The 112,034-nt window shown below is 70.9% G+C and carries 110 protein-coding genes and 1 riboswitch (1 of these 111 running past the window's edge); of the genes, 54 read left to right on the top strand and 56 right to left on the bottom strand.

Going from position 1 to position 112,034, the window contains the following annotated elements; genetic code table 11:
- Positions 1-478 carry the beginning of an endonuclease/exonuclease/phosphatase family protein gene (locus AC068D_RS14055; protein ID WP_478823261.1) on the bottom strand. The gene continues 1,373 nt to the left of window position 1, outside the view, so only the first 478 of its 1,851 coding nucleotides appear in the window; its start codon is at positions 476-478; its stop codon lies off the left edge, out of view.
- Positions 479-688: 210 nt separating this feature from the next.
- Here AC068D_RS14055 and AC068D_RS14050 point away from each other — a divergent pair, with 210 nt between their 5' ends.
- The 3 genes from AC068D_RS14050 to AC068D_RS14040 all read left to right on the top strand — a co-directional run bounded on the left by AC068D_RS14050 (position 689) and on the right by AC068D_RS14040 (position 6,338).
- Positions 689-2,230 carry a hypothetical protein gene (locus tag AC068D_RS14050; protein ID WP_478823260.1) on the top strand — a complete coding sequence of 514 codons (1,542 nt, stop codon included), beginning with the start codon at positions 689-691 and terminating at the stop codon, positions 2,228-2,230.
- Between the two features lie 559 nt (positions 2,231-2,789).
- Positions 2,790-4,256 (top strand): alkaline phosphatase PhoX, encoded by a 1,467-nt coding sequence (locus tag AC068D_RS14045; protein ID WP_478823259.1) that lies wholly within the window; start codon positions 2,790-2,792, stop codon positions 4,254-4,256.
- Between the two features lie 498 nt (positions 4,257-4,754).
- The gene (locus tag AC068D_RS14040) at positions 4,755-6,338 is read left to right on the top strand and encodes a TROVE domain-containing protein (RefSeq protein WP_478823258.1); all 1,584 of its coding nucleotides are present in this window, start codon (positions 4,755-4,757) and stop codon (positions 6,336-6,338) included.
- A gap of 403 nt (positions 6,339-6,741) precedes the next feature.
- Here AC068D_RS14040 and AC068D_RS14035 read toward each other — a convergent pair whose 3' ends face one another.
- From AC068D_RS14035 to AC068D_RS14025, 3 genes are all read right to left on the bottom strand, one after another.
- Positions 6,742-7,947 carry a TerD family protein gene (locus tag AC068D_RS14035; protein ID WP_478823257.1) on the bottom strand — a complete coding sequence of 402 codons (1,206 nt, stop codon included), beginning with the start codon at positions 7,945-7,947 and terminating at the stop codon, positions 6,742-6,744.
- An 80-nt stretch (positions 7,948-8,027) separates the two neighbouring features.
- A complete protein-coding gene (locus tag AC068D_RS14030) occupies positions 8,028-8,258 on the bottom strand; it encodes a hypothetical protein (RefSeq protein ID WP_478823256.1) in 231 nt (76 codons plus the stop codon).
- A 56-nt stretch (positions 8,259-8,314) separates the two neighbouring features.
- The gene (locus tag AC068D_RS14025) at positions 8,315-9,124 is read right to left on the bottom strand and encodes an NAD-dependent epimerase/dehydratase family protein (protein WP_478823255.1); all 810 of its coding nucleotides are present in this window, start codon (positions 9,122-9,124) and stop codon (positions 8,315-8,317) included.
- A 556-nt stretch (positions 9,125-9,680) separates the two neighbouring features.
- On the opposite strand from AC068D_RS14025, the gene AC068D_RS14020 reads away from it, so the two are divergent.
- On the top strand, positions 9,681-11,111 hold the full coding sequence (locus tag AC068D_RS14020) for an NCS2 family permease (protein WP_478823254.1): 1,431 nt from the start codon (positions 9,681-9,683) through the stop codon (positions 11,109-11,111).
- Positions 11,112-11,342: 231 nt separating this feature from the next.
- Here AC068D_RS14020 and AC068D_RS14015 read toward each other — a convergent pair whose 3' ends face one another.
- The 9 genes from AC068D_RS14015 to AC068D_RS13975 all read right to left on the bottom strand — a co-directional run bounded on the left by AC068D_RS14015 (position 11,343) and on the right by AC068D_RS13975 (position 19,547).
- Positions 11,343-12,284: a collagen-like triple helix repeat-containing protein gene (locus AC068D_RS14015; protein WP_478823253.1), complete on the bottom strand. Its 942-nt coding sequence runs from the start codon at positions 12,282-12,284 to the stop codon at positions 11,343-11,345.
- A gap of 336 nt (positions 12,285-12,620) precedes the next feature.
- Positions 12,621-13,340: an MBL fold metallo-hydrolase gene (locus AC068D_RS14010; protein ID WP_478823252.1), complete on the bottom strand. Its 720-nt coding sequence runs from the start codon at positions 13,338-13,340 to the stop codon at positions 12,621-12,623.
- Positions 13,337-13,750: a hypothetical protein gene (locus tag AC068D_RS14005; protein ID WP_478823582.1), complete on the bottom strand. Its 414-nt coding sequence runs from the start codon at positions 13,748-13,750 to the stop codon at positions 13,337-13,339. Before AC068D_RS14005 ends, AC068D_RS14010 begins: the two co-directional genes overlap by 4 nt.
- A 177-nt stretch (positions 13,751-13,927) precedes the next feature.
- On the bottom strand, positions 13,928-15,373 hold the full coding sequence (locus tag AC068D_RS14000; RefSeq protein ID WP_478823581.1) for a peptidoglycan D,D-transpeptidase FtsI family protein: 1,446 nt from the start codon (positions 15,371-15,373) through the stop codon (positions 13,928-13,930).
- Between the two features lie 129 nt (positions 15,374-15,502).
- Entirely contained in the window at positions 15,503-16,156 is a 654-nt protein-coding gene (locus tag AC068D_RS13995; protein WP_478823251.1) for a response regulator transcription factor, read from the bottom strand.
- Positions 16,153-17,430 carry a sensor histidine kinase gene (locus AC068D_RS13990; RefSeq protein WP_478823250.1) on the bottom strand — a complete coding sequence of 426 codons (1,278 nt, stop codon included), beginning with the start codon at positions 17,428-17,430 and terminating at the stop codon, positions 16,153-16,155. The genes AC068D_RS13995 and AC068D_RS13990 overlap by 4 nt, the downstream gene beginning before the upstream one ends.
- Entirely contained in the window at positions 17,427-18,419 is a 993-nt protein-coding gene (locus AC068D_RS13985) for a hypothetical protein (RefSeq protein WP_478823249.1), read from the bottom strand. The genes AC068D_RS13990 and AC068D_RS13985 overlap by 4 nt, the downstream gene beginning before the upstream one ends.
- Positions 18,420-18,480: 61 nt before the next feature.
- Entirely contained in the window at positions 18,481-18,780 is a 300-nt protein-coding gene (locus AC068D_RS13980; RefSeq protein WP_478823248.1) for a hypothetical protein, read from the bottom strand.
- Positions 18,777-19,547: an IclR family transcriptional regulator gene (locus AC068D_RS13975; protein ID WP_478823247.1), complete on the bottom strand. Its 771-nt coding sequence runs from the start codon at positions 19,545-19,547 to the stop codon at positions 18,777-18,779. The genes AC068D_RS13980 and AC068D_RS13975 overlap by 4 nt, the downstream gene beginning before the upstream one ends.
- Positions 19,548-19,653: 106 nt before the next feature.
- Between AC068D_RS13975 and AC068D_RS13970 the strand changes: the two genes are divergently transcribed.
- The 5 genes from AC068D_RS13970 to AC068D_RS13950 all read left to right on the top strand — a co-directional run bounded on the left by AC068D_RS13970 (position 19,654) and on the right by AC068D_RS13950 (position 24,038).
- Positions 19,654-21,186 carry an aldehyde dehydrogenase (NADP(+)) gene (locus AC068D_RS13970; protein WP_478823246.1) on the top strand — a complete coding sequence of 511 codons (1,533 nt, stop codon included), beginning with the start codon at positions 19,654-19,656 and terminating at the stop codon, positions 21,184-21,186.
- Positions 21,187-21,199: 13 nt separating this feature from the next.
- Positions 21,200-21,805 (top strand): DUF1349 domain-containing protein, encoded by a 606-nt coding sequence (locus AC068D_RS13965; protein ID WP_478823580.1) that lies wholly within the window; start codon positions 21,200-21,202, stop codon positions 21,803-21,805.
- Positions 21,806-21,872: 67 nt separating this feature from the next.
- Positions 21,873-22,001 carry a hypothetical protein gene (locus AC068D_RS13960; protein ID WP_478823245.1) on the top strand — a complete coding sequence of 43 codons (129 nt, stop codon included), beginning with the start codon at positions 21,873-21,875 and terminating at the stop codon, positions 21,999-22,001.
- A 233-nt stretch (positions 22,002-22,234) separates the two neighbouring features.
- A complete protein-coding gene (locus AC068D_RS13955) occupies positions 22,235-22,948 on the top strand; it encodes a DsbA family oxidoreductase (protein ID WP_478823244.1) in 714 nt (237 codons plus the stop codon).
- 43 nt (positions 22,949-22,991) lie between these two features.
- On the top strand, positions 22,992-24,038 hold the full coding sequence (locus AC068D_RS13950; protein ID WP_478823243.1) for an aminotransferase class V-fold PLP-dependent enzyme: 1,047 nt from the start codon (positions 22,992-22,994) through the stop codon (positions 24,036-24,038).
- Here the strand turns inward: AC068D_RS13950 and AC068D_RS13945 are convergent.
- Entirely contained in the window at positions 23,987-24,550 is a 564-nt protein-coding gene (locus AC068D_RS13945) for a MarR family winged helix-turn-helix transcriptional regulator (RefSeq protein ID WP_478823242.1), read from the bottom strand. The genes AC068D_RS13950 and AC068D_RS13945 overlap by 52 nt on opposite strands.
- Before the next feature lie 158 nt (positions 24,551-24,708).
- On the opposite strand from AC068D_RS13945, the gene AC068D_RS13940 reads away from it, so the two are divergent.
- A complete protein-coding gene (locus tag AC068D_RS13940; RefSeq protein ID WP_478823241.1) occupies positions 24,709-25,788 on the top strand; it encodes an alkene reductase in 1,080 nt (359 codons plus the stop codon).
- A gap of 74 nt (positions 25,789-25,862) precedes the next feature.
- Here the strand turns inward: AC068D_RS13940 and thpD are convergent, their stop codons facing one another.
- The 4 genes from thpD to ectA are packed head-to-tail and all read right to left on the bottom strand — an operon-like array spanning position 25,863 to position 28,982.
- Positions 25,863-26,753: an ectoine hydroxylase gene (thpD, locus tag AC068D_RS13935; protein WP_478823240.1), complete on the bottom strand. Its 891-nt coding sequence runs from the start codon at positions 26,751-26,753 to the stop codon at positions 25,863-25,865.
- A 3-nt stretch (positions 26,754-26,756) separates the two neighbouring features.
- Positions 26,757-27,155, bottom strand: a complete 399-nt coding sequence (locus AC068D_RS13930; protein WP_478823239.1) for an ectoine synthase — start codon at positions 27,153-27,155, stop codon at positions 26,757-26,759.
- A 31-nt stretch (positions 27,156-27,186) separates the two neighbouring features.
- A complete protein-coding gene (ectB, locus tag AC068D_RS13925; protein WP_478823238.1) occupies positions 27,187-28,455 on the bottom strand; it encodes a diaminobutyrate--2-oxoglutarate transaminase in 1,269 nt (422 codons plus the stop codon).
- A 23-nt stretch (positions 28,456-28,478) separates the two neighbouring features.
- Complete coding sequence (gene ectA, locus AC068D_RS13920) at positions 28,479-28,982, bottom strand: diaminobutyrate acetyltransferase (RefSeq protein ID WP_478823237.1); 504 nt, start codon at positions 28,980-28,982, stop codon at positions 28,479-28,481.
- 466 nt (positions 28,983-29,448) lie between these two features.
- On the opposite strand from ectA, the gene AC068D_RS13915 reads away from it, so the two are divergent.
- The 3 genes from AC068D_RS13915 (at position 29,449) to AC068D_RS13905 (ending at position 32,490) form a co-directional block, all read left to right on the top strand.
- Positions 29,449-30,534, top strand: a complete 1,086-nt coding sequence (locus AC068D_RS13915) for an amidohydrolase family protein (protein WP_478823236.1) — start codon at positions 29,449-29,451, stop codon at positions 30,532-30,534.
- A 316-nt stretch (positions 30,535-30,850) separates the two neighbouring features.
- On the top strand, positions 30,851-31,783 hold the full coding sequence (locus tag AC068D_RS13910) for an SCO1860 family LAETG-anchored protein (protein ID WP_478823235.1): 933 nt from the start codon (positions 30,851-30,853) through the stop codon (positions 31,781-31,783).
- Positions 31,784-31,818: 35 nt separating this feature from the next.
- Positions 31,819-32,490: a hypothetical protein gene (locus AC068D_RS13905; protein ID WP_478823234.1), complete on the top strand. Its 672-nt coding sequence runs from the start codon at positions 31,819-31,821 to the stop codon at positions 32,488-32,490.
- A gap of 65 nt (positions 32,491-32,555) precedes the next feature.
- On the opposite strand, the gene cobC is transcribed toward AC068D_RS13905, so the two are convergent.
- The 3 genes from cobC to AC068D_RS13890 are packed head-to-tail and all read right to left on the bottom strand — an operon-like array spanning position 32,556 to position 35,001.
- The gene (gene cobC, locus AC068D_RS13900; RefSeq protein WP_478823233.1) at positions 32,556-33,611 is read right to left on the bottom strand and encodes an Rv2231c family pyridoxal phosphate-dependent protein CobC; all 1,056 of its coding nucleotides are present in this window, start codon (positions 33,609-33,611) and stop codon (positions 32,556-32,558) included.
- Positions 33,608-34,420 carry a sirohydrochlorin chelatase gene (locus AC068D_RS13895; RefSeq protein ID WP_478823232.1) on the bottom strand — a complete coding sequence of 271 codons (813 nt, stop codon included), beginning with the start codon at positions 34,418-34,420 and terminating at the stop codon, positions 33,608-33,610. The genes cobC and AC068D_RS13895 overlap by 4 nt, the downstream gene beginning before the upstream one ends.
- Positions 34,417-35,001 carry a cobalamin biosynthesis protein gene (locus AC068D_RS13890; RefSeq protein WP_478823231.1) on the bottom strand — a complete coding sequence of 195 codons (585 nt, stop codon included), beginning with the start codon at positions 34,999-35,001 and terminating at the stop codon, positions 34,417-34,419. The genes AC068D_RS13895 and AC068D_RS13890 overlap by 4 nt, the downstream gene beginning before the upstream one ends.
- A gap of 47 nt (positions 35,002-35,048) precedes the next feature.
- Between AC068D_RS13890 and AC068D_RS13885 the strand changes: the two genes are divergently transcribed.
- Positions 35,049-35,786, top strand: coding sequence for a ZIP family metal transporter (locus AC068D_RS13885; protein ID WP_478823230.1), 738 nt, complete (start codon positions 35,049-35,051; stop codon positions 35,784-35,786).
- 14 nt (positions 35,787-35,800) lie between these two features.
- Here the strand turns inward: AC068D_RS13885 and AC068D_RS13880 are convergent, their stop codons facing one another.
- The 7 genes from AC068D_RS13880 to AC068D_RS13850 all read right to left on the bottom strand — a co-directional run bounded on the left by AC068D_RS13880 (position 35,801) and on the right by AC068D_RS13850 (position 44,161).
- Positions 35,801-37,162 carry a cobyrinate a,c-diamide synthase gene (locus AC068D_RS13880; protein WP_478823229.1) on the bottom strand — a complete coding sequence of 454 codons (1,362 nt, stop codon included), beginning with the start codon at positions 37,160-37,162 and terminating at the stop codon, positions 35,801-35,803.
- A complete protein-coding gene (gene cobO / locus AC068D_RS13875) occupies positions 37,156-37,764 on the bottom strand; it encodes a cob(I)yrinic acid a,c-diamide adenosyltransferase (protein ID WP_478823228.1) in 609 nt (202 codons plus the stop codon). The genes AC068D_RS13880 and cobO overlap by 7 nt, the downstream gene beginning before the upstream one ends.
- Positions 37,764-39,803: a putative cobaltochelatase gene (locus tag AC068D_RS13870; RefSeq protein ID WP_478823227.1), complete on the bottom strand. Its 2,040-nt coding sequence runs from the start codon at positions 39,801-39,803 to the stop codon at positions 37,764-37,766. Before AC068D_RS13870 ends, cobO begins: the two co-directional genes overlap by 1 nt.
- Positions 39,804-39,897: 94 nt before the next feature.
- The gene (locus AC068D_RS13865) at positions 39,898-41,406 is read right to left on the bottom strand and encodes a cobyric acid synthase (RefSeq protein WP_478823226.1); all 1,509 of its coding nucleotides are present in this window, start codon (positions 41,404-41,406) and stop codon (positions 39,898-39,900) included.
- Entirely contained in the window at positions 41,403-42,383 is a 981-nt protein-coding gene (locus tag AC068D_RS13860; RefSeq protein ID WP_478823225.1) for a cobalamin biosynthesis protein, read from the bottom strand. The genes AC068D_RS13865 and AC068D_RS13860 overlap by 4 nt, the downstream gene beginning before the upstream one ends.
- 31 nt (positions 42,384-42,414) lie before the next feature.
- Positions 42,415-42,550: riboswitch (cobalamin riboswitch) on the bottom strand.
- A 131-nt stretch (positions 42,551-42,681) separates the two neighbouring features.
- On the bottom strand, positions 42,682-42,903 hold the full coding sequence (locus AC068D_RS13855) for a hypothetical protein (protein ID WP_478823224.1): 222 nt from the start codon (positions 42,901-42,903) through the stop codon (positions 42,682-42,684).
- A gap of 16 nt (positions 42,904-42,919) precedes the next feature.
- Complete coding sequence (locus AC068D_RS13850) at positions 42,920-44,161, bottom strand: inorganic phosphate transporter (RefSeq protein WP_478823223.1); 1,242 nt, start codon at positions 44,159-44,161, stop codon at positions 42,920-42,922.
- Positions 44,162-44,440: 279 nt separating this feature from the next.
- On the opposite strand from AC068D_RS13850, the gene AC068D_RS13845 reads away from it, so the two are divergent.
- From AC068D_RS13845 to AC068D_RS13835, 3 genes are all read left to right on the top strand, one after another.
- Positions 44,441-45,127, top strand: coding sequence for a class II aldolase/adducin family protein (locus AC068D_RS13845; protein ID WP_478823222.1), 687 nt, complete (start codon positions 44,441-44,443; stop codon positions 45,125-45,127).
- A gap of 81 nt (positions 45,128-45,208) precedes the next feature.
- Entirely contained in the window at positions 45,209-46,336 is a 1,128-nt protein-coding gene (locus tag AC068D_RS13840) for an alpha/beta hydrolase (protein WP_478823221.1), read from the top strand.
- Positions 46,337-46,459: 123 nt separating this feature from the next.
- Entirely contained in the window at positions 46,460-47,905 is a 1,446-nt protein-coding gene (locus tag AC068D_RS13835; RefSeq protein WP_478823220.1) for a hypothetical protein, read from the top strand.
- 527 nt (positions 47,906-48,432) lie between these two features.
- Here the strand turns inward: AC068D_RS13835 and AC068D_RS13830 are convergent.
- Together AC068D_RS13830 and ypfJ are read right to left on the bottom strand one after the other, a co-directional pair.
- Positions 48,433-48,837 carry a VOC family protein gene (locus tag AC068D_RS13830; protein WP_478823219.1) on the bottom strand — a complete coding sequence of 135 codons (405 nt, stop codon included), beginning with the start codon at positions 48,835-48,837 and terminating at the stop codon, positions 48,433-48,435.
- 109 nt (positions 48,838-48,946) lie between these two features.
- Complete coding sequence (gene ypfJ, locus AC068D_RS13825) at positions 48,947-49,837, bottom strand: KPN_02809 family neutral zinc metallopeptidase (protein WP_478823218.1); 891 nt, start codon at positions 49,835-49,837, stop codon at positions 48,947-48,949.
- A gap of 290 nt (positions 49,838-50,127) precedes the next feature.
- Here ypfJ and AC068D_RS13820 point away from each other — a divergent pair, with 290 nt between their 5' ends.
- From AC068D_RS13820 to AC068D_RS13810, 3 genes are all read left to right on the top strand, one after another.
- Positions 50,128-51,726, top strand: a complete 1,599-nt coding sequence (locus AC068D_RS13820; protein WP_478823217.1) for an ABC-F family ATP-binding cassette domain-containing protein — start codon at positions 50,128-50,130, stop codon at positions 51,724-51,726.
- Between the two features lie 370 nt (positions 51,727-52,096).
- Positions 52,097-52,318 carry a helix-turn-helix domain-containing protein gene (locus AC068D_RS13815; protein ID WP_006123601.1) on the top strand — a complete coding sequence of 74 codons (222 nt, stop codon included), beginning with the start codon at positions 52,097-52,099 and terminating at the stop codon, positions 52,316-52,318.
- Between the two features lie 147 nt (positions 52,319-52,465).
- Positions 52,466-53,266 carry an enoyl-CoA hydratase/isomerase family protein gene (locus AC068D_RS13810; protein WP_478823216.1) on the top strand — a complete coding sequence of 267 codons (801 nt, stop codon included), beginning with the start codon at positions 52,466-52,468 and terminating at the stop codon, positions 53,264-53,266.
- A gap of 38 nt (positions 53,267-53,304) precedes the next feature.
- On the opposite strand, the gene AC068D_RS13805 is transcribed toward AC068D_RS13810, so the two are convergent.
- A complete protein-coding gene (locus tag AC068D_RS13805; protein ID WP_478823215.1) occupies positions 53,305-54,006 on the bottom strand; it encodes a hypothetical protein in 702 nt (233 codons plus the stop codon).
- Positions 54,007-54,118: 112 nt separating this feature from the next.
- On the opposite strand from AC068D_RS13805, the gene AC068D_RS13800 reads away from it, so the two are divergent.
- From AC068D_RS13800 to AC068D_RS13775, 6 genes are all read left to right on the top strand, one after another.
- On the top strand, positions 54,119-54,583 hold the full coding sequence (locus AC068D_RS13800; RefSeq protein WP_478823214.1) for an Asp23/Gls24 family envelope stress response protein: 465 nt from the start codon (positions 54,119-54,121) through the stop codon (positions 54,581-54,583).
- A gap of 24 nt (positions 54,584-54,607) precedes the next feature.
- The gene (locus AC068D_RS13795; protein ID WP_478823213.1) at positions 54,608-54,799 is read left to right on the top strand and encodes a hypothetical protein; all 192 of its coding nucleotides are present in this window, start codon (positions 54,608-54,610) and stop codon (positions 54,797-54,799) included.
- Between the two features lie 129 nt (positions 54,800-54,928).
- On the top strand, positions 54,929-55,261 hold the full coding sequence (locus tag AC068D_RS13790) for an Asp23/Gls24 family envelope stress response protein (RefSeq protein WP_478823579.1): 333 nt from the start codon (positions 54,929-54,931) through the stop codon (positions 55,259-55,261).
- Positions 55,258-55,920, top strand: a complete 663-nt coding sequence (locus AC068D_RS13785; protein ID WP_478823212.1) for a DUF6286 domain-containing protein — start codon at positions 55,258-55,260, stop codon at positions 55,918-55,920. The genes AC068D_RS13790 and AC068D_RS13785 overlap by 4 nt, the downstream gene beginning before the upstream one ends.
- A gap of 6 nt (positions 55,921-55,926) precedes the next feature.
- Complete coding sequence (gene amaP / locus AC068D_RS13780) at positions 55,927-56,505, top strand: alkaline shock response membrane anchor protein AmaP (RefSeq protein ID WP_478823211.1); 579 nt, start codon at positions 55,927-55,929, stop codon at positions 56,503-56,505.
- A 166-nt stretch (positions 56,506-56,671) separates the two neighbouring features.
- Positions 56,672-56,860 (top strand): DUF6381 family protein, encoded by a 189-nt coding sequence (locus tag AC068D_RS13775; RefSeq protein WP_478823210.1) that lies wholly within the window; start codon positions 56,672-56,674, stop codon positions 56,858-56,860.
- 69 nt (positions 56,861-56,929) lie between these two features.
- On the opposite strand, the gene AC068D_RS13770 is transcribed toward AC068D_RS13775, so the two are convergent.
- The 7 genes from AC068D_RS13770 to AC068D_RS13740 all read right to left on the bottom strand — a co-directional run bounded on the left by AC068D_RS13770 (position 56,930) and on the right by AC068D_RS13740 (position 63,430).
- Entirely contained in the window at positions 56,930-57,685 is a 756-nt protein-coding gene (locus AC068D_RS13770; RefSeq protein WP_478823209.1) for an SDR family oxidoreductase, read from the bottom strand.
- Positions 57,686-57,689: 4 nt separating this feature from the next.
- Positions 57,690-59,486: a glycoside hydrolase family 15 protein gene (locus tag AC068D_RS13765; protein WP_478823208.1), complete on the bottom strand. Its 1,797-nt coding sequence runs from the start codon at positions 59,484-59,486 to the stop codon at positions 57,690-57,692.
- 57 nt (positions 59,487-59,543) lie between these two features.
- Positions 59,544-60,347, bottom strand: a complete 804-nt coding sequence (locus tag AC068D_RS13760; RefSeq protein ID WP_478823578.1) for an SURF1 family cytochrome oxidase biogenesis protein — start codon at positions 60,345-60,347, stop codon at positions 59,544-59,546.
- A 566-nt stretch (positions 60,348-60,913) separates the two neighbouring features.
- Positions 60,914-61,147: a hypothetical protein gene (locus AC068D_RS13755; RefSeq protein ID WP_362882941.1), complete on the bottom strand. Its 234-nt coding sequence runs from the start codon at positions 61,145-61,147 to the stop codon at positions 60,914-60,916.
- 168 nt (positions 61,148-61,315) lie between these two features.
- The gene (locus AC068D_RS13750; RefSeq protein WP_478823207.1) at positions 61,316-62,299 is read right to left on the bottom strand and encodes a DEDDh family exonuclease; all 984 of its coding nucleotides are present in this window, start codon (positions 62,297-62,299) and stop codon (positions 61,316-61,318) included.
- A gap of 254 nt (positions 62,300-62,553) precedes the next feature.
- Positions 62,554-62,676, bottom strand: coding sequence for a hypothetical protein (locus AC068D_RS13745; protein ID WP_478823206.1), 123 nt, complete (start codon positions 62,674-62,676; stop codon positions 62,554-62,556).
- Between the two features lie 121 nt (positions 62,677-62,797).
- The gene (locus AC068D_RS13740; RefSeq protein WP_478823205.1) at positions 62,798-63,430 is read right to left on the bottom strand and encodes a TetR/AcrR family transcriptional regulator; all 633 of its coding nucleotides are present in this window, start codon (positions 63,428-63,430) and stop codon (positions 62,798-62,800) included.
- A 109-nt stretch (positions 63,431-63,539) separates the two neighbouring features.
- On the opposite strand from AC068D_RS13740, the gene AC068D_RS13735 reads away from it, so the two are divergent.
- The 5 genes from AC068D_RS13735 to AC068D_RS13715 are packed head-to-tail and all read left to right on the top strand — an operon-like array spanning position 63,540 to position 68,518.
- Positions 63,540-64,340: an acetoacetate decarboxylase family protein gene (locus AC068D_RS13735; RefSeq protein ID WP_478823204.1), complete on the top strand. Its 801-nt coding sequence runs from the start codon at positions 63,540-63,542 to the stop codon at positions 64,338-64,340.
- On the top strand, positions 64,337-65,221 hold the full coding sequence (locus AC068D_RS13730) for an SDR family NAD(P)-dependent oxidoreductase (protein ID WP_478823203.1): 885 nt from the start codon (positions 64,337-64,339) through the stop codon (positions 65,219-65,221). Before AC068D_RS13735 ends, AC068D_RS13730 begins: the two co-directional genes overlap by 4 nt.
- A 10-nt stretch (positions 65,222-65,231) precedes the next feature.
- On the top strand, positions 65,232-66,527 hold the full coding sequence (locus AC068D_RS13725) for an amidohydrolase family protein (RefSeq protein ID WP_478823202.1): 1,296 nt from the start codon (positions 65,232-65,234) through the stop codon (positions 66,525-66,527).
- On the top strand, positions 66,524-67,771 hold the full coding sequence (locus tag AC068D_RS13720) for an amidohydrolase family protein (protein ID WP_478823201.1): 1,248 nt from the start codon (positions 66,524-66,526) through the stop codon (positions 67,769-67,771). The genes AC068D_RS13725 and AC068D_RS13720 overlap by 4 nt, the downstream gene beginning before the upstream one ends.
- A 36-nt stretch (positions 67,772-67,807) precedes the next feature.
- Entirely contained in the window at positions 67,808-68,518 is a 711-nt protein-coding gene (locus AC068D_RS13715) for a VIT1/CCC1 transporter family protein (protein WP_478823200.1), read from the top strand.
- A gap of 620 nt (positions 68,519-69,138) precedes the next feature.
- Here the strand turns inward: AC068D_RS13715 and AC068D_RS13710 are convergent.
- Positions 69,139-72,210: an NACHT domain-containing protein gene (locus AC068D_RS13710; RefSeq protein WP_478823199.1), complete on the bottom strand. Its 3,072-nt coding sequence runs from the start codon at positions 72,208-72,210 to the stop codon at positions 69,139-69,141.
- Positions 72,211-72,393: 183 nt separating this feature from the next.
- On the opposite strand from AC068D_RS13710, the gene AC068D_RS13705 reads away from it, so the two are divergent.
- Genes AC068D_RS13705 through AC068D_RS13695 form a run of 3 tightly spaced genes read left to right on the top strand, consistent with a single transcriptional unit; the run spans position 72,394 to position 75,060 of the window.
- Positions 72,394-73,320, top strand: a complete 927-nt coding sequence (locus AC068D_RS13705; RefSeq protein ID WP_478823198.1) for a sterol desaturase family protein — start codon at positions 72,394-72,396, stop codon at positions 73,318-73,320.
- Positions 73,317-73,982, top strand: a complete 666-nt coding sequence (locus tag AC068D_RS13700) for a lysoplasmalogenase (RefSeq protein ID WP_478823197.1) — start codon at positions 73,317-73,319, stop codon at positions 73,980-73,982. Before AC068D_RS13705 ends, AC068D_RS13700 begins: the two co-directional genes overlap by 4 nt.
- Positions 73,983-74,016: 34 nt before the next feature.
- Positions 74,017-75,060: a zinc-dependent alcohol dehydrogenase family protein gene (locus AC068D_RS13695; RefSeq protein ID WP_478823196.1), complete on the top strand. Its 1,044-nt coding sequence runs from the start codon at positions 74,017-74,019 to the stop codon at positions 75,058-75,060.
- Here the strand turns inward: AC068D_RS13695 and AC068D_RS13690 are convergent.
- Together AC068D_RS13690 and AC068D_RS13685 are read right to left on the bottom strand one after the other, a co-directional pair.
- Positions 75,050-76,387 carry a CoA transferase gene (locus AC068D_RS13690; protein ID WP_478823195.1) on the bottom strand — a complete coding sequence of 446 codons (1,338 nt, stop codon included), beginning with the start codon at positions 76,385-76,387 and terminating at the stop codon, positions 75,050-75,052. The genes AC068D_RS13695 and AC068D_RS13690 overlap by 11 nt on opposite strands.
- An 86-nt stretch (positions 76,388-76,473) precedes the next feature.
- Positions 76,474-78,009: a S8 family peptidase gene (locus AC068D_RS13685; RefSeq protein WP_478823194.1), complete on the bottom strand. Its 1,536-nt coding sequence runs from the start codon at positions 78,007-78,009 to the stop codon at positions 76,474-76,476.
- 249 nt (positions 78,010-78,258) lie between these two features.
- Here AC068D_RS13685 and AC068D_RS13680 point away from each other — a divergent pair, with 249 nt between their 5' ends.
- The 3 genes from AC068D_RS13680 to moaA all read left to right on the top strand — a co-directional run bounded on the left by AC068D_RS13680 (position 78,259) and on the right by moaA (position 81,411).
- Positions 78,259-78,624: a DUF485 domain-containing protein gene (locus tag AC068D_RS13680; protein ID WP_478823193.1), complete on the top strand. Its 366-nt coding sequence runs from the start codon at positions 78,259-78,261 to the stop codon at positions 78,622-78,624.
- Positions 78,621-80,255 (top strand): solute symporter family protein, encoded by a 1,635-nt coding sequence (locus tag AC068D_RS13675; protein WP_478823192.1) that lies wholly within the window; start codon positions 78,621-78,623, stop codon positions 80,253-80,255. Before AC068D_RS13680 ends, AC068D_RS13675 begins: the two co-directional genes overlap by 4 nt.
- Positions 80,256-80,421: 166 nt before the next feature.
- Positions 80,422-81,411 carry a GTP 3',8-cyclase MoaA gene (gene moaA / locus AC068D_RS13670; protein WP_478823191.1) on the top strand — a complete coding sequence of 330 codons (990 nt, stop codon included), beginning with the start codon at positions 80,422-80,424 and terminating at the stop codon, positions 81,409-81,411.
- On the opposite strand, the gene AC068D_RS13665 is transcribed toward moaA, so the two are convergent.
- Positions 81,394-81,654 carry a hypothetical protein gene (locus AC068D_RS13665; protein WP_478823190.1) on the bottom strand — a complete coding sequence of 87 codons (261 nt, stop codon included), beginning with the start codon at positions 81,652-81,654 and terminating at the stop codon, positions 81,394-81,396. The genes moaA and AC068D_RS13665 overlap by 18 nt on opposite strands.
- A 258-nt stretch (positions 81,655-81,912) precedes the next feature.
- Positions 81,913-82,257, bottom strand: coding sequence for a DUF3099 domain-containing protein (locus AC068D_RS13660; protein ID WP_478823189.1), 345 nt, complete (start codon positions 82,255-82,257; stop codon positions 81,913-81,915).
- A gap of 215 nt (positions 82,258-82,472) precedes the next feature.
- Between AC068D_RS13660 and AC068D_RS13655 the strand changes: the two genes are divergently transcribed.
- Positions 82,473-82,748 carry a GlsB/YeaQ/YmgE family stress response membrane protein gene (locus tag AC068D_RS13655; RefSeq protein WP_478823188.1) on the top strand — a complete coding sequence of 92 codons (276 nt, stop codon included), beginning with the start codon at positions 82,473-82,475 and terminating at the stop codon, positions 82,746-82,748.
- Between the two features lie 128 nt (positions 82,749-82,876).
- Here the strand turns inward: AC068D_RS13655 and tyrS are convergent, their stop codons facing one another.
- From tyrS to AC068D_RS13640, 3 genes are all read right to left on the bottom strand, one after another.
- A complete protein-coding gene (gene tyrS, locus AC068D_RS13650) occupies positions 82,877-84,148 on the bottom strand; it encodes a tyrosine--tRNA ligase (RefSeq protein ID WP_478823187.1) in 1,272 nt (423 codons plus the stop codon).
- 68 nt (positions 84,149-84,216) lie between these two features.
- The gene (locus AC068D_RS13645; protein WP_478823186.1) at positions 84,217-85,617 is read right to left on the bottom strand and encodes a metallopeptidase TldD-related protein; all 1,401 of its coding nucleotides are present in this window, start codon (positions 85,615-85,617) and stop codon (positions 84,217-84,219) included.
- Positions 85,614-87,137: a TldD/PmbA family protein gene (locus AC068D_RS13640; protein ID WP_478823185.1), complete on the bottom strand. Its 1,524-nt coding sequence runs from the start codon at positions 87,135-87,137 to the stop codon at positions 85,614-85,616. The genes AC068D_RS13645 and AC068D_RS13640 overlap by 4 nt, the downstream gene beginning before the upstream one ends.
- A gap of 267 nt (positions 87,138-87,404) precedes the next feature.
- Here AC068D_RS13640 and fabG point away from each other — a divergent pair, with 267 nt between their 5' ends.
- From fabG to AC068D_RS13625, 3 genes are all read left to right on the top strand, one after another.
- Entirely contained in the window at positions 87,405-88,124 is a 720-nt protein-coding gene (gene fabG / locus AC068D_RS13635; RefSeq protein ID WP_478823184.1) for a 3-oxoacyl-[acyl-carrier-protein] reductase, read from the top strand.
- 4 nt (positions 88,125-88,128) lie between these two features.
- The gene (gene fabI, locus AC068D_RS13630) at positions 88,129-88,896 is read left to right on the top strand and encodes an enoyl-ACP reductase FabI (RefSeq protein ID WP_478823183.1); all 768 of its coding nucleotides are present in this window, start codon (positions 88,129-88,131) and stop codon (positions 88,894-88,896) included.
- 247 nt (positions 88,897-89,143) lie between these two features.
- A complete protein-coding gene (locus AC068D_RS13625) occupies positions 89,144-89,488 on the top strand; it encodes a hypothetical protein (RefSeq protein ID WP_478823182.1) in 345 nt (114 codons plus the stop codon).
- Between the two features lie 339 nt (positions 89,489-89,827).
- Here AC068D_RS13625 and AC068D_RS13620 read toward each other — a convergent pair whose 3' ends face one another.
- On the bottom strand, positions 89,828-90,508 hold the full coding sequence (locus AC068D_RS13620) for a FadR/GntR family transcriptional regulator (RefSeq protein ID WP_478823181.1): 681 nt from the start codon (positions 90,506-90,508) through the stop codon (positions 89,828-89,830).
- 83 nt (positions 90,509-90,591) lie between these two features.
- On the opposite strand from AC068D_RS13620, the gene AC068D_RS13615 reads away from it, so the two are divergent.
- The 4 genes from AC068D_RS13615 (at position 90,592) to AC068D_RS13600 (ending at position 93,182) form a co-directional block, all read left to right on the top strand.
- Positions 90,592-92,046, top strand: a complete 1,455-nt coding sequence (locus tag AC068D_RS13615; protein ID WP_478823180.1) for a CynX/NimT family MFS transporter — start codon at positions 90,592-90,594, stop codon at positions 92,044-92,046.
- 4 nt (positions 92,047-92,050) lie between these two features.
- Positions 92,051-92,167, top strand: coding sequence for an SGM_5486 family transporter-associated protein (locus tag AC068D_RS13610; protein WP_478823179.1), 117 nt, complete (start codon positions 92,051-92,053; stop codon positions 92,165-92,167).
- 168 nt (positions 92,168-92,335) lie between these two features.
- On the top strand, positions 92,336-92,542 hold the full coding sequence (locus tag AC068D_RS13605; protein WP_478823178.1) for a hypothetical protein: 207 nt from the start codon (positions 92,336-92,338) through the stop codon (positions 92,540-92,542).
- Between the two features lie 88 nt (positions 92,543-92,630).
- Positions 92,631-93,182 carry a SixA phosphatase family protein gene (locus AC068D_RS13600; RefSeq protein WP_478823177.1) on the top strand — a complete coding sequence of 184 codons (552 nt, stop codon included), beginning with the start codon at positions 92,631-92,633 and terminating at the stop codon, positions 93,180-93,182.
- A gap of 228 nt (positions 93,183-93,410) precedes the next feature.
- Here AC068D_RS13600 and serB read toward each other — a convergent pair whose 3' ends face one another.
- Positions 93,411-94,625 carry a phosphoserine phosphatase SerB gene (gene serB / locus AC068D_RS13595; RefSeq protein ID WP_478823176.1) on the bottom strand — a complete coding sequence of 405 codons (1,215 nt, stop codon included), beginning with the start codon at positions 94,623-94,625 and terminating at the stop codon, positions 93,411-93,413.
- Positions 94,626-94,859: 234 nt separating this feature from the next.
- Positions 94,860-96,509 (bottom strand): streptophobe family protein, encoded by a 1,650-nt coding sequence (locus AC068D_RS13590; RefSeq protein ID WP_478823175.1) that lies wholly within the window; start codon positions 96,507-96,509, stop codon positions 94,860-94,862.
- Positions 96,510-96,742: 233 nt separating this feature from the next.
- Here AC068D_RS13590 and AC068D_RS13585 point away from each other — a divergent pair, with 233 nt between their 5' ends.
- A complete protein-coding gene (locus AC068D_RS13585; RefSeq protein ID WP_478823174.1) occupies positions 96,743-99,289 on the top strand; it encodes an ABC transporter ATP-binding protein/permease in 2,547 nt (848 codons plus the stop codon).
- Positions 99,290-99,392: 103 nt separating this feature from the next.
- Here the strand turns inward: AC068D_RS13585 and AC068D_RS13580 are convergent, their stop codons facing one another.
- The 3 genes from AC068D_RS13580 to AC068D_RS13570 form a co-directional block, all read right to left on the bottom strand.
- Positions 99,393-100,127: a transglycosylase SLT domain-containing protein gene (locus AC068D_RS13580; protein ID WP_478823173.1), complete on the bottom strand. Its 735-nt coding sequence runs from the start codon at positions 100,125-100,127 to the stop codon at positions 99,393-99,395.
- A gap of 263 nt (positions 100,128-100,390) precedes the next feature.
- Positions 100,391-101,473 (bottom strand): S-adenosylmethionine:tRNA ribosyltransferase-isomerase, encoded by a 1,083-nt coding sequence (locus AC068D_RS13575; protein WP_478823172.1) that lies wholly within the window; start codon positions 101,471-101,473, stop codon positions 100,391-100,393.
- Positions 101,470-102,174, bottom strand: a complete 705-nt coding sequence (locus AC068D_RS13570) for an SDR family NAD(P)-dependent oxidoreductase (RefSeq protein ID WP_478823171.1) — start codon at positions 102,172-102,174, stop codon at positions 101,470-101,472. Before AC068D_RS13570 ends, AC068D_RS13575 begins: the two co-directional genes overlap by 4 nt.
- Before the next feature lie 186 nt (positions 102,175-102,360).
- On the opposite strand from AC068D_RS13570, the gene AC068D_RS13565 reads away from it, so the two are divergent.
- The 3 genes from AC068D_RS13565 to AC068D_RS13555 all read left to right on the top strand — a co-directional run bounded on the left by AC068D_RS13565 (position 102,361) and on the right by AC068D_RS13555 (position 104,569).
- Complete coding sequence (locus tag AC068D_RS13565; RefSeq protein ID WP_478823170.1) at positions 102,361-103,518, top strand: GAF domain-containing sensor histidine kinase; 1,158 nt, start codon at positions 102,361-102,363, stop codon at positions 103,516-103,518.
- Positions 103,511-104,155, top strand: a complete 645-nt coding sequence (locus AC068D_RS13560) for a response regulator (protein ID WP_478823169.1) — start codon at positions 103,511-103,513, stop codon at positions 104,153-104,155. Before AC068D_RS13565 ends, AC068D_RS13560 begins: the two co-directional genes overlap by 8 nt.
- A 171-nt stretch (positions 104,156-104,326) precedes the next feature.
- Positions 104,327-104,569 (top strand): chaplin, encoded by a 243-nt coding sequence (locus AC068D_RS13555; RefSeq protein WP_478823168.1) that lies wholly within the window; start codon positions 104,327-104,329, stop codon positions 104,567-104,569.
- 75 nt (positions 104,570-104,644) lie between these two features.
- Here AC068D_RS13555 and AC068D_RS13550 read toward each other — a convergent pair whose 3' ends face one another.
- Positions 104,645-105,439, bottom strand: a complete 795-nt coding sequence (locus AC068D_RS13550) for a hypothetical protein (RefSeq protein WP_478823167.1) — start codon at positions 105,437-105,439, stop codon at positions 104,645-104,647.
- Positions 105,440-105,572: 133 nt separating this feature from the next.
- Here AC068D_RS13550 and AC068D_RS13545 point away from each other — a divergent pair, with 133 nt between their 5' ends.
- The 4 genes from AC068D_RS13545 to AC068D_RS13530 all read left to right on the top strand — a co-directional run bounded on the left by AC068D_RS13545 (position 105,573) and on the right by AC068D_RS13530 (position 108,791).
- A complete protein-coding gene (locus AC068D_RS13545) occupies positions 105,573-106,364 on the top strand; it encodes an ABC transporter ATP-binding protein (RefSeq protein ID WP_478823166.1) in 792 nt (263 codons plus the stop codon).
- A gap of 76 nt (positions 106,365-106,440) precedes the next feature.
- Positions 106,441-106,869: an NfeD family protein gene (locus AC068D_RS13540; protein WP_478823165.1), complete on the top strand. Its 429-nt coding sequence runs from the start codon at positions 106,441-106,443 to the stop codon at positions 106,867-106,869.
- A 102-nt stretch (positions 106,870-106,971) separates the two neighbouring features.
- On the top strand, positions 106,972-107,934 hold the full coding sequence (locus AC068D_RS13535; RefSeq protein ID WP_478823164.1) for an SPFH domain-containing protein: 963 nt from the start codon (positions 106,972-106,974) through the stop codon (positions 107,932-107,934).
- A gap of 80 nt (positions 107,935-108,014) precedes the next feature.
- Positions 108,015-108,791: a sulfite exporter TauE/SafE family protein gene (locus AC068D_RS13530; protein WP_478823163.1), complete on the top strand. Its 777-nt coding sequence runs from the start codon at positions 108,015-108,017 to the stop codon at positions 108,789-108,791.
- Between the two features lie 161 nt (positions 108,792-108,952).
- Here the strand turns inward: AC068D_RS13530 and AC068D_RS13525 are convergent, their stop codons facing one another.
- From AC068D_RS13525 to AC068D_RS13515, 3 genes are all read right to left on the bottom strand, one after another.
- A complete protein-coding gene (locus tag AC068D_RS13525; protein WP_478823162.1) occupies positions 108,953-109,486 on the bottom strand; it encodes an HNH endonuclease in 534 nt (177 codons plus the stop codon).
- A gap of 172 nt (positions 109,487-109,658) precedes the next feature.
- Positions 109,659-110,192 carry a YbhB/YbcL family Raf kinase inhibitor-like protein gene (locus AC068D_RS13520; RefSeq protein WP_478823161.1) on the bottom strand — a complete coding sequence of 178 codons (534 nt, stop codon included), beginning with the start codon at positions 110,190-110,192 and terminating at the stop codon, positions 109,659-109,661.
- Between the two features lie 53 nt (positions 110,193-110,245).
- Positions 110,246-111,028, bottom strand: coding sequence for a sporulation protein (locus tag AC068D_RS13515; RefSeq protein WP_478823160.1), 783 nt, complete (start codon positions 111,026-111,028; stop codon positions 110,246-110,248).
- Between the two features lie 84 nt (positions 111,029-111,112).
- Between AC068D_RS13515 and AC068D_RS13510 the strand changes: the two genes are divergently transcribed.
- Positions 111,113-111,754, top strand: a complete 642-nt coding sequence (locus tag AC068D_RS13510; RefSeq protein WP_478823159.1) for a DNA-3-methyladenine glycosylase — start codon at positions 111,113-111,115, stop codon at positions 111,752-111,754.
- Positions 111,755-112,034: the final 280 nt, after the last annotated feature.

Genomic DNA, 112,034 nt, shown 5'->3' with positions numbered 1-112,034 from the left:
TGGCGGTGATGGTGACCGGTGCGGGCAGCTCGTTGCCGGAGGACACGACGGTGACGGTGGGCTTGGAGATCTGGGTCAGGGACTGGTTCCCGGAGTTCAGACCGCCCGGGACGTACTCGCCCACCGTCCCCGAGACCTTGACGGCGTCGCCGACGGCGACGGTCGGGGCCGAGCCGGTGAAGACGAACAGCCCTTCGCTGGTGGCCGGGTCCGCGTCCGCCTGCGGGTCCTGCATCCAGAAACCGCGCGAGGAGCCGTACGCGCGCACGCCGATGACGATGCCCTCGACGTCCTTGACCTGCTGTCCGACCAGAGGGCTCGTACGGGTGGTGCCCTGGACGTCGTGAATGCGTACGCCGGTGGTGTCGGCCGTGGTGTCGGCGTCGGCGGCGGCCGAGGAGGAGCCGGCGAGCAGCCCGGTGGCCAGAGCGGTGGCCACGACGGTTGCGACGGCTGCGGATCTCGGTATCGAAGGCATCGGAGAACTCCGGATGAGGGTTAGGGGGTGGCTCGTGTATCTACGCGCGTCAATCTCTTGTGTGAGGATGGGAGTTGTCAAGAGCTGTCAGGTATACGGCGGTTGACGGGTACATGAACTGGGTGGCATGCGGTGAAATGCGTCTACGCTGGGGGCCGCCCTGAGCCGGTCGCCCGCAGCCGGCACGCGCGAGCCGAGGAGAGCCACCAGATGTCAGGAGACCGCCCCGCCGTTCGCCCCGCCCTGCCGCCGGTACGGTTGCACTCGGATGCGGAGCTGGCGCGGGACGCACTCTCCACGCCGCTGCTGTCCCGGGCCGTGCGCCTCGCACGATGGGCCGGTCCGGAGACGACGGTCGGTGCGGGAGGAGTGCTCGCCCAGGAACAACTTCCCGCGGCAGCAGAGGTATTGGGGCTGCCCGCCGACGAGGACGGAGCGGCGGAGGCGAGCGAGGCGTGGCGGATCGCCGTGGACACCGGCCTTGTCGAGGTGATCGGCCCCGACGACGAGAGCGAGGGGGAGGGGCCCGGCGGCGGGGCTGAGCACGGTGAACCGGGCCTGGTCACCGCCGGCGGCAATCTGCCGCTGATCACGGGAGGCAGCCCGAAGGACACGCTCGCGCTCTGGCAGGACGCCTTCGACGCGGTCTTCGCCGACGCGATCTCCCCGGTCCTGGACGATCTTGCCGATGTCGTCGGCGACGACGGGCAGATCGACTTCGAAGCGCTCGACTGGGACACCGAGGCGGAGGCGGACTTCCTCGACGGTGTCCTCGCCAATCTGTATCTGCTCACCGTGTCGGAGGAGGCCGCGGCGGGCGGCGGCGGCGGCCCTTCCCGTCCCGGGGGCCACGGGGGTGGGCCGGTGCCACTGCCCGCACTTGCGGCCTCGGTGGTCGTCCCCGCCGACATGGGCGAGCCGACCGACGAGGTCCTCGAGCAGGTCTCGGACGCCATGATGCGGCTGGACGACCAGTTCCAGCTGCTGGAGCCGATCGGTCTGGTGGAGTACCGGCCGGTCGACGAGGCGCTGATGGTGGAGGAGGGGGCGGAGTCGGACCCGGCCGTGGCAGCGGCGGACGAGGAGGACGTCTCCCGGTACGGGCTGGTGAGGCTCACGCCGCTCGGGCTCTACGGGGTCAGGGCCCGCCTGTTGGAGGCAGGCGTTGCGGCTCCTGCCGTGGGTGACCTCGCCGACAAGGGGGCGGACGCGCTGCTCGACGGCGTGGCGCACTACCCGGAGGCATCGGCGCGTGCCGAGACCGTCGAATGGCTGGACCGGCGCGAACCGCCGGCCGCGGCCAGGGAACTGCTGGCCGCCGCACGCGGTACGGACCTGCGTGCGCCCCTGCGACGGCTCCACTGCCAGCAGGCGCTTTCGCTGCTCGGCGCGGACGCCGAGCCCGCCGTCCGGGACGTCCTCGACGACCGGGAGCTGGGCGGGCTCGCCCGGGTGTGGCTCGCCGAGCGGGGTGCCGTGGACGTGCCCGCGCCGCCGGATGCGATGATCTTCTGGCTCGCCGTCGACACGATCGCGGCGCAGCTCGACGCCGAGGGGGACCTGGAGGAACTCCAGGACCTGGTCGAGGGGTTGGTCGGGCGGCACAGCGGCTTCTTCGACGCGGCGTGGCGGGTGGACCATCCCGCGACGGCGGATGTGCTGGAGGCGATGGGCCGGCTGCACCGGGACAAGAAGACGGCGAAGGACGCGCGCAAGGCGGCGTTCAAGGCCCGCTCCAAGCCGGGGACCTGATCGCCCTTTCCACCGGACCGCCCCCGTGCCGCACCGCGGGACACCCACCGGAACCTCGCACCCGGGGCCGTCCGCCCTGGAGGTGCGATGTCCCCTGATCGGTTTTCGGGGCAGTCCGCCGGGCGACGCCCGGATCGCTTCGCGGGAGGTCCGGCGTCGCCCGGGCCCGGCCGCCCGGTGAGGCCCCATTCCGCGGCGCGGCCTTCCACGACGGGGTCCGGCATCCCACCTCTGTCGAGGAGCGCAGCCGCGTTCTCCGGCGGTCGGTACTCATGTGCCCCTGCCGGGGCTTCGCCCCAGGGTGCCGCGTGGGCCTCTGCGTGGCTTCGCCGCGGGGTCCCGCGCGGACCGCTCCCTGTCCCGGCCGTCGAGGCGAACAGGGAGGCGGACGGGCCCCGGTGACGGTGCGGGATCGATTCATGGAAGCGGACTCCTCGGTGCGGAGCGATGTCGCGCAGCGTTCAACCGCCGTTCATGCGTGAGCGGGAGCGTTGCCCCGCAGACTCGCACCGCCAGAACTCCACGCCCCACGCCACCAGCAGCCCCTCAGGAGAACGCGATGCCGCTCAGCCGCAGGGAATTCGCCAGACAGTCCGCGCTCACCGGCGCGGGAGTCGCCCTCACCGGGGCCGTCGGCGCACTGGCCACCGCACCCGGTGCGCTCGCCGCCGAGGACACCATCGAGGAGACGGCGGCGGAGACCGCCCGCAACGACCGCGGCCACGAGAAGGCCCCCGGCTACGGTCCCCTCCTCCCCGACCCGAAGGGCATCCTCGCCCTGCCCGCCGGATTCTCGTACCGCGTCATCACGCACAGCGGTGTCACCAAGCTGGAGTCGGGCGAGTTCACCCCGTCCAACCACGACGGCACCGCCGCCTTCGAGGGCCGCCGAGGAGTCACGCTGCTCGTCAACAACCACGAGCTCAAGGGCGCCCGCTCCAAGTGGGAGTACCCCGTCCCGCTCACCGACGGACTCGTGTACGACCCGGCCGCGGCCGGTGGCTGCACCATCGTGGAGACCCATCACGACGGCCGTACCGCCGAGTGGGTCGGGATCGCCGGTACGTCCACCAACTGCGCGGGCGGCAGCACCCCATGGGGGACCTGGCTGACCTGCGAGGAGAACTCCGACCGGGCCGGCCAGAAGGGTATGACCAAGGACCACGGCTACGTCTTCGAGGTCGACCCGTACGACCGGCGGGCCAACCGTCACCCCAAGCCGATCAAGGCCTTCGGACGCTACGACCACGAGGCCGTCGTCGTCGACCCGAAGCGCGGCCATGTCTACCTCACCGAGGACGCCGCCGGCCCCAACGGACTCTTCTACCGCTGGGTGCCGCCCACCGGCTTCCGGCACGGCCGCGGAAGACTGCGCCACCTCCCCGACGACGCCGGTGTCCTGCAGGCACCCACGTGCTACGACGCGGGCGGCCGTTACATCGACGACCTGTCCCGGGCCACCCGCATCGGCACCGTCTACGGCGTCGACTGGACGGACGTCCCCGACCGCGACGGCAAGGACGTTGCGGTGCGTCAGCAGTTCGGCGAGGGCCGGGTCACCCGGGCGCGCAAGCTCGAGGGCATGTGGTGGGCGGACGGCGGCGCGTACATGGTTTCCTCGTACGCCCGCGACGAGAGCCCGGGCGTGCCGCACGACGGCCAGGTCTGGTTCTACGACCCGCGGCGCCGGACCCTCACCCTCAAGGTGCTGCTGGGCGTCAACGCGGACCCGTCGAAGGACGGTGCGTACGACGGTCCCGACAACATCACCGTCTCGCCCTACGGCGGTCTGATCATCGCCGAGGACGGCGAGGGCGTCCAGCACCTGTTCGGCGCCACCGAGCGCGGCCGCATCTACCCGATCGCCCGCAACGACCTGAACGTGGGCACCGAAGAGGAGCCGGAGTACAGCGAGTTCACCGGTGTGGTCTTCTCGCCCGACGGACGGACACTGTTCGCCAACATCCAGGACCCCGGCATCATGGTCGCCATCACCGGCCCGTGGAAGCGCCTGCGTCCCTGCTGACCGCCCGCCGGAAAACCCGTGGCGCGGACTCGGCCCGTCTTCCTAGAGTGATGCATGTCCAGGTGCGCAGGCAGGACCTACTTCCACTCATAATGGGGAGGCCACGGGTTCGAGTCCCGTCACCGGTACTCAGGCCGGTGTAGCTCAGGGGCCAGAGCACCAACACGTCGGTTCCGCCGAACTGTCCTCTGGACATCACAACTTCATGCACCTCCCGGTGCGCAGACTGCGGTTACTTGTCTCTCAAACAAATCCAACCGCCGTCACCTTGATCTCGGGAGGCTCAGCATTGACGAGCGTGCCCGGTGCGCAGGCAACGGATACTTCATGGGGAACCGCCGGTTGCGGGTTCGAGTCCCGTCACGTCCTCGGGACGTGTAGCTCAATCGGGTAGAGCAGCAGTTGTATGGACCGTCGCCGACCTCTGAACTCGGGCACCCCGTCATCGTCTCTTGGTGCTGTGCCTCCCCGACTCACATCGAATTCGGGGGAATTCACATGGCACGCTTCAACACCCGCGCCGCGCGTCGAGCGGGGGGCACCTCGCCCGTACGCTCCACCGGCCGCACCGTCACCCATCAGGGCGGCGTCGGTGCGCAGCGCGACGCGCGGTCCGAGCTCTTCCTGCTCGCCGTCGCCAACTTCGTCTCGCAGCAGACGTTCCACGAGTCCGGCGACGCCCGTGACAACCGCTTCGCCGCGCTCGTCCGCAAGCTCGCCGTCGAGGACCCCGAGTGGACCGCCGGTCTGCTCGGATGGCTGCGCGGCGATGCCAACATGCGTACGGCCTCGCTCGTCGGCGCCGCCGAGTACGTGAAGGCCCGCCTCGACGCGGGCGCCACCGAGGGCCCGGCGAACCGGCAGGTCATCGCCTCCGTGCTGCGACGCGCCGATGAGCCGGGCGAGCTGCTCGGCTACTGGACCTCGAGGTACGGGCGGGCCGTGCCCAAGCCCGTCAAGCGCGGAATCGCCGATGCCGTACGCCGTCTGTACAACGGCAAGTCGCTGCTGAAGTACGACACCGCCGCCAGGAGCTACCGCTTCGGTGACATCCTCAATCTGGTGCACGCCTCGCCCGACCCGGAGAAGCCCTGGCAGGGCGAGCTCTTCCAGTACGCACTCGACCGCCGGTACCACCCGGACACGGCCCTCCCGCCCGGCTCGAACCGGGTGCTCACGGCCCACCGGGCGCTGATGGCACTGCCGGTGCCCGAGCGGCGTGCCGTGGTCACCGGACCGGACGGCGCGGCCCGGCTGGCCGAGGCAGGGATGACCTGGGAGGTGCTGGCGGGCTGGCTGCAGGGGCCGATGGACGCGGCGGCATGGGAGGCCGTGATTCCCTCCATGGGCGCGATGGCGCTGGTCCGCAACCTGCGGAACTTCGACGAGGCGGGGGTCTCGGACGAGGCCGCCGCGCACATCGCGGCGAAGATATCGGATCCGGAAGTCGTCGCGGCCTCGCGTCAGTTCCCGTTCCGCTATCTGGCGGCCTACCAGCACGCGCCGTCGCTGCGCTGGTCCTACGCGCTGGAGAAGGCACTCGGCCACTCGCTCGCCCAGGTACCCGCGCTGCCCGGCCGCACGCTGATCCTGGTGGACCGATCGGGCTCCATGTGGGCACCGCTGTCGGACCGTTCGCAGCTCAACCGGGCCGACGCGGCAGCGATCTTCGGTTCTGCCGTGGCCATGCGGGCGGCCGACGCCGATCTGGTCGAGTTCGGCACCACGAGCGCCCGTGTGAAGTACCGCAAGGGCGAGTCCGTGCTCAAGGTGCTCGGGCGTTTCGGTGATCTCGGCGGCACCAACACCACCGAGGCGGTCCGCAGGCACTACAAGAAGCACGACCGGGTGCTGATCGTCACCGACGAGCAGGCGATGTACAGCCACCACGGCGATCCGACCGCCCAGGTCCCGGCGCACATTCCCGTCTACACCTGGAACCTGGCGGGGTACCGGGCCGGTCACGGCCCCTCCGGTGAGGGCAACCGCCATACCTTCGGAGGCCTGACCGACGCGGCCTTCCGGATGGTTCCGCTGCTGGAGGCGGGCCGCAACGCGCACTGGCCCTGGCTCACCGCCTGACCCTGGTCCCCGGCCGCCCCGAGGCGGCCGGGGACCAGGGGCGCGCGCTGGTGCGCGGTGCGCCGGAGAGGTTCACCGGCTCGCGACGCCCTGCACAACCCCCCTCCGGGCCGTTGCCGGCAGGTGCACCCGTGCTGCGTTGTCGCATCACGCGAGTACATCCGGTACGAGGGTGATCTCCCCCGGCCTCCGGCCGGTGGGGGGCACCCCCGCCGGGGCCAGGGGGTGCCCCCACCGCCTTGCGATGCTTCCCCTCGGCCCTGGCGGGCCCGGGGAGACCGGGGGTGCCGGACGCCGCGAGCTTCCCGGCAGGCCGCCCGGACAGGACCTGGGGCCTCTCGTTTGGATCTTGCCGGGCTCGTGTGCCCCGCTCACCGATCCGGCCTGATCCGGACGAAAGACCCTAGAGCGACTGGGCCGCGGGCTTGACCATGCCGCGGACGGTGCGGGACTTCACGAACTCGCCCATCGCAGTCATTTCCCACTCGCCGGAGAACTGCCTGATCAGCTTGGCCATCATCACCCCGGTCTGCGGTTCGGCACCGGTCAGGTCGAAGCGGACGAGCTCCTCGCCCGTCGCGGCGTCCATCAGCCGGCAGTACGCCTTCGCGACCTCGGTGAACTTCTGCCCGGAGAAGGAGTTGACCGTGAAGACGAGACCCGTCGCCTCGGCCGGAAGCCGGCCCAGATCGACCACGATCACCTCGTCGTCGCCCGCGCCCTCACCGGTCAGATTGTCGCCCGAGTGCTTGATCGCGCCGCCCAGGATGGAGAGCTTTCCGAAGTAGCAGCTGTCCAGATGGTTCCGCTGCGGGCCGTAGGCGATCACGGACGCGTCCAGGTCGATGTCCTTGCCGCGGAACGCCGGCTCCCAGCCGAGACCCATCTTGACCTGGGAGAGCAGCGGCCGGCCGCCCTTGACCAGGGACACCGTCTGGTTCTTCTGGAGACTGACGCGGCCCTTGTCCAGATTGATCTTCCCGGTGCCGGGCGCGGGCGTGGCGGCCGCGGGTGCCGCCGCCGGAGCGGGCGGTGCAGCCACGCGCGGGTCCGGGGCTGGGGTGGGCACGGGCGCCGGAGCGGCCGCGGGTGCCGCTGCGGCCTGCTCGTCCTCGACCGAGACCCCGAAGTCGGTGGCAATACCCGCCAGCCCGTTCGCATACCCCTGCCCGACCGCGCGGGCCTTCCACGCGCCGTTCCGCAGATAGATCTCGACGATCACCAGCGCCGTCTCCGTCGCCAGTCGTGGTGGTGTGAAGGTCGCCAGTACGGAGCTGTCGTCGGCGTTGCGGACCGTGGCTGTGGGCTCGATGCCCTGGAAGCTCTGGCCTGCGGCATCAGGGCTGGCCGTGACCACGATCTTCTCGATACCGGCCGGGACCGCGGCGGTGTCGACGATGATCGCGTCGGGCGCCGTGCCCCCGCCGGACCGGTACGTCACACCGGGGCCCGTGGGCTGGTTGTAGAAGATGAAGTCGTCGTCCGAGCGCACCTTGCCGTCGGCCGTGAGCAGCAGGCCCGAGACGTCGAGCCGCACCGGGGCGGCGACGTCCACCGCCACGCGCACGGCGGTCAGGGGGATGTTCGAGCCGGGGGTCATAGCTGTCATGCCTGGGCAACGAGCGAAGCGGCTTTGCCGTTCCCTTACCTTCGGCCGAACGGTCGGCCCGGTCGGCCGTCCGGCCGAGGTCAACCCCGGCCGGACCGGTTTCTCGGGTGCATCCGGGCCGTCCGCTCGTTGCCGAACCGGTAGGCACCTGTCCAGCGGGCCATCACCAGCTGGTCGTCTCCCGACTCCACCTCGGCCAGGAACTTGTCTGCTCGGCCACCGCGCAGCGTGCCGGCGGCACGGTTGTGGTGGGTGATGGTGACGGTGCCGTCGCCGCGTCGCTCGTATCGGAAACCGGATGGTCTGGGCATGGCCCGCATCCTCCCGGTCTCCCCTGCGCCGCGCATCCGAATTTCACAGGTCCGGGTCAGCGCGGCCACATCGGCGGGTCCGTGACGAACTGCCCGCCCAGATAGGCATGGGCCCGGTTGTCGGGGGCCAGCTCGTCCTGTTCCGCAACGAGTTTCGGAGCGAACTGCTCCGAGTCGTCCTGGGGCTCGTACCCGAGGGCACGCGCCGCCGAAAGGTCCCACCACAGCCTGGTGTTGGCCGACGATCCGTACACGACCGTATGGCCGATGGCCTCCGCGGTGAGCGCCGCGTGCAGGAGACGGCCGCAGTCACCCGGGCTCAGCCAGACGGACAGCATGCGCACATCGCTGGGCTCCATTTCACAGGCCCCGATCCGGACCGACACGGTCTCGATGCCGTGCCGGTCCCAGTAGAGCTGCGCCAGGTCCTCGCCGAAGCCCTTTGACAGGCCGTAGTAGGTGTCGGGGCGCCGGGGCGTGTCGACCGGGATGAGCGCATCGCCCGTGCGTGGACGTGGGGTGAAGCCGACCGCGTGGTTGCTGGACGCGAAGACGATGCGCCGCACGCCTTCCTCGCGGGCGGCCTCGTACAGGTGGTGGGTGCCTTCGACGTTCGACCGGATGATCTCCTCGAAGGGGGCCTCCAGGGAGATGCCCGCGAGATGGACGATTGCGTCGACACCCCGTACGGCCCGGTGCAGCGCCTTCCTGTCGGCGAGTTCGGCGATGACCGCGCCGGGTTCGCCCTCGATGGGTGTCACGTCGAACAGGCGGAGCTCATAGCCGTACGCGGGCAGCAGCCCCCGCATCAGGGTGCCGAGACCGCCGGCTGCGCCGGTGAGCAGGACGGTGCGGGGTGCGGGCATGGGTGGGTCCCCTCGATGCGGAATCACGACGGCCGTACACGGCGTTGACAGGCGTGGACGCTCCGGCGAACGTCCCGGTGCCGTCAAGTGTCCTGCCCGCGCGGTCGATTCGCGCCCCGGTTGCGGTTTTCGGTCAATTGCGGGTCGTCTCCTCGGCCCTGCGCGGCGAGGGCGCCCTGGAGCGTCTGCTCTCCACGCCCTCCCTGTCCATGTGCGATCCGGCCGGGCCATGCCGTGAGGACCGTCGACGCGGCCGGACCGTCCTGGCACGCTGCCTGTTTCACCCGGATGCCGGAGACCCGCGCGGCTCGGTCGTGCCGCAACCCCGGGTGACGACGCCCAGGGGATAGAGTCCCGCCCTGCGGTCTCCGAGGACCTCGGTCCCCACCGTGCGGGCATGCCGGCAGGAGCACCTGCGCGGCCGGATGCGGCAGTTGCGCCCATGTCCGGCAGGGCAGCGCCTCGGACGGCCGACGACGTAACACGGCGAAAACCTGAGCAGCCTTTCCGGTGGGAACAATCCAGCCAGCCAGCAGCGCAGGAAACGGGAGAGCTCATGCCGCAACCGCAGCCACCGCAGCCACACAACGCCGTCGACCGGTACTTCCGGATCAGCGAACGCGGGTCGACCGTCCCGCGGGAGATCCGTGGTGGCTTCGCCACGTTCTTCACGATGGCCTACATCCTCGTTCTGAACCCGATCATCCTGGGCGGCGCCGAGGACAAGTTCGGCCAGCAGCTCTCCGGCCCGGCGCTCGTCACGTCCACCGCGCTCGTGGCCGCCGTGATGACCGCGATCATGGGCCTCGGCGGCAATCTGCCGCTGGCGATCGCCGCGGGCCTCGGCCTGAACGCCGTCGTCGCCTTCCAGCTCGCTCCGCTGATGAGCTGGCCGGATGCCATGGGCCTGGTGGTCATCGAGGGCGTCATCATCTGCATCCTGGTCGTCACCGGACTGCGCGAGGCCGTCATGCACGCCATCCCGCAGCAGCTCAAGCAGGCGATCAGCGTCGGCATCGGACTCTTCATCGCGTTCATCGGCTTCATCGACGCGGGCTTTGCCACCCGTATCCCCGGTGAGACAGGAACCGTTCCGGTGCAACTGGGCACGACCGGCGAGCTCTCCGGCTGGCCGGTGCTGATCTTCTGCGCGGGTGTCCTGCTCACCATCTCGCTGATGGCCCGCAAAGTGCGGGGGGCGATCCTGATCTCCATCGTCGTGATGACGATCGCGGCGATCGTCGTCGATCAGGTCGCCGACATCGATCCGCTCGCCTGGGGTCTGACCGTCCCCGACCTTCCGGGCAGTGTCGTGGCCGCGCCCGACTTCGGCCTCGTCGGTGCCTTCAGCCTCTTCGGCGCCTTCGGACAGATCAGCGTGGTCACGCTGGTCCTTCTCGTCTTCACCCTCCTCCTGAGCGACTTCTTCGACACCATGGGCACGGTCGTCGGCGTCTCCAACGAGGCGGGCCTGCTCGACGAGAAGGGCGACGTCCCGAACCTCGGCCGCGTCCTGCTCATCGACGGAGCGGCGGCCGCCGCGGGCGGCATGGCCTCCTCCTCGTCCGCCACCTCCTACATCGAGTCGGCGGCGGGCGTCGGCGAAGGCGCCCGCACCGGACTCGCATCACTGGTCACGGGAGCGCTGTTCGCCCTCGCTCTCTTCTTCACACCGCTGGCCACGGTCGTCCCCGCCCAAGCGGCCGCACCCGCTCTCGTCGCGGTCGGCTTTCTGCTGATGACCCAGGTCCGGCACATCGACTGGCTACGGTACGAGATCGCGATCCCGGCCTTTCTGACGATCGCGGTGATGCCGTTCACGTACTCCATCACCAACGGCATCGGCGCGGGCTTCCTCGCCTACGTCGTCATCAAGACGGTGCTGGGCAAGGCACGTGAGGTCCACTGGCTGCTGTGGAGTGTCAGCGTGCTCTTCGTGGTCTATTTCGCGATCCATCCCATCGAGGAGCTGCTCGGCATCGCCTGAGGACTGTCCCGCACTTCCTGGTGGAGGTCGCCTTCGTACTGGCCTGCGGTGCATGGCATCAGCCCCCGCTCCCGATCCGGCCTGATCCGAATGCAGGGCCCTCACGATGCGAAGAGCCCGCCGCCCCAGGTCCGGTTCCGCGCCGACACCGAGAGCCCCCGCCCGAATTCTCCGGCGGGGGTTCTCGGCTGCGGTGGACGTGTGGCGACGCGGGCGGACCGAGGGCGTGGCCTATGGTGCGAGCCACTCCGCCTGGAGCTGGGGAGCCACGTTGGTCTCTCCTGTGAACAGCCAGGTCGAGGTGGCAGGACTTCCGGTGGTCTGGAAGGCCCTGAGGGAGATCACGTCACCGACATTCAGCTGAACAATCGTTGACACGTCCTGCGACGTGCCCGGGCCGACCGGTGCGTCCGCGGTGTCCTGCCCGTCGAAGGCGACGACACTGCCGTTGACGGAGATGCGAAGTTGCCGCTGCCCCTCGTCATTCGGAGTGAAGTTCCAGAGAATCCGTCCCTTGAGGAGATAGCGCCCGGCGGTGTTGACCTCCAGCGTCGAGTTCGTCGAGTCGAACATCGTGTCCGTGTCGTAGGCGGCGCCGCTGAAAGTGATCTGGGTCTCGGCGTTGGTCGGGACGGTCTGAGATTCGGCGGCGAAGATGCTCGCACCGACGTTGACCGTGGGCCCGGCGGGCCCCGGGGCCCCGGTCGGCCCCGTCGCACCCGGCCCGCCCGGGGCCCCGGTCGGCCCCGTCGCACCAGGGTCACCCGGCCCGCCCTGCGCGCCCGTCGGTCCGGTCGAGCCCGGGGCCCCCGTCGGTCCGGTCGAGCCCGGGGCCCCCGTCGGTCCCGTGGCACCAGGGTCACCCGGCTCGCCCTGCGCGCCCGTCGGTCCGGTCGAGCCCGTGGGCCCGGTCGCACCGGTCGCGCCCGTCGGGCCCCTCCTGCACCTGTCCTTGCCGCCGCGGTCCGACCCGTCCCTGCACTTGTCGTCTCCGCCGCCCAGGCTGCTCGACACGTTCACGCGTGCGCCCGTGCTCTGAGTCGCGACCGCGCCCGGACCGACGAGCCCGGCCGCCAGAACCAGCGCGAGTGAGCCCATCGCGCTGCCCGCGATCCAGGCGGCTCGACGGGGCAGGGGGCCCAGTCGGGACCCCGTCCCGTTGACAGGACCCATGTACGCGCTCCTCGTCTCGTCCGGTCGGGGCCTCGACCCACGACTCCCGAGGGCGAGTCTGACCCGCACGCAGCCGATCGTTCGGCACTCCCGGTCGGCACGCACTGATTGTCAATAACTCGGAGTAATCGACGTGACCTGCGCCGAGGGCGGGGCAGGGAGGGCAGGAGGAACGCGGGGTCCGGCGCGGTGGACCGTAGGCCGGAGGCTCGCCCCGTACGGCGCGTACCCGGGCGATCCGACCACGCGGCGAGGCGTCGTGCAGGGGTCGCGAGCCGGGCAGCCTTCCCGGCCACCGCACTGCTCGTCGCCCGGACCGGGACATCGCCGGGCCGGTCAGGACAGGCCGGCGGAGCGTGCCGACGGGCGGTCGGGGCGGTTCTCCCGTTCCCAGACACTGTGGTCGTGTGCGAACAGCGCACGCCGGACGCCGAGTGCGGCGAGCCGGTCCAGCCAGGGGCGGTACGGAGGCAGCGGCCCGGCAGCCGCGTCCGCCGCCGCCCGCCTGGCGAGCTCCGCGCACGCGAACTCACTCGCGAAGTCGTAGGCCTGGCCGGCCAGCAGGGTGTCCGAGACGACCAGCGACTGATGCCCCTCGACATGGCCCGGCGTGGGCACGATCCGCACCCCCGGCCACAGCTCGTGCTCGCCGTCGAGTTCCTCGTACGCTGCGCCGGGGTGGTCGACGAGCGCGTCGATGGTGTAGTTCCCCGCGCGCGCCGTGGCCAGTTCCTTCGCCTGGACGAGGACCGGGCGTCCGGCGAGGGCGGGATTGCCCCCGCAGTGGTCGAAGTGGAGATGGCAGTTGACCACCGCAGTGATGTCGTCCGGCCCGACGCCCGCCGCGGCGAGCGCAGCCGTGAGAGGACGGCGATGCGGGCGGTAGTGGGCGTCTGCCTCCGGACTGCCCTCGCCCATTCCGCTGTCGAAGAGCAGTACGCCCTTCTCGTGCCGGACGAGATACGCCAGGACCGCCTCGGCACGCGGATGCGGACCGCCCGTCTCGGCGGCGGGACGGACGAAGTACCCGAGGCCGAGCCTGCGGATCGCGGTCATCGGGCCACCCTCGCGGTCGCCTCGGCGGGGATACGTGAGGCCCGCCGCCTCTCGTGCCGCAGCGCAGCGCCCGTCACGACCGCGCCGAGGCCCTCCCACAGGCCGACCCCGAGGAAGCCGGACGGGGCACGCCCGGTGATGACCGCCAGGGTGAAGACCGTGCAGGTGAGGAGGCGAAACGGGACGGTCCAGCGGAAGAAGGGCTTCCAGTCGGCGAGCGACGCCAGTACGTAGTAGACGCCCATATTGACCGCGGCCATCGAGGAAGCGGTGAGAAAGACCAGGGTGTGGTCACCCTCTGCGCGGGGTGGGCCGGCCATCGGCCCGAAGCCCATGAGAGCGAGCAGCGCATCCGGAGCGATCAGTCCCACCACGCCCAGGGCGGCGGCGAGGACGCCGAACACTGCCATGGTCCAGCCGGACAGGGAACGAGGCAGGGCGCGCACTGAAGTCCTCCGGATATCAGGGGAGTCGAAGCCTGAATGACTCCTGCATACCGCGCGGCGTCCCCGTCCCGCCCACCGGGGTGCCCGGCCGGTCCCGGTCCGCCGGGGGGCTCCGCCCGTCCGCGGCCCGGCCGGGCGCGTCTACTCGAGCGCGGCCTCCATCATCTTCTGCGCGACCGGTGCCGCCTGGCCGTTGCCGCTGACCTCCGAGCGCGCCGCGCCCGAGTCCTCGACGACGACCGCGACCGCCACCTCCTTGCCGGAATCCGCGTCCTTCGCGTACGACGTGAACCAGGCGTAGGGCGTCTTGCTGTTGTTCTCGCCGTGCTGTGCCGTGCCGGTCTTGCCGCCCACCTCGGCGCCGCCGACCCTGGCATTGCTGCCGGTGCCGTCCTCGACGACCGTGACCATCGCGCTGCGCAGCTGCTCCGCCGTGGACGAGGACACGACCCGCCGGGTGTCGTCCTGGTGGCTCTCGAGGGTGTTGCCGTCCGCGTCGACCACCTCGGAAACCATACGGGGCGACGCCATGAGACCGTCGTTGGACAGTGCTGCTGACACCATGGCCATCTGCAACGGGGTCGCCGTCACATCGAACTGGCCAATACCCGTCAGCGCGGTCTGCGCCTCGTCCATCCCGGAGGGGTAGACGGATGTCGTGGCGCGCACCGGCACATCCTGCTCGGTGTCGTTGAAACCGAACTTCTCCGCCATGGCACGGACCTTGTCCTGCTCCAGATCGGCCGCCATCTTCCCGAAGACGTTGTTGCAGGAGTACCGCAGTGCGGTGCGAATGGAGGCGTTCTCGCAGGGCGCGGACTTGTTCTCGTTCTCCAGCACGGTGCGTGTGCCCGGCAGCGTGTACGGGGAGGGACTGTCCGTCCGCTCGTCGACCGACGAGTAGAGCCCGTCCTCCAGCGCCGCCGCCGCGACCACCAGCTTGAACGTCGACCCCGGGGGCAGCGGCTGGCGCAGCGCCCGGTTGAGCATCGGCTGGTCCTTGTCGCCGGTGAGCTCCTGCCAGGCCTCCCCGTCATTCGTACCGCTGATTCGCGACGGGTCGTACGACGGCGTGCTCACCATTCCCAGGATCCGGCCGTTCTTCGGGTCGATCGCGACCGCGGCACCCTTCTTGTTCCCGAGCGCCTCGAAACCGGCCTTCTGCACGGCCGGATCGATGGTGGTCAGGACGTTCCCGGGCTGTGCCTGTTTGCCGGTGAGCACGTCCAGCGGATTCTTCAGCCGGTTGTCGGTGCCGGCGAGCACGTCACCGTGGATGCCCTCGAGCTGGGTCGCGCCGTAGGCCTGGGAGCTGTAGCCGGTGACGGGCGCATAGAGCTCACCGTCGGTGTAGGTCCGCTTGTACGCGAGATCGTCTCCGTCCGTTCTCTTCGAGCCGGTGACCGGGGACCCGGCCACGACGATGTCCCCGAGCGGCTGCGCGTACTGCGCGATGGTGTTCCGCCGGTTGTGCTTGTCGTCTGCGAGAGCCTCGGCCCGGTACGCCTGCACCCAGGTGGCCCGCACCAGCAGGGCGAGCACCAGGAGCAGGCTGAAGACCGCGGCCCGCCTGATCGTCTTGTTCATCCTGTGCAGCAGGACGAGCGGCATGGACCCGTCCGTTCCGGTCTGCCGGGTTTCTCAGGAAATCCTCATCCGCGGCGCGCGGACACGGAAACGGCGGCCGCACCCGGCCGCCGTTCCCCTTCGCAGCGCTCAGCCCGGGACGATGAAGCCCGACTCGTACGCCGCGATCACCGCCTGTGTACGGTCCCGGGTACCCGTCTTCGCCAGCACCGCGGCCACATGGGTCTTCGCCGTGGCGGGGCCGACCTGCAGCTTCCGCGCGATCTCCGTGTTCGTCAGGCCGGTCGCCATCAGCCGCAGCACGTCCGCCTCGCGCGTGGTCAGGCGCGCGGCCCACGGCGGTGCGCCGGGGTCGCGGCGGGAGTGCACCGAGGCCAGGCCGCGGAGCGCTGCCGGGTAGAGCAGCGAGTCACTGCGCGCGACCAGCCGCACTGCCGCCACCAGGTCCGCCGCGGCGGCCCGCTTGAGCAGAAAGCCCGCGGCGCCGGCGCGCAGGGCGTCGTACACGTAGGAATCGTTCTCGAAGGTCGTCACGACCACGATCCGCGGGGGATCGTCGAGCGAGCCGAGTATCTGCTGAGTGGCGCGGATCCCGTCGATCTCGGGCATACGTACATCCATCAGCACCACGTCGGGCCGCAGCTCTCGCACCACCGACACCGCCTCGGCACCCGTGGCCGCCTCGCCGGCCACCTCCAGGTCCGGTTCGGCGTCGAGGATGACCCGCAACGCGGTACGGACCATCTGCTCGTCGTCGGCGAGGACGACCCTGACGGTGCTCATCGCGCGCCGTCCAGCGGCAGCCGGGCGGTCAGCCGCCAGTTGCCGTTGTGGGGGCCCGCCTCGGCACTGCCGCCGTGCAGGATTGCCCGCTCGACGATGCCAGGCACTCCGCGGCCGCCTCCCGGGCGGACGACCGGGGCGGTTTCCGGCAGTGGGTTCTCCATCGTGATCCGCAATTCTCCGTCCTTCGTCGAGATGTGCAGCGACGCCTGCCGGGCCCCGGGGCCGCGCCGGGCGCGCGGGGAGCCGCCGTGCCGCAGAGCGTTGCTGAGGCCTTCCTGCACGATGCGGTACGCGTCACGGGAGACCGGCCGGGGGACGGCCGCCAGATCGGGGGCGAGGTCGCAGGAGATGCTCAGCCCGCTGTGCGCGAGCAGGGTGTCCAGGCCCTCCAGGTCTGGTCCCGCGAGCTCGTCCGGATCGTCGTCCCGCCGCAACAGGCCGAGCACCGCGTCGAGTTCGCCCACCGTGCGGCGCGTCGTCCCCTCTATCGCCGCCAATGCCTCCCGTACGAACTCCCTGTCGCCCGGCGCATCGCTGTCGAGGACCTTGCGGGCGGCGCCCGCCTGCAAGGTCACCGCGCTCAGCGCATGGCCCACGGAGTCGTGCAGTTCACGGGCGAGGCGGTTGCGCACGGCGAGCTCGGCGGCCCGCCGCTCGGCCGCAGCCAGCCGGTCCTCGGGCGTCGGTCCCAGCAGCAGCGGGGCCTGACGGGCGAGCAGAGCACCCGCCCCGGCCGCGCATGCCGCGAGCGCCAGCAGCATTGCGATCCCGGCGAACGGGGCGAGTGCCAGGACCCAGGCCCGGTCCAGCGACTCGGGCAGACGCGCCCAGCGGCGGATGTCCGCCGAGAGCGGCAGCAGCGCCGTGGTCACCGCGAACGGCGGAAGCGCCAGCGAAGCCCCGCTGACCAGAGCGCCGAGCCCCAGATGAAGGGTGAACCAGCCCGCCGTGCGCACCTTGGCGGCCGGGGTCCTCGCGGGCCCGTCCGCGAACCGGTCACCGGCCACACCGCACAGTGCCCGTGCTGCCGCCACCGACATCGGCCGGGTCAGCGGGAACACCGCGGTCACGGCGGCGAGCGGCAGGGCGACCCCGTAGGCACCGAACTGCACCACGGGCGAGTTCAAGAACGTGTCGTCCCCTCCGGCGAGGGGACCGACGACGACCGTGCCGAGCAGCCAGTAGGGCATCAGCAGGGCGCCGCCGAGGATCAGATGGACCCAGCGCAGCCGGGCGCGGGACCCGAGCAGTACCCCGAACGCCCTTCTCATGCCCCGCGCCGCCGCACGAAGGACGCCGTTCCGGTGGCCACCAGCAGACCGATGATCATCCCGACAGCGTAGGCGGCCATCGACAGACCCGAGGTGCGTTCGGTGCCATTCGCGCCGGGCAGCACCGCGGCGATCAGCAGCCAGACGCCCCAGCAGCCCACTGCGCCCGACCCCAGCCAGGCCATGCCCAGCGGGACCTTCACCGGCAGCGACCGCCCCCGGGACCCGGCCGGGCGGAAGACGAGCAGCAGCAGGCCCGCCACGCCGATGGCCAGGTACAGGGCGCTGACCGCTTCGAGGACGAAGAAGTCCGTGGTACGCCGCCCTGCCTGGGACGCGGACAGCCCGGCCGTCCCGCCGGACGCCCAGTACAGCCGTACCCCGGCGGGGAAGAGCGCGAGTACGGCACCGGCCACGGCGGTCGCCCTGTGCAGCGCAGTGCCGTCGGGCACGTCGGCGATCCGTCCGCGCCAGACGTGGCCCCAGCGTTCGCGGGCACAGAGCACGAAGAGCGTGCCGAGAGCCAGCCCCTGCACGATGAAGCCGGTGTAGACGACGCCGAACACCCACTCGTCGAGGAACGGTTCGTCCGGGCCGCTCGTGGGACCGCTGCCGGTCGAGGCCCGGGTCAGCAGCTGAACCGGGAACCCGACCATGATCGGGACGAGCAGTCCGCCCGCGACCCACATCGGCACGGCGACCAGCCAGGCCGGAACCCGCCGCCCCCAGGCCTGACTGAGCAGCAGGGCGAGCACGATGACGGCGCTGTCCATCAGCACGGTGACGCTGTTGGCGACCATCATCAGGCCGCGGTGCTCCAGCAGCGCGCTGCCCTCGGGAATCCCGATCCGGCTCCCGGCGATCCAGGCGGTCTTGAGCGCCAGATACGGCACGCAGGACACCACGGCGACGGTGCGCAGGGCCCTTCGGCCGCGGCCGGGCGGGGGGCCGGGCAGCTGGGGAGCTGTGGTGAGCGGTGTCGATGTCATGCCCCACACACTTCCGGCCGACGTTCCGAGGCACCTCCTGCCCGATGACGAGCCGCCTCCGTCATATGGCGGAGGGGCCCATGCCGCCGCTCCCCTCGGCCGAGCGCGAGCAGCATTTCCTCGGTGTGCTCGGCGCGCACGGGCGAAGCCACGGTCCCGGCCCGACGGGGAAGCCGCGCGTGGCCGGGACACGGAGCGAGCCGGCGTTGCCGGCGGCGCGGGCGTCCAGCGGACGCCCGGGTACTTCGTCGAGCAGCGTACGCAGCGCGGCGGTCGCCACACCGAGTCCGCGGGAGGAGCGGGCGATCCGGTACGGATCGGGGTCCGGCCCCTCGACCCCGCGCAGGGCCACCTCCGTCAAAGCCTCCGCGTCGCCATCGTCAGCCGGTCCCGCGCATCGAAGAGCGCATCCTTGATCATCTGCTCGTGGGCGGGAGTCAGCCGGGCCACCGGGACCGAGCAGCTGATCGCGTCTCGCGCCGGGGTGCGACTGGGGATGGCGACGCCGAAGCAGCGCAGCCCCAGCGTGTTCTCCTCGCGGTCGACGGCGTACCCCTGTTCGCGGATCTGCCGCAGCTCCTCGATGAGCTGCTCGCGGTCGGTGATCGTGTGTTCGGTGACCGCGGGGAGCGTCTCCGGGAGCAATGTGCGGACCTGCTCGTCGCTGTGGGTGGCGAGCAACGCCTTGCCGAGCGAGGTGGAGTGGGCGGGAAGCCGACGGCCGACACGGGTGAAGGGCCGCAGGTAGTGCTGCGACTGGCGGGTGGCGAGATAGACCACGCTGGTGCCGTCGAGGCGGGCCAGGTGGATGGTCTCGGTGGTGTCGTCCGAAAGCCGGTCGAGCGTGGGCCGGGCGGCCGCGACGACCTCGTCGCCGTCGATGTACGACGTGCCGACGAGCAGGGCGCGTACCCCGATCCCGTAGCGCGTGCCCGTCGCGTCCGTCTCCACCCAGCCCAGCTCGACGAGGGTCCGCAGCAGCATGTAGAGGCTGGACTTGGGGTAGCCCATGGCTTCCTGAACCGAGGCGAGCGAGTGCATACCGGGGCGGCCCGCGAAGTACTCGAGCAGCTCCACCGTCCGCACCGCGGACTTGACCTGCGCCCCACCCTGCTCGGCAGCTGCCATGGCCCTTGACCCCTTCAAACGCCCGGAAATAGAGTCCCCACATTCCTGGGATTCACCATTGGGAACTCTGTTCAGAATACCGAACAGCTCCGGAAAGGAAGCGGCGGTGGGAGCAGCACCAGTCTGGAGCGTGGACCCCCGAACGGGGAAGGCACGCGAGCAGGTTGCGGTCGAGGCGACGGCCGAAGAGGTCGACCGGGCGGTGAGGGCCGCGGACGCCGCACGCCCCGCGCTCACCGACCGCGCGGCGCGGTCCGCCCTGCTCCGCACCGCCGCGGATCTTCTCGACGAGGCCGGATCGCACGTCATCGAGGCCGCCGACGCCGAGACGGCCCTGGGGCCGGTGCGGCTGACCGGCGAACTCGCCAGGACCACGGTCCAGTTGCGCGCCTTCGCCGACGTGGTCGACGACGGCGGCTTCCTCGACATCCGCATCGACCACGCGGACGCCGGCCGCACCCCGCCGTGGCCCGATCTGCGCCGCTGGAAGATCCCCCTCGGGGTCGTCGCCGTCTACTCCGCGAGCAACTTCCCCCTCGCCTTCTCCGTGCCCGGCGGCGACACCGCGAGCGCACTGGCCGCGGGCTGCCCCGTCGTCGTCAAGGTCCATCCGGACCATCCGGCCACCTCCGAACTGTGTGCGTCGGTCCTGCGCAGGGCCGCGCAGCGGGTCGGACTGCCCGAGGACGTGGTCGCGCTGGTGCACGGCTTCGACGCGGGCGTGGAACTCGTACGCCATCCCCTGGTCGCCGCCGCCGGTTTCACCGGGTCGGTGCGCGGTGGGCGTGCCCTGTTCGACGCCGCGGCCGCCCGCCCCGTGCCCATTCCGTTCCATGGTGAGCTCGGGTCCCTCAACCCGGTCGTGATCACCGAGGGCGCGGCGGACGAGCGTGCAGAGGCGATCGGCGGGGGCCTCGCCGGGTCGATGACCCTGGGGGAGGGGCAGTTCTGCACCAAGCCCGGTTTCGTCCTGGCACCGGCGGGCGACGCCGGCGACCGGCTGCTCAAGTCCCTGACGGCCGCGGTGAGCGAGACCGAGCCCGGTGTGATGCTCGACCACCGGATGCGGGACGCCTTCGTCGCAGGTGTCGCCGAGCGCGCCGCGCTGGACGGCGTGGAGGCGCCCGTGACCCCCGGCGCGGGCGGAGAGCACACGGTGAGCGCGGGCTTCCTGACCGTACCCGCACAGCGCCTGGTCGCCGACGGCCCGCACGATCTGCTGCTCGAGGAGTGCTTCGGGCCGGTCACGGTCGTCGCCCGGTACACGTCGCAGGACGAGATCGCCGGAATCCTGTCCCGGCTGCCCGGCAACCTCACCGCCACGCTGCACATCTCCGGCGAGGAGGCGGCCGGCCAGGCCGCGGACCTGCTGGCCGCACTCACCCCGCTCGCCGGCCGGGTGCTGGTGGACGGGTGGCCCACCGGAGTCGCCGTCGCCCCCGCCCAGCACCACGGGGGCCCCTACCCGGCCTCCACCTCCACCTCCACCTCGGTCGGCGCCACCGCGGTCGAACGCTGGCTGCGTCCGGTCACCTACCAGTCGGCGCCGCCCGCGCTGCTCCCGCCCGAGCTGCGTGACGAGAACCCGCTCGGCCTTCCGCGCCGGGTCGACGGGTGCCCGGAAGGTCTGGAAGGCTGACCGCGTGGCCGATGTGATCACCCTGCCCGAACTCCCGTTCCCACTCAGGTCCTACGGTCCCGACGCCGACTGGTCGTACGAGAACGGTGTGCTCTCGGGCTGGGCGGGGGCACGCCAGGACCGCTTCGTACCGCCCACCGGAGAGGCCCTGGAGCCGGCATCCGACGCACCCCGGCTCCTCGGCGCCCCGGAGGGCGACTTCCAGCTGATCGCGCGGGTCAAGGTGGGCTTCGGTGCCGCCTTCGACGCGGGCGTGCTCTATCTCCACGTCGACGAGCGGGAATGGGCCAAACTCTGCCTGGAGCTGTCCCCGGACAGACCGGCCGTCTGCACGGTCGTCACCCGGGGCCACTCGGACGACGCCAACTCGTTCGTGGTGGACGGCGACAGCGCCTGGCTTCGGATCAGCCGCACCGGTGGTGCCTTCGCCTTCCATGCGTCGGTCGACGGGGAGCACTGGACCTTCGTCCGCATCTTCACGCTCGGCGGCCGGGAGCGGGCGGAGGCGGCGCTCGTCGGGTTCATGGCCCAGTCGCCGGTCGGCGAGGGCTGTGTCGTCAGCTTCGACCGGATCGAGTTCAGACCGGTGTGGCCTGACGGGCTGCGCGACGGGTCCTGAGCAGCCGCTCCCGGAGTGCCGTGGAATGAACGGGGCGCCGTGACCGTCTTCATCCCTAGGACCTCCGGTGGAGGTGGTGACAGTGGTCGTGGGCACCCTTTGGAAGATCATCCCGGTCGTCGCGGTGTCCGCCGCGGTGGTGGTCAAGATCTGCAAGGTTCTTCTCTGGATGCGCAAGCACCGGCCCAAGAAGTGAGGGGCACCGCGCCCCGGGGACGAGCCGTGGGCGCGGGCGCGTCCCCCGGCCGTCCGGCCCGGCGATGGCGGCCGCCGTCCGGGCCCGGTGAGGGGTGCCGGGCCGCGCAGCGTCGCGTTGCTGCGGGCCGGGGAATGACGGGGGCCGCGCCGGCGTTGACCGCCCCGGGCAGGGCGCACATGTGCCCGCGCCCGGAGCCGTGACCCCGATCCGATCCGGAGAGAACCAGTCCTATGCGCGTCGAGATCTGGAGCGACATCGCCTGCCCGTGGTGCTACATCGGCAAGGCCCGCTTCGAGAAGGGGCTCGCGGCCTTCGCCCACCGCGACGAGGTCGAGGTGGTGCACCGTTCCTTCGAGCTCGACCCCGGTCGGGCCCAGGGCGACATCGCGCCGGTGATCGACATGCTGGCGAAGAAGTACGGCCGGACGCCCGACGAGGCCCGGGCCATGGAGGAGCACGTCGCCGCCAACGCACGCGCCGAGGGGCTCGACTACCGCACCGAGGGCCGTGACCACGGCAACACCTTCGACATCCACCGTCTGCTCCACTTCGCCGCGGCACGCGGACGCCGGAACGAGCTCCTGGACCTCGCCTACCGGGCGAACTTCGCCGAGGACCGCTCCGTGTTCGATGCCACGGTGCTGGTCGAGCTGGCCGTCGAGGCCGGTCTGGACGCCGAGGAGGCCCGGGCGGTGCTCGCCGACGGGGGCGCGTACGCCGAGGGGGTACGGGCGGACGAGCGCGAGGCAGCGGAGCTCGGGGCGAACGCGGTTCCGTTCTTCGTCCTCGACCGGCGCTACGGAGTCTCCGGCGGACAGCCCGCCGAGGTCTTCACCCGTGCGCTCGAGCAGGCATGGCAGGGCAGGGAGCCCGTCCCCGCGACCGCGGACGGCGCCCCGGCCTGCGACGCGGAGGGCGCGTGCGAGGTGCCGTCCCGGGACTGATCCGCGGCGCACGGCGGGTGGGCGCGACGTAGGGTCTGGACACATGGACATCCTGGGAGGCGCCGAGTTCGCGCCCACGTCGACGTATCTGAACACCTCCACCTGCGGTCTGTGGCCGCGCCGTTCGGTCGAGGCTGTCGGAAGGCTCGCGCAGGAGATCGCCGACGGCCGCCCGGAGGGCTCGGGCAGCTCCGGAGCGGTCGAGGCGGCCCGCGCCTCCTTCGCCCGTCTGATGGGCGTGCCCCCGGAGCGTGTCGCGATCGGAGGTTCGGTCGCCGTCCACGTCGGGCTGATCGCGGCCTCGCTGCCCGCCGGCGCCGAAGTCGTCGTGCCCGACGGTGAGTTCAGCTCCATGGTCACCCCCTTCAACGCCCGTGGCGATCTGAAGGTGAGGTCCGCGCCGCTGGACGGGATCGCCGCTGCCGTGGGGCCCGGCACCGCGCTGGTCGCCCTGTCCGCCGTGCAGTCCGCCGACGGCAGGATCGCGGACCTTCCCGCGGTCCGGGGCGCCGCGGCCGCGCACGGGGCCCGTGTCCTCCTCGACGCCAGCCAGGCCGCGGGCTGGCTGCCGCTGAATGCGGGGGACTACGACTACACCGTCACCGCCGGGTTCAAGTACCTGCTCTGTCCGCGCGGCGCGTCGTTCCTCACCGTCACCGAGGAGGCGCAGGAGTCACTGGCCCCGGTGCACGCGGGGATGTTCGCTGCCCAGGATCCGGCGGGGAGTACGTACGGGCCCGTCGAGGAGTTCGCCCGCTCCGCCCGGCGCTACGACGAGCCGCCGTCGTTCCTCGCCTACCACGCGGCCGAGCAGTCGCTTCCGTTGCTGGAGAAGATCGGGATCGACGTGCTGCACGCCCACAACACGGCACTCGCGGCGCGTTTCCGGGCAGGGCTGGTGGAGCTCGGTCATGCTCCCGTCCCGGGCGACTCGGGCATCGTCGCCGTACCCGGCCTGGGTGAGCGGCAGCCCCGGCTCGCCCGCGCCGGGATCGTCGTGTCCGCCCGCGCGGGCAATCTGCGGGCCTCCTTCCACCTCTACAACTCGGAGGCGGACGTGGACAGGGCGCTCGACGTGCTCTCTGCCTGAGCGGCGGCGCCCGGGGGCGTCACACCGGGGCACTCGGCCGTCTCCGTGCAGAGGTTCGCCTCCACCCTGGCCAGCAGGCGGCCGAGCTCCGCCCGCTCGTCCGGGTCGAGGCCGGCGAGCGTGTGCTCCTCCAGCTCACCCCAGGCGCGGGTCACATCGGTGAACAGCGCGCAGCTGTTCTCCGTCGCCTCGACGAGTACCGCACGCCGGTCCGCCGGGTCGGGCCGGCGCCGGACGTGTCCGGACTGCTCGAGGCGCTGGAGCATCTTGGTGATGGTCGACGGGTCGAGTTCGCAGAGCTTGATGAGTTCCGACTGCCGTACCGGTCCGGTCTGCCAGAGGTGCATCATCACCGTCTCCTGGCCGGGATAGAGCCCGACCTGCCGGAGCAGCTTGCCCGCGGCGATGCGATGGAGGCGGGCCACCCGAGTGACGGCATGGGTCACCGGGCCGCTGCGGGCGACGAGCGGCAGCCGGTCGCCGGGACAGGCGGGGTCGGCCTCGCGGTTCATCGGGCCTCCTCAGGGCTCTTCTGGCGGGACGCTCGGGCAGTCCCCGACGTTCCCACACATTCCTGCGACCAGATTACCTTGGTCGGCCAATTAATGAGCTACAGTGGGACTCGCGCCAGTTACTTGGCCGACCAACTTTGCCTGCCTCTGGAGCCCCCATGACCAGCGCCTTCGATCCGATCGACCTGTCCGGCACGCGGCTCGCCAACCGCATCGCCATGGCACCCATGACCCGCAGCCGCGCCTTCGGCCCGGGCCTGACCCCGACCGACTCCACCGTCGAGTACTACGCCCAGCGCGCGACGGCAGGGCTGATCATCACCGAGGGCGTCCAGCCCTCCGTCGTGGGCCAGGGCTACCCCGACACCCCGGGCCTGCACAGCGACGGGCAGATCGCCGCTTGGCGCCGGGTCACCGACGCCGTCCACGCCAGGGGCGGCCGGATCTTCGCCCAGCTCATGCACGCGGGCAGGATCGGCCACCCGTCGCTGCTGCCCGACGGGCACGTGCCCGTCAGTGCATCCGCCGTGAAGCCGGCGGGCCAGCTCTACACCCACGACGGGCCCGTCGACTTCGTGACCCCGCGCGAGCTGACGGGTGACGAGGTACGGGCCACCATCGCCGATTTCGCCACGGCAGCGCGCAACGCCGTCGAGGCCGGCTTCGACGGGGTCGAGCTGCACGGGGCCAACGGCTATCTCATCCACCAGTTCCTCGCGCCCAACACCAACCGGCGCACCGATGAGTGGGGCGGCGACGCCCGGGGCCGCATCCGCTTCGCCGTCGAGGTCACCAAGGCCGTCGCCGCAGCCATCGGCGCGGAGCGGACCGCGATCCGGATCTCGCCCACCAACCCGTACAACGACATCGCCGAGCCCCTCGAGGAGGCCGAGCAGGCCTACCACGCGCTCGTACGGGAACTGGAGGCGCTCGACCTCGCCTATCTGCACATCCTGGAGGCAACTCCCGAACTGCGCACACTCACGCTCGAGCTGCGCAAGGAGTACCCCGGAACGGTCGTCCTGAACGCGGCGACCGAAGGCCCGACCGGTCCCGGAGCGCTCGCCCTGATCGAGGACGGCATCGCCGACATCGTGTCGTACGGAGCGCTCTTCCTCGCCAACCCGGACCTGCCGGCGCGGCTCAAGGCGGGTGGCCCGTACAACACCCCTGATCCGGCGAGCTTCTTCGGCGGTGGCGACGAGGGCTACATCGACTACCCGGCCCTCGAGGCCTGACACCTCGCGCCTCGCGCGTCAGGGGCCCGGGGAGAATCCCCGGGCCCCTGACGGAGCGAGTCACCGCGCAGCGGTCACCGCACCGGTGCGAAGTCCCGCGCCCCGATGAACGACGGCCTCGGCACCGGCGCCGCGAACGGCTCCTGTGCCGTGTTCTCCACGCTGTTGAAGACGATGAAGACATTGCTGCGCGGATACGGGGTGATGTTGTCCCCGGAGCCGTGCATCGCGTTGCAGTCGAACCAGGTCGCCGAGCCCGCCTTGCCGGTGAACAGCCGGATGCCGTGCCGGTCCGCGAACGCGGTCAGCGCTTCGTCCGACGGCGTCCCGGCGTCCTGCATCTGCAGCGACTTCTTGTAGTTGTCCTTCGGCGTCTCGCCCGCGCAGCCCAGGAACGTCCTGTGCGACCCGGGCATGATCATCAGTCCGCCGTTGGTGTCGAGGTTCTCGGTCAGCGCGATCGACACCGACACCGTCCGCATCCGAGGCAGTCCGTCCTCGGCGTGCCAGGTCTCGAAGTCGGAGTGCCAGTAGAAGCCCGAAGCCCCGAACCCCGGCTTGACGTTGATCCTGGACTGGTGGACGTACACGTCCGAGCCGAGGATCTGCCGGGCTCTGCCGACCACCCGCTCGTCGCGCACCAGGCCCGCGAAGATCTCGCTGATCCGGTGCACCTCGAAAACGGAACGCACCTCCTGCGACGTGGGCTCGATGATCGAGCGCTCGTCGGCGCGCACCACCGGGTCGGAGATCAGCCGGTCAAGCTCGGCACGGTAGAGCGCGACCTCGTCCGGAGTGATCAGCTCCTCGATCGCCAGGAAGCCGTCGCGCTCGTACGACTGCAGCGCGGACGGGGCAATGGGGCCCGGCGCCCCGGGCGGCGACCAGACCACCGGGTCCTGGCGGGGAGTGGCCGTCTCGGTGGCGCCGCGGGTCGGGTAGAGATCGGTGATCGCGGTGGTCATGTGTCAGCCCTCCTCGGTCAGGAGCGGGTAGATGCCGTTCTCGTCGTGGTCCTCCCGTCCGGTGACGGGAGGGTTGAAGACGCAGACGCAGCGGAAGTCGGTCTTGGGACGCAGCGTGTGACGCTCATGGCCGTCCAGCAGATACATCGTGCCGGGCTCGATCCAGTGCGCCTCGCCGGTCTCGTCGTTCGTGAGCTCGGCCTCGCCCTCCACGCAGAGCACGGCCTCGATGTGGTTCGCGTACCACATCGACGTCTCCGTACCCGCGTACAGCACGGTCTCGTGCAGCGAGAAGCCGACCTTCTCCTTGGCGAGCACGATGCGCTTGCTCTCCCAGGTGCCGGACTTCGCCCTGACATGCCGGTCGGTGTTCTCGATGTCCTTGAACGATCGGACGATCACGGTGGTGCGCTTCCTCTCCAGCTTTCGGTGTTCAGGCGGTCTCGCGGACGGCTCGGGCGAGGGTGCTGAGGCCCTCGTCCAGCTCGTCGGGCGTCACGGTGAGCGGCGGCAGCAGCTTCACCACCTCGCTCTCAGGACCCGAGGTCTCCAGCAGCAGACCGAGCTCGAAGGCGCGGGCGCAGACGGCGGACGCCCGGGACTTGTCGGCGAACTCCAGGCCCCAGACCAGTCCCCGGCCCCGGAAGTGGGCTCCGTGGGCGGAGTTCTCGTCGGCGATCGCGAGCAGCGTCTGCTCGACCTGCTCACCGCGCGCGATGGTCTGCTTCTCCATCTGGCCATCGGCCCAGTAGGCGTCCAGTGCGGCGGCTGCGGTGACGAAAGCGGGGTTGTTGCCGCGGAATGTGCCGTTGTGCTCGCCCGGCTCCCAGACGTCCAGTTCCGGGTTGAACAGGCAGAGGGACATGGGCATTCCGTAGCCGCTGATGGACTTCGACAGGGTGACGATGTCCGGGGTGATGCCTGCCTCCTCGAAGGAGAAGAAGGCTCCCGTGCGGCCGCAGCCCATCTGGATGTCGTCGACGATGAGCAGCATGTCCTGGCGGTGGCAGAGGTCGGCGAGCGCCCGGAGCCACTCGGGGCGGGCGACATTGATGCCGCCCTCGCCCTGCACGGTCTCGACGATCACCGCGGCGGGCTTGTTGAGACCGGAGCCGTGGTCCTCGAGCAGCCGCTCGAACCAGAGGAAGTCCTGGACCTGGCCGTCGAGGTAGTTGTCGAACGGCATGGGCGTGCCGTGCACCAGCGGGATGCCCGCGCCGGCCCGCTTGAACGCGTTGCCGGTGACGGCGAGCGAGCCCAGCGACATGCCGTGGAAGGCGTTGGTGAACGAGACGATCGACTCGCGGCCCTTCACCTTGCGGGCGAGCTTCAGCGCAGCCTCGACGGCGTTGGTGCCGGTCGGGCCGGGGAACATCACCTTGTACGGCAGATCGCGCGGCCGAAGCACGATGTTCTGGAAGGACTCCAGGAAGGCGCGTTTCGCGGTCGTCGCCATGTCCAGGCCGTGGGTGATGCCGTCGCGCTCCAGGTAGTCGAGGAGCGCACGTTTCAGTACCGGGTTGTTGTGGCCGTAGTTGAGTGATCCTGCGCCGGCGAAGAAGTCCAGATAGGTGTGGCCGTCCTCGTCGGTGAGTCGGGCGCCCTGCGCGCGGTCGAACACGGCGGGCCAACCGCGGCAGTAGCTGCGCACCTCCGACTCCAGGGTCTCGAAGACACTCAGGGCGGGCGGGGTGATGGTCACAGCGATCTCTCCTGATGTGGGGGTCAGACGGTGACGGTGATCGGGCCGATGCGGTAAAGCACCTCGGGCTGGTGTGCCCCGTCGGGGAACAGCCCGCCGTCGAACAGGACTTCGCGTTCCAGGGACGCGCCCCGGCGGGCCGCGAAGGAGGTGAAGAGGCGGTCGGACGCGGTGTTGTCGGGGGTGACGGTCGTCTCGATCGCGCGGATGCCGTGTGCGGCGGCGACGCGCTGCGTCAGCGCCTCGAGGAGCGTCCCGGCCAGTCCGCGGCCGCGATGCGCCTCGTCGACGGCGACCTGCCAGACGACCAGCGTCTCCGGTCGCTCCGGCCTGATGTAGCCGGTGACGAATGCGATCGGCTCACCGTCCGTGCCACGGGCCACCACGGAGGTCGCGGCGAAGTCGCGGCACCACAGCAAATAGCTGTACGAGGAGTTCAGGTCCAGTACCTCGGAATCACGTGCGATCCGCCAGATCGCGGCTCCGTCCTCGACGCGTGGGCTGTCGATGCTCAGTGCGGTGGTCATGCGAATTCAATTTACCGAGCAAATTCGCGGATTGCATCGATGGAAGGGGTTGGGTGGAGAGCCGCTGTGTGTTATCGCGCGCGGGTGCGCACTGGCGCGAGCAGATGGCGAAGCCTCCCTATTTGTACGGGAGTTATCGGGCAAAAGATCTTGCGTGTGGAGTCGGTCACATGCTCGTGACTTCCGTGGAACGCGTCCGGAATGCGCGTTCCGTGAGGTCAGGCCACCTTGATGAAACTCTAGCGTTTAGGGTCACGGAAAGCGGGCAGGAGAATGCGGGGAGCCCCTTCCGATAAAAGGGCTCCTCTATTCTTTAATTCATATGCCATTTATTTCTCGCGTGCCGGAGGGCGGGAGGCATTGCTCGTCCGGCGGTCGGCCGCCGTCTGCACCGCTCCGGACGCCGCCCGCTCCGCTTGCGGCCGTGCCCGGCCGGGGCCGGGGCGGGGCTCGTAGAGTGCTGCTCATGAGCGATCGCGTGGTGCTGCATGTGAAGGGGCGGGTGCTCGTCGGGCCCGATGAGGTGCGGGACGAGCTCTGGGTGGTCGGCGGGCGCATCACGTTCCGGCGTCCATCGGGAGAGGCCAGGACGGTCGAGGGCTGGGCGCTCCCGGGGCTGGTCGATGCCCACTGCCATGTCGGGCTGGACCAGCACGGTGCGGTGGACGAGGCGACCAGCGAGAAACAGGCGCTGGCCGACCGGGATGCCGGCACGCTCCTCATCAGGGACGCCGGTTCACCCGCGGACACCCGCTGGATCGACGACCGCGACGATCTGCCGAAGATCATCAGGGCCGGCCGGCACATCGCCCGCACCCGTCGCTACATCCGCAACTACGCCCATGAGATCGAACCCGACGACCTTGTCGCGTACGTGGCGAGGGAGGCGCGCCGGGGTGACGGCTGGGTCAAGCTCGTCGGCGACTGGCTCGACCGCGAGGCGGGTGACCTGGGTGCGTGCTGGCCGCGTGAAGCCGTCGAGGCGGCCATTGCGGAGGCGCACCGGCTGGGCGCCCGCGTCACCGCGCACTGCTTCGCCGAGGACTCGCTGAGGGATCTCGTCGAGGCGGGCATCGACTGCATCGAGCATGCGACCGGGCTGACGGAAGAGACCATTCCGCTGTTCGCCGAGCGCGGTGTCGCCATCGTCCCGACGCTGGTCAACATCGCGACGTTCCCGCGCCTCGCGTCGGGTGGCGAGGCCAAGTTCCCGCGCTGGTCGGCTCATATGCGGCGACTGCACGAGCGCAGGTACGACACGGTCCGCTCGGCGTACGACGCGGGCATCCCGGTCTACGTCGGTACCGACGCGGGCGGCTCGCTGCCGCACGGGCTCGTCGCGGCGGAGGTGGCGGAGCTGGTGAAGGCCGGCATCCCGGCGCTCGACGCGCTCTCGGCCACGACGTGGGGCGCACGCAGCTGGCTGGGTCGCCCGGGACTCGAGGAGGGCGAGCCGGCGGACCTGGTGGTGTACGAAGCGGATCCGCGCGCGGACGTAAGGGTGCTGGCTGCGCCACGGCGGGTGATTGTCAGCGGCCGTGTGATGGACTGAACCACCGGGCCGCGGCCGGGTTGACGAAGCGTGACGCACGGTGGGCGTCGTTCGTTGAGCATGGTTCGGCGCACCCGGCCGAGAGCGACCGGCGCGCGCCCCCTGTCTCGCCGCAGTGGCTGTTTCCGGGAACACCCGTGCCCGATTAATCGAACGCGGGCGCGGAAACGCCACTTTTGAGTGAACTCACTCCAGGTGTCGGTCTGTTCACTCTCGGTGCGCGAGTATTCGGGTGTTCTCAGTCGCCGCCGACGCGCACGAGTCCCCGTGGCGGGCGGCCTGGCGATGCCATGTCTCTTGTGGGGGTTCCACCACCGTGAACAGCAACACCTTCCGTGTGCCCGCACGCCGTTCCGCAGCCGCGGCGGTCTCCGTCGCACTGGCCGCCGCGGGGCCCGCGGCGTTCGCCGCCCCGGCCCATGCGACGGGCGGCGACGGGCGGGCGAGCGCGGTCGTGCTCCGTACCGGTCTTGACGTCTCCCTGCTCAACCGGACGGTCAATGTGCCGCTCAAGGCTTCCCTCAACGAGGTCGAGGCCCCCGCGAGTGCCCAGAGGACCGCGCTCACCGTCCAGTTGGAGGGCGTCGACCAGGGGCGGCCGTTCAGTGTGCTGCGTGCGGACGCGGCGAGCGCGGAGGCGACCGCGGACCGGGAGAAGTCCGAGGGCCACGCCGACCTCGCCCGGGCGAAGGTGCATGTGCCGGGGCTGCCGCTGCTCTCGCTGATCGAGGTGGAGAAGGTCACCGCACGGGCGGTCTGCGAGGCGGGCGGGAAGCCGGTGGCCGAGTCGAATGTGCTCGGCACGGTCCGGGTGCTGGGCAAGAAGGTCAGGCTCACGGCGGGCGGCACGACACGGGTCGCAGTGCCCGGCGCCGGCGAGGTCACTCTCGTCCTGTCGCACAAGGAGACGACCTCGCGCACGGCGGCGGCGACCGCGCTCCGACTGAACGTGTCAGTGAATCCGCTGAAGCTCAACGTCGCCGAGGTCAAGGGCGTGGTGACGCTGGCTGCCGCGGCCTGCGAGGTGCCCGGTCCCGCCCCGGCGACCACGCCGGACGTGAAGCCCCAGACGGGTGTGGAACCCGCGACGCCGGCCGTCGCCGAGTCCGCGCCCTCCGACCCCGGCTCCGACAGTCTCGCGGCGACGGGCAGCAGCCCCACGACGGTGCTCGTCGCTGCCGGTGCAGTCGCGCTCCTCGCCACGGGCGCGGGCGCGGTGGCCCTGGCCCGCCGGCGGGCCCGCGACTAGGGCCTCTGCTCGATCTGCGGGGCACGGCCGCCCCCTTGCGCGGGCGCTACCGCCGCGGTCTCGGTGGCCCGTTCAGGCTGGGCGGCCGTGCGGCGCTGCCCGCCGTCAGCGTTCTCACGGTGCGGACCGAGGGGGACGACGCCTGCTTCTTCCTGCACCGGCGTGAGGGGGGTGTCGCGGTGGCCATGCACACCACGCACGTGGCCCCCGCCGGCGAGTTCCAGCCGCATGCGGACGTCCTGCCTGTGTGGGAGTCCGATCTCGACCTGTGGAGGACGGCGGTGCGCGAGTACGCGGAGGAGTTCCTCGCCGTCCCCGACGCCGTGGGGGGCGGCGGCGTGACCCTCGACTACGGGCACGACATACCGTTCGCGGACTTCGAGCGGGCGCGACGGGACGGGAAGGTCCGTGTGCGCTTCCTGGGGATCGGACTGGACCCGCTCACCTGGAAGCCGGAGATCTGTCTGGTCTGCGTGTGGGACGCGGAGGCATTCGACAGGATCTTCGCGTCCATGGGGCAGCGCAACGAGGAGGGCGTGCTCGTCGTCGGTCCCCGCGCCCGCTCGGGCTACCGCGGGATCAGGTTCAGCGAGGGGAACGTACTGGGTTACGCCTCCCACAAGGAGACCCTGCCAGCCGGCCGCGCCTGCCTCGCGCTGTCATGGCGCTGGCGGCACGAGCTGGGGCTGAACCCCACGGGCCGCTGACCACCGCGGCCCGCCCTCCACCTGCCCCCGGTGGCGGACGGCCCGGGCAGGGGGAACGGCTCCGCTCATCCGCCGACCATCGTCAGAGCCTGGTCCAGTGCCTGCAGGAAGCGGTTGGTCGTGGCGCGGTCGCGGACCGCCACACGGAGCCAGCGGTGGTCCAGGCCGGGAAACGTGTCCCCGCGCCGTGCCGCGAAACCCAGACCGCGCAGCCGCTCGCGCACCTCGTCCGCGCGTTCCGTACGGATCAGCACGAAGGGTCCCTCCGCCTCCGTCACCACCCGCACCTCGTCGAACTCCGCAAGTCCGGCCAGCAGATGCGCCCGGTCCTTGACGATGCGCTCCGCCGCCTCCGCCGCCTCCGTGAGCGCCCGCTGCGAGACACACGCCTCGGCCGCCGCCAGGGCCGGCGTCGACACCGGCCAGAGCGGCTGAGCACGCTCCAGCAGGGCGATCGTCTCCGGTGCGGCGAGTACGTAGCCGATCCGCAGCCCCGCCAGCCCCCAGGTCTTGGTGAGGCTGCGCAGCACCACCAGCCCCGGGACATCGGTGCGTGACGCCAGCTCCTCCGGCTCGCCCGGCACCGCGTCCATGAACGCCTCGTCCACCACGAGGACCCGGCCCGGCCGCGCCAGCCCGGCGATCGCGTCGGCCGGATGCAGGATCGACGTCGGGTTCGTCGGGTTGCCGATGACGACGAGGTCCGCCGACTCGGGCACGGCGTCCGGGTCGAGCCGGAAGCCGTCCTCCTCGCGCAGCACCACACGGCTCACCGGGTGGCCCGCGTCCCGCAGTGCCGCCTCGGGCTCCGTGAACTGGGGATGGACCACGAGCGGCCTGCTCACCCGCAGCGCCCGCGCGAGCAGCACGAACGCCTCCGCCGCCCCGGCCGTCAGCAGCACCCGCTCCGGAGGCAGACCGTGCCGCGTCGCGACCGCGGCCCGGGCGGCCCGCCCGTCGGGGTAGGCGGCGAGCGACGGCAGCGACCCGGCGATGTGGTCGCGCAGCCACTGCGGGGGAGTGCCGGTACGTACGTTGACCGCGAGATCGGTCAGCCTCCCGTCCCGGACCTCCGCGTCGCCGTGGTGGCGCAGATCATGGCTGTCGGCGTGCGAGTTCATGGTCGTCCTGCTCGTGAGGGCTGCTGCGGGGGTACGGGGACGGAGGCGGCCTCCCGGTAGAGCTGCACCACCAGATCGGCCAACTCGCCCACGGGGCCGATCACTTCGGCGAACCGCACATCGGTCTGCGGATGCACGGCCTGCCAGCCTTCCGCCTGCAGTCGCGCACGCTCCACCGGACCGCCGTCGAACAGGATGTACGGCAGCACGACGATACGACGGGCCCCGAGGCGCACACAGCGGTCGAGGCCGGCCGGTACATCGGGTGCGGCCGACGACACGAACGCCGTCTCGACCCCTGCGTACCCCCGCCCCTCCCAGAGCAGCCGCGCCGCCCGGTGCACCTCGGCGTTGGCATCGGGCGCGGTGGAGCCCGGAGCCACGAGCAGTGCGGTCACCTCTGCCCGGTCTCTCGGCGTACGGCCCGCCGCACCCACGCCCAGCGCCTCGTCCAGCCGCCGCTCCAGCACCGTGAGCAGGGCCGGAGCAGGGCCGAGCGACCGGCTCCGGGCGACGGACAGCCCGGGGTGCCGCCCGGGCACCGCCGCCAGGGCACCGGCCAACGCGTCCTCGGCCCGCGCGTCGGGGACCAGCGTCAGCGGGACCGTCGTGATCCGGCTCGCGCCCGCGGCAACGAGCTCGTCCACCGCCTCGGCGACCGGCCACCGGTCGGCACCGATCAGGCCGCCGGCCACCGGAACATCCGGGTGACGGCTGCCCAGCAGCGCCACGAAATCCTGGAACCCGGCGGCCGCGGCGTCGTGCCGGGCGCCGGGGGCGGCGATGAGCAGTGCGGGCGGGGAAGTCACACGATCTCCTCGGGGCGGGGCGGCGATGCCGGTGCTGCCGCTTGCGTCGCATCATGTCCAACGTCACCGGATCCACACCGGGCGGTGGCCTGCGGCGTCTCCCCGGCCGGCGCCGGCCCGGGGCGGGTCCTCGCGCCGCGGCCTGCCGTCCGGAGCACGGCCGGTTCCCGAACCTGTAGGTCCGGAACCGGGGAGTCCGGAAGGCGTACGATCGCACAGGTCACCCTGCCGGGTCGCCCCTGCGTCCCCGACTTCCGCTTCGGCACGAGCAGATCGCCACCACCCGCGAGCGCCGCCGCCTCGGCAACCGACGGTGTGCCCACAGCGCTCCGCACCGCCCCGGAGGGATGCGGCACCGGCACCCGTGCCAGCTCCTGCGCCGGATACCCGCGCAGCGGTACGCCGAGCGCCGCCGCGGCCCCGACGATCCCCGGCTCCGCCGCCCTGACGTCCACCGTCGCCAGCGCGACGACCGGACCGGCCCGCTCCCCGGCGTCCAGCAGTGCCGCCCGGATCAGCTCGAGTACTTCCTCGACCGGCGCCCCGGGCCGCGCACCGACCCCGACGACCACGCCGCTCATGGCGTGGCGCCCGGCGCCGGAGGGGCTGCATCCGCTAGCAAGAACCCATGGCGGTCTTCGTCGCGCTCGGCGCGTTCCTGATGACGCTGGCCGGCGGGTGGACGGCGCAGCGTGTGACCGACCGAAGGCACCTCGTGCTGGGCCTCGCGGGCGGGCTCATGCTGGGCGCCGCCGGGCTCGACCTGCTGCCGGAGGCGATGCACGCGGCGGGCCACGAGGTCTTCGGGGTGCCGCAGGCCCTGCTGCTGTTCGTGGGCGGATTCCTCCTCGCCCACCTCGTGGAGCGGCTGCTGGCGGCCCGTCAGGCCTCGCACGGTGCGTACAACGGACGTGTACACGACCATCGCGTGCCGGAGGTCGGCATGACCGTCGCCGCAGCGATGATCGGCCACAGCCTCATGGACGGCATCGCCATCGGAGCGGCCTTCCAGGCGGGCGGGGGCATGGGCGCCACGGTCGCGCTCGCCGTCATCAGCCATGACTTCGCCGACGGTTTCAACACGTACACGGTCACCAGCCTGTACGGGAACGAACGCCGCAAGGCCCTCGCCATGCTCTTCGCCGCCGCGCTCGCACCCGTCGCCGGCGCCGCGTCGACCCTGCTGTTCACCATGCCGGAAGAACTGCTGGGCAGCTATCTCGGCCTCTTCGGGGGTGTGCTCGTCTATCTGGCGGCGGCCGAGATCCTTCCCGAGGCGCACCACCAGCACCCCGCCCGGTCCACGCTGCTGTGCACAGTGGGGGGAGTGGCGTTCATCTGGCTCGTGACGGGTGTGGCGGAATGACGCCGGGCAGCCGCTCACGCCCGCCGGGACCATTCCGCGCATCTTCGGACGAGGCGGTGCGCCGTCTCCGGCACGCCGGCCCAGTGCGTATGCACATAACTTGCATGCACCCCCTGCTGGACGAAGCCTTCGACCCGTGCCTCCGGCTGCCGCAGCCCCCAGGCCGCCTGTGGCCCCGCGCCCGGCTCCAGGACCGTGCGATGGAACTCGTGCCCACGCATACGAGTCCCGGCCGCGGCCAGGACACTGTCGCTCACCGCCACCGCGTCCCGGTAGCCGAGTGTCAGCCGCTCCGACATCCGCGCCTCGGCGTCCAGCACCCCGCACATGGGTCTGCCGTCCAGTGAGCGTGCGAGGTAGAGCAGCCCCGCGCACTCCGCCGCGACCGGCGCGCCCGCCTGCGCCAGCTCGGAAACCGCCTTGCGCAGACGGGAGTTGGCTGACAGCTCGGGGGCGTAGACCTCGGGGAAACCGCCACCGATGACGATGCCGCCGGTGCCTTCGGGAAGTTCTTCGTCGCGCAGCGGATCGAAGGGGACCACCTCCGCTCCGGCAGCCTCCAGCAGCTCCGCGTGCTCGGCGTACGAGAACGTGAAGGCGGCGCCGCCCGCCACGGCGATCACCGGTCCCCGGCCGCCGCTCCGGTCCGGGCCGGTGGTGGGGGCCCAGGCCCCGGCCGTCACCGGCGGAGCGCTTCGCGCCAGCGCCAGCAACGCCTCCAGATCGCAGCCCGCCCGCACCTGCTCGGCCTGCGCCCGCACCGCGTCCACGGCCTCGGAGTGCCGCTCGGCCACCGGCACCAGGCCCAGGTGCCGTGACGGTGTGCTCACCGCGGGGGCGCGCCGCAGCACACCCAGCACCGGCACACCCGACTCCTCGAGTGCCTCGCGCAGCAGTGCCTCGTGCCGGTCGGTCGCGACCTTGTTGAGGATCACCCCGCCGAGCCGCACCTCCGGGTCCCACGAGGCGAAGCCGTGCACCAGCGCCGCAACCGACCGTGACTGCGACGAGGCGTCCACGACCAGCACCACGGGGGCCCGCAGCAGCTTCGCCACCTGGGCGGTCGACGCGAGTTCACCCTGTCCCGCCGCACCGTCGTACAGCCCCATCACACCCTCGACCACCGCCAGATCGCAGCCCCGCGCGCCGTGTGCGAAGAGCGGTGCGATCAGGTCGGTGCCGCACATGTAGGCGTCGAGATTGCGCCCGGGCCGGCCGGTCGCCAGTGCGTGATAGCCGGGGTCGATGTAGTCCGGACCCACCTTGTGCGGGGACACGGCGAGACCGCCCGCCGTGAAGGCCGCCATCAGGCCCGTCGCGACGGTGGTCTTGCCGCTACCCGACGCCGGTGCGGCGATGACGAGACGTGCTACCACTCGATGCCCCGCTGGCCCTTCTGGCCCGCGTCCATCGGATGCTTGACCTTGGACATGTCGGTGACGAGGTCGGCGAAGTCGACCAGTTCCTGCGGCGCGTTGCGGCCCGTGATCACCACATGCTGGGTGCCGGGGCGCTCGCGCAGCACCTGCACCACCTCGGCGGTGTCGATCCAGCCCCAGTGCAGCAGATAAGCGAACTCGTCCAGGACGTAGAACGTGTACTTCTCCGCCGCGAGGTCGCGCTTGACCTGCTCCCAGCCCTCGCGCGCCTTGTCCTCGTGGGACTGCTCGCCCTCGGCGGGGGCGCGCTGGATCCAGGACCAGCCCTCACCCATCTTGTGCCAGTCGACGGCGCCGCCCTCACCGCTCGCGCCGAGGACCTTGAGCGCGTTCTCCTCGCCGACCTTCCACTTCGCCGACTTGACGAACTGGAACACCCCGACCGACCAGCCCTGGTTCCAGGCGCGCAGCGCCATTCCGAAGGCGGCGGTCGACTTCCCCTTGCCGATGCCCGTGTGCACCATCACCAGCGGGCGGTTGCGGCGCTGGCGGGTGGTGAGTCCGTCGTCCGGAACGGTGGTCGGCTGTCCCTGCGGCATTACGCGGCCCTCCTGTTGGTTCCCGTGCTTGCCTGTACGTCCCTGACCAGTCCGGCGATGCTGTCGGCGCGCAGCTCGTCGAGCGTGACGGCCGTGCCGCCGAGTTCACGGGCGAGATCGCCGGCCAGCCCGAGTCGTACCGGGCCGGATTCGCAGTCCACCACCACGCCCGCCGTGCCCTCGGCGGCGTGCAGCCGGGCGGCGCGCGAGGCGAGCGCGAGCGCGTCACCGCCACGTCCACCGGTCGCCCGGCCGTCCGTGACCACCACCAGCAGGGGGCGGCGCGCGGGATCGCGCAGCCGCTCGACCCGCAGCACGTCGTGGGCCTTGAGCAGGCCCGCGGCCAGGGGTGTGCGCCCGCCCGTCGGCAGCTGCTCCAGACGCGCGGCCGCCGCGTCCACCGACGACGTCGGCGGCAGCGCCACATCGGCGTCCTTGCCCCGGAAGGTGATCAGACCGACCTTGTCGCGCCGCTGGTACGCGTCAAGCAGCAGCGACAGCACCGCGCCCTTGACCGCCCCCATCCGCCGGCGTGCCGCCATCGACCCGGAGGCGTCCACGACGAACAGCACGAGGTTGCCCTCGCGGCCCTCACGGGTCGCCTGGCGCAGATCGTCCCGCCGGACCACCAGACCCGTGCCCGAACGACCGCGCGCCCGCTGGTGCGGGGCCGCGGCCTGCACGGTTGCCGACAGATGCAGCTTGGTGAGCGCTCCCTGGGGCCGCCGGGCCCCGGTGGTGCGGCCGTGCTCGGTACGGGCGCGTGAGCGGCGCCCGGCCGCGCCCTCGCCGAGCCCGGGCACGGTCAGCATCTTGGTGCGGAAGGGCTCGGCGGCCCTCACGGCGGTCTGCTCGCCCGCGCCCGGCCCCGGGGCGCCGGCCGCGGACGGTTCCTGCTCGGGGCCGTCCGCGGGCGGTTGCGCATCCGGACCTTCCCCCTGTGGCGGGATTCCGCCACCGCCTCCGGGTCCGCCGTCGGGCCCTTCGGGCCCTCCGTCCGGGTCGGGCTCCGGCTCGTCGTCGCCGCCGAACTGCTCCAGCGTCTCGTCGAGTTTGTCCTCGTCGAGGCCGGGCGCGTCGAAGGGATTGCGCCGCCGGCGGTGGGGGAGCGCGAGCAGGGCGGCCTGCCGTACGTCCTCCTCCCGTACGTCGGTACGCCCCGCCCAGGCGGCCAGCGCGGTGGCGGTCCGGGCCATCACGATGTCGGCGCGCATACCGTCCACCTCGAACGCCGCGCAGGTCGCCGCGATCTGCCGCAGCGCTGCATCACCGAGCTCGACCTGAGGCAGCAGATCCCGGGCTGCGACGATCCGCTCGCGCAGCGCCGCCTCCTCGTCCGCCCAGCGTGCGGCGAAGGCGGCCGGGTCGTCGTCGTACGAAAGCCGCCGCCGGACGACCTCCACCCGCTGGTCCGGTTCCCGTGAGGCAGCGACCTCCACGGTGAGCCCGAAACGGTCGAGCAACTGCGGCCGCAGCTCACCCTCTTCGGGGTTCATCGTTCCGACGAGCAGGAAGCGTGCGGCATGGCGCACGGACACGCCCTCGCGTTCCACGTACGAGGCGCCCATCGCGGCGGCGTCCAGAAGCAGGTCCACCAGGTGGTCGTGGAGAAGGTTGACCTCGTCGACGTAGAGCACCCCTCGGTGCGCGTCCGCGAGCAGACCCGGCTCGAAGGCCTTCACGCCGTCCGCGAGGGCCCGTTCGATGTCGAGCGCCCCCACCAGCCGGTCCTCCGAGGCACCGACGGGCAGTTCCACCATCCGCGTCGGACGTGCCATCCCGGCCCCGTCCCGATGCGGGCCGTCCGGGCAGGCGGGATCGGGCGCCCCCGGCGCACAGGAGAACCGGCATCCCGACACGACGTCCACGTCCGGCATGAGGGCCGCCAGCGCGCGCACGGCGGTCGACTTGGCGGTGCCCTTCTCGCCGCGCACGAGAACCCCGCCCACGGCGGGCGAAACCGCGTTCAGCAGTAGTCCCAGCCGCAGATCGTCCATGCCCACGATCGCGGTGAAGGGGTAATGAACAGCACCACTCATACGTTCCGATCCTCCCGCTCGCGCCCCACCGGCACGTCCAGTCGTTCGTCGGCCGGCCCGGGGATCTCTTCCCGCCCGAGCGGCATCCCGCCTCTCACGGCGCACCCGGCGCGACGAAAGGCAGCCCCGAGGGCGCTCCGCTCTCGATCAGCCGCAGCAGCGCGTCCGTGTCGGCGTGTTCCTCGATCAGATCGCCGAGGCGGTCCAGCTGTTCCTCGCGCAGCAGGCCGAAGCTCGTGTCCGGGGCCGGTACGAAACGGCGCCCGGCGGCCGCCGCCACTTCCCGCAGGAACGCCCGGCGGAAGCCGTCGCTCTCCAGCGAGCCGTGCCAGTGGGTGCCCCAGACGGCGCCGACCCGGCAGCCGTCCAGGAAGGGCTCACCGCCGGTCACTTCGGCGACTCCGTGATGGATCTCGTAGCCCTCGACCCGCTCCCCGAGCGCCTCCCCGGACGGTCGCGCCAGGGTCTTCTCCTGCGCGAACCGCACCCGTACCGGCAGCAGGCCGAGGCCCTCGACCTCGCCGGCCCGTGACTCGACGTCGTCCTCGATGCGCTCGCCCAGGGCCTGGAATCCGCCGCAGATGCCCAGCACCGGGCGGCCCTCCGACGCGCGCCGTGCGATGGCGTCCGCGAGCCCGCGCTCGCGCAGCCAGCCGAGCGCCTTCACGGTCCCGCGGGTACCGGGAACCACCACCAGATCGGCGTCGACGAGCTCCTCGGCGCGGTCCACGAAACGCACCACGACGCCGGGTTCGGCCGCCAGCGCGTCCACGTCGGTGAAGTTGGACATCAGCGGTACGGCGCACACAGCCACGCGCAGCACGTCCTCACCCACCGGGGCCGCGGTCAGGGACTCGCGAACGGCCCCCCGCAGTGAGACCCGCAGGCCGTCCTCCTCGTCGATGCCGAGTCCGTGCGCATACGGCAGGACGCCGTAGGTCCGGCGTCCGGTCAGCCCGTGCAGCATCTCCAAACCCGGCTCCAGCAGCGTCACATCGCCCCGGAACTTGTTGACCAGATAGCCCGCGACCAGTTCCTGGTCCTCGGGGGCGAGCAGTGCGGTCGTGCCGAAGAACTGCGCGAACACCCCGCCCCGGTCGATGTCCCCGACCACCAGCACGGGAAAACGCGCGGCCCGGGCGATGCCCATGTTCACGATGTCGGTGCGGCGGAGGTTGATCTCCGCGGGGCTGCCGGCTCCTTCGCAGATGACCGCGTCGTACGTGCTCCGGAGCTTCTCCAGGCACTCCACCACCGGCTCGAACAGCTCCCGCTGCCTCCCCCCGTGGTAGCCGCGCGCACTCAGTTCGCCCACCGGCCTGCCCATCAGGACGACCTGGCTGGAGCGGTCGCTGCCCGGCTTGAGCAGCACCGGGTTCATCAGCGCCGAGGGCTCCACACGGGCCGCCTGGGCCTGCATGGCCTGCGCCCGGCCGATCTCCGCCCCCTCGTGGGTCACAAAGGAATTGAGGGACATGTTCTGCCCCTTGAAGGGCGCTACCTTCACGCCCCGGCGCACCAGCCACCGGCAGATCCCCGCCGTGACGACGCTCTTGCCCGCGTCCGACGTGGTCCCGGCGACCAGCAGTCCACCACCGCTCATGTCCGCTTCCCCCTCACTGCCCCGTGCACGAGCCGCGTGCCCGCGCACACCGCAAGCGCCAGTACGCCCACGCGCCGCGACAGCCGCACCGCCCGCCCGATGTCCGCGACCTCGACGGCGCGCCCCGCTGCGTTGAGCACGGGCCGGTGCTCGACCCGCCCGCCGTACGAGAGCGTCCCCCCGAGCCTTACCCCGAGCGCGCCCGCGAACGACGCCTCCACCGGACCCGCGTTGGGGCTCGGATGCTTCGCGGCGTCCTGGCGCCAGGCCCGTACGGCACCGCGCGGATCGCCGCCCGCGACTGCCGCGAGTCCGGCGGTGAGGCGTGCACCCGGCCAGCCCGCCACGTCGTCCAGCCTCGCCGACGCCCAGCCGTACCGTCGGTAGCGGGCAGATCTGTGCCCCACCATGGCGTCCAGGGTGTTCACGGCGCGGAAGCCGACGAGCCCCGGCACCCCGGCGAGCGCGCCCCACACCAGGGCCCCGACGACGGCGTCGGAGGTGTTCTCGGCGACTGATTCGACGACGGCGCGGGCGATCCCGGGGCCGTCGAGTGCCTGCGGGTCACGCCCGCACAGATGGGGCAGCCGCTCGCGGGCGGCTTCGATGTCCCCGGCCGCCAGCGCCGCGCCGATCGCTTCGGCCTCCCGGCCCAGCGAAGTACCGCCGACGACCGTCCATGTGGCGGCCGCGACCAGGGCGACGGACGCGGTACGGGAACGGCTCAGGCCGGCAGCGGCGAACGCGCCCATCGCGACCGCGCCGCCGGCGCACACGGCGGTGTGCAGAGCGCCCCAGCCCCGGTGGTCGCGCCAGAGCGCCCGTTCGACGGCAGCGGCGGCCCGGCCGAACGCGGCGACCGGATGCCCGCGGCGCGGATCGCCGAGAAGCAGGTCGCCGGCAAGTCCGGCTGCGGCACCGCACGCAAAAGTGATCCCTGGGGAGACACCCCCCCAGCCTCCCGGCTCGGCAGGCATGTTCGTCCTCACTCAGGGTCCGCGCCCTGGCTCGACGTGACCGGCGGGAGAGAGTTCCTGGCTCCGGGAGTACACCCCGTGACAGTGGCGGGACCGCGCCGGATTCGCACCGGCTTCCTCTTCTGCCGCCGTAATGGCTCCGGAAGTCCACCATGGGCCGCGAACACCCGTCAACTCGCCTTTGACCTGCGCAGGGACAGTGTGCGGAGTCCCACACGGGTCCCGGACACGGCAGGAGCCGGACCTCTCGGAAGAGGTCCGGCTCCTGCCCTGTGGGATCGTCCGCGGTTCGGGGCCGTCAGATCACGATCAGATAGATGCCGTACGCGACCGCGGCCGCGCACAGCGCGAAGGAGGCGTAGGCGCCCGTGCGTGCGAGGGGCGCGGAGCCACCCTGCGCGGCGGCCGCTTCCTGCCGGGAGAGGCCCACGATGCCCAGGGTGAACATGCCCACCAGGGCGACGGTGACGACGAGGCTCACGCCGAAGACGGAGCCGAGAGCTGCCCAGTCGATCTTCATGCTGTTCGTTCTTTCCTTACACCGTGGCGGTGGGTGCGGGGGAGGTCTCACCGGCGGGTGCCGGGATGGTGGCCTTCAGCTCCTCGGCCGCGGCCACGGTGGGAGGCGGGGTGACGGCGGCGATGGCGGTGGTGATCACACCCGCGGGCTCCCCGATCTCGTCGTCGGTGACGTTCGTGTGGTCCACCGGCTTGCGGCGCGAGAGCGCCCAGATGGCGCCCGAGCCCGAGATCAGCAGCACCGCGACGGCGACGATGCCCCAGGTGCCCTGAGCGGTCAGGAACTCGGCGCCTGCTGCGGCCAGACCGGCGGCCGGCAGGGTCAGGCCCCAGGCGACGAACATCCGGGTCGCGGTGGACCAGCGGACCACACCGCCCTTGCGGCCGAGGCCCGCGCCCATCACGGCGCCGGAGCACGACTGGGTGGTGGAGAGCGAGAAGCCCAGGTTCGAGGAGGCCAGGATGACCGTGGCCGCGCTGGTCTGGGCGGCGAAGCCCTGCTGCGGCCGGAGGTCGGTCAGGCCCTTGCCCATGGTGCGGATGATGCGCCAGCCGCCGAGGTACGTGCCGAGCGCGATCGCCACACCGGCGGCGACGATGACCCACATCGGGGGGTTCGAGCCGGGGGCGAGGACGCCGCCCGTGACGAGGGCCAGGGTGATGACACCCATGGTCTTCTGCGCGTCATTCGTGCCGTGGGCGAGGGAGACGAGCCCGGCCGAGGCGATCTGGCCGGCGCGGTAGCCCTTGGAGGTGGCCTTGTCGTCGGCCGTGCTGCCGATCTTGTACGTCAGCTTCGTCGCGAAGAACGCGGCGAGGCCGGCGACGAGCGGGGCGGCGACGGCCGGGATCAGGACCTTGGTGACGATGGTGCCGCCGTCGACGGCGGAGAAGCCGGCGGACATCACGGCCGCACCGATCAGACCGCCGAAGAGTGCGTGCGAGGAGCTGGACGGCAGGCCCAGCAGCCAGGTGAAGAGGTTCCACAGGATGGCGCCGACGAGCGCCGCGAAGATCACTTCTGTGCGTATGCCCTCTTCGTTGATGATTCCGCCGGAGATCGTCTTGGCGACCTCGACGGACAGGAAGGCGCCGACGAGATTGAGCACGGCGGACATGGCCACCGCCGTCTTCGGCTTGAGTGCACCGGTCGAGATGGTCGTCGCCATCGCGTTGGCTGTGTCGTGGAAACCGTTCGTGAAATCGAACACGAGAGCGGTAATGATCACGATCCCGAGGAGAAGCGTGATGTTTTCCATTTACCCAGGCTTCTATTGGACGTCAGTGGCCCGCCGAACGTAGGCAATCTGGGTGAACGGAAGATGAACTGGGTCGGGCGTTGCGGTGTCACCAAGCGAGTTTCTCCCCCTCCGCTTGTGAAGCGGAGGGACCGCGGAGTCCGGTGGATCCGTGTCGGGGAGGGCCTGAAGGGCATTTCGCCACCGTGCCCCGGACCCCGCCGGCGCCGTCCGTGAACCGCCGAGGAGATTCCGGTCACCCCGGCCCGTGAGCGGTGGAGGGCCTGGAAGGATCACTGCATGACCGGGTGGCAGCAGGAGAAGCAGCGGCAGGACCTCATCGGGAAGGCATGGGCCGGCCTCGTGGCCACCGCCCGCCGGACCGTGGCGGACGGACTCGTCGTCGGGACCTCGGGAAACGTCTCCGTACGCGTCCCGACCGACGCCGGTGACCTCGTCCTCGTCACTCCGAGCGGAGTGCCCTACGACAGACTCGGCGCGCAGGACGTCGTCGCCGTCGGGCTGGACGGGAAGCGGCTGATCGGCGATCTCACCCCCACCAGTGAGCTGCCGATGCATCTGGAGATCTACCGCGCCACGGATGCGACCGCCGTCGTCCACACCCACGCCGTGCATGCCACCGCCGTGTCCACGCTGACCACCGAACTGCCGTTGATCCATTACATGGCCGCGGCCCTCGGCGGGCCCGTCCGCGTCGCCCCGTACGCCCTCTACGGAACGGACGAGCTGGCCGGGAACATGCTCGACGCGCTCGCGGACCGCACGGGGTGTCTGCTCCGGAACCACGGGACCGTCACGTACGGCGGTTCACTCGACCAGGCGTACGACCGGACCGCCCAGCTGGAATGGATGTGCAGGGTCTGGCTCGCCGCGAGCTCCCTGCCCGGCCGTGAGCCGTCCCTGCTCTCCCGGGCCCAGGTCGACGAGGTGCGCGACAAACTCCGTGGCTACGGCCAGCCGGGCTGAGCCCCGTCGGCAGCCGGGGCGCGTTCACTCCCTGGGACGCGCCCACTGGCAGCAGTGCCGGGGCATGACGACACTGGAACAGTGCGCCCGGCTACAGCGACGGCAGCGGCCGTCACCACCCTGCTAGGTATCGGTGCGGCCACGTTCGCGGCCGGCCGTTACGCGAGCGACGCCGCGCTCAAGGCACCCCCCGGACGGCCCCTGCCAGGCGAGCCCCGGCTGACGGTGCACGCCACGGGTCCCGGACGCATCACCCTCACCCGCAGCCTGGTCTCCCGGCGCCCCGGTACGTACGGACTCGTCGGGACCGGTGTGCACGCGGTCGTCGGACCGGTGCTCGAGGACGTGCCCCACGCCGCGGACACCGTGGTCCGCAGGCTGGAGAGCGTCGGCCACGGCGGCCTCGACATCGGCACCAAGGTGAGGTTCACCCCTCAGCTGCACGCCGGAACCCCGGACAGCGCCCTCGGGATCGACCACCAGGACGTGGAGATCCCCGGCGAACTCGGTCCCCTTCCCGCCTGGTTCGTTCCCGGACCCCGCACCACATGGGTCATTGCCGTGCACGGCCTGGGCGCCACCAGGGAACACACACTGAACCTGATGCCGTTCCTGGTCGGACTGCGCCTGCCCGTGCTGTCGATCGCCTACCGGGGCGACGCCGGTGCGCCCCGTCCCCCGGACGGCCTCGGGCACCTCGGTGATTCCGAGTGGCGCGACCTCGACGCCGCCATCCGCCACGCCGTGCGTTCCGGGGCCGAGCGCGTCCTGGTGCACGGCTGGTCCACCGGCGGCGCGATGGCCCTGCACGCCGCCGCCAGCTCCGCGCAACGGGACCGGATCGCAGGGCTCGTCCTCGACTCCCCGGTGCTCGACTGGGAAGCGACCCTGCGCGCCCTTGCCGGCGCCCGCCGCACGCCGTCCGTCCTGCTGCCGCTCGCCGTGCGCGCGGCCCAGGGCCGGACCGGGCTGCACGGCGACCGGCTGCGGGAGGCCGCCGATCCCGACGCGCTGCGCGTACCCGTCCTCGTCTTCCACGGCCCCGACGACAGGGTCGCCCCCTGGGGGCCCTCCCAGGAACTCGCCGCCCGCCGCCCGGACCTGGTCACCCTCCAGACCGTCCCGGACGCCCCGCACGGTGCCATGTGGAATGCCGACCCGGCCCGCTACGAAGAGGCCCTCCGACGCTTCCTCACGCCGCTCGTCTAGCAGGTGTCCGTCGGCGCTGTGCGGGCCCTGAACAGGGCGTGGACCCGGACGGAGGCGACTGCGCGCCGGAGGAGCGCCGGTTCCGTTTGGGCTTTCCGGCCCACAGCGGGAAGACTGCCCCCCGTGACGTCCCGTAACCTGCGCGACTCCAGACTCCGTCTTGTCCGCCCTCGTCCCACCGTCACGGCCCGCCGCGCCGTGTCGAACCGGCGTACGCGCCCCGCTCCGCGCCCGCCCGAGGGCACCCCGCCTCCCGCGGAACTGGCCCGCCAGGCCCGTGGGGTCCTCGCCGACGCGGTCCGCGTCGCCCGCTGGGCCGCCGACGCCCGTGACGCCGCGGTGGGCACCGCCGCTCGGGAACGGGCGGCCGGTGCACTGGAGCTGACGCCGGAGCAGGTCAGTGCGGGCTGGGACCGGGCCCGGCTCGCGGGACTCGTCGAACTCCACGGCGACACGGTGCGCCCCGGATGGCGGCTGAACGTCTGGGACAGGGACGACACCGCCGTGCTGCGTGGCTGGGTCGCCCTTTTCGACGCGTGGTCACTCGTCCACCCGGCGCCGGCGGGTGTCGCGCCCGCCGCCGTCGCCGAGGTCGTCGAAGCCGTCCCCCAGGTGCTCTCCCTGCTCCAGCTCTCCGCGGGCCCCGTGCTCGTTCCGGCCCTGCTCGACCTCCTGCGGCAGCGAGTCGAGGAACTCCGCGAGGAGCGCTGCGAAGTCCCCTACGGCCCGCAGCCAGATGCCGCTGCCGCGATCGCCACGACGGAGGCGGTCACGTCGGCTGCCGTGGGAACCGGCCCTGCCGGAGCGGCTCCCGCCACGAGGGCCGCCTCGGCCACAGCGTCCGGCGTGCCCCTCTCCGTCCTGCTCCGATGGGCCCTGGAGGGCCTCGCCGCCGTGGGCGCGCTGACCCTCGGCGAGGGCCAGGCCACCCTCACCCCGCTCGGCAACTGGGCGGTCTGGGTCAAGCTCGAGCAGATCTGCGTCGCCGCCCAGAGCCCTGCGGGCCATATCGAGCAGTCGGCCGAGGACATGCTCCGCGGCTGCGCCGGGCTCACCCCCGGACCCGCCCGTGACGAGTACCGTGCCTGGCTCGCGGCCCGCACCGTTTCCACCGCCGTCACCGAACTCCTCGCCGCCGCCCGGGGCGAGGACGCCCTGCTCCGTGGCCTTGCGTTCGAGGCGATGCGTGTCGTCGGAGCCCCCGCCGAGGCCGGAGTGCGCGCCGCGGCCGAGGAGCCGTCCCTGCGGCCGTACGCCCTGCTGTGGCTCGCCGAGTACGAGGGAGCCGACCCCGAGGACACCGCAGAGGTGCTCACCCGCGAAGAGGCGACGTGGCTCTGGGTGGACACTGCTGCCGCCGTCGCCGACCACGGCGAGAGCACGCTGCTGGTACGCCACCTCGACTCGGCGGTGCAGGGGACCATCCCCGCTCTGCTCGCGGAGGTCAGGGCCGTCGGCCACCCGCGCACCGTGCAGGTCCTCGTGGCCCTTGCGGCCGCACACCCCGACCCGGCCCTGGCCAAAGCCGTCCGGCGGGCGGCCTTCCAGGTCCACACGGGAGGCTCTTAGGTCCTGTCCGGCGATCCTCTCGGCCCGAGACGACAGCTGCGGCACTCCACCGGCCACCGCCGGGTGGGGGCACCCCCGGCGGAGCCAGGGGGAGTACCCCCGCGCTTCGTTGTCGGAGTCGCCCGAGTACGTCCGGTACGAGGGCGATCTCGGCGGGCTTCCGGCCGGAGTACCCCCGAGCGGGGCCAGGGGGAGCGGCCCCACCGCCTTGTGATGCCTCCCCTCGGCCCTGGCGGGCCCGGGGGACCCCATGCATGACGCCGCGGGCCGATCCTCAGAGACCGCCCGGACAGGACCTGGCCGTCCCCTGCGGCCCGGTCACCGCAGTGACCAGGACTGTCCCGCAATCCCGGGGGCGCACGATGACAGCCACGGCACTCCATGACGGAACGCCCGAACACATGCGGTAGGCGGTCGAGTCTCCCCGCCTACCGCCGGGGGCGTCCCACCGCCGTGCGGTCCTCGTGGGCCGGGAGCCCCGTGCATCCGACGCCACCCCCGAGCCGGCGGGGACGGCGGGACGACCCTCAACTCTCCGCCGCCCCCGGCCTGTAGGTCCCGAAACTCCAGATGTTGCCCTCCAGATCGCGCGTCATGTAGTCCCGGGAGCCGTAGTCCTGATCGGTGGGCGGCATCACGATCTCCACCCCGTACTCCACCGCTCTGCGGTGGTGCGCGTCCACATCGTCGACGTGGACGAAGACGCCGGCCGGACCGCAGCCCTCCATCAGCTTGTCGAACTTGCTCCCCGTGCCCTTGCTGCCCAGCATCACCATGCCGTTCCCGTACGACAGCTCGGCGTGGACGATCCTGCCGTCCTCGCCCTCGTACACGGCGTGCTCGGTGAAGCCGAACGCCTCGGTGAGCTGTTTGACCGCGGCCTTGGCATCCGCGTACACCAGGGTCGGACAGATGCTCGGTGCCTCCGACATCTCGATCACTCCTAACTCCGGACTCGACGCCAGGGATGTGAGCCGGGTCTCAGTCTGGCAGGAGGCGCCGACATCGCCCGGCACCGAGATGGCGGGGCGGCCGACGGGATCAGCGGAAGGTGTTGCACGCAGCCATGTCGCCCGTGCGGAAGCCGGTGTGGAACCACTGCTGGCGCTGGGCCGCGGAGCCGTGCGTCCAGGACTCCGGGGTGACCCGTCCCTGGAGCCTTTCCTGGATACGGTCGTCTCCCACGTGCGCGGCCGCGTTCAGACCGTCCTGGATGTCCGCGTCCGTCAGCCGTGTGAGCAACGGTCTGCCCGTCTTGTCGTCCGGGGTGGTCGTGGCGTGGTGCGCCCACACCCCGGCGTAGCAGTCCGCCTGCAGTTCCAGGCGCACCGCGTTGCTGCCCGCGCCCTGCTGCCCGTCCTGGGCCCTGGCCAGCGTGCCCATGAGGTTCTGGACGTGGTGACCGTACTCGTGGGCGACGACATACGCCTGCGCGAACGGGCCTCCGGTCGCACCGAACTTGGTGCGCAGCTCGTCGAAGAAGCCGAGATCCAGATACACCTTGTGGTCACCGGGGCAGTAGAAGGGCCCGACCGCCGAGCTCGCCGCTCCGCACGCGGTGCCGACCCGGCCGGTGAACATCACGGTCGGCGCGTCCGCGTAGCGGCCGCCGCGCCGCACGTACTCCGCGCGCCAGAAGTCCTGCACGCTGTTGACCACTCCGACGATCCGGCAGTCGTCCCGGGTGTTCGCGTTCACGCCCTTGCGGCAGGACTGCGCGACCTGGGCGGCGGAGGACGCGTCCGCCCGGGGGTCCTGACTCCCCTCCGTGAGCCCGAGCTGCTCGGGGCCCACCCCGAAGATCAGCCCCAGGATCAGCGCGATGAAGCCGACGATGCCGCCGCCGACGGTGGCTCTGCCACCCGGGATACGGCTTCCGCGCACATCCTGGACCTCCGAGGTGTCCAGATCGGCGTCGTCGTCGAACTGCATGTTCCCGAGTATCGATCAACGGGGAGCGCCCCGCCCCTTTTGTGGCATTCATACAGAATTGGTCGATCGGGGAGGGGTGGACGGCGCCGCTGCGAGCCCTCGCCGCCGGCCTGCCCGACAGCGCGCCCTGCCACCCCGCGCGGGCCCGTGACCGTGGGGAGCGCCACAGAAAACCGGTTGCGCAAGCCCGGTAGACTGGCCGTATGGCAATTCTCCTCGTGGATTAGACGGCGTCGAAGCTGCCTCGCGCCCGTCATCCTTCCGCCGTCCATCCGTCCTGGAGTCTTTCCGTGATCACCGCTTCCGGCATCGAGCTGCGTGCCGGCGCCCGCATTCTCATCGAGTCCGCCAATTTCCGTATCGCCAAGGGCGACCGCATCGGCCTCGTCGGCCGCAACGGAGCGGGCAAGACCACCCTCACCAAGTGCCTCGCGGGTGAAGGCATCCCCGCCGCGGGCCAGATCGCCCGTTCCGGTGAGGTCGGCTACCTTCCGCAGGACCCGCGCACCGGTGACCTCGACGTCCTCGCCCGCGACCGCATCCTGTCGGCCCGTGGCCTCGACGTCCTGATCCGCAAGATGCGCGACAACGAGCAGCGCATCGCCTCCGGCAAGGGCGCCACGCGCGACAAGGCGATGAAGCAGTACGAGCGCCAGGAGACCGAGTTCCTGACGAAGGGCGGTTACGCCGCGGAGGCGGAGGCCGCCACGATCGCCGCCGCCCTCAATCTGCCGGACCGTGTGCTCGGTCAGCCGCTGCACACGCTGTCCGGCGGTCAGCGCCGCCGGGTCGAGCTGGCCCGGATCCTGTTCTCGGACGCCGACACGCTGCTGCTCGACGAGCCCACCAACCACCTCGACGCCGACTCGATCGTCTGGCTGCGCGACTATCTGAAGACCTATCGCGGTGGCTTCATCGTCATCTCCCACGACGTCGATCTGGTGGAGACCGTCGTCAACAAGGTCTTCTACCTCGACGCGAACCGCTCGACGATCGATGTCTACAACATGGGCTGGAAGCTCTACCAGCAGCAGCGTGAGGCGGACGAGAAGCGCCGCAAGCGCGAGCGCCAGAACGCCGAGAAGAAGGCCGCCGCGCTCAACGCCCAGGCGGACAAGATGCGCGCCAAGGCCACCAAGACGGTCGCCGCGCAGAACATGGCCCGGCGCGCGGAGCGGCTGCTCTCCGGTCTCGAGGACGCCCGCGTCGCCGACAAGGTGGCCAAGCTGCGCTTCCCCGACCCCGCGCCCTGCGGCAGGACCCCGCTGACGGCCGAGGGTCTGTCCAAGTCGTACGGGTCCCTCGAGATCTTCACCGATGTCGACCTGGCCATCGACAAGGGTTCACGTGTGGTCATCCTCGGCCTCAACGGTGCGGGCAAGACCACGCTGCTGCGTCTGCTCGGCGGTGTCGAGAACCCCGACACCGGCCAGGTCGTCGAAGGTCACGGCCTCAAGCTCGGGTACTACGCCCAGGAGCACGAGACCCTCGACCCGGATCGCACGGTCCTGGAGAACATGCGCTCCTCGGCGCCCGATCTCGACCTGGTGGAGATCCGCAAGACCCTGGGCTCCTTCCTGTTCTCGGGCGATGACGTCGACAAACCGGCCGGGGTGCTCTCCGGAGGTGAGAAGACCCGGCTGGCCCTGGCCACCCTGGTGGTCTCGTCGGCGAACGTGCTGCTGCTCGACGAGCCCACCAACAACCTGGACCCGGCCAGCCGTGAGGAGATCCTGGGCGCGCTGCGTACGTACAAGGGCGCGGTCGTGCTCGTGACCCACGACGAGGGTGCGGTCGAGGCGCTGCAGCCGGAGCGGATCATTCTGCTGCCCGACGGGGTCGAGGACCTGTGGGGCGCGGATTACGCGGATCTGGTCGCCCTCGCCTGACCCGCGTCGCCGTGCGGGTTGCGCCGGCGGACCCTGATCCACTCCGTATGGATCATTCGGCTCATGGGTGATCCTTCATCTGTGTGAGTGCGTCTCGTACTCCGGCGTGGCGGTCGGACCGGAACGGGGCACCATGCCGCGCGGACACCCGGAACCGCTCCGTCCGGACGGCAGTGGCCCTGACCTGGATATTCGGCCCGAGGGAAGGCGAAACGTCTCGTCGGACACACTCGGAATCATTGATTCCGTCAACGGTCGCGTGCTTTCCGTCGCAAAAGCTTGTGGCACGGACCTTGTCGAATGGGTGGCCATGAAGCCCCGGAGGGGTGATCATGAGAGTCCAGAGCGCACTTCCCATGAGGAGGCACGGGTGGCCGAGACTCTGAAGAAGGGCAGCCGGGTGACCGGCGCCGCGCGCGACAAGCTCGCGGCAGACCTGAAGAAGAAGTACGACTCCGGTGCGAGCATCCGGGCGCTGGCCGAAGAGACCGGCCGCTCCTACGGATTCGTGCATCGGATGCTCAGTGAGTCCGGAGTCACGCTGCGAGGTCGCGGCGGAGCGACGCGGGGCAAGAAGGCCGCTTCGGCCTGACGGCCCCACCGCCGAGAGCGGCGTCTGAGGCCGACCGGCCGGTTCCGGTGCCGGCCACCCGGTCGATCGCATGGTCGGCGGGGTGGTTACTGTGCAGTCACTTGATGATTGTCGCTGCACTGACTGCACCGGAACCGGAGGCACCACATGACTTCGCTCGACTCGCTGGACTCTGTGCTCGACAAGGACGGCGTACGGCTCACCGTCGAAGACGCGGTGGCCACAGTGACCCTCACCAATCCGGAGAAGCGCAACGCCCAGTCCCCCGCTCTCTGGCGGGCGTTGACGGAAGCCGGACGGTCACTGCCGGGCAATGTACGGGTCGTCGTGCTGCGCGGTGAGGGCAAGTCCTTCTCCGCGGGGCTCGATCGGCAGGCGTTCACGCCCGAGGGCTTCGACGGCGAACCGTCGTTCATCGACCTCGCGCGCGGCTCCGACCAGGAGCTGGACGCGGTCATCGCCGAGTACCAGGAGGCGTTCACCTGGTGGCGCCGCAACGACATCGTGTCGATCGCGGCTGTCCAGGGTCATGCGATCGGTGCCGGGTTCCAGCTCGCCCTCGCCTGCGATCTGCGGATCGTGGCGCAGGATGTGCAGTTCGCCATGCGCGAGACCAGCCTGGGGCTGGTTCCCGACCTGACCGGGACCCACCCCCTCGTCTCGCTCGTCGGCTATGCCCGCGCGCTGGAGATCTGTGCCACCGGACGCTTCGTCCAGGCCGATGAGGCCGAGCGCATCGGCCTCGCCAATCTCGTGGTGGCCCGAGAGGAACTCGACGCGTCCGTGCGCGACTTGGCGGACGCCCTGCTCGCTGCACCGCGTGACGCCGTGGTCGAGACCAAGGCACTCCTGCGCGGTGCGCAGGGACGTACGTACGAGGAGCAGCGAACGGCCGAGCGCGCCGCACAGGCGCGGCGTCTGAGGGACCTCGCGGGCCTCGCGGACTGAGCGGCGCCGCGGAAACGGCCCCGTGGACCGAGCCGGCCTCACGGAACGAGCGGGCCGGGGCCGGGCGGTACCTCCGTGATCAGAATCGTCACCGGGACGGGTGACGGCAGCACCGCCGTGACCGCCTCCCTGACAGCCAGTGCCACCGCCAGGGGGCGGTGGCCGGGCGCCGTCGCGCATTCGACGCGCACGGAGTCCTCGCCCCTGTGGACCGGCACGCCCAGGGTGCCCGTCAGATGTGCGACACCCGGTACGGCGGCCGCGGCCCTGCCCACATCCCCCTGAGGGGACACGGCGCGCACCCGCGTCCGGGAATCCGCCGGTTCCGGTTCGGGTGCCTCGTCCAGGAGCGCCGTGATCCGTAGGTCGACCACCGTGACCGCGAGGTCCAGGTGCTCCACCGACAGGGTGAGCAGTGCCGCGCGGAGGCGTTCCGCCACGACCGGGATCGGTTCGTCGGGCGACGCGGCGCATTCCGCCTCGATACGCAAGGGGCCGGGCGGCAGAGCGGCGGGCGGGGGTGGAACCGCCGGTTTCCCCGCCGCCTCCGCATCGACGAGCCCGATCCGCAGCCCGCCCAGCACGGCACCGCCGACCGTCTGCGTCACTGCCGCGCGCAGGTAGGCCCGGGCTGCTTGTTCGGTCAGCCAGGCCCCGTCCGCCGCCTCGCCGAGAGGCAGCAGTCTGCCCGGACCCAGCCGGGCGCGTACCGCGCCGGCCCACCCGTCCGCCGTCGTCATTGATTCAGTCTCGTCATTGCTCCACCCTGGCGCATCCCCGGCGCGAGACCGGGCAGACGCACTTAGTGTGGTGCGCGGGGTCAGCAGCTCACCACCTCCCGGAAAGGGACGTATGGCGATGACCGACACCGACATCAACGTCAAGAACGAGCCGTCCGCCACCGGCAAGCGGGGCGGCGGCGATCCGGGCGCCCGCGGCCGTACGAGCATCTCCGACGGAGTCGTCGAGAAGATCGCGGGGCTCGCGGCCCGCGACGTGGTGGGCGTCCACGCCATGGGCGGCGGGATGTCCCGCACGCTCGGCGCCGTGCGCGACAGGGTGCCAGGAGGCGGTGGCCGTTCCAGCGTCACCCGTGGGGTGAAGGCCGAGGTCGGCGAGGTCCAGACGGCGCTCGATCTCGAGATCGTCGTCGACTACGGGGTAGCGATCTCGGACGTGGCACGCGCCGTCCGTGAGAACGTCGTCGCCTCGGTGGAACGCATGACCGGCCTCGAGGTCGTCGAGGTCAACATCGCGGTCACCGATGTGAAGCTGCCGGACGAGGAAGACGAAGAGCCTGAACCGCGAATCCAGTAACAGAGCTCACGAGAGGAGCTCACCATGAGCATGGCGGTGGCCGGCCTGCTGGCCGGCATGGCGCTCGGATTCGCCGGATACTTCGGCGGCTTCGGGGCCTTTCTCCTGGTGGCCGCGCTGGGCGCGGTCGGGTTCGTGGCCGGCCGTTTCCTGGACGGCGACCTCGAACCGGGCGACTTCTTCCGGGGCCGTGAACGCGGCGACCGGCGGAGGTGACAGGGCGTGGCCGCGGACCCGACTCCGCCCCGGGTGGGGGCCGAGGCGCGGGAAGCCGACGCGCAAGGGGCCGGGTCCCGGGGAATCGCGCCCCGGGAATCCGACCCGCGGGGGACCGGTACGCAGGGGATGCACGCGGCCGAGCGGGGAGCGACGACGATCGCCGACCGGGTCGTCGCGAAGATCGCCGCACGAGCGGCGAAGGAGGCGCTCGGGCGCGCTCCGGCGGGTGGCCCGGCACCCCATGCCACGGTCACGGTCCACCATGATCATGCCCGCGTCCGCGTGAGCCTCGAACTCGACTACCCCTCCGACCTCGGTGCGCAGTGCGGTGCGGTGCGTCGTCATGTCGCCCAGCAGGTGCAGACGTTGGCGGGGATGGAGGTGCCCGAGGTCGCCGTGGAGGTCGAACGGCTGCATTCCGTCCACACCCGCCGGGCGGCCCAGGGGAGGCTGGCATGACCGATCCCGTGGAAGCAGCGGCCGGACCGGTCGCGGAAACCGCATCGGTCGAGGAGACGGATCGGTCGGCACCCGCTGCCGACCACCGGTCGGCGGCCGCGGGCGGTGGCCGCCGTGGACGCTTCTGGTCCAGGCGACGGATCCCGGCCGGGCTGCTTGCGGCCCTGGTGATCGCCGCCGCCGGACTGTTTCTCTACGACATCGCGTCGGTGCGGGCCGACCGGCCGGGCATGGCATGGCGCCGCTCGCTCGCGGACCAGCTGGAGCAGCGGCCCCTCGACGACACCTGGGTGCTCGTGGGCGCGGGCGTCGCGGTCGCCCTCGGGGTCTGGCTGATCGTCCTCGCCGTGACCCCCGGGCTGCGCGGGTTGTTGCCGATGCGCCGGGACGCGTCCGATGCCGGTCTGAGGGCCGGACTGGACCGCGATGCGGCGTCGCTGGTGCTGCGCGACCGGGCGATGGAGGTGTCCGGTGTGCAGTCCGTACGGGTACGGATGGGGCGGACCCGGGCCGGGGTGCGGGCGGTGTCGCACTTCCGTGCACTCGACGACGTACGTGCCGACCTGGACACGGCGCTCGGCCAAGCCGCCCAGGAACTCGGGCTGACGCATCCGCCCGCACTGTCCGTACAAGTGCGCCGGGCGTCCAGGAAGGGGTGACCACGGATGCTCCGGACCGTCAATCGCGTACTGCTGGGGCTGGCCGGCCTGGTGCTGCTGGCCGTGGGGGGAGCGGTGCTCGCCGCCGGCCTCGGCCTGGCGGTGCCGTCCTGGTGGCCGTGGCAGCGGCCCGACGATGTGCTGCTCTCCCGGGAGGCCCGGCACCAGGTGCGGGCGGAGGACTGGTGGTGGCCCGCGGTGATCGCCGCCCTTGTGCTGATCGTGCTGCTCGCCCTGTGGTGGCTGCTGGCGCAGTTGCGCCGCTCCCGGCTGGCGGAGGTCCTGGTCGAGAGCGGCGACGGTGAGGGGGCGCTGCTCAGGGGCCGCGCCCTGGAGTCCGTTCTCGCCGGCGAGGCCGAGGACATGGAAGGAGTGGCCCGTGCGCGGGTCGTCCTCCACGGCCGTCGGACGGCCCCCGCCGTGCGCGTTCGTCTCCTCCTGGAGCCGTACGCGTCCCCGGGCGAAACCCTCCACCGCCTCTCGACGGAGGCCCTCACCCACGCACGCGAATCGGCGGGACTCGAAGCGCTGCCGTCGGAGATCCGCCTGCGCGCCGAGAAGCACCACGCCAGGCGGGTGATGTGACGCGGCACCCCGGAAGGTCCGGGCCCGGTCTGCCCGGTACCGCCACAGGCGGCTCGATGGGCCTCCACCTGCGGTGACCGCTGTGCTCGACCGTTCGGGATGCGAGGTCGCGAGGTCGCTGGTTCGCTGAAAGGTGCCCGCTCATCCCGATGTCCGAGGAGTGACCATGAGCGCAGATGAAACCGGTGGGCGCGTCCGGCAGATGCGTCAGAAGGCAGAGGAACTGAAGCAGGCCGCGGAGCGGGCCGGCGACCCCCAGGAGCGGAAGCGGCTCGAGGACAAGGCCCGCAGGCTGCAGGAACAGAGCGAGCAGGAGAGCGCCATGCGGGCTGGGGACATATTCCCCCAGGAGTGAGGAACTCCTGCACGCACCGGCCGGTGCCCGCCCACGGGCGGCACCGGCCGCAGGCTGCCCGCGGCCTTCTCAGAAGCCGTGCCGTGCCCCGCCGTCCACCGGCAGCATCACCCCTGTGAGGTACGAGGCCGCCGGGGAGAGCAGAAACGCCGCCGTGCGGCCGAACTCCTCCGGTGTGCCGTAGCGCCGCAGCGGGATGCGGGATTCGTTGGCCGTGCGCGAGGCGTCGGCGTCACCCGAGAGCGCATCGAGGTCGCGCACACGGTCCGTGTCGATCCGCGCCGGGAGGAGCCCCACGACGCGGATACCGCGGGGCCCCAGCTCGTCCGCGAGCGACTTGGCGAAACCGGCCAGACCGGGCCGCAGGCCGTTGGAGATCGTCAGGCCCGGGATGGGCTCATGCACCGAACCGGACAGGACGAAGCCGATGACACCGCCTTCTCCCAGCGCCGCAGCGGCAGCCCGCGCGAGTCGTACCGCCCCCAGGAAGACCGAATCGAACGCCGTCTGCCACTGGTCGTCCGTGTTGTCGGCGACGAAGCCGGGTGCCGGGCCGCCGACACTGATCAGGATCCCGTCGAAGCGGCCGAAGTGCTCACGCGCCGCGGCGATCAGACGCCCGGCGGCGGTGGGATCGGCGTTGTCGGCGGCGATGCCGACGGCATGGGGGCCGAGTTCGGCGGCAGCCGCCTCGGCCGACTTCTGATCCCGCCCCGTGACGACGAGTCTCGCGCCCTCCGCCGCCAGGGCGCGTGCCGACGCGTTCCCCAGTCCTCGGGTCGCTCCGGTGACGACGTACACACGATCCTTCAGTCCAAGATCCATGGATCTATCCTGCCGTCTCGTGCGCGGCCAGGGCGAGGGCGGATCCCACCAGCCCGAGATGGCTGAAGGCCTGGGGGAAATTGCCCAGCTGCCGCCCGGTCGCCGGTTCGTACTCCTCTGCCAGCAGTCCGACGTCGTTCCGCAGTGCGAGCAGCCGTGTGAAGAGCTCTTTCGCCTCCTTGGCCCGCCCCGTCATCAGCAACGCGTCGACCATCCAGAACGAGCACGCCAGGAACGTTCCGTCACGGCCCGGCAGCCCGTCCACCGGCTTGCCCTGCGGCGAATACCGGTGGACCAGCCCGTCCTGGCCCAGCTCCTCCCGTATCGCATCGATCGTCCCGGCGACCCGGGGGTCGTCGGGTGGAAGAAAGCCGACGCGGGGGATCAGCAGTGCCGCCGCGTCCAGTTCCTGCGATCCGTAGAACTGGGTGAAGGTGTTCCGCTCCGGGTCGAAGCCCTTCTCGCACACGTCGCTGTGCACCTCGTCCCGCATCGCGCGCCACCGCCCGGCGTCGCCGGGCAGCGACGGGTCCGCCTCCAGGGCCCGTACGGCACGGTCGGCCGCGACCCATGCCATCACCTTGGAGTAGACGAAGTGACGCCGTGGCCCGCGCACCTCCCACAGACTCTCGTCCGGCTCGCGCCACTTCGACTCCAGGAAGCCCAGCAGACTGAGCTGGATGTTCCAGGCGTGCGGCCGGGGCTCCAGGCCCGCCTCACGCGCGAGTTGCAGCGAGTTCATGACCTCGCCGTACACATCGAGCTGCAGCTGGTCGACGGCTGCGTTGCCGACCCGCACGGGGGCCGAGCCCGCATACCCCCGCAACCAGGGCAGTTCCAGTTCGGGCAGCCGGCGCTCCCCGGCCACCCCGTACATGATCTGCAGATCCGCCGGGTCGCCGGCGGCCGCGCGCAGCAGCCAGTCGCACCACGCCGAGGCCTCGTCGGTGAATCCGGTGGCCATCAGTGCGTCCAGCGTGAGCGTGGAGTCGCGCAGCCAGCAGAAGCGGTAGTCCCAGTTCCGCACCCCGCCGCGGTCCTCCGGCAGTGATGTGGTCGGAGCGGCGACGATCCCGCCCGTGGGGGCGTAGGTGAGCGCCTTGAGAGTGATCAGCGACCGCAGCACGGCATCGTGGTGCGGCCCTTCGTACCGGCACTTCCCGGACCAGTCCGCCCAGTCCGCCAGGCTCTGCTCCAGTGCCTCGAACGGCTCGATGAGCCTCGGCCGCGGCTCGTGGGAGGGGTGCCAGGTGAGCACGAACGCCACCTTCTCGCCCTCGCCGATGCTGAACGACGAGCATGTGCTGAGCTGCTGGCCCCACGTCTTCACCTGTACGGATTCGGGGTGTTCGATGCGCAGCCAGACCGAGTCGGGTCCGGCGACCGCCACCCGGTGCCCCTGGGCGCGGCGCATCCACGGCACGAGTGACCCGTAGTCGAAGCGGAGCCGGAGCGTCGCGGACATCTCCACGGTGCCGCTGACACCCTCCACGATCCGTACGACATCGGGGGCCGTGTCACGCTGCGGCATGAAGTCGACGACCTTGACGGTTCCGGTTCTGGTCTCCCACACGGACTCGAGAACGAGGGAGCCGGGCGCATAGGCGCGGCGGGTGCAGTTCCCCGCGTCCTTCGGAGCGAGTCGCCAGTGGCCGTTCTGCTCATTGCCGAGCAGTGCGGCGAAACAGGCCCCGGAGTCGAAGCGCGGCAGACAGAGCCAGTCGATGGAACCGTCCCTGCCGACCAGGCCGGCGGTCTGCAGATCTCCGATCAGGGCGTAGTCCTCGATGCGTTGCGTCACGCTCAGGCACTTTCCCGCGGCTCCGCCGCCTATGCGGAGGGCGTTGGCGGAGTCCGTTCAGACGGCCGCCGACTCCGGTTGGGCCGCGGTCCTCCCGGCCGCGGAATCCTCGGCCGCTGCCGACCGGTCGCGCTTCTCACGCCGTACGAGAATCACCCAGCCGACGGGAACGCCGGCCGCGAACAGCCACCACTGAACGGCGTAGGCCATGTGCGCGCCGATCGAGTCATGATCGGGGTCGGGGATCAGCTCCGGCGAGCCCCCGGCCGGCTCGGGCCCGGTCTGTTCCAGATAGCCGCCGAGCACTGCTCGGCCGAGCGTCTTCGCCTGCTGCTCGCTGTTGATCAGCATGATCTGACGGGGCGGCAGTCCGGACAGATCCTTGATGCCGCTGGACCCCGTCGTCTGGTCGGCCATCAGCCGGCCGGTGACTGTCACCTCGCCCTGGGGCACGGGCGGCACCTCGGGGAACGCCGCCTGGTCGGCCGCCGTGGGCACCCAGCCGCGGTTCACCAGCACCGCGCGGCCGTCGGTGAGGACCAGTGGGGTCAGCACATGGAAGCCGACCCGGTCGTCGGCGTTGGTGCGCCTGCGCACGACGACCTCATGGGCGGTGTCGTACGTGCCGGTGGCGGTGACCTTCCGCCAGTAGTCGGCGCGGGGAACGGTGTGACCGGGGGAGGTCAGCTCGGTGACCGGGACCGGGCGGGCGGTGAGGTTGTCCGAGATCAGCTCGTTCTGCGCGACCCTGTGCTGGTGCCGGTGCAGCTGCCAGAGGCCCAGCTCCGCCATCACGGGGATGAGGACGAGGCTGACGAGGGTGAGGATCACCCACTGCCGGGACAACAGGAAGCGGTACACCCCATGACCGTACAACTCGGCCATGGGGTGCTCGGAGGGAGGGGTGCCCGCGGGGCGGAGTCCCGGCCGGGCGGGATCGGCGGGACCGCTGGGGGACCGGGCGTACGGGGGCCGGTGCTGCGACCGCGTGGTTCACCGGCTCGCGATGCCCTGCACGCCCAGGACGGCTGCGTCCGCCTCGGACGCCTTGTCGAAGCGGCGCTCCCCGGCCGCCGCTGGAGGCACCCCCACGCTGCGTTGCCGGAGTCACCCGAGGACGTTCGGCGTGAGGGCGAGCTCTCCCCCGGCCGGAGGCCGGGCGAGCGCCCCGCCGCCTCATGGTCCTGCCCCTTGGTCCTGGCGGGCCCGGGAAGCCGTGTGCACCGGGCGCCGCGAGCTTCCCGGCGGACCGTTCCGGTTCAGCACCAGGGTCTTTCGTTTGGTTCTTGCCGGGCTCGTGTGACCCGGTACGCACGCTCGCCGCGTTGTCGTCGGTCGCCCACGCTCCGCGTGGGCTCCTTCCTCCGCCTTGCGATCGCACGCACCGGACCCGGCTCACCGATCCAGCCCGATCCGAACGAAAGACCCTAGACCTTGTCGACGATGCCCGTCCTTCCCTCGGCGCGGGCGCAGTGCCCACCGCAGTACCAGTGGCCCTCGACCTCGACGCCCTGGCCGATGATCTGGACCCGGCAGTGTTCACAGATGGGGGCCATCCGGTGGATGGCGCAGGAGAAGCAGTCGAAGACGTGCACCGCGCCCTGCGCGTGCACCTCGAAGGACATGCCGTAGTCGTTTCCGCAGACCTCGCAACGTGCCATGCGCCGCATGCTCCGGAGCGCGGGGGGCCGGAGCAAGGTCCGTCCTGGCGGGTCGCCGCGGCTGCACCCGACCGGCGCAGCGACGGCCCGGTGCTCCCCATGACCGGTTCCGGAGGGCCGCGGCCATCGCGATCGGCCGGGCGGTCGCGATGGCCCGGTGGTGGGGTGTCATTCCTCCGCGGGCGAAACGTCCCTGAGCAGCTGTGTGAACGCCGCCTCGTCGATGACCGGCGTGCCGTAGGACTTCGCCTTCAGCGTCTTGGACGTCGCCGAGCCGGGATCGTTGGTGACCAGCAGGCTGGTGAGCCGGGAAACACTCGTCGCGACATGCAGCCCGGCCTCGATGGCGCGGTCCTCCAGCAGCTCCCGCTCGATGGACGTGTCACCCGAAAAGGCCACACGCATGCCCTGTTTGAGTGGTTTGTCAGCTTCGTAGCGTCCGGGATTGGGATACGGGCATGCGGGCCGTCGACGTGACGGGCGCCAGCTGGTGGGCCGGTACGAGGATCCCGTCGCCTGGTGGCCGATACGGGGGACCGTGGGTGCGGACGACCACTCGGTGAGCGGCCGGCACTCCAGCAGGGGCAGTCGTACACCGCGCTCTGCCGCCGTGTGCAGACTGGGCCGGAACGCCTCGGCCAGCACCCGTGCGTCGTCCAGTGCATGGTGGGCGCGCTGCTGGACGACGCCGAAGTGGGCGGCCAGGGACGCCAGCTTGTGGTTGGGCAGCGGAAGGGCCAGCTCCTTGGCGAGGGCGATCGTGCAGAGCCGCTGCCGCACCGGGGCGACGTGATCCGCCCGTGCGTACTCCCTGGCGATCATGGACCAGTCGAAGATCGCGTTGTGCGCGACGAGGACCCGGCCGTCCAGGCGGTGCGCGAACTCGCGGGCGATATCGCTGAACAGCGGCGCGCCGTCGAGCACATCGCTCGTCAGCCCGTGGATCCACACCGGGCCCGGGTCCCGCTCGGGATTCACCAGCGTGTACCAGTGGTCCTCGACATTCCCCTGTGCATCCAGCCGGTAGACGGCAGCCGACACTATCCGGTCGTCGCGGGCGAGTCCGGTGGTCTCCACGTCGACGACCGCGTACCCCTGGGGGTACGCGGCCGGCCACGCTGCTGCGGTCGTAGGGTTGTCGAGCATGGTCACAGAGCTTACGGGCCACGACTGACAGCCAGGATCCGGCCCTTTGCCCGGCTCTCGTGGGAAGAGTCCGGCCGAGCACCGCGACGAGGTCGCCCGCGGTCGGCAGTTCCGGCCCGCTGACGTCAACTGGCCCGGCGCGTGGGCGGTGCCCGGCGTCACCGGCTGTCGACGGTGCGACGTTGACGCCGGCCGGGGCAACCGGCACCTCGCCGCCCTCGCGCGGCCTGCCCGCCCGCCGCCGCCCTCCTGCGGCTCCGTCAGCCCCCGTGCCGGATCGGCGCCGTGCCGGCGGACACCGTGGTGGCCCACACGCCAGGCGGATGCCGGTCCACCCGCAGGACGGTGCCCTGCTCCAGGTCCACGGCCATCGGCACATCCATGGGGGATTCCCCGTCCAGGTCGTCACGCCGACGGACCGCCCTCCCGTCTTCCGTGCCGCAACCGGCCTCTGGACGCCGGTGCCACCGGAGCGGCTCCCGGTCGACCGCCCCCGGCCGTGGGTCATTTCGCCGCCGCCCCGCGGGACAGCAGGGAGTCCACCAGAGCCCGCACGGACACCACGAACAGCTTCTCCGGATTCGCGGGCCGTGCCAGTGCACGGGCGAGACCGGTGTCCCGCTCTCCGGCCCCGGCACTCCACAGTTCTTCCTGACCCGGCGACTGCACGGGTGCACGCTCGCGGTTGCGCTCGACCAGGACGAAGCCGACTATCTGGAACTGCACCGCCCGCACGGCCTCGGCGGCGCGTGCACCGCGCAGCCCCGCGGCGTGCATCTCATGGACGAGTGCCCGCTGCGCCGGCAGGAACATCCGCTCGGTCAGGCCCCGTTCATGGACCATCGCGATGAGATGGGGGCGTGCGCGCAGCTCGTGACGCAGCCGGCGGGCGACGGACACGATCCTGGTGGCCGGGGTGCGCCCGGTGGGCCGGATCGCGCCCATCTCCCGGACGGTCCGCTCGACCAGCGCGTCGAGCAGGGACTCGCGGTTGCCGACGTGCCAGTAGATCGATGTCACGGCCGTGCCCAGTTTGGCGGCGAGCCCCCGCATGGTGAGGGCGTCCGGGCCGTGCCGGCGGACCAGGTCCGCGGCAGTGTCCAGTACTTCCTCGCGGGTCAGCGCGCTGCGTGGCATGTGTGAAGCTCCCAATTCCTGTGCGTGCACGGCTCTTTACCCTTCATCGGCATCGGTGTAACTGTGTTACAGGCCGACCCCGACGACGCACGACGAAGGGTGGTACGACATGGCACGCGTACGGTACGGCGCTCGCTCCGAGGCCGAGATCGCCGCTGCTCGGACAGCCGGAACCAGGTTCCCCGACATCTGGTCCATGGGTGTCGTGGCGGTCTGGGAGACCGACCCGGACGTGGTCGCGGCCGTGCTGCCGCCGCCGCTCAAGCCGACGGAACGGCCGTTGGTACGAGCCGTTGTCAGCAAGGTCGACCTGCCCGGCCACCCCCTCGGTGCGGGCTCGGTCGCGGTCGCCGCCGCCCACGGTGACCAGCACGGCTGGTACCCGCTCGTCATGCCGATGACCCACGAACGGGCCCTCATCGGCGGCCGCGAGGTCTTCGGGGAGCCGAAGAAGCTGGGTGAGGTGTCCCTCGAGCGCGACGGCCTGGTAGTGCGGGCGTCCCTCGCCAGGCACGGCATCGCGTTCGTCGAGATCCGGGGTGCGGTGTCCGGGCCCCTGCCGCTGCCCGAGCCCACCGAGAAGCTGGACTTCTACTTCAAGTTCCTCCCAGCGGTGGACGGTTCGGGCTTCGACGCCGACCCCGTGCTCATCCACTGCATACGCGACGAGAAGGTACGGGCACTGGAGCGGCTCACGGGCGATGTCGTGCTCCGCGAGTCGATGTACGACCCGGTTGCCGATCTGCCTGTACGCAGGCTCGTGGAGCTCACCGTGGGGGAGAAGACCACCGCCCAGAGGGGCCGGGTGGCCGAGCGGGTCAGCGCCCAGGCCCTTCTGCCCTATGTCCACCAGCGCTACGACGACCCGCAACAGATCCTCGACGGTCCCCCGGAGCGGAGCGTCCGGTGAGGCTGGAGGCGGGACAGGTCGCGGTCGTCACCGGGGCGGCGAGCGGGATCGGGCTGGCCCTGGCGCGGCGGTTCGCCGAGGAAGGGCTGAAGGTCGTCCTCGCCGACGTCGAGGAGGGCCCGCTGCACAAGGCGGCGGACCAACTCGCCGCAGGCGGCGCGGAGGTCCTCGCCCGGGTGGTCGACGTCTCGGACGCCGACTCCGTACGGGATCTCGCCGACGGCACGTACGAGACATTCGGCGCCGTCCATGTGCTGTGCAACAACGCGGGGGTGGGCTCGGGCGCCGAGGGCCGGATGTGGGAGCACGAGCCGAACGACTGGAAATGGGCGTTCGCCGTCAATGTGTGGGGCGTCTTCCACGGCATCCAGGCCTTCGTCCCGCGCATGATCGCGGGCGGTGGCCCGGGCCACGTGGTCAACACCTCGTCGAGCGACGGAGGGATCGCCCCGCTTCCCACCGCATCCGTGTATGCCGTCACCAAGGCGGCCGTCGTGACGATGACCGAGTCGCTCTACGCCCACCTCAGGGCGGAGGGCGCCCCCGTCGGAGCCTCCGTCCTGTTCCCGGGCCCGCACATGCTCCGCACCGGTCTGTGGGAGTCGCACCGCAACCGGCCCGCGCGCTACGCCAAGCAGCGGCCGCGCAGGACCCCGTACCGGAGCCTGGACCAGTGGGAGGCCGCGATGAAGGAAGCCGGGCACGAGGTGGCCTTCACCCCGGTCGAGGAGGTCGCCGCCCATGTCGTGGACGGGATCAGGGCCGACCGCTTCTGGATGCTCCCCGCCGGCGAACACGGCGACCGCCAGATCCGCGCACGTGCGCAGTCGATGCTCGACCGCGCCAACCCGTCGTACCTGGAGAGCTTCGTACTCGATTGAGGGAGCCGTGATGACGGACCCGTACGCCCCGGACGACCCGTACCTGATCATCTCCTCCGACTGTCATGCCGGGCTGCCCACCGAGCAGTACCGGCCCTATCTCGACTCCCGCTTCCACCGGGACTTCGACGACTTCCTCGCGGGCCGCGACCGCCGCCGCGAGGAGATGACCCGCCTCGGCGTACGCAACGAGGCCTTTGCGAGCAAGTGGTTCAGCGACAACGAGGAAGGGCTGCGAGGCGGCTGGGACTCCGCGCAGCGGCTCAAGGAACTCGACGGGGACGGGGTGGCCGCAGAGGTCGTCTTCCCCGACGCGGACGCCGTCGACAGCAGGACCGCGGCGCCCTTCGGCGTCGGGCTCGGGCTCTCCGGCGACCAGGATCCGGACCTCGGTATGGCGGGGGCGCAGGCACACAACCGCTGGCTCGCGGAGTTCGTCTCGCACAATCCCGAACGGCACTGCGGCGTCGCCCTGCTTCCCGTCACCGGGGACGTGGACCGTGTCGTCGCCGAGATCCACCGCGCCAGGCAGTCCGGGCTCGGCGCGCTGATGATCCCGTCCATGTGGGTGGACAAGGCCCCCTACCACGACCGGCGTTACGACCCCGTCTGGGCGGCCGCTGCCGAGACCTCCATGCCACTGGTCACCCACTCGGGCGCCGCACCCCGCCATGAGTACGGCGACCACCTCGGGATCTATGTCTCCGAAGTGACCTGGTGGCCCGCCCGGCCGCTGTGGTTCCTGCTGTGGTCCGGAGTCTTCGAGCGCCACCCCGGTCTGAGGTTCGGTGTCGCGGAATCGGGCTGCTGGTGGCTGCCCAATCTGCTCTGGTTCATGGACCGGCTCTATCTGGGCGCACACGGCGGCAAGAAGCTGTCGCCGTTCGCCGAACTGAAGCGGCCACCGAGCGACTATCTGGACCGGCAGGTCTTCATCTGCGCCACCAACACCAAGCGGCGCGAACTCGCCCAGCGCTACGAGATCGGCATCGACAACATCCTCTGGGGCAGCGACTTCCCGCATCCCGAGGGCACCTGGCCCAACACCCGCGAGTGGCTCAGGAACACCTTCCACGACATCCCGGTCGCGGAGACCCGTCGCATCCTGGGGCTGGCCGCCGCGGAGGTCTTCGGTTTCGACACCGCAAGGCTCGCCCCCGTCGCCCGCCGTATCGGCCCGACCCCGGCCGAGCTGGGCCAGCCCGACGACCAGGCGGCGGTCGAGGCGTCCTGGGCGCGCTCGCGTGAGGTCGGCCGGCACTGGCTGACCGACCACGACTTCCCGTCCCTGGGGGTGGCGCCGTGAGCGAGGACCGCTACACGGTCGTCTCCGCGGACTGCCACGCAGGTGCGGACCTCCTCGACTACAAGCCCTACCTGGAGAAGCGCCACCACGACGACTTCGACGCCTGGGCGGCGACGTACGTCAATCCGTACGAGGACCTCCTCGCCGACACCGCCGACCGCAACTGGAACTCGGACCGCAGGATCGCCGAGCTGGAGGCCGACGGCATCGTCGCCGAGGTCGTCTACCCCAACACCGTCCCGCCCTTCTTCCCCTCGGCCTCGCTGATGGCGCCGCCGCCGACACGTGAGGAGTACGAGCAACGATGGGCGGGACTGCGCGCCCACAACCGCTGGCTCGCCGACTTCTGTTCCCTCGCCCCGGGCCGCCGGGCCGGTGTCGCCCAAATCCTGCTGAACGACGTGGGCGAAGCGGTGGCGGAGATCCGCCGCAGCAAGGAGGCGGGCCTCACCGGAGGCATCCTGCTGCCGGGCGCGCCGCCGGGATCGGGCGTCCCCGAGCTGTACTCGGCGGTGTACGACCCGCTGTGGGCCGTCTGCGAGGAGCTCGACGTGCCCGTGAACCACCACGGCGGCTCGGCGTCCCCGCCGCTCGGCGACGAACCCGCCGCCCGGGCCGTGTTCATGGTGGAGACGACCTGGTTCTCGCACCGGGCGCTGTGGCACCTGATCTTCGGCGGTGCCTTCCGCCGCCACCCCGGGCTCAAACTGGTTCTCACCGAGCAGGGTTCGGGCTGGATCCCGGCGGTCCTGGACATGCTGGACTACTACCACGGGCGCCTGGTCGCCGCGGCCTCCAGGGCCGCCCGGGCGTCCGGGCCCGCCACAGCGGAATCCAAGTTCGGCGCGGGGCTTGCCGACTCCATGGGCAAGGGCCCCGGCGAGGTCTGGCGCGACAACTGCTTCGTCGGTGCGAGCTTCATGCGCCCGCACGAGGTGCCGCTGCGTGACCGGATCGGCCTCGACAAGATCATGTGGGGGAGTGACTATCCGCACGACGAGGGCACCGCTCCCTATTCTCGCGAGGGCCTCCGCATCGCCTACGCGGGCCTGCCGCGCGACGAGGTCGCGGCGATGGCCGGGGGGAACGCGGCACGCGTGTACGGCTTCGACCTCGGCTTCCTCGCCGGACTGGCCGCCGTCCACGGCCCGACCGTCGAGGAGATCGCCGAGCCGTTGAAGGAGGTTCCCGCCGACGCCACGAGCCCCGCCTTCGCACCGGGCGGCTCGGTGCGCGTGTGGTGACTGTCCTCGTGAGGAATGGGATGAGACCCTCCCCGCGTGACCCAACCGACGCACCACGAGCCCCATGACGAATCCCTCGGCACCCGTCTCAACTGGCTGCGCGCCGCGGTACTGGGCGCCAACGACGGCATCGTCTCCACGGCGGGCCTCGTCGTCGGCGTCGCGGGCGCGACCAGCGACCGGGGAGCCCTGCTCACGGCAGGTCTCGCCGGGCTGCTCGCCGGCTCCATGTCCATGGCGGCCGGCGAGTACGTCTCGGTGTCCACCCAGCGGGACTCGGAGAAGGCCGCGCTGGCCGTCGAGAAGCGTGAGCTGCGCGAACAGCCCGAGGCCGAACTGGACGAACTCACCGACCTGCTGGAGGGCCGCGGCCTCTCGCGCGACCTGGCGCGCGAGGCCGCGGTCCAGCTCACCGAACGCGACGCCCTGCGCGCCCATGCGCGGGTGGAGCTCGGCATCAACCCGGACGAGCTGGCCAACCCCTGGCATGCGGCGAGCGCGAGCTTCCTCGCCTTCACCGTGGGTGCGCTGCTGCCGTTGCTGGCGATCGTGCTGCCGCCGACGGACGTCCGCCTGTACGTGACGGTCCTGTCGGTCCTGGCCGCGCTGACCTTCACGGGCTGGTGGAGCGCCCGTCTGGGGGCGGCGCCGGTGGGGCGGGCGGTGGTGCGCAATGTGGTCGGGGGAGCGCTGGCGATGGGCGTGACGTATGCGGCGGGGTCGTTGCTGGGGGCGGCGGGGGTCTAGTGCTGTGACCGGATGGGTTCACCGGCTCGCGACGCCCTGCACGGCGCTCCCCCTGGCTTCGCCGGGAGGTGCCCCCCACGCTGCGGTGTCGAACCGCCCGAGTACATCCAAGTACATCCGGTACGAGGGCGATACTCTGCCAGCCTCCGGCCGGTGGGGGTACCCCCGGGCGGAGCCAGGGGGAGCACCCCCACCGGCTTGCGATACGTCCCCTCGGCCGCAAGGGGCCGGGGGAGACCCCATGCCCTCGGCCCCGAGGGGCCGGGGGAGACCCCATGCCCTCGGCCCCGAGGGGCCGGGGGAGACCCCATGCCCTCGGCCTCAAGGGGCCGGGGGAGACCCCATGCCCTCGGCCTCAAGGGGCCGGGGGAGACCCCATGCCCTCGGCCTCAAGGGGCCGGGGGAGACCCCATGCACCGGACGCCGCGAGCTTCCCGGCAAACTATCCGGTCACAGCACCAGGGCCTTTCGTTTGGATCTTGCCGGGCTCGTGTGACCCGGCACGCACGCTCGCCGCGTTGTCGTCGGTCGCCCACGCTCCGCGTGGGCCCCTTCCTCCGCTTTGCGATCGCACGCACCGGACCCCGCTCACCGATCCAGCCCGATCCAAACGAAAGACCTCAGCGCCTGCGCTTGATCCGCTCCGGAGGGAACAGCTCTTCGCCGGTCAACTGTGTTCCGTGGTGGGCCACGACCGTGAGCCGGTCGTGGCCGGCGAGCGGTGAGACGTCCACGGAGCCGCAGGCATCGAGCGACAGCCGGGTCAGCCTGGGCAGTTCCCGCAGGGGTTCGAGGCCGGAGGCGAGTCGGCTGTCACCCACGTACAGCTCGGTGAGTTCCTGGTGGCGCACGACGGTGTCGAGGTCCAGCGCGGACTGGTCGAGCACCTGGAGGGTGTCGAGCGGGAACTCATGGGATTGTCCGGCCAGCGCCCTCGCCTGCGCGTCTCCCACGATCGTCAGCCACTCCAGGTGCGGCCAGCGTTCGAGACCGTCAAGGCTGATGGCCCGGGCCCCTCCGAAGAGACCGAGGTGCGTGAGTCCTGCCCCCGCGGGTATCTCGCCGACGCGGGAGACACCCGCCTGGAAATCGAGCGACAGCAGCTGGAGCGCGGGGAGGTCCTCGACCGGAGCGAGCGAGAGGCCCCCGACGAGATTGTTGAGGTAGAGCGTCCTCAGCGGCAGTCCGCGCAGGGAGCCGAGATCCGTGAGCGCGGGACAGCCGTCGACACCCAGCAGGGTCAGCCGGGGCAGTGCAGCCAACGGAGACAGATCGTGCAGCCCGCCGTCGCGGTTGAGGAACAGCGATTCGAGCGCGGTGTGCTGCGTGAGCACGGCCGGGATGCCGTGGTCGCCCGTGAGGTGGATCCAGGTGAGATGTCTCAAGTGTGCGAGCTCCGCCAGCTGCTGGGACGTACGCACTTTGACGTACGTCATGCCCGGCGTGACCTCCCTGAGCACCGTGCGTGCGTACTCCTGGGTGTCGAAGGCGCTCCAGCCGTACGACACCTCGTAACCGACCAGGTGGCGCGTGTCCTTCGCGAACCGCGCGATCACCTGCATCCCCGCGTCGCTGCCCACCAGCGTCGCCGTCCGCACCACCGCCGCGGCCGACTCCTCGTCCAGCCCCTCCGGTCCCGGCATCAGCTCCAGCACCAGCGGGCCGACCTTCGCCAGCTCCTCGGCCTCCATGACGCTCCGCGGCGGCACCAACTCCTCCGCACGTGCCCGGACCTCGGCCCGTACCGCCGGATCCAGCTCCGGCGCATGCTCGAGACACGCCGCCGCCAGCAGCACCAGTCGGTGCCTCAGCCTCGGTGCCCGGTCCGCGCGCCGCAGCAACTGCCTCAGCAGCCGGGCCCGTTCCTCCGGCCTGGCGTGCCCGACCGCCATCTGGACCACGTCGTCCCAGCGGTCGTCGTGTGCGTTGCGAACCAGCACACCGAAGTCGCGGGACTCCACCGCCGCCTTGGCCCCCAGATGGTCCTGGAAGGTCCGGTGGACGAAGTCCACGGCACCTGAGACCGGTTCGCGGAGCAGTCCGCTGCGGATCAGCAGATGGGCGAAGACCTGTTCGGCCGTGCCTCTCACCTGGGGCATGGCCACCAGCCACTCGGCGACCATCTCCACGGCCTCGCCGCGGTCCGCCTCCACCTGGCCGTTGCGGATCAGCCAGTACGCGAGCCGTTGCAGCAGCGCGGTCTGCTCCTCACGGGTGAGATCGACCCCCTCGACGCCGGTGATCTCCCGTTCCGTGTCGCGTCGTACGAGCAGCATGTCCAGCGCCGCGTCGTACAGCTCCTTGCGGGCCCGGGGCAGCTGCATCCGGCGGTCGCGGTTCAGCGCGCACAACAGGGCACACATCAGCGGGTTGGTGGCGAGCCGTCCCAGATCCCGACGGGTGCCCACGGCCTGGCGCAGGGAATCCTCGTACGTGTCCAGCTCCCCGCGCTCGGACGCGGAGGGGCACTCCAGCCGGGCCGCGTCGTGCCAGTGGCCGATGAACGAGCGGATGTCGTCGCGGTCCATGGGCAGCAGCGAGTGCGCGGTGAAGCCGAGCCGGGACAGCCAGTCCTCCGGCACCGCGGAGGGGCGGGTCGTCACCACGTACCGGGCGTCCGGATAGGCCGCGATCAGGGACTTCAGCCAGGCTTCGGTACGGGTCCGCAGGCGCATCGGGACTTCGTCCACGCCGTCCACCAGGATCAGCGCCCGGCCCTCGGCCAGCATGCGCTCGGTCCACCCCGCCGGAGCACCCAGCGGGACCCCCGTCGCCCGCAGAAGGTCCTCGGGCGTGGGCAGCGCATCTGCCGATGTGAATGCGCGCAGTCGCAGCACGAACGGCACGCAGCGGTTCCAGTCACCCGGATCGCCGCTGAAGCTGCGCCGGGCCGCGTTCAGCGCAAGCCACTGAACCAGCGTGCTCTTGCCGGAGCCCGCGGGCCCGCGCAGCAGCAGCCGGTCGTGGGCCGTCAGGATCTGCTCGACCCTGACGGCGGCCCGGCCCGTGCGGGGCGGACCGTCTCCTTCCGCCCGTGCGTCGTCGCCGCTCACCGTCAGGCTGATGTACGCCGTGTCCAGCGGCCACTCCCGAGCCGACCGCCCCAGCGTCAGCCCGAAGAGCTCCAGCCGCCCGTGCGTCGCCGCCACGTACTGCGCGTACCGCTCCTCGAACTCCAGCGCCGCCGCGTCCGGACTGCGCCCCGCCAGCGCCTCCACCGCATCCCGCGTGCTGCCCGCCGTGCGCACCTGCTCCACGGCCGCACGTGCCGTGAACGACGGCTGCGCGGTCGCCTGCTCCAGCAGATGCACGCAGCACAGGCCGAGCAGCTCCTCGTACAGATCCTCCGCGCGTGGGCTCAGCCCGGCGTCGCCCGGCGGGCGCAACTGGTCCCGCAGCCGCTCGGGATCGAGGTCGACCGCGAACAGCCGGTCCGCGTCGATGCTCCCCGCCACGGCGAAGGCGTCCCGTACCGCGTCGACCGCAGCCAGTCGCTCGTGCTCCGGGAGCGTCGCGTACGCGCCCGAGGAGAGCCGTCCCCCCAGCACCTTCGCCAGTCGGTCCGGGCCCGCCGGCCGCGGTAACGGTCTGACGGGCGATCCGACCAGACCCGCTCCCCGGGGTGGGGCGAGCAGTGATCTGGCGACGGCCCCCAGCACCGTGCCGGCGAGCCTGGTCAGCGCGACGTCCACCCCGTGCACCACAGATCCGAGTCCCCTCGTATGCCGTCCTCGGTGGTCCCCTGCGGCAGCAGCGTAGGACGATCACACGGCGGGAGTTGGTGGATTCCGCCAAAGCTCGCTGACAACTTGTCTCACATACTTGTTGGTAACGACATCTAGCCGTCCCCGCGCACCCGCCTCTACGGTCCTCGCATGCCGCCCAACCTGCCCGATGTCGTGCTCTGGTCGATACCGGCCTTCGTGCTGCTCACCGTCCTGGAGATGGTCAGCTACCGGCTCCATCCCGACGAGGACGCCGCCGGGTACGAGTCGAAGGACGCCGTCACCAGCCTCACCATGGGGCTCGGCAGTCTCTTCTTCGACCTGCTCTGGAAGATCCCGGTCGTCGCGGTCTACACAGTGGTGTACGAGCTCACCCCGCTCCGCGTCCCCGTCCTGTGGTGGACGATCCCGCTGATGCTTCTCGGGCAGGACTTCCTCTACTACTGGTCGCACCGCGGCCATCACGTCATCCGGATCCTGTGGGCGAGCCATGTCGTCCACCACTCCAGCCGGAAGTTCAACCTCAGCACTGCGCTGCGCCAGCCGTGGACGGGGTTCACCACCTGGCCGTTCTATCTGCCGCTGATCGCCTGCGGTGTCCACCCGGCCGCTCTCGCGTTCTGCTACTCCGTGAACCTCGTCTACCAGTTCTGGATCCACACCGAGCGGATCGACAAGCTGCCGAGGCCATTCGAGTACGTCTTCAACACCCCGTCCCACCACCGCGTCCACCACGCCTCCCAAGGCGGCTACCTGGACCGGAACTTCGGCGGGATACTCATCCTCTGGGACCGGCTGTTCCGCTCGTTCACCGCGGAGAAGGAGCGGCCGGTGTACGGGCTCACCAAGAACATCGGGACCTACAACCCGCTGCGTGTCGCGACCCACGAGTACGTGGCCATCGCCCGGGACCTGCGTGCGGCCGACGGCTGGCGCGAGCGGACCGGTCGGATGCTGCGGGGGCCCGGGTGGCAACCCGCCCGGTCCGTCGACCCCGGCCGGAGCGCCGCCTCCGTCCGGAGCGTTGCACCCGACCGCGGCGTCGCCTCCGCCCCTGAGCCGGAGAACGCCGTATGAGCCGCGAACGGTCCTCCCGGGTGCTGCTGGGCGCTTTCCTGGTGGCACTGGCCGCCGACCTCGTCGCGCTTCTCGCCGACTGGGACACCGGTCATACGCTCGCCAAACCGCTGCTCATGCCCCTGCTCGCCGCATATGCGGCGACCCGCGGCGCGCCCCGGACCCTGATCGCGGCGCTGCTGCTCGGATGGAGCGGGGACGTGTTCCTGCTCTCCGAGGCCGACTGGGCGTTCCTCGTCGGAATGGGGTCGTTCGCCGCGGGTCACGTCTGCTACCTGGTGCTGTTCGGGAGGCGGCGTACGAGTCCGGCGGCCGCCGTCGCGTACGCGGCCGTCCTCGTGTGCGCGGTCGGGCTCCTCTGGCCGGGCCTGCCCGCCGGCCTGCGGATCCCCGTCGCCGGGTACTCGCTGCTGCTGACCGCCATGGCGTACCGGTCGGGTGCACTGGGGCGTGCGGCCGCCGTCGGCGGGGCGCTGTTCCTGGTCTCCGACACGCTCATCGCGACGGGTGTCGCCGAGTGGCCCCAGCTTCCCGCACCCGACTTCTGGATCATGCTCACCTATGCGGCCGCGCAGTACCTCCTGACGACCGGCGCTCTGGCCACGCTCGGGTGCACGCCCGAACCGGACCGGGCGTACGGTGAAGCGCGTACCGCCGTCTGAGAAGTCGAAGCGTCGAAGCGAGGATCTGTCCGTCATGCGTGCCACTACCATCCACGCCCCGTACGACATGCGCGTGGAGGACGTCCCGGACCCGGGGCTGCAGCAACCCACCGATGTCGTGGTGCGAGTCCTGCGGGCCTGTATCTGCGGCAGCGACCTGTGGGCATACCGTGGTGACTCGGCCCGGCAGCCGGGTCAGCGCATCGGCCACGAGTTCCTGGGCATCGTCGAGGACGCCGGCGCCGAGGTGACCGGTTTCGTGCCCGGTGATCTGGTGGTCGCACCGTTCGTCTGGTCCGACGGCACCTGCGACTACTGCGCCCAGGGCCTGCAGACCTCCTGTCCCCAGGGCGGTTTCTGGGGCTCCGTCGGCTCCGACGGCGGCCAGGGGGAGGCCGTGCGAGTGCCCTTCGCCGACGGCACCCTCGTCAAGCTCCCCGCGGCCGCGGCCTCCGAGGACCACCTGCTCACCGCACTCCTCGCGCTCTCCGACGTCCTCGGCACCGGCCACCACGCCGCCATCGGCGCGGGGGTCGCCAAGGGCCGCACGGTCGCCGTGGTCGGTGACGGCGCGGTCGGACTGTGCGGGGTGCTGGCCGCGAAGCGGCTGGGCGCCGAGCGGATCATCGCGCTCGGCCGCCACCGGGTGCGCACCGACATCGCCCGCACCTTCGGTGCCACGGACGTCGTCGCGGCCCGCGGCGACGAGGCCGTCGCGGCTGTCCGTGAGCTGACCGGCGGCCACGGGGCACACGCCGTCATCGAGGCCGTCGGCACCGAGCAGTCGATGCGCACTGCCGTCGGGATCACCCGTGACGGCGGCTCCATCGGCTACGTCGGCGTCCCGCACGGCAGCGGAACCGGCCTCGACCTGGACGTCATGTTCGACCGCAACATCGCGCTGCGCGGCGGTGTCGCCCCCGTCCGCGCCTACATCCCGGAGCTGCTGCCGGACGTGCTGGACGGCACCGTCGACCCGTCCCCGGTCTTCGACCTGACCGTCGGCCTGGAGGGTGTCCCGGGCGGCTACAAGGCCATGGACGAGCGCACCGCCCTGAAGGTTCTCGTCAAGCCGTGATCCACTCCGGGGCGTCCGCGCCCCAGATGCCCGGCGGGCGCGACCAGTCCGCCGGGCAGCCGTCGTACGCCACCGGGGGCAGAGCATGCCGCAGCCTGCCGAGCGGACTGTCGCATTCGGCCAGCCGGCGCCTCACATCGTGGGCACCCGCCTCCGGCCCGCCCGGCCCGGCGGCCGTCAGCCCGTGTGTCAGAAAGCGGGCCGTGCGGGCCAGGGCCAGCCGCACCAGCCGGGTGCCGCCCTCGGCCTTCTGCTCGGTCAGGGATCTGAGCACCGCCGCCGCGAGGAGATATCCCGTGCCGTGGTCGAGGGCCTGTGCGGGCAGCGCACCCGGACGGTCCCCCATGCCCTCGGTCACGGCGATCCCGCTCGCCACCTGTACCAGGCTGTCGAAGCCGCGCCTCCCGCTCCAGGGCCCCTCGTCGCCCCAGGCCGACAGCTGCGCGACGACCAGACCGGGCCGGACGGGGCGGTAGCGGTCGAGCGCACCGGGGCGGTAGCCGGTGACCAGTACATCGGCCCGGTCGAGGAGGTCGTCGAAGGTCCGTCGGTCGGCAGGGCTGTCCAGGTCCAGCGTCGCGGACCGCTTGCCGAAGCCGGTGTCGGCATGCTGGTCCGGGAGCTCGGGCAGCCGGGGCGGGTCGATGCGCAGCACATCCGCGCCGAGCAGCGCGAGCGTCCGGGTGGCGACGGGCCCTGCGATGACCCGGGTGAGGTCGAGGACCCGCAGCGGGCCCCCGGCACGTCGTGGTGCCGTCTCGTCGAGCCGGTCCCGCATCAGCAGCGGCTGCCGGGCCACAGTCGCGCCCTGCGGGTGCGCCGTCCACTCCTCGGGGGTGCGCAGGGCGACCGCGAGGCCGCCGGCCGCGTACACCGCGTCCTCGACGTCCAGCGACCGCCGCTCGACGAGCGCGGCCTCCACACCGTCCTCGTCCGTGCCCAGCGCGGCCAGCAGCGCGGCCCTGTGGTGCGGGTAGTTGGCGTGGGTGCGCACCCATCCGTCCGCGGTGCGCCAGAAACGGGAGAGCGGGGCGAACGCCACCGGGGCCCGTCCGTCCACCAGCAGATGCCGCTCGCTCACGAAAGCCGTGGCGACTGCTCCGTCGTCGACCCGCACTGCGGGCACCGGACCCCCGGCGCCGCTCGCCGCGTGCTCGGCGGCCGCGAGCGAGCAGACCGCGACCGTGGCGCGGGCCAGTTCCATGACGGGCAGCCGGGCCGCGAGCAGTCCGGGAGGGCCACCGTGGGAAACGCGCGCAGTCAGCGCCGGATCACCGCCGAGAGCCGCCCAGAGGGCCTCTGTTCCGTGCGAAGCAGTGTCGATCATGACCGCACTATGGCACTCCGTGCCAGGGTGCGGCCAGGGGGAGGGCCCGGGTGTGATCACGCACCCGGGCCCTCACACGACTGCCGTCAGCGGCGCACTGCGTCCAGCGCGTCCGTCAGGCCGGTTCCGTAGAACCCGTTCTTGCTCTTGCCACCCTCGCAGACGGCGTCGATCGTTCCGTCCTTGTTGATGTCGTACGGCTCACCGCACGCCGTGTCGTCGGCCTGTGCGTAGAGCATGGCCTTGACCTCGGCGGCCGAGGCCCGCGGGTGGGTCGACTTGATGAGCGCGGCGACGCCCGCGACATGCGGGGACGCCATCGACGTACCGGCCTTGTAGCCGTAGCCGCCGTTCATCACCGTGGACAGGATGAGTCCGTTGGTGGCCGGGGCGTCCGGCGCCTGGAAGGCCGTCGAGTCGCCGCCCGGGGCGGAGATGTCGACAACGCCCTTGCCGTAGTTCGAGTACGACGACTTCAGACCCTTGGCGCCCGTCGCCGAGACCGTCACGACACCCGGCAGCATCGTCGGGTAGTCCAGGCACTCGCGCGGGTTGATGGGCCGCGTCACCGGCGTGGTGTCGTTGGGGCTGGTGGTGTCGGTGAGCTGCTCGGCCGCCAGGTCCATCCTGGAGTTGCCGGCCGCGGCGACGTTCACCGCGCCCTTGCGCTCGGCGTACTTCGCGGCCCGGGTGACCGACTCGAGGAGGGCCTTCTGGTCCTCGTCGTTCTTGCACGCGAACAGCCACGGGTCGGTGTAGTAGCTGTTGTTGGTGACATCGACATCGTGCTCGGCGGCCCAGACGAAGCCGCAGACCACCGACTCGGTGTAGAAGAAGCCGTCCGGGTTGGAGACCTTGATGCCGGACACCTTCACGCCCGGGGCGACACCGGTGACCCCGACGCCGTTCTTCGCAGCGGCGATGGTGCCCGCCACATGGGTGCCGTGGTCGCTCTCGCCCGGTGCCGGGCGCCAGGAGCCGGGGGCGGTGTCGGGCTTGCCCGACACACAGTTGGCCGACGCCCTGACATCGAAGTTGGGCGCGAGATCGGGGTGGGTGTCGTCGACACCCGTGTCGATGACGCCGACCGTCACCTTCTTGCTGCCCAGAGTCTTCTTGTGGGCCTTGTCCGCCTTGATGGCGGGCAGATCCCACTGCAACGGCTCGAAAGGGTCCTGCTCGTCGGTGGCCTGCGCCGCCGCCCGGACCGCCTCGGACGAGCTGAGCGGCTGCTCCGCACCGATCGAGGTGTCCGTCTGCGGGGCGATCGGGTTGGTGCGGGTGGCACCGGCCGAGCTGACGCCCTTGACCGTGCGGATCTGCTTGGCGAAGTCCGGGTTCTGCGAGTGGACGACGATGACGCCGATCTGGTCGTAGGCGATCACCACCGTGCCACCGGCCTTCTCGATCGCCCGCTGCACGGACTTGGCCGTGGAGCGACCGCCGTGCGTGTTGACGACGTACGACAGCTTCGGGCCGTCGGCGGTGACGGCGGCGGTTGCCGATCCGTCGGCGGTGACGGCCGAGGCCGCACCCGCGGGCAGGAAACCGAGCGAGGCCGTGAGCGCCAGACCCGCGGGCAGAGCTATTGCGCGCGTTCGTCTGGATCGCAGATGAGCCATGGGTTCTCCACATCATCCGTGTCCGCCCAGACACCCCTGTTGCGAATGGGCGGGTACATGACGAGTGAAGTTATCCCGATCATCGGGGTACATCAACGACTTCCGATGGAAAACCCTGACGAGATGAAGACCGGAAGTGAACCGCTTCGCCATCGCTGCCGTGCCGTTGTCGGGGAGGAGCACCATCGGCCCCGGCATCCGGGGTCCCCCTTCCTGATGCCTATCGCACCAGCGTCGCGAGGAGATTCCGTGTCTATCGATGCACCGCCGCCCACGGGCGCTACGGACACCAGCCCTGCTCAGCCCACGACGGAACAGTTCGCCGAGGTGCAGGAGAGTGCGGAATTCGGCGAGCTGCGCCGCACGTACCGCTCCTTCGCCTTCCCCCTGACCTTCGCCTTCATCGCCTGGTACCTGCTGTACGTCCTGCTGTCCAACTACGCGGGCGGCTTCATGGGCACCAAGCTCTTCGGCAACATCAACGTCGCCCTGGTCCTCGGCCTCGCCCAGTTCGCGACCACCTTCCTGATCGCCTGGTTCTACGCGCGGCACGCTGCCGAGAAGCTCGATCCCAAGGCGGAAGCGATCAAGTCCCGTATGGAGGCCGGCGCATGAGCAGCACCGCTTTCCAGGGCGTGCAGCTGGCGGCATCGAGTGCCACGAGCGAGCACCGGCCGCTGATCATCTCCCTTTTCGCCGCCTTCGTCGTCGCCACGCTGTGCATTACGGTCTGGGCCGGCCGGCAGACCAAGGACGCCGCCGACTTCTACGCCGGCGGACGCCAGTTCACCGGTTTCCAGAACGGACTCGCCATCTCCGGCGACTACATGTCGGCCGCGTCCTTCCTGGGCATCGCGGGCGCCATCGCCCTGTTCGGCTACGACGGATTCCTCTACTCCATCGGCTTCCTCGTCGCCTGGCTGGTCGCCCTGCTGCTGGTCGCTGAACCGCTGCGCAACTCCGGCCGCTTCACCATGGGCGACGTGCTCGCGTACCGCATGCGTCAGCGCCCGGTCCGTACCGCCGCGGGGACTTCCACGATCGTCGTGTCGATCTTCTATCTGCTCGCCCAGATGGCCGGTGCGGGTGTGCTCGTCTCGCTGCTGCTCGGTATCACCAGTGACGTGGGCAAGGTCGGGATCGTGGGTCTCGTCGGCATCCTGATGATCCTCTACGTGACCATCGGCGGAATGAAGGGCACCACCTGGGTGCAGATGGTCAAGGCGGTCCTGCTCATCGCGGGCACCCTGCTCATCACCTTCCTGGTGCTGCTGAAGTTCAACTTCAATGTCTCCGACCTGCTCGGCACGGCGGCCGAGAAGAGCGGCAAGGGCGCCGCCTTCCTGGAGCCCGGCCTCAAGTACGGCGCGACCGGCACCTCCAAGCTGGACTTCATCTCGCTCGGTGTCGCCCTCGTCCTCGGCACCGCCGGTCTGCCGCACATCCTGATCCGCTTCTACACCGTGCCGACCGCCAAAGCAGCCCGTAAGTCCGTCATCTGGGCCATCGGCATCATCGGTGCCTTCTACCTGATGACCATCGCGCTCGGCTTCGGCGCGGCGGCACTCGTCGGACCCGAGGAGATCACCCGGTCCAACAAGGCGGGCAACACCGCGGCCCCGCTGCTCGCCCTGCACATCGGCGGGGCCGACTCGACGGGCGGCGCGATCCTGCTCGCCGTGATCTCCGCGGTCGCCTTCGCCACCATCCTCGCGGTCGTCGCCGGACTCACCCTGGCGTCCTCGTCCTCCTTCGCGCACGACATCTACGCCAACGTCATCCGCAGGGGACGGGCGAGCGAGCAAGAAGAGGTCCGCGCGGCGCGCTGGGCGACCGTCCTCATCGGCATCGTCTCCATCGCACTCGGTGCGATGGCCCGTGACCTGAATGTGGCAGGGCTGGTCGCGCTCGCCTTCGCGGTCGCCGCATCCGCCAATCTCCCGACGATCCTCTACAGCCTGTTCTGGAAGAGGTTCACCACGGGGGGTGCCCTCTGGTCCATCTACGGTGGCCTGATCTCGTCCGTGCTGCTCGTACTGATCTCCCCGGTCGTCTCCGGCAAGCCCACGTCGATGTTCCCCACGGCGGACTTCGCCTGGTTCCCGCTCGAGAACCCCGGCCTCGTCTCCATCCCGCTGGGCTTCCTGCTCGGCTGGCTCGGCACCGTCCTCTCCAAGGAGGAGCCGGACCCGGGCAAGTACGCCGAGCTCGAGGTCAAGTCCCTCACAGGAGTCGGTGCCCACTGAGGAGGAAACCGTCATACGCCTGATCGCTGCCGCGTCGTAGAGTCCTACGACGCGGCAGCGCCATACCTCGTGTCAATCTGCACCCGTCGTTGTCCGAGCAGTCGCGTAGGCTCGGTCGTGCAGATGAGTTCAGTTACGACTTCCGCACAGGGGGAGGGGGCCCGCAGTGCTTATCGACACATACGGCCGCGTCGCCACCGACCTGAGGGTTTCCCTCACGGACCGGTGCAATCTGCGCTGCGCCTACTGCATGCCCGAAGAGGGCCTTCAGTGGCTGGCCAAGCCCGATCTGCTGAGCGATGACGAGATCGTCCGGCTGATCCGCATCGCCGTCACCGGCCTGGGGATCACCGAGGTCCGCTTCACCGGCGGGGAGCCGCTGCTGCGGCCCGGCCTGGTGGGCATCGTCGAGCAGTGCGCGGCGCTGGCCCCCCGCCCCAAGATGTCGCTGACCACCAACGGCATCGGCCTGAAGCGCACCGCGACCGCGCTCAAGGCGGCCGGTCTGGACCGTGTCAACGTCTCCCTCGACACCCTGCGCCCCGAGGTCTTCAAGACCCTCACCCGCCGCGACCGCCACCACGATGTGCTGGACGGCCTCCAAGCCGCACGTGATGCCGGGCTGAACCCCGTCAAGGTCAACACCGTCCTGATGCCCGGGCTCAACGACGACGAGGCTCCGGACCTGCTGGCCTGGGCCATCGAGCACGACTACGAGCTGCGCTTCATCGAGCAGATGCCGCTCGACGCCCAGCACGGCTGGAAGCGCGACGGCATGATCACCGCCGGTGAAATCCTGGATTCGCTGCGTACGCGCTTCGCCCTCACCTCCGAGGCCGAGGAGGCTCGTGGCTCCGCGCCCGCCGAGCGCTGGCTGGTGGACGGCGGGCCGCACCGCGTCGGGGTCATAGCCTCCGTCACGCGCCCCTTCTGCAGCGCTTGCGACCGCACCCGCCTCACCGCCGACGGACAGGTCCGCACCTGCCTCTTCGCTCAGGAGGAGACCGATCTGCGCGGTGCCCTGCGCTCCGGCGCGACGGACGAGGAGATCGCCGGGATCTGGAAGACCGCGATGTGGGGCAAGAAAGCCGGATCCGGTCTGGACGACCCGACCTTCCTCCAGCCCGTGCGCCCCATGTCAGCCATCGGCGGCTGAGCCCGGGCCGTCGGCCGCCGAGCCGCCCTCCCACTCGTCGAGCGTCACCACATCCTTCAGGAAGCCGCGCACCCCGAGGAACTGTGAGAGATGCTCACGGTGCTCCTCGCACGCGAGCCACGTCTTGCGGCGCTCCGGCGTATGGAGCTTCGGGTTGTTCCAGGCGAGTACCCAGACGGCGGCGGCACGGCAGCCCTTGGCGGAACAGATCGGGATCGCGTCACTCACTCGATCATTGTCCATGACGGCGGGGACGCCCATGACGGCCGGACACCGATGACGACCCACGACGGTCACACCGGCCACGCCAGGAACGGCGTGGCGACGGTGCCGGGAACAAAGGCGACGCCGGGCAGCCACGGGGGGAGCTGCCCGGCGTCGGTCCGTCGCTCCGACGGGGGATGCGGAGCGCACAGGCAGTATGTCACGCGGAACGGGCCGCAGTGCACTGGAACTTCACGATTGATCTGAGGATTTCTTGAGCCTGGGGGTCGAGGTGAATCAGCTCTGGTGCGCGGGCCGTTCCGCCTGGTCTTCCGCTACGGGGTCGCCGGGGCCGAGCATCGGCTGCGCCGGCGGGGACACGAAGGTCGACGGCAGCGAGGGAGCGCTCTCCCGTCCGGCGTTGGCGATGACCACGGCGATGTAGGGGAGCAGCGCGCCCAGCACCAGCGCCACGATGGCCACATGCCGTTCCACGTTCCAGAGCGTCGCCGCCAGGATCACGGACACGGTCCGCACGGACATCGAGATCACATAGCGGCGCTGCCGGCCGCGCACATCGTCGGCGAGTCCCTGCCGGGCCCCGGTGATCCGGAAGACCTCGGTCGTGTTGTGCTTCCGCATGACATTCCACCGCCCGACCGCCGTGCCGGACACTCCCCGGCCCGATCCTCACCCCACGGTACGCCGCGGCTGCGACACGTTCGAGACCGGGGCGTCCCTCATCCGGGCACAGCCCGATGGCCCCACCGCGCAGTGAGCGTCCGACATGCGCCGTATGGCGGATAGGCCGACACTGTCCCGTAACGGCTCACGTCGGGCCGAACCGGGAGGCAGCCATGAGCTGGTTGTGGGCGATCATTGTCGGGTTCGTACTGGGGTTGCTGGCCAAGGCGATCCTGCCGGGGAAACAGCACAGCCCGCTCTGGCTCGTCACGATCTTCGGAATCATCGGCGGGATCGCCGGCAACGCACTCGCCGGAGCGTTCGGAATCGCGGAGACCCCGGGCATCGACTGGGGCCGGCACATCCTGCAGATCATCGCGGCCCTGGTCGTCGTGGGGCTCGGTGACATGCTCTACATGTCGTTGCGCCGCAGGAAACAGAGCGCCTGACCGACGCCTCGGGCGGCGCCACGGCGGCCATCCGGGCGCGGCGGGAAAGACCACATGGCTGCGGCCGGGTGAGCGGAGGATTCACCCGGCCGCAGCCATGCGTGCCCGGACCGCCTCCGGGGCTGTGCTCAGTCCGTGGCGCCGACCTCGACCGCGGCCAGGTTCTTCTTGCCGCGGCGCAGCACCAGCCATCGCCCGTGCAGGAGGTCCCCGGTCACCGGGACGGCGTCCTCGGCCGTCACCTTCACGTTGTTCACGTAGGCCCCGCCCTCCTTGATGGTCCTGCGGGCGGCCGACTTGCTCGCCGCCAGACCGACCTCCGCGAAGAGATCGGCCACCGGGCCGGGCGCGGCGACACGTGCGTGAGGCAGTTCCGAGAGCGCCGCATCGAGCGTCGCCTCGTCCAGTTCCGTGAGCTCGCCCTGGCCGAAGAGCGCCTTGGACGCGGCGATGACCGCCGCGCACTGCTCGGCGCCGTGCACCAGCGTCGTCAGCTCTTCGGCGAGCGCCCGCTGTGCCGCCCGCGCCTGGGGACGCTCCTCGGTCTGCTTCTCCAGCTCCTCGAGCTCCTGGCGGCTCCTGAAGCTGAGGATGCGCATGTAGGTGGAGACGTCCCGGTCGTCCACGTTCAGCCAGAACTGGTAGAACGCGTACGGCGTGGTCATCTCCGGGTCCAGCCAGACCGCCCCGCCCTCGGTCTTGCCGAACTTGGTGCCGTCCGCCTTCGTCATCAGCGGCGTGGCCAGCGCATGGGCGGTGGCGTGCGGCTCCAGGCGGTGGATCAGATCCAGGCCGGCGGTGAGATTGCCCCACTGGTCGCTGCCGCCCTGCTGCAGGGTGCAGCCGTAGCGGCGGTAGAGCTCCAGGAAGTCCATGCCCTGCAGCAGCTGGTAACTGAACTCGGTGTAGCTGATGCCCTGGTCGGACTCGAGCCGGCGGGCGACCGAGTCCTTGGTCAGCATCTTGTTGACGCGGAAGTGCTTGCCGATGTCCCGCAGGAACTCGATGGCGGACATCCCCGCCGTCCAGTCCAGGTTGTTGACCATGACGGCGGCGTTATCGCCCTCGAAGGACAGGAACGGCTCGATCTGTGCGCGCACGCGCTCCACCCAGGCCGCGACGGTCTCCGGGTCGTTCAGCGTGCGCTCCGCGGTCGGCTTCGGGTCGCCGATCTGACCCGTCGCCCCGCCCACCAGCGCCAGCGGGCGATGGCCCGCCTGCTGCAGCCGGCGCATGGTGAGCGCCTGCACCAGATGTCCCACGTGCAGGCTGGGCGCGGTCGGGTCGAAGCCGCAATAGAAGGTGACGGGACCGTCCGCGAGCGCCTTGCGCAAAGCGTCCTCGTCAGTGGACAGGGCGAACAGCCCGCGCCACTTCAGCTCGTCGACGATGTCCGTCACGGTTCTGTTTCTCCTCGAGCACTCGAACAAAGGGATGGGCGCTGTTGCCCCCGGAGCAGTCTATTGGCTCATACGCCCTTGCTCACCGAGCTCATGTTGAAGTCCGGGATGCGCAGTGCGGGCATGGCGGCCCTGGTGAACCAGTCGCTCCACTCGCGCGGCAGCGTCTTCTCCGTCCGGCCCGCCTCGGCGGCCCTGGAGAGCAGGTCGACGGGCGACTCGTTGAACCGGAAGTTGTTCACCTCGCCGGTGACCTCGCCGTTCTCGACGAGATACACGCCGTCCCTGGTCAGCCCGGTCAGCAGCAGTGTCGCCGGATCGACCTCGCGGATGTACCAGAGGCAGGTGACCAGCAGCCCCCGCTCCGTACGCGCGACCATCTCCTCGAGGGAGGCCTCGCCGCCGCCGTCCAGGATCAGGTTGCCGATCCCGGGCGCGACCGGCAGCCCGGTCAGACCGGCGCTGTGCCGGGTGGTGACCAGACGCTCCAGCCTGCCGTCCTGCATCCACTCGGTCGGGGGGAGGGGAAGACCGTTGTCGAAGACGGAGGCGTCGTCGCCCGAGGCGTGCGCGATGACGAACGGTGCGGACTCCAGGCCCGGCTCATGCGGGTCGCTGCGCAGGGTGAGCGGCAGCCCGGACAGGGTTTCGCCGAGACGTGTACCGCCGCCCGGCTTCGAGAAGACCGTGCGGCCCTCCGCGGCGTCCCGGCCGGTCGACGACCACATCTGGTAGATCAGCAGGTCCGCGACCGCGGTCGGGGGCAGCAGCGTCTCGTAGCGGCCTGCGGGCAGTTCGATGCGCCGCTCGGCCCAGCCCAGACGTGTCGCCAGCTCCGCGTCCAGCGCCGCCGGGTCGATGTCCTTGAGGTCCCGGAAGTCCCGCGTCGAACGCCCCACCCACGCGGACCGTGTGCGGTCGGGGGACTTGGCGTTGAGCTCCAGTGTCCCGTTGGGCTGATCGTGGCGCAGCCGCACCCCCGTCGACGTACCGAGATAGGTCGAGGTCAGCTCGTGGTTGGCAAAGCCGTACAGCTCGCGGCCACCGGACCGGGCCCGGGCGAACGCCTCTCCGAGCGCCGGAGCGAAGTCCGTGAACACCGCCGAGGAGGTCTCGGCCGGTGCGTCCGTGAAGTCGCCGGCCACCGGGACCCCGGTGATCAGCGGCTGCGCGTCCTCCGCGGGGCTGCCGGCCCGAGCGGCGGCCTCCGCGGCCCGCACCAGGGGCTCCAGGTCGTCGGCGGTCACGGCCGACCGGGACACCACACCGGACGCCGTGCCCTGCGCTCCGTCGACGGTGGCGACGACGGTGAGGGTGCGGCCCCGGGTGACGCCGTTGGTGGTGAGGGCGTTCCCGGCCCAGCGGAGATTGGCGGACGAGTTCTCGTCGGCGATGACGACACAGCCGTCCGCGGTGGACAGTTCGAGGGCGCGCTCGACGATTTCGTGCGGCTTGATGACAGGGCTCATCGGCCGGCCTCCTGGGTCGTGTTCAAGATGTTGACGCCGCGGAACAGCGCGGAGGGACAGCCGTGCGAGACCGCCGCGACCTGTCCCGGCTGAGCCTTGCCGCAGTTGAAGGCGCCGCCCAGCACGTACGTCTGCGGCCCGCCGACCTTCTCCATGGAGCCCCAGAAGTCCGTCGTCGTCGCCTGGTAGGCGACATCGCGCAGCTGACCGGTCAGCCGGCCGTTCTCGATCCGGAAGAACCGCTGTCCGGTGAACTGGAAGTTGTAGCGCTGCATGTCGATCGACCACGAGCGGTCGCCGACCACATAGATCCCGCGCTCCACGCCGCCGATCAGATCCTCCGTCGACAGTCCACCCTGCTCCGGCTGGAGCGACACGTTCGCCATCCGTTGCACCGGGACGTGCGCGGGGGAGTCGGCGAAGGCGCAGCCGTTGGACCGGCCGAGCCCCGTCAGCCGAGCGATGCGACGGTCCAGCTGGTAGCCGACGAGCGTGCCGTCCTTGACCAGGTCCCAGCTCTGCCCCTCGACGCCCTCGTCGTCGTAGCCGATCGTGGCGAGACCGTGCTCGGCGGTCCTGTCACCGGTCACGTTCATCACGGGCGATCCGTACCGCAGCTTGCCCAGTTGATCGAACGTGGCGAACGACGTGCCTGCGTATGCCGCCTCGTAGCCCAGGGCCCGGTCCAGTTCGGTGGCGTGCCCGATCGACTCATGGATCGTCAGCCACAGGTTGGACGGGTCCACGACCAGGTCGTACCGCCCCGCCTCGACGCCGGGCGCGCGCATCTTCTCCGCGAGCAGTGCCGGGATCTGCTCGAGCTCGGTGTCCCAGTCCCAGCCGGTGCCGGTCAGATACTCCCAGCCGCGGCCCACCGGCGGCGCGATCGTTCGCATGGAGTCGAACTCGCCGGTCGTCTCGTCCACCGCCACCGCGGTGAGCTGCGGATGCAGCCGCACGCGCTGCTGTGTGGTGACGGTGCCCGCCGTGTCCGCATAGAACTTGTTCTCGTGGACCGTGAGCAGCGAGGCGTCCACATGTGCCACGCCGTCCGCCCCCAGCAGTCGCGCGCTCCAGTCCGCGAGCAGGGCGGACTTCTCCGCGTCGGGGACCGTGAACGGGTCGACTTCGTAGGACGAGACCCAGGTCCGCTCCGCGTGCACAGGCTCCTCGGCGAGCTCCACCCTCTCGTCCGAACCGGCCGCCGCGATCACCTGCGCGGACAGCTTCGCCATCGCCACGGCCTGGCCGGCCACCCTGGCGGCGCCGTCCATGGTGAGATCGACACCGGACGCAAAGCCCCACGCCCCGCCGTGCACCACCCGCACCGCATAGCCGAGGTCCGTCGTGTCGGACGAACCCGCCGGCTTGGCGTCCCTCAGCCGCCACGCCGCGCTGCGCACCCGCTCCAGCCGGAAGTCCGCGTGCTCGGCGCCGAGCGCACGGGCCCGGGCGAGCGCCGCGTCTGCGAGCGCCCGCAGGGGCAGCGCAAGAAACGTCTGATCGATGTCATGGGCCACAGGCGGCCTCTCCTCTTCACGTGTGCGTGCTCGGATCGCTACGCGAAGTCAAGCACGCGCCAGGGTTCACATCGAAGGTGTTTCCGCACTTGTCGGCTGCCTTGGGCAGGGCGCAGGGGCGCGGACCGCCGCCCGGGGCCGTCGAAGGCTCGACTGTAGGGTCCCCACAGCAGACAAAGGTCGCCACTGTCGGTGGTCGATTCCCTCCGGGGCGGGTGGGACCGATAGGTTTTCGCTGTACCAGTCCGCAATCGAAAGGGTGATCCGTTGAGCCGCTCGGTTCTCGTCACCGGAGGAAACCGGGGCATCGGCCTCGCCATCGCCCGCGCTTTCGCCGAGGTCGGCGACAAGGTCGCGATCACATACCGGTCGGGGGAGCCCCCGGAGGCCCTGACCGAGCTCGGCTGCCTGGCCGTCAGGTGCGACATCACCGACGCAGAGCAGGTGGAGCAGGCCTACAAGGAGATCGAGGAGAAGCACGGTCCCGTGGAGGTGCTGGTGGCCAACGCCGGCGTCACCAAGGACCAGCTGCTGATGCGGATGTCCGAGGAAGACTTCGTCTCCGTCCTGGACACCAACCTCACCGGCACCTTCCGGGTCGTGAAGCGCGCCAACCGCGGCATGCTGCGCGCCAAGAAGGGCCGCGTCGTGCTGATCTCGTCGGTGGTCGGTCTGCTCGGCTCGGCAGGACAGGCCAACTACGCCGCCTCCAAGGCCGGACTGGTCGGGTTCGCCCGCTCCCTCGCCCGCGAACTCGGCTCGCGGAACATCACGTTCAACGTCGTCGCGCCCGGTTTCGTCGACACCGACATGACCAGGGCGCTGAACGACGAGCAGCGCGCGGGCATCGTCTCGCAGGTGCCGCTCGGCCGTTACGCGCAGCCGGAGGAGATCGCCGCCGCGGTGAAGTTCCTCGCCTCCGACGACGCCTCGTACATCACTGGAGCCGTCATCCCGGTTGACGGCGGATTGGGCATGGGTCACTGATCACATGAGCGGAATCCTCGCCGGCAAGCGCATCCTCATCACCGGTGTGCTGATGGAGTCCTCCATCGCCTTCCACACCGCGAAGCTGGCCCAGGAGCAGGGTGCGGAGATCATCCTGACGGCCTTCCCCCGGCCCACCCTGACCGAGCGGATCGCCAAGAAGCTTCCCGAGCCCACCAAGGTCATCGAGCTCGACGTCACCAACGACGAGCACCTGGCCCGCCTCGCCGATCTGGTCCGGGAGGAGCTCGGCAGCCTCGACGGTGTCGTGCACTCCATCGGCTTCGCGCCGCAGGACGCGCTCGGCGGCAACTTCCTGAACACGCCGTTCGAGTCCGTCTCGACCGCGATGCATGTGTCGGCCTTCTCGCTGAAGTCGCTGACCATGGCCTGTCTTCCGCTGATGCCGGAGGGCGGCTCGGTCGTCGGTCTGACGTTCGACGCACAGTTCGCATGGCCGCAGTACGACTGGATGGGACCGGCGAAGGCCGCCCTGGAGGCCACGTCGCGCTACCTCGCCCGTGATCTGGGCAAGCAGAACGTCCGCTGCAACCTGATCTCGGCCGGCCCGATCGGCTCGATGGCGGCCAAGTCCATCCCGGGCTTCAGCGAGCTCGCGGACGTGTGGAACCACCGCTCGCCGCTGGAGTGGAACATGGCCGACCCGGACCCGGCCGGCCGTGGAGTCGTGGCGCTGCTGTCCGACTGGTTCCCGAAGACCACCGGCGAGATCGTCCATGTCGACGGTGGCGTGCACATGATGGGCGCCTGAAGCCCGTCGGACACCCGAGGACGCATCGGGCGCACCGCACTCGGTGACGCACCGTTACGAGGTCGATCCGTATCACCCGTATGTCCTGGACGCCCCGGTCACCCGCTGTGTGCGGGGGCCGGGGCGTCGCCCGTTCGGCGTACCGGAACGGGCGCCCCTGCCCCCGGCCGGGTGAGGCTGGAACGGCAATCCCTTCCTTGTGGTGCAGCAGCGGCTGGTGCCGCCGTACGGCCGAGGAGGTCTGCTTGTGCGTACGACCTGGTATTCCATGTCCGCGCTGGGGGCGCTGGCCGTTCTGCTCCTGCCGGCGTCCACTGCTGCCGCCCTGCCCCGGGGGGAGCCCGCACCCCGGCCCTTCGGAGCCGACTGCGACGTCGTCGTCGAGGGCTCCCGGGCCACGGCCTACTGCCGCAACTCCTATCTCGACGTCGACCGGGTCCAGCTGCACGTCGAGTGCTTCCGATGGTGGGACATCGACGCGGACAGCCATCCGGTCGACGTGGCCCCCACGGCCTACGCCACGCTCACCGAACGCTGCTGGAAGGAGATAGACCGTGCCTGGGTGAGCCATGTACGCCTCCCCTCGGAGTGACGGGCAGGGGCTGTCCGGACAAGTGTCCCGCCAAGGGGGCCTCCGACGGGACCTGCCGTCCGTTCCCCGGCGCGAGCCGAAAGGGGACGACCTCATGGGCTGTCCCGTGATCCCGGCTGACGCGTGATCCCCGGCGGGCGACGACGGCAGCCACGGCGCTCCACCGGCCGCCGCTGGGAGGGCGCCCCCACCTCGCGTTGCCGGAGTGCCCGAACACGCCCGGCCATGAGCACACCACTCCGCCCTGCGATGCTTCCCCTCGGCCCTGGCGGGCGGGCGCGGGGAGTCCCTGTGCATCCGACGCCGTGCGCTGATCCACCGGGGATTGCGGGACAGCCCTCAGGGCCGGGGCGGGTTCCGCAGGCACATGAAGGGATAGCTCGCCGCCTCGGAGGCGGCCGTGTCGCCGTCGCCCGCACGGATCGCCTCCACGAGCCGGGCGTGGTCCATGTGGTTCTCCGGGTGCAGTTCGTGACCGACGTCGTCCCGGAGCCAGTCGCGGAGGAGATCGCCGAGGTCCGCGTAGAGCCCGGTCAGCACGTCGTTGTGGGACGCGGCCACCACGGCCAGGTGGAAGGTCGCATCGGCCGTGACGAACTGCTCCGCGTCGCCTGATCCCCAGGCCTCCTCACGGCGCGCCAGCAGCGTGTCCAGCTGCTTCAGGTCCCGCTCAGTCCGGTGCCCGGCCGCCAGCCGGGCCGCCGACGACTCCAGGGTGCTGCGCACCTCCGCCACATGGCGCGGATCGGCGTCGGCGAACCTGCGGTGCATGACCCCGGCCAGTTCGCTGGTGGCCACGACATAGGTGCCCGAGCCCTGACGGATGTCCAGGAGGCCGTTGTGGGCGAGTGCGCGGACGGCCTCGCGGACCGTGTTGCGGGCGACGCCCAACTGCTCGACCAGCTCGGGTTCGGTCGGGATCCGTGAGCCCACGGGCCACTCGCCCGAGGTGATCTGGTTCCGCAGCTCGGTGATCACCTGATCCGAGAGCGCGGAGCGCCGGGGTGAGGTCAGGGCCATGGTGCTCCTTGGGCTCTTGCTCGGTCCTCGAGAGATCGTCCGGGATTGGACAATCAATCATCCCATGATTCTATGATGGCTCCATGTCCGACGAGCCCCAGATCCAGCCGCTGAGTCCTGCCGGCACGGCCGTCCGTACATCCGCAGCATCTCCTGCGGAACCCCCTTCCGCGGCTTCCGCTGCTTCAGTCTCCACGGGCTCCGTCTCCCTCGGCGCTGCCGACGCCGGGCCCCCGGTCCGGCTCACCCGGCTCGTGGCCGTCGGTCTCGTCCTCGCCGCACTGAATCTCCGTCCGGCGATCACCAGTCTCGGCGCGCTCTTCGACGAGGTGCGCAACGGGCTCGGCATGAGCGGCAGTGCGGCCGGCGTGCTGACCTCCCTGCCGCCGCTCTGCTTCGCCGTCTTCGGTCTCACTGCACCACGGCTCGCCCGCCGGTTCGGCCCCGCCGCCATCGTCTGCGCCGGCATGGCGGCCATAGCCGCAGGTCTGCTGGTACGACCCCTCGCACACGGCACGACGGGCTTTCTCGCGGCCAGCGCCCTCGCCCTGATGGGCATCGCCGTCAGCAATGTCCTGATGCCGGTGATCGTCAAGCGGTACTTCCCCGACCGTATCGGCAGCGTCACCGGGCTGTACTCCATGGCGCTGTCGCTGGGCACCGCGGTGGCCGCTGCCGCGACCGTCCCCATGGCCGAGACCCTGGGCGGCAGTTGGCGTACCGGTCTCGCCGTCTGGGCCTGTCTCGCCGCCGTGGCGGTGCTGCCGTGGCTCGCGCTGCGGCGCGACCCGGGCCGGGACGGTGACCGGGGCCGGGACCGTGACCGGGGCCGGGACGGTGACCCGGGCCGGGACCGTGACCGGGGCCGGGACCGTGACCCGGTCCGGGCGGCCGCAGCGCCTCCGCCCGGCCGCACCGGGTCGGCGCAGGCAGGGCCCGAATCGGGCCTGCGCATCACCCGAAGCCGCACCGCCTGGGCTCTCGCCTGCTTCTTCGGCCTCCAGGCCACCGGCGCCTACATCACGATGGGCTGGATGCCGCAGATCTTCCGTGACGCCGGGGTCGGCGCGGGCACCGCCGGTGTGCTGCTCGCGGTGACGATGGTCATGGGAGTCCCGCTCGCGTTCGTGATCCCGCGCGTGGCCACGCGGCTGCCGAGCCAGGGCCCGATCGTGGTCGCCCTCGGCCTGTGCGGACTGACGGGCTACGCGGGCCTGTACGCCGCACCGGCCGCGGGTGCCTGGGCGTGGGCGCTGCTCCTGGGCATCTCCAACTGCGCCTTTCCGCTCGCCCTGACGATGATCGGCATGCGGGCGCGGACCGGCGCGGGCGTCGTGCGGCTCTCCGCCTTCGCCCAGAGCACCGGCTATCTGATCTCCATTCCCGGACCGACCCTGGTCGGCGCCCTCTACGGCCACAGCGGTGGCTGGGGGCTTCCGCTCGCGCTGATGGCGGGGCTCATGGTGCCGCAGATCGTCGTCGGCATTCTGGCCGGGCGGGACCGGACGATCGAGGCCGAAGCGGGGATGCGAGACTGAACGTATGCCAGTGCTCGACCCGAATCCCCGTGACGGCCAGAAGAAGCTCCTGCTGATCTTCGGCGCGATGATCGCCATAGGTGTGGTCATCGGCATCATCGCCACGATCGCGGCGCCCTGAGCCCCGGCCCGGCGGACCGGGCCGTACGGCCGGGTCGGGCCGGTGCCCCCGTCCCCTAGGGGGCAGGTGTCAGGGTGAAGTGGGTGGCTCACCGGATGGGAGGGCGTGCCCGGGATCCGTAGGTTTGAAGCAGCTCAGCAGCTCACCTCAGACCTCGCGGAGGCGGCCATGGCGGCCCGTACCCACACCCGGTCCCACGCCAGGACCGGCGGCGGCGTCGACATACGGCTGCCGTGGTGGGCCGTCGCGCTGCCGGTGATCGCCTTCTCGGCGCTGCTGGTGCTGATCACCGCCCCAGGCCAGGCCCACGCCGCCACCGGAGAGTCCTCGGTCGGGTTCGTCCTGGACCGCATCCAGACCCTGACCGGCTCCTGAGCGAGCTCACCCGGCCCATGTCACCCGCGACGGTCCTGCACGTCAACACCCTGCGCCTGATGGCTGATTTCATGCGAAGCTGGGGAACATGAGCGCCGCTGAGTTCTCCGAGGGGACGCCCCCCGGATCCCCCGAAACCCGAAGGATCGTCCTACTCCGCCATGCCAAGGCCGACTGGCCCGAGGTGTCCGACCACGAGCGGCCGCTCGCCGAGCGGGGCCGCGCGGAGGCCTCCGTCGCCGGGCGCAAGCTGGCCGACACCGGTATCACCTTCGACCTTGCCCTGTGCTCGACCGCGGTGAGAACCCGCGAGACCTGGAAGCTGGCCGTCCACGAGCTGCCGCATCGCCCTCGCACGGTGTACGAGGAGCGACTGTACGAGGCTTCCCTCGGGGACCTTCTCGCGCTGCTCAACGAGACCCCGGACGACATCGGCGATCTCCTGGTGATCGGCCACAACCCCGGGATGCACGCCCTCGCCGACGCGCTTGCGGGTGAGGTGGACGGCGACGCCCTGGCCAGGATGAACCGGGGCGGCTTCCCGACCGGCGCCTTCGCCGTCCTCGGGTTCTCCGGGTCCTGGAAGACGGTCGAGCACGGTGCGGGCAAGCTCCTCGACTACTGGGCCCCGCACGAGTAACCGAACCGCCCCGTACGACGGACCGGTTGGCCCCGTTGCGCTGCGCGCACCGGGGCCTTTCCGTCCCGTCACCGGTCGGGCTCCGTCATGAGCCGGAGCTGTCACCGGCCGTTCGGTCAGGGCTCCGGCCCGCCCCGGCCGTCACGGGCCGTGTCGGCGGCCGGTGCCGGCGCACAGCCGGACCGGCCCCTCCCGTCGCCGCCCGTGTCCGGTCGCCGACAGCGTGACTCAGTGGTCGACGACGTCCGCCGCCTCGACCTCTTCGCGCGTCACCCCGAGCAGATACAGCACCGCGTCGAGGAAGGGCACGTTCACCGCCGTGTCGGCGGCCTTCCGCACCACCGGCTTGGCGTTGAACGCGACCCCGAGCCCCGCCGCGTTGAGCATGTCCAGATCGTTGGCCCCGTCGCCGATCGCGACCGTCTGCGCCAGCGGTACGCCCGCCTCCGACGCGAACCGGCGCAGCAGCCGTGCCTTGCCCGCACGGTCCACGATCTCGCCGGTCACCCGTCCGGTCAGCTTCCCGTCCATGATCTCGAGCGTGTTGGCGGAGGCGAAATCAAGGCCGAGACGTTCCTTCAGATCATCCGTGACCTGGGTGAACCCGCCCGAGACCACGCCGACTTGATAGCCGAGCCGCTTCAGCGTGCGGATCAGTGTGCGGGCGCCGGGCGTGAGCCGGACCTCCGCGCGCACCTTGTCGACCACGGAGGCGTCGAGTCCGGCCAGCAGCGCCACACGCGCATGCAGCGATTGCTCGAAGTCCAGCTCGCCGCGCATCGCCGCCGCCGTCACCTCGGCCACCCGGTCCTCGCAGCCGGCGTGGGCCGCGAACAGCTCGATGACCTCGTCCTGGATCAGGGTGGAGTCCACGTCCATGACCACCAGCCGCTGCGCCCTGCGGTGCAGCCCGGCCGACACGACGGCGACATCCACGCCGATCTCCGCTGCCTCGGTCGCGAGCGCGGTGCGCAGCGGCTCGGTCTCGCAGCCGGACACCGCGAACTCCACCGCGGTCACCGGATACTTCGCCAGCCGGAAGATACGGTCGATGTTGCCCCCGGTGCCGGTGATCCTCGCCGCTATGGCGGCAGTGGACTCCGCGGTCAGGGGGTGTCCGAGCACGGTGACATGGGAACGGCCGCTGCCTCGTGGCCGGTTGTCGCCGGTGCCCGAGATGATCTCGGCCTGCAACTTCAGCGACTCGGCCCAGCTGTGCACGGTGGACCGCAGCTCGCCCTCGGTCCCGACGGACGGCTCCGTGACGAGTGCGCACAGGGTGATACGGCCACGTGTGACGACCTGCTCGATGTCGACCACGTCGACCGAGTAGGCAGCGAGGGTGTCGAAGAGCCCGGCCGTGATCCCGGGGCGGTCCTTCCCGAAGATCTTGACGAGAAGGGTGGGGACGTCGGTCGTCTTGAGGGGCTGCGATGCGCTCATGGTGGTACCCACGTTATCGGGCACTCCGTGCCACGCGCCGCCCCGTCCCGCGTACCGGACACCACGGGTGCGGCGAGGGCCCGCTCTCCGGAGTCCAGCCGGTGACTTCCGGGTTTCGGCAGGTCGGACCTGAGATGTCGGCAGCGTACGGCCGGCCTGTCGCGAGCAGCCGTTCATGGGCGGTGGGAGCAGCGCCGGCCGGGTGAGGCCCCGTGCACGGACCGTCCGCGGGCCTCAGCGCCGGCTCGGCGGGACCCCCGGCGGCGGCGGTCCGTCGGGGGGCCGGTCCTGCGGCAGCCCTGTCCGCCGGGGACGCCGAGGCGGACGAGGAGGCGGGTTCCGGGGCGGACACGGCGTTGGCAGGACCGGCCCCGCCACCGTCGGCGCCCCGTGTACGCCGTCCCCCGGCAACCGCAGATACGGGTTCGTATCCGCGTTCGGAGGGCGATACGGCACGGAGGGCCGGTACGGCCCCGCCGCCGGGGCCGGATCCGCCCGCCCGGCCCTCGCGAACGGTGCCGCACGACGCCCGGCCGTATCGGTGGCGGACGCCAGGAGAGCGCCGAGACCACCCGCCCCCGCCCCCCACAACGCCCCCAGCACCACGGCCGTCCCGGGATTTCCGTGCAGCTCGACCCCGGCCCCGAACGCGTCGAATCCGAGCACCGTGAGCGACGCATCCGCCGACACCGCCGTCAGCATCACCAGCAGTGGCAGCGCCATCGCCGTCACCGCTCCCAGCGACACGGCGCACCGTCCCGCGAACCGCGCCGCACCGGCCCCGTCCTGCCGCGGTGTACGTACCGCGACCAGTGCACCGGCGCACAGCATCAGCAGCGCGCAGGCCACCGCCAGCAGCCACACCCGGGTGTCGAGCTCCGCCAGCCGGCCGACCGTCACCGGCTCGTCCGCAGACACCCGCAGCAGCTCGTCCAGCGGATCGGGCAGCACCTTCGCCGGCTCGCCGGTCACCCGTCCTTCCCAGGGCACGAAGAGGCCCAGCGCAGTACCCAGCCACGCACCGTTCGGGGCCCCGAGCAGGGCCGCTCCGCCGATCCTCGCCGGGTGCTCGTCGTCGACAGCCGCAGAGGCGGCCGCTGCGGCCCCTGCGGCAACGGCGAGCAGCAGGATCGTGACCACTGCGGACGCCGCCGGCCGCACCGTCCGGTGCACGGCGTCCCAGCCCTGCGGCAGGGGCGTGCGGCGTGAGGCGAGCAGGGCGACGAGCAGCACTCCGAGTACCCAGAACAGGGCGCCCGCCAGTGAGTCCGCGGTGTTCACGCTGAAACCGACCGATGCCTTCGCCCGCACCAGGTCCCCGAGCCGGTCGGGCAGCAACCCCCCGATGTCACCGATGTCCCCGAGCCCGGGCACCTCGATCCCGCCGCCGCCCCCGTCCGGCAGGTCCTCGAGGCCGAGTGCACCGCCGTCGAGGGTGATGACGTCGTGTCCCGCCCAGGCCAGACCGCCGACCACGCCGAGGAACAGCGCCACCAACACAGCGGCCCGCGCTGCCAGTTCCGCCGCCGAGATCCGGGCGTCCGCACCGCGCAGCGACCGGAGGAAGAAGTGGGCGAGCAGCAGCGCTCCGACCAGTCCCACCCCAAGTGGCGTGAAGTCGACGGCCGTGGACGCCTCGGCGCTCTCCAGTCCGAACACGGACACATCACCGGAAGGCGTGACGGATCCTCCGACCGCGAGCACCGTCACCGCGGCGGTCATCGGTCCGAGCGAGCCGCCCGCATCCGCGCCCAGCAGATGCAGTCCGAGTGCCGCCGCCCCCGCCATCCCGGCCATCGCCCAGCTCACCGCGGCGATCGAGGCGAGCACCACATCACCCCATGGCACCGGGCGTTCGAGGTCCTTGCTGTCGCTCGCCGCCATCAGGACCCCCCGATCCGTACGGACTTGTCCCCTTCATGCCTGATCCGTGCGCACTCATGGGTGCTTACCACTCTCCGGGTGCGTTTCTCCTCCGTCAACGGCGCGTGGGTGCGGGCCCGGACTCCGTCTTCGCACAGCCCGGCTTTCGGATACGGGAGCGGGCCTGAAATAGTTCCTCACGATGTTCGCCATCCCTAGACTCCCTCTGACGGGGGTAACTCGGGGGACAACTAGTGGGGCATGGAGTGCCGGAACTCGTACTGGAATTGAACGGAAGGACCTGGACCCTCGACCCGTCCAGGTCGTACACCCTGGGGCGGGATCCGCAGGGGGACATGGTGGTCGACGACGCCAGAGTCTCGTGGCGGCACGCCACGATCAGCTGGAGCGGCCGGAGTTGGTCCATTGAGGACCACGGCAGCACCAACGGCACCTATGTGCAGGGCCAGCGGATCCACCAGATGGAGATCGGCCCCGGCTCCTCGGTACACCTCGGCAACGCCACCGACGGCCCGCGGCTGAGCCTCACGGGCTCCGCGGCCGACGCGTACAGCGCCCAGGGCGCCGCTCCGCAGCAGGTCCCGCAGCAGGTCCCGCAGGCGGCCGCCCAGGCGCCGGCTCCGCAGTGGCAGCAGCAGGCTGCCCAGGCGCCGGCTCCGCAGTGGCAGCAGCAGGCCCCGGCGCCGCACCAGGCGCAGGTCCCGCACCAGCAGGGCCCCGCCGAACGCCTCGCACAGAAGGACCCGGGCATGGCGCCCCCGGTGTACGGCGACCGCAGCCCGACCACCTTCCACCAGTTCTCCCTCGGCCGTGTCATGCGCATCGGCCGTGCACTCGAGAACGAGCTCGTGGTCTCCGACCTGCAGGTCTCCCGCCACCACGCCGAGTTCCACGCCACGCCCGACGGCCGCTTCGAGATCCGCGACCTCGGTTCCCACAACGGCACCTATGTCAACGGCCAGCCGCTCGCCAAGTCCGGCTCGGCGCTCATCGGCCCGAACGACATCGTCGGTGTGGGCCACTCCACCTTCCGGCTCGTCGGCGACCGCCTCGAGGAGTTCGTCGACACCGGTGAGGTCACCTTCTCCGCCCGCCACCTCACGGTGACGGTCGACGGTGGCAAGCAGATCCTCAAGGACGTCTCGTTCGGTGTGCCGGAGAAGTCGCTGATCGGCGTCATCGGCCCCTCGGGCTCCGGCAAGTCGACGCTGCTGAAGGCGCTCACCGGCTACCGTCCCGCCAACGAGGGCGACGTCCTCTACGACAACCGCAGTCTCTACAAGCAGTTCGCCGAGCTGCGCCAGCGCATCGGTCTGGTCCCGCAGGACGACATCCTGCACAAGGAGCTGACCGTCCAGAAGGCCCTCAGGTACGCCGCGAAGCTCCGCTTCCCCGGTGACACCGCCGCGGCCGAGCGCGAGGCCCGCATCGACGAGGTGCTGCGCGAGCTCAAGCTCGACATCCACAAGGAGAAGAAGGTCACCTCCCTCTCCGGTGGCCAGCGCAAGCGTGTGTCCGTTGCCCTGGAGCTGCTGACCAAGCCCTCGCTGATATTCCTGGACGAGCCGACCTCCGGCCTCGACCCGGGCATGGACCGCGACGTCATGCAGCTGCTGCGCGGCCTCGCCGACGACGGCCGTACGGTCCTGGTGGTCACGCACTCGGTGGCCGAGCTCGGCCTGTGCGACAAGCTGCTGGTGATGGCCCCGGGCGGCGCGGTGGCCTACTTCGGCCCGCCCGAGGAGGCGCTCAACTTCTTCGGCTACGACACCTGGGCCGACGTCTTCTCCGCCTTCGAGAACTACCGCGACTACGACTGGGCGGGCCGCTGGAAGGGCTCGCAGCACTACCAGATGTACGCCGCGGACATCGATGCGGTTGCTGCACAGCCCGTACAGATGCCCCCGCAGGCCGCGGTCAAGCCGCCGAAGCCGCAGGGCTGGGGCTCCCAGCTGTGGACCCTGATCCGCCGCTACGCCTCGGTCATCGCGTCCGACAAGGGCTTCCTGGGCCTGATGGTGGTGCTGCCGGCCGTCCTCGGCGTGGTCAGCGTGGTCATCCCGGCCGACTTCGGTCTGGCGGCGCCGAAACCCCCGTCCCGGTTCAACGGCGACGCCGGCACGATCATGCTGATCCTCGCGGTCGGCATGTGCTTCTCGGGTGCCGCGAACTCGGTCCGAGAGCTGATCAAGGAACGGGTGATCTACGAACGGGAGCGGGCCACCGGTCTGTCCCGCTCGGCGTATCTGATGTCCAAGGTGATCGTGCTCGGCGTGATCACGGCCATCCAGGGCGTGATCATCTGCGCCATCGGTTTCGCCTCCCGCGAGCTGCCCGAAGAGGGCCTGGTCATGCCGCCTGCCGTCGAGCTCTGCGTCACGATCACCGCGCTCGGTTTCACCTCGATGATGTTCGGCCTGGTCATCTCCTCGCTGGTGAAGACCGCCGAGAAGACGATGCCGCTGCTGGTCATGTTCGCGATCGTCCAGGTCGTGTTCACCGGCATCCTCTTCCAGGTGTACGGCTCGCCCGGCCTGGAGCAGTTCGCCTGGCTCATGCCGTCCCGCTGGGCCATCGCCGGTGCCGGCGCCACTCTCGACCTGGGGCATCTGATGCCGCCGTGGGACCCGAAGAACCCCGGCGACCTGGATCCGCTGTGGGAGCACACGGCCGGTCAGTGGGGCGTCAACATCACCATCCTGCTGCTCATCGGCATCGCCTGCGGCTTCGCGGTGGCGCGTCTGCTGCGCCGTCATGAGCCCGAGGTCATGCGCAAGTAGGCACGGCCCGTACACGCGCCGAGGGCGGCACCCGCACGGGTGCCGCCCTTCGGCGTATGTGTGACGCCACACAGCCCTGAGGCCCTGAGGCCCGCAGCGTCCGTCAGTAGGCGCTGTTCACGTTGTCCATCGAGCCGTAGCGGTCGGCCGCGTAGTTGCAGGACGCGACGATGTTGGCGACCGGGTCGTACTGGTCCCAGGCGGTGCCGGGGACGTGGTACGCGTCGAAGGTGGGCTTGATGATCTGCAGCAGGCCCTTCGACGGGACGCCGTTGATGGCGTTGATGTCCCAGTTGTTGATCGCACGCGGGTTGCCGGAGGACTCGCGCATGATGTTGCGGTGGATGCCCTCGTAGGTGCCCGGGATGTTGTGCTTCTTCATGATGTCCATGGCCTCGCGGATCCAGCCGTCCAGGTTGTTCGCGTAGACGGGCTTACGGGCGGCGGCGCGGCTGGCGGCCTGCTCCACGGCGCGCTTCTTGGCAGCGGCCTTGGCGGCAGCGGCGGCCTTCGCCTTGGCGGCGGCCTGGGCCTCGGCCTTCGCCTTCAGCGCGGCGGCGGCGTCGGCCTTGGCCTTCGCCGCCAGCTTGGCCTGCGCGTCGACGAACGAGGACTGGTTGGCGATGCTCGCCTGCAGCGCGGCGGCCTTGGCCGTGTCGACACCGGTCGACCATGCGACGTTCGCGGAAGAGACAGCCTGCGTCTCCGCTTCGGCGGAAGCGTTGCCCGGGACGAGGGAGAACGCGAGAGCCGAGACGCCAACGGCGGCCACACCGGCGATCGAGAACTTGTGGGTCTTGGACAGACGAGCGGAACCGGAAGTGCGGGACGCGAACATGCGAGACGTACCTCTTCGAATAGCGGGAGTCGCGACGGCCGGGGTGGCTCAGCGCCATCTCGGCGGCGACGGACGCAATTCTTAGCGGCCGCAAAATCCTGTGGCAAAGGTGTGACGTACGATCCCACGTAGTAGAGCCGGAAGCCGCAAAATCGGACAAGTCACCCACACTGCCCTGCTCAGATGTCCTATATGTATCCACTAGCGAGCTTCGTAAGTGATGTGGGTCCTATGTCAGGGCTCACATCCGGGTCGAGGCGGCCTTACGCGGAGTTGCTCGCGCAATGCAATGTGTCACCGGTGTCATTCGGGAGGACGAGGTGCAGATCCCCGAACTCGTGCCAGAGGTAGAGACGCCGTAGTGCCTCGGCATAACCGGCCGCCAGGGCTTCGCGCCCGGCTATCGCCTCCAGCATCAGCAGATGCGAGGCCTCGGGCTCGTGCAGCCCGGTCAGCAGGCCGTCAACCGCCCGCACCCCACGTCCCGGGGTGACCACGAGACCGGTCCAGCCCGAGGCCGCCCGCACCACCCCGTCCGGCCCGGCCGCCGACTCCAGTGCCCGGACCGCCGTCGTCCCCACGGCGAGGATCCTCCCGCCGCCCGCACGGGCGGCGTTCACCAGCCATGCCGTCGTCGCAGGCACCTCGAAGCGCTCCGGGTACGGCGGCTCGTGCGCCTCCGCCGAGGCCACACCCGTGTGCAGGGTGATCGGGGCGAACTGCACCCCCCGGCGCACCAGCTCCGCCACCAGCCCTTCCGTGAACGGCCGGGCGGCGCTCGGCATCTCGGCGGAACCCGAGCCGTCGGACCCGGGCAGCGCGAACACCGTCTGGTACGCGGACAGCGGCTGATCACGCTCCGTGTAGCGGTACCGGATGGGCCTTCCGCAGCGGCTCATCAGCTCGGGAACGGAGACCGACACGGACGCCCACCACAGCCGGTCCGCGCCCGCGACCAGCTGCTCCTCCAGGCGCAGCACTCCACCGTCCGGCAGCCGTATCCGCGCCCCCGCCGGACCGCCGGCCCTGGGCAGCGTGCTGCCCGCCCCGTCCGGGGTGCGCAGCTCGACCGCCCAGCGGCCGTCGTCCCCGCGCAGGGAGAAGTGCACCACCAGCGGCTCCGCGCGCAGCCGACCGTCCACCGCGGCGGGCAGCGTCGGGGACCTGTTCACCACCAGGACGTCCCCGGCCCTCAGCAGCTCCGGCAGCTGCCGGAACGCATGGTGCGACACCGCTGTCCCGCGCGACACCATCAGCCGCACGTCGTCACGCCCGCTCCCGCGCACCTCGGCGGGTACGCGTGCCGACAGCTCGTCCGGCACCCGCAGCGCCTCCAGCACGTTCACCGGGCCCCCAGCAGCGAGGACGCCGTGTACCGTCCGCTGGCCGGACGTTCCTCCAGCAGCCCCAGGAATGCCGGGACCACGGACTGCGGGGCCGGCCGGGGCCCGTCGTCGCCGGGCACGGCGGCCGCGTACAGATCGGTCTGCATGTCCCCCGGATCCACCGTCCAGATCCGCAGCCACGGCTCCTCCACCGACAGGACCGCGGCGAGATGGTCCAGCGCGGCCTTCGACGCGCCGTATCCGCCCCATGTCTCGTACGCCTCCGCCGCGGCGTCGGAGCTCACCGCGATCACCGCACCCGGCGTGCCCGCGGAGCCCGCCCGCAGGAGCGGCAGAGCCTTCTGCACGAGCCCGAGCGCCGCCACCGCATTGGTCTCCAGCGCCACTCGCAGGCCCTCGAGCGGCAACTCCGCCAGCCGCAGCAGCGGCTCCGCGCCCAGTGCGCTCGCATTGCTGACCAGCAGATCGAGCGAGCCGAGGTCCCGGGCGGCGGACACCAGCTCCGCACGGTGCTCCGGATCCGTGACATCCCCGGGCAGTGCCACCACCCGGGTCCCGTACCGCTCCAGTTCGCCGGCGGTCCCCTCCAGTACCTTCGCCGTCCTCGCGTCCAGCACCAGATCCCACCCCCGCTGTGCGAGCGCCGCACCCAGCGCACGCCCCAGCCCCTTCGACGCACCCGTGATGATCGCGACAGGCATGCCGTCCATCCCCTCTGTCCCTCTGCGGCTCCGTTCCGGTGCACCCAGACTGGGGCCCCCGCCCTCCCCGCCGCCTCGTCCCCGGGCCCCTACCGGCCAGGGCATTTGGGCCTACGTCCCGGGTCCCGCACAGCGGCCGTCCACAGCCCGATACGCACGGTCACATCGCGCCGGTACGGTGATCCCATGAGCCATCGACCCAGCGCCGGCCTGGCCGCCGTGAGCACCGCTCTGCTCGCCATGAGCAGGCATCTCGAGGTACGCGACGTCCTCAAGACGATCGTGGCCTCGGCCCGCGAGCTGCTCGACGCCGAGTACGCGGCGCTGGGCGTGCCGGATGATCACGGAGGCTTCGCCCAGTTCGTCGTCGACGGCGTCAGCGACGAGCAGTGGCGGGCCATCGGGCCGCTCCCACGCCAGCACGGCATCCTCGCCGCGATGCTCAGGGATGCGAAGACCGAGCGGCTCGCGGATGTGCGCAAGGACCCCCGCTTCGAGGGCTGGCCCTCTGCGCACCCCGATATGTCGGACTTCCTGGGCGTTCCCATCAAGGACGGCGAAGAGACGATCGGCGCGCTCTTCCTCGCCAACAAGAGGTGCTCCCGGGGCACTGACGCACGGGAGGACAGCTGCAGATTCACCGCGGACGACGAGCAGCTGCTCTCGATCCTCGCCCAGCACGCCGCGATCGCCCTCACCAACGCCCGGCTGTACGAGCGGAGCCGCGAGCTCACCATCTCCGAGGAGCGCTCCCGGCTGGCCCATGAACTGCACGACGCCGTCAGTCAGAAGCTCTTCTCCCTGCGGCTGACCGCGCAGGCAGCCGCCACGCTGGTGGACCGGGACCCGGTACGGGCAAAGGGCGAGCTCCAGCAGGTCGCCGCACTCGCCGCCGAGGCCGCCGACGAACTGCGGGCGGCGGTCGTGGAGCTGCGCCCCGCCGCGCTCGACGAGGACGGCCTCGTCAACACGCTCCGTACGCAGATCCAGGTCCTCGACCGCGCCCACACCGCACGGGTCACCTTCGACGGCGGCGGGGTGCGCGCCCTGCCCGCGGCACAGGAGGAGGCCATGCTGCGGGTCGCCCAGGAGGCCCTGCACAACGCTCTGCGGCACGCGGGCGCCGGGCTGGTGGCCGTCAGCCTGGCCCGCCGCGGCCATGGCGCGGTCCTCAGCGTCAAGGACGACGGCAAGGGCTTCGAGCCCGGTTCCGTCCGCAGGGCCGGCCGCCACCTCGGCCTCGTCTCGATGCGCGACCGGGCGAGCGGAGTCGGCGGCACACTCACGGTGGAGTCGACGCCCGGCAAGGGCACGACGATCGAGATGGAGGTCCCCGGTGGCTGACAGGACTATCCGTGTGCTGCTGGTCGACGACCACCAGGTCGTCCGGCGGGGCCTGCGCACCTTCCTCGAGGTGCAGGACGACATCGAGGTGGTGGGGGAGGCCGGGGACGGAGCCGAGGGCGTGGCCCGTGCCGAGGAGCTGAAGCCGGACGTCGTCCTGATGGACGTGAAGATGCCGGGCACCGACGGGATCGAGGCTCTGCGCAAGCTCCGCGCCCTCGACAACCCGGCGAAGGTGCTCGTGGTCACGAGCTTCACCGAGCAGCGGACCGTGGTCCCCGCGCTGCGCGCGGGAGCCTCCGGCTACGTCTACAAGGACGTGGACCCCGACGCACTGGCCGGCGCCATCCGCTCGGTGCACGCGGGCCATGTGCTGCTGCAGCCCGAGGTCGCCGTGGCACTGCTCTCCCAGGACGACCTCGGCACCGGGCCGGGCCGGGGCACATCACTGACCGAGCGGGAACGCGAGGTGCTCGGTCTGATCGCCGACGGCCGCTCCAACCGCGAGATCGCCCGCGCCCTGGTCCTCTCCGAGAAGACCGTGAAGACCCATGTGTCGAACATTCTGATGAAGCTGGATCTGGCGGACCGGACACAGGCGGCGCTCTGGGCGGTGCGCCATGGGCTCGCCGGCTGATCAGAACGTTTCAGCAGGTAGCCGGTGCGCCGACCGGGCCGGTTCCCGCGCAGTGTGAGATTCATACCGTCGTGTGTATGTCGCCCATACGGCGTATCCGGACGGGCGGGCCGACGTTCTTCATGGCGTGCTGCGGCGATCCCGCTGCAGCGAGACCAGGAGGATCGTGAAGTGAAGAACCTGAAGAAGGCCGTTGCCGTCTCCATGGTCGCCGGTGGCCTCGTCGCTGCTGCGGCCGGTGCCGCATCCGCGACCAGCGCGCACGCGGGCGGCCAGGCCGTGAACTCCCCGGGTGTCGGCTCCGGCAACCTGATTCAGGCCCCGGTCCACGTCCCCGTCAACGCCGTGGGCAACACCGTCAACGTCATCGGCGCGCTCAACCCGGCCTTCGGCAACCTGGGCGTCAACGGCTGATCGAGCACCGCCGGGACTCCCTCTTGCAGGAGTGACCACCGGACCCCGGGCGACCTCGCCCGGGGTCCGGTCGCGTCATGGCCTGTCCCGCTCGCGCTCCTCCACATACGCGTTGTACGCCGCCACCTGGGCGCGCCGGGCCACCCGCTCCACCGGCCGCAGCGCCGCGCCCCGCGCCGCCATCTCGGAGGCGCTCACCGCTCCGCCGTGTCCGTTGTCGTAGGCCAGCGAGATCAGCAGCCCGACCCGCTGTGCCAGCTCCAGCACCCGTGCCGCACGCGGCGGATACCCGGGGGCCAGCACCTCCCGCCCCGCGCCCGTCTCGGCCCGTGCGCGGTATGCGTCCATCGCGGCCTCCGCCACCGGGCCCGACCCGGCCACATCGAGCCGCGACAGCACCGCTGTCGCCTCCCGCAGGGCCTCCGCGAGCTCCCGCTCGGCCTCCCCGAGCGAGGGCACATCGGCAGGAGGAGCCTCCCGTACCGGCAGACAGTGCCAGACCACCTGCACATGCACATCGCCGGCCGGCCCCGCCTCGTGCACCTCCGGCACCAGCCCGTACGCCGCACCGTGGCCGACGACGGCCTCCTCGGCCTCCAGGGCCCGCGCATTGAAGTCGGGCGGCCCGCTGAGCCCCAGCGGATGTCCCGGCGCCGGCAGCGCGACGCGGAAGCCGCTCACACCGAGCCCGCGCAGCCGCCCCAGCGCCAGCGAGAGCCCGACCGGGCCCGGTTCGCCCGGCAGGCCCTCCACACGGTGCACCGCGTCGTCACCGACGATCGCCTGCACCGCGTCATCGGGTGATACAAACCCAGCCAACAGGGCATTTCCCCATGAGGCCAGTCGTCCTGAGCGAGGTTCCGAGAGCATGGACCCAGCCTAGGTACCGGACCGGGCCGTCGGCGCACCCGGCCGGTGGCGTAGGTTTTCCCTGGGAGCTGCGCCCACGGGCACACCGGACTCCCGAGACCTCTCGACGATTGCATGGGGAGACAACGCGCTCATGAGCGATGTACTGGAGCTGGTGGACGTATCCGTGGTCCGCGAGGGACGCGCTCTGGTGGACGACGTCTCCTGGTCGGTCAAGGAGGGCGAGCGCTGGGTGATCCTCGGACCCAACGGTGCGGGCAAGACCACCCTCCTCAACATCGCCTCCAGCTACCTCTTCCCCACCACCGGGTCCGCGACCGTTCTCGGTGACCGGCTCGGCAAGGTCGACGTCTTCGAGCTCCGCCCCCGTATCGGCATGGCCGGTATCGCCATGGCCGAGAAGCTGCCCAAGCGCCAGACCGTGCTGGAAACCGTCCTCACCGCCGCCTACGGCATGACCGCCACCTGGCACGAGGACTACGACGCCGTCGACGAGGAGCGCGCCCGCGCCTTCCTCGACCGCCTCGGGATGTCCGACTACCTCGAGCGCAAGTTCGGCACCCTCTCCGAGGGCGAGCGCAAGCGCACCCTCATCGCCCGCGCACTGATGACCGACCCGGAGCTGCTCCTCCTCGACGAGCCCGCGGCGGGACTCGACCTCGGCGGTCGTGAGGACCTGGTGCGCCGGCTCGGACGGCTCGCGCGCGACCCGTACGCGCCCTCAATGATCATGGTCACCCACCATGTCGAGGAGATCGCGCCCGGCTTCACCCATGTTCTGATGATCCGTCAGGGCAAGGTCCTCGCGGCCGGCCCCATGGAGACCGAGCTGACGTCCCGCAACCTCTCCCTCTGCTTCGGCCTGCCGCTCCTCGTCGAGCGCAACGGCGACCGCTGGACCGCCCAGGGGCTCCCGCTCTCCTGATCCCGCCCGGTACGGAAGGCAGTTCGCGAGCGTTCGCGCCCTGTCGGGGCGGCGTTCTCGGAATTACCATGCCCATGTGGACATCGACGCTTGGGTGTGGTGGCTCATCGCAGCAGTCGGACTGGGCATCCCGCTCGTCCTCACCGCCATGCCCGAATTCGGCATGCTCTCCGCCGGAGCCGTGGCGGGAGCCGTCACCGCGGCCCTGGGCTTCGGCCTGGTGGCACAAGTGGTGGTCTTCGCCGCGGTGTCGGTCGCGCTCATCGCGGTCGTACGGCCCATCGCGGCGCGGCACAGCGCGCAGTTTCCCCGACTCGCCACCGGAGTCGACGCACTGAGAGGCCGTCAGGCCGTCGTACTGGAACGCGTCGACGCCAACGGAGGCCGGATCAAGCTCGCCGGCGAGGTCTGGTCGGCGCGCGCACTCGACACCGAACGGGCCTTCGACCCCGGCGAACAGGTCGACGTCGTCGAGATCGACGGAGCGACAGCCGTGGTGATGTGACCATTCGTCATGAGTATGTGACCGAACCACTCCCACGACCACCCGCGGTCTGGGAAGCTTGATCATCAGACTCGTCCGGCAGCGAAGGGCACGGGAAGCACGATGCCATCGATCATCATCGTCCTGATCATTCTGGTGGTGCTTGTCTTCATCGCCCTGATCAAGACGATCCAGGTCATCCCGCAGGCCAGCGCCGCCATCGTCGAACGATTCGGCCGCTACACCCGCACCCTCAACGCGGGCCTGAACATCGTCGTCCCGTTCATCGACTCGATCCGCAACCGGATCGACCTGCGTGAACAGGTCGTCCCGTTCCCGCCCCAGCCGGTGATCACCCAGGACAACCTCGTCGTCAACATCGACACCGTCATCTACTACCAGGTGACCGACGCACGCGCGGCGACATACGAAGTCGCCAGCTACATCCAGGCGATCGAGCAGCTCACCGTCACCACGCTGCGCAACATCATCGGTGGCATGGACCTGGAGCGGACCCTCACCTCCCGTGAGGAAATCAACGCGGCCCTGCGCGGCGTCCTCGACGAGGCCACCGGCAAGTGGGGCATCCGTGTCAACCGCGTCGAGCTGAAGGCCATCGAGCCCCCGACCTCCATCCAGGACTCGATGGAGAAGCAGATGCGCGCCGACCGTGACAAGCGCGCCGCGATCCTCACCGCCGAAGGCATCCGCCAGTCCCAGATCCTCACCGCCGAAGGCGAGAAGCAGTCGGCCATCCTTCGTGCCGAGGGTGAGGCCAAGGCCGCCGCCCTGCGTGCCGAGGGCGAGGCCCAGGCCATCCGTACGGTCTTCGAGTCCATCCACGCCGGCGACCCGGACCAGAAGCTGCTTTCGTACCAGTACCTCCAGATGCTCCCGAAGATCGCCGAGGGCGACGCCAACAAGCTCTGGATCGTGCCCAGCGAGATCGGGGACGCACTCAAGGGCCTCTCGGGCGCCATCGGAAGCTTCGGCGGCCCCCTCTCCGGCAACAACGGCAACAACGGGGGCAACATCCCGCCGCAGGGCGGCGGTACGGAACGACGCGAGCAGCCCCCGATCGACTGACACCTACACGCAGTCGGGCATGATCGGTGCGGCCCCTCGACCTCCATGGCGGGGAGGCGACACACTGATCATGTGAGGAGATGGCTTTGTCCATCTGGGAAGTACTCGCAGTCTTCGCCGCCGGTACGGCAGCCGGCACCATCAACGCCATCGTCGGTTCAGGAACGCTCATCACCTTCCCGGTACTCCTGGCCACCGGCCTCCCACCGGTCACCGCGACGGTGTCGAACGCCCTCGGCCTGATACCGGGGGCGATCAGCGGGGCCATCGGCTACCGCAAGGAGCTCAGGGGCCAGCGCCGCCGCGTCCTGCGCCTCGGCCTCGCCTCGCTCATCGGCGGCCTCGGCGGGGCGATGCTTCTGCTCCTGCTGCCCTCGACGGCCTTCGAGACGATCGTCCCCGTCCTGGTCGCGCTCGCCCTCGTACTCGTGATCCTGCAACCCCGGATCTCCAAGGCCGTGCAGCGCCGCCGCGAACACGGCGGAACAGAGGACCCCCACCCCGACGGCGGGCCGCTCCTCTTCATCACCCTGATGCTCGCCAGCGTCTACGGCGGCTACTTCACCGCCGCCCAGGGCGTCATGTATCTGTCCCTGATGGGCATCCTGCTCAACGACACCCTCCAGCGCCTCAACGCCGTGAAGAACGTCCTCGCCGCGATCGTCAACAGCGTTGCCGCGCTCTTCTTCGTCTTCGTCGCCGACATCGACTGGACCGCGGCCCTGCTCATCGCGGTCGGTTCGACCATCGGCGGCCAGATCGGTGCCAAGGTCGGCCGCAAGCTCTCTCCGGTGGTGCTGCGAACCGTGATCGTGCTCGTGGGCACGCTCGCCATCGTCCAGCTGGTGCTGCGCTGACGGACGGAAGCCCGCCTCCTGAGGAGGCGGGCTTCCCGGCCCTTGCCCGTCCCCGCGCTGCTTCCGCAATGCCGGATCCGCGCGCCCGTCCCAGCCGCTGAGGGCTGTCCCGCAACCCCCGGCGGCGCACGACGGCAGCACCAGGTAGTGAGGGACGGCCCTCAGGCCGCCGACCGGGCGACAGGCTCCGGCACTTGCTGCCCCGCCAGCCACTCGGGCAGTGCCGACCGCTCACCCGACCGCAGTGCCAGCAGCATCGCATCCGCCGGAGTCGGGACGAAGGGCTCGTGCAGCAGCGGCATGCCCGCCTGCTCCGGAGTACGGTCCGCCTTGCGGTGGTTGTCCTCGGCGCAGGAGGCGACCGTGTTCAGCCAGCTGTCCGCACCGCCCCGCGAGCGCGGCACCACGTGGTCCACGGTCGTGGCGCGCCTTCCGCAGTAGGCGCACCGGTGCTGGTCACGCACCAGCACACCCCGTCTCGACCATGGCGCCTGTCTTCGGAACGGCACCCGTACGTATCTGCACAGCCTGATCACCCGGGGCACCGGAAGCTCCACCGCGGCCGCACGGACAAGGAGTGCGGGGTGGGCCTGCTCGACGACGGCCTTGTCCTGCAGCACCAGCACCACCGCACGGTTGAGTGTCACCGTCGACAGTGGCTCGAAGCTCGCATTCAGTACCAGTGTGTCCCGCATTGTGCCCACCTCCCGTGTGCCGGCCCAGCCCTTGTGGCGGGCTCTGGGCTGGGATCAACTCTGGCCGGGCACGCCGCGATGGACAACGCAATATCCGCGCACAACGAAAGATGCCCGCTCCTGGTCTCTCCAAGACCAGGAGCGGGCAAACAACCGGCGAAGCCTCGGGGCGCTACCCGCGGTTCTCGTACTCGCCGACGAGCTGAGCGCGCGCCAGCGCATGGAACCGCAGGTTGAAGCCCACGGCCGCCGGCGACGCATCGTCATCCGGACCGAGCTTCTCCTTGTCCACCGCGTACACGGTGAAGACATAGCGGTGCGGACCGTCTCCGGGAGGCGGCGCGGCCCCGCCGAAGTCCTTCGACCCGTAGTCGTTGCGGACGTGGACGGCACCTTCCGGCAGCCCGTCGAACTTTCCGCTGCCCGCACCCGCCGGCAGCTCCGTCACCGATGCCGGGATGTCGAACAGCACCCAGTGCCAGAAGCCGCTGCCCGTCGGCGCGTCCGGGTCGAAGCACGTCACCGCGAAGCTCTTCGTCTCCGCAGGGAAGCCCTCCCATCGCAGTGCCGGAGAGGTGTTGCCACCCGAGTGGACCTGGGCGTCCTTCAGGGATGCCCCGGCCTCGATGTCGGCACTCGTCACCGTGAACGACGGCACCGGCGGGTGGAAGTCATGAGGCAGCGGAGCCCTCTTCGCCTCGGTCACGTCTGAACCTCCGAATCGGCGTTCCTGCGCTTTACGCGCCTACGGCACCGAGCCTAGAGCCAGTTACGACGGCCGCTGACATCGGCGAGCCACTGGTTGAGGTAGGCGGCGTAATCCGTCCCCTGGAAGTTGTGCAGGTCCACCTGGAATGCGCGGTAGGAGTCGCTGCCCTCGCTGAACAGCCCGGGCTTCTTGTCCATCTCGAGCACGACGTCCATCTCCCGGTTGTCGGCGATGAAGGTCAGCTCGACCTGGTTCAGGCCCCGGTACTGCTGCGGCGGGTAGAACTCGATCTCCTGGTAGAACGGAAGCCGCTGCCGGGTCCCGCGGATGTGCCCGCGCTCCATGTCGGCGCTCTTGAAACGGAAGCCCAGCTGGATGAACGCATCGAGGATCGCCTGCTGAGCGGGCAGCGGGTGCACATTGATCGGGTCCAGGTCACCGGAGTCGACGGCCCGGGCGATCTCCAGCTCGGTGGTCACACCGATGTTCATCCCGTGCAGCCGCTGACCGGCGATCGTCGTGACCGGCGTCTCCCAGGGGATCTCCAGCCCGAACGGCACCACGTGCACCGCCCCGGCCTGCACCTCGAACGCGCCTCCGAGACGCTGCTTGGTGAACTCGATGTCCTGCTTGACCTCCTGGTCGCCGCCCTCCACCTCGACGCGCGCCTGCAGACCGACGGAGAGCCCCTCGATCTGCTGGTTCACCGAACCACCCTGGATCCGCACCTCACCCTGGACGACACCGCCCGGGACGACGTTCGCCTCGGTCAGCTCCGTCTCGACGGACGCACCGCCGGCTCCCAGGCTTGCGAGCATCTTCTTGAAGCCCATGTTCACTCCTTCTTGGTTCTGACCCCTACATACGCGCGAAGACGGTAGCCGGTTCCCTGCTGAGGGCGAGTACCCTCTCACGGCATGATCGAGAGCCCCGACCGTATGCCGCTGCCCCGGGACTTCTTCGACCGCCCCGTACTCGACGTCGCCCCCGACCTTCTCGGCCGCACGCTGGTACGGCTGACCGACGACGGCCCGGTCGAACTGCGGCTGACAGAGGTAGAGGCATACGCGGGCCAGGCCGACCCCGGCTCGCATGCCTATCGAGGCCGCACCGCCCGCAACGGAGTGATGTTCGGTCCGCCCGGACACGCGTACGTCTACTTCACCTACGGCATGTGGCACTGCCTCAATCTGGTGTGCGGCCCCGAGGGAACCGCGAGCGGAGTCCTGCTGCGTGCCGGAGAGATCACCGTGGGTGCCGAGCTCGCCCGCAAACGTCGAATCTCGGCCCGGAATGACAAGGAACTGGCCAAAGGTCCGGCCCGGCTGGCAACGGCCCTCGACGTCGACCGAGTCCTGGACGGCGCCGACGTCTGCGCCGGCCCCGGCGCCCCGCTGCGCATCCTCACCGGCACGCCTGTCACCCCTGACCAGGTACGCAACGGTCCTCGCACTGGAGTGGGCGGTGAGGGCGCAGATCATCCCTGGCGTTACTGGATCCTCGACGACCCCACGGTGAGCCCCTATCGAGCCCACACGCCGCGTCGTAGATCAACTTGACTCGGCGTTTGGGGATGCCTAACGTAGTCCGAGCCGCCTGAAAAGGGACTGCTGTTCTACAGCCCCCGAAGCGGCCATCCACTACCTACGACGAACCCCCAACGGGTGGCAATTTCGGCATGCCGAAATTCAGCTCGGTCGACTCGATTATGAGCGGTCAGGGAAATCGGCTAACGTAGTGAACACGCCGAAAGGCAAAGGCCCTCCAACGGCCACCGGAAACAGAATCCGAACCGGAAACGGAACGGAAAATGAATCTGGTAGGGTTGGAAACAACGAA

The organism is Streptomyces sp. NPDC043861 (genome assembly GCF_056435905.1).
The sequence above is the reverse complement of the archived record's forward strand: the minus strand, read 5'-3'. Positions and strand labels throughout refer to the sequence as shown.

Coding starts and splice junctions, on each gene's coding strand:
- AC068D_RS13810 (WP_478823216.1), top strand. CDS start 52,466: ATGACTTCGCTCGACTCGCTGGACTCTGTGCTCGACAAGGACGGCGTA.
- AC068D_RS13645 (WP_478823186.1), bottom strand. CDS start 85,617: ATGAGCCCTGTCATCAAGCCGCACGAAATCGTCGAGCGCGCCCTCGAA.
- AC068D_RS13795 (WP_478823213.1), top strand. CDS start 54,608: ATGAGCATGGCGGTGGCCGGCCTGCTGGCCGGCATGGCGCTCGGATTC.
- AC068D_RS13855 (WP_478823224.1), bottom strand. CDS start 42,903: ATGAAGATCGACTGGGCAGCTCTCGGCTCCGTCTTCGGCGTGAGCCTC.
- AC068D_RS13530 (WP_478823163.1), top strand. CDS start 108,015: ATGGCTTTGTCCATCTGGGAAGTACTCGCAGTCTTCGCCGCCGGTACG.
- AC068D_RS13850 (WP_478823223.1), bottom strand. CDS start 44,161: ATGGAAAACATCACGCTTCTCCTCGGGATCGTGATCATTACCGCTCTC.
- AC068D_RS13745 (WP_478823206.1), bottom strand. CDS start 62,676: ATGGATGTGCCGATGGCCGTGGACCTGGAGCAGGGCACCGTCCTGCGG.
- AC068D_RS13685 (WP_478823194.1), bottom strand. CDS start 78,009: ATGGCTCATCTGCGATCCAGACGAACGCGCGCAATAGCTCTGCCCGCG.
- AC068D_RS13755 (WP_362882941.1), bottom strand. CDS start 61,147: ATGGCACGTTGCGAGGTCTGCGGAAACGACTACGGCATGTCCTTCGAG.
- AC068D_RS13620 (WP_478823181.1), bottom strand. CDS start 90,508: ATGGCCCTGACCTCACCCCGGCGCTCCGCGCTCTCGGATCAGGTGATC.
- AC068D_RS13665 (WP_478823190.1), bottom strand. CDS start 81,654: ATGGACAATGATCGAGTGAGTGACGCGATCCCGATCTGTTCCGCCAAG.
- AC068D_RS13945 (WP_478823242.1), bottom strand. CDS start 24,550: ATGAACCGCGAGGCCGACCCCGCCTGTCCCGGCGACCGGCTGCCGCTC.
- AC068D_RS13975 (WP_478823247.1), bottom strand. CDS start 19,547: ATGGCAGCTGCCGAGCAGGGTGGGGCGCAGGTCAAGTCCGCGGTGCGG.
- AC068D_RS13570 (WP_478823171.1), bottom strand. CDS start 102,174: ATGCCTGTCGCGATCATCACGGGTGCGTCGAAGGGGCTGGGGCGTGCG.
- AC068D_RS14040 (WP_478823258.1), top strand. CDS start 4,755: ATGGCACGCTTCAACACCCGCGCCGCGCGTCGAGCGGGGGGCACCTCG.
- AC068D_RS13885 (WP_478823230.1), top strand. CDS start 35,049: ATGGCGGTCTTCGTCGCGCTCGGCGCGTTCCTGATGACGCTGGCCGGC.
- AC068D_RS13510 (WP_478823159.1), top strand. CDS start 111,113: ATGATCGAGAGCCCCGACCGTATGCCGCTGCCCCGGGACTTCTTCGAC.
- AC068D_RS13950 (WP_478823243.1), top strand. CDS start 22,992: ATGGACATCCTGGGAGGCGCCGAGTTCGCGCCCACGTCGACGTATCTG.
- AC068D_RS14035 (WP_478823257.1), bottom strand. CDS start 7,947: ATGACAGCTATGACCCCCGGCTCGAACATCCCCCTGACCGCCGTGCGC.
- AC068D_RS13535 (WP_478823164.1), top strand. CDS start 106,972: ATGCCATCGATCATCATCGTCCTGATCATTCTGGTGGTGCTTGTCTTC.
- AC068D_RS13525 (WP_478823162.1), bottom strand. CDS start 109,486: ATGCGGGACACACTGGTACTGAATGCGAGCTTCGAGCCACTGTCGACG.
- AC068D_RS14030 (WP_478823256.1), bottom strand. CDS start 8,258: ATGCCCAGACCATCCGGTTTCCGATACGAGCGACGCGGCGACGGCACC.
- AC068D_RS13770 (WP_478823209.1), bottom strand. CDS start 57,685: ATGGATCTTGGACTGAAGGATCGTGTGTACGTCGTCACCGGAGCGACC.
- AC068D_RS13695 (WP_478823196.1), top strand. CDS start 74,017: ATGCGTGCCACTACCATCCACGCCCCGTACGACATGCGCGTGGAGGAC.
- AC068D_RS14000 (WP_478823581.1), bottom strand. CDS start 15,373: ATGAACAAGACGATCAGGCGGGCCGCGGTCTTCAGCCTGCTCCTGGTG.
- ypfJ (WP_478823218.1), bottom strand. CDS start 49,837: ATGCAGTTCGACGACGACGCCGATCTGGACACCTCGGAGGTCCAGGAT.
- AC068D_RS13995 (WP_478823251.1), bottom strand. CDS start 16,156: ATGAGCACCGTCAGGGTCGTCCTCGCCGACGACGAGCAGATGGTCCGT.
- AC068D_RS13590 (WP_478823175.1), bottom strand. CDS start 96,509: ATGGCGGCGAGCGACAGCAAGGACCTCGAACGCCCGGTGCCATGGGGT.
- AC068D_RS13740 (WP_478823205.1), bottom strand. CDS start 63,430: ATGCCACGCAGCGCGCTGACCCGCGAGGAAGTACTGGACACTGCCGCG.
- AC068D_RS13675 (WP_478823192.1), top strand. CDS start 78,621: ATGAGCAGCACCGCTTTCCAGGGCGTGCAGCTGGCGGCATCGAGTGCC.
- AC068D_RS14020 (WP_478823254.1), top strand. CDS start 9,681: ATGCCGCAACCGCAGCCACCGCAGCCACACAACGCCGTCGACCGGTAC.
- AC068D_RS13940 (WP_478823241.1), top strand. CDS start 24,709: ATGACCAGCGCCTTCGATCCGATCGACCTGTCCGGCACGCGGCTCGCC.
- AC068D_RS14010 (WP_478823252.1), bottom strand. CDS start 13,340: ATGACCGCGATCCGCAGGCTCGGCCTCGGGTACTTCGTCCGTCCCGCC.
- fabI (WP_478823183.1), top strand. CDS start 88,129: ATGAGCGGAATCCTCGCCGGCAAGCGCATCCTCATCACCGGTGTGCTG.
- AC068D_RS13605 (WP_478823178.1), top strand. CDS start 92,336: ATGGCGGCCCGTACCCACACCCGGTCCCACGCCAGGACCGGCGGCGGC.
- AC068D_RS13580 (WP_478823173.1), bottom strand. CDS start 100,127: ATGTTCGCGTCCCGCACTTCCGGTTCCGCTCGTCTGTCCAAGACCCAC.
- AC068D_RS13610 (WP_478823179.1), top strand. CDS start 92,051: ATGCCAGTGCTCGACCCGAATCCCCGTGACGGCCAGAAGAAGCTCCTG.
- AC068D_RS14045 (WP_478823259.1), top strand. CDS start 2,790: ATGCCGCTCAGCCGCAGGGAATTCGCCAGACAGTCCGCGCTCACCGGC.
- ectA (WP_478823237.1), bottom strand. CDS start 28,982: ATGACCACCGCACTGAGCATCGACAGCCCACGCGTCGAGGACGGAGCC.
- AC068D_RS13870 (WP_478823227.1), bottom strand. CDS start 39,803: ATGAGTGGTGCTGTTCATTACCCCTTCACCGCGATCGTGGGCATGGAC.
- AC068D_RS13785 (WP_478823212.1), top strand. CDS start 55,258: ATGACCGATCCCGTGGAAGCAGCGGCCGGACCGGTCGCGGAAACCGCA.
- AC068D_RS13790 (WP_478823579.1), top strand. CDS start 54,929: ATGCACGCGGCCGAGCGGGGAGCGACGACGATCGCCGACCGGGTCGTC.
- AC068D_RS13725 (WP_478823202.1), top strand. CDS start 65,232: ATGACGGACCCGTACGCCCCGGACGACCCGTACCTGATCATCTCCTCC.
- AC068D_RS14025 (WP_478823255.1), bottom strand. CDS start 9,124: ATGCCCGCACCCCGCACCGTCCTGCTCACCGGCGCAGCCGGCGGTCTC.
- cobO (WP_478823228.1), bottom strand. CDS start 37,764: ATGCCGCAGGGACAGCCGACCACCGTTCCGGACGACGGACTCACCACC.
- AC068D_RS14015 (WP_478823253.1), bottom strand. CDS start 12,284: ATGGGTCCTGTCAACGGGACGGGGTCCCGACTGGGCCCCCTGCCCCGT.
- AC068D_RS13985 (WP_478823249.1), bottom strand. CDS start 18,419: ATGACATCGACACCGCTCACCACAGCTCCCCAGCTGCCCGGCCCCCCG.
- AC068D_RS13845 (WP_478823222.1), top strand. CDS start 44,441: ATGACCGGGTGGCAGCAGGAGAAGCAGCGGCAGGACCTCATCGGGAAG.
- AC068D_RS13700 (WP_478823197.1), top strand. CDS start 73,317: ATGAGCCGCGAACGGTCCTCCCGGGTGCTGCTGGGCGCTTTCCTGGTG.
- AC068D_RS13800 (WP_478823214.1), top strand. CDS start 54,119: ATGGCGATGACCGACACCGACATCAACGTCAAGAACGAGCCGTCCGCC.
- AC068D_RS14050 (WP_478823260.1), top strand. CDS start 689: ATGTCAGGAGACCGCCCCGCCGTTCGCCCCGCCCTGCCGCCGGTACGG.
- AC068D_RS13890 (WP_478823231.1), bottom strand. CDS start 35,001: ATGAGCGGCGTGGTCGTCGGGGTCGGTGCGCGGCCCGGGGCGCCGGTC.
- AC068D_RS13805 (WP_478823215.1), bottom strand. CDS start 54,006: ATGACGACGGCGGACGGGTGGGCCGGCGCGGTACGCGCCCGGCTGGGT.
- AC068D_RS13545 (WP_478823166.1), top strand. CDS start 105,573: ATGAGCGATGTACTGGAGCTGGTGGACGTATCCGTGGTCCGCGAGGGA.
- AC068D_RS13565 (WP_478823170.1), top strand. CDS start 102,361: ATGAGCCATCGACCCAGCGCCGGCCTGGCCGCCGTGAGCACCGCTCTG.
- AC068D_RS13550 (WP_478823167.1), bottom strand. CDS start 105,439: ATGCTCTCGGAACCTCGCTCAGGACGACTGGCCTCATGGGGAAATGCC.
- AC068D_RS13775 (WP_478823210.1), top strand. CDS start 56,672: ATGAGCGCAGATGAAACCGGTGGGCGCGTCCGGCAGATGCGTCAGAAG.
- AC068D_RS14005 (WP_478823582.1), bottom strand. CDS start 13,750: ATGGCAGTGTTCGGCGTCCTCGCCGCCGCCCTGGGCGTGGTGGGACTG.
- AC068D_RS13860 (WP_478823225.1), bottom strand. CDS start 42,383: ATGCCTGCCGAGCCGGGAGGCTGGGGGGGTGTCTCCCCAGGGATCACT.
- AC068D_RS13830 (WP_478823219.1), bottom strand. CDS start 48,837: ATGTCGGAGGCACCGAGCATCTGTCCGACCCTGGTGTACGCGGATGCC.
- AC068D_RS13660 (WP_478823189.1), bottom strand. CDS start 82,257: ATGCGGAAGCACAACACGACCGAGGTCTTCCGGATCACCGGGGCCCGG.
- thpD (WP_478823240.1), bottom strand. CDS start 26,753: ATGACCACCGCGATCACCGATCTCTACCCGACCCGCGGCGCCACCGAG.
- AC068D_RS13915 (WP_478823236.1), top strand. CDS start 29,449: ATGAGCGATCGCGTGGTGCTGCATGTGAAGGGGCGGGTGCTCGTCGGG.
- AC068D_RS13990 (WP_478823250.1), bottom strand. CDS start 17,430: ATGAGAAGGGCGTTCGGGGTACTGCTCGGGTCCCGCGCCCGGCTGCGC.
- AC068D_RS13865 (WP_478823226.1), bottom strand. CDS start 41,406: ATGAGCGGTGGTGGACTGCTGGTCGCCGGGACCACGTCGGACGCGGGC.
- AC068D_RS13735 (WP_478823204.1), top strand. CDS start 63,540: ATGGCACGCGTACGGTACGGCGCTCGCTCCGAGGCCGAGATCGCCGCT.
- AC068D_RS13515 (WP_478823160.1), bottom strand. CDS start 111,028: ATGGGCTTCAAGAAGATGCTCGCAAGCCTGGGAGCCGGCGGTGCGTCC.
- amaP (WP_478823211.1), top strand. CDS start 55,927: ATGCTCCGGACCGTCAATCGCGTACTGCTGGGGCTGGCCGGCCTGGTG.
- AC068D_RS13615 (WP_478823180.1), top strand. CDS start 90,592: ATGTCCGACGAGCCCCAGATCCAGCCGCTGAGTCCTGCCGGCACGGCC.
- AC068D_RS13655 (WP_478823188.1), top strand. CDS start 82,473: ATGAGCTGGTTGTGGGCGATCATTGTCGGGTTCGTACTGGGGTTGCTG.
- AC068D_RS13690 (WP_478823195.1), bottom strand. CDS start 76,387: ATGATCGACACTGCTTCGCACGGAACAGAGGCCCTCTGGGCGGCTCTC.
- AC068D_RS13600 (WP_478823177.1), top strand. CDS start 92,631: ATGAGCGCCGCTGAGTTCTCCGAGGGGACGCCCCCCGGATCCCCCGAA.
- serB (WP_478823176.1), bottom strand. CDS start 94,625: ATGAGCGCATCGCAGCCCCTCAAGACGACCGACGTCCCCACCCTTCTC.
- AC068D_RS13705 (WP_478823198.1), top strand. CDS start 72,394: ATGCCGCCCAACCTGCCCGATGTCGTGCTCTGGTCGATACCGGCCTTC.
- cobC (WP_478823233.1), bottom strand. CDS start 33,611: ATGAACTCGCACGCCGACAGCCATGATCTGCGCCACCACGGCGACGCG.
- AC068D_RS13955 (WP_478823244.1), top strand. CDS start 22,235: ATGCGCGTCGAGATCTGGAGCGACATCGCCTGCCCGTGGTGCTACATC.